Genomic DNA, 85489 nt, shown 5'->3' on the forward strand with positions numbered 1-85489 from the left:
CGATCTGCGCGTACGGGCCATGAAGGCCGACGACGCGGCGGTGACGGCGAAGCTGGCCGAGACCCGCGCGGCGTTCGAGATCGCGGACTCCGTCGTCGAGGAGGACCTGGTGTGGGCGGCCAGGGTGTCGGTCGGGCTCGACCGGCTGGTGGACGACTTCGGTCTCGACTCGCTGGCGTACTACCACCGGGGGCTGGAGGGTGAGATCCATGAACGCCTTGGCGCGGGCATGATCCTCGGCTCCTCGCTCCTGACGGCGCGATCCGTGCCGGCCTGCGGGGAGTACGAGCTGCGCACGTCACTCGCCATGCTGATCACGGACCGGCTGGGCGCCGGCGGCACCTTCACGGAGCTCCAGGCGCTGAACTTCCGGGACGGCGTGGTCGAGATGGGCCACGACGGGCCCGCCAACCTGACCGTCTGCGCACGCCGTCCGGTCCTGCGCGGCCTCGGTGTCTTCCACGGCAAACGCGGCTGGGGCGTGTCCGTGGAGTGCGACGTACGGCCGGGCCCGGTGACGCTGCTGGGACTGGGCCAGTCCAGGGACGGTCGTTACAGGCTGGTCGCGGCGGTGGGTAAGGTGGTCGAAGGCCCGCTGCTGGAAATCGGCAACACCACATCGCGTGTCGACTTCGGCCGCGACCCGGGCGAGTGGACCGACGCGTGGAGTGCGAGCGGAGTGGGGCACCACTGGGCGCTCGCCACCGGCGACATCATTCCGGAGCTGCGCGCATTGGGCGGTCTGAGCGGTCTGGAGCTGGTGGAGGTCACTGACTGATGGCGCAAGCGGTGGGTATCAAGGACGTCGCCCGGGTGGCGGGCGTCTCGGTCGGCACGGTGTCGAACGTGATCAACCGGCCGGACTCCGTGGCCGAGGAGACGCGGGCGAGGGTGCTGTCCACCATCGAGCGTCTGGGCTACGTACGGAGCGAGTCGGCCCGCCATCTGCGGGCGGGCCGCAGCCGCATCATCGCGCTGCTGGTGCTCGACATGGCCAACCCGTTCTTCGTGGACGTGGCGACCGGCGCCGAGCGGGTGGCCCGGCAGTCCGGGCTCGGTGTGATGCTCTGCAACAGCGCGCAGAGCAGCAGCGAGGAGGCGGAGTATCTGGGGCTGTTCAGCGAGCAGCGGGTGCGCGGCGTGCTGATCACACCGACCGACGAGACGGGCCGGAACCTGGAGAGTTTCCGGCGCCAGGACATCCCGTTCGTGTTCGTGGACCGGGTGGTGCCGAGCACCGAGGGATGTTCGGTGTCCGTGGACGATGTCACCGGCGGGGCGCTGGCGATGCGTCACCTCCTGGCGCAGGGGCACACCGACATCGCGTATGTGTCCGGGCCGCTGCATCTCGCTCAGTGCCGGGACCGGCGTGCGGGCGCACTGCTGGCGCTGGAGGAGGCCGGGGTGCCGGCGGACCGGCTGCGGGTGGTGGAGGCGGCGCGGTTGGACGTGTCGGCGGGGCGTGACTCGGGGGCGCGGCTGCTGGGGCTGCACAGCAGGCCGAGCGCGGTGTTCTGTGCGAACGATCTGCTGGCTCTCGGGGTGCTCCAGTCGATGTACGGGGCGGGGGTGGCGGTGCCGGACGAGATGGCGCTCGTGGGGTACGACGACATCGAGTTCGCGTCGGCGGCGGCGGTGCCGCTCACATCGGTGCGCCAGCCGGCGTCGCAGATGGGGCGGCTGGCGGCGGAGCTGCTGATCGAGGAGACCGGCGAGTCGGCGGCGGAGCATCGGCATCAACGGATCGTGCTCCAGCCGGAGTTGGTGGTACGGGAGTCGTCGATGCCGCGCTCCGGGGGCGGGCAGGGTCAGGGGCAGGGGCAGCGGGGCTGACGCCGCTTCACGGTGCCGGGAGGGCGGCCGGGCCACGGGTGGTCCGGCCCCCTCCCTCATCTCGTCAGCCGCGGGCCACGAAGTCCCACGCGCCGTGCCCGGCGCGGTACACCTGGAAGCCGGGCTCCGCACGGACGTACGTGGCGCCCTTCGGGGCGGTCACCTTGTCCCTGCTGTCGGCGGGCACATGGATCTCGGCGCTCGCTCCGACCGGTACCTTCACGGTCAGCCGCAGATCACGGCCGACCTTGGACCAGGCGACCGAGGCCGGTCCGCGCACCGTACGGATCGAGGTACGGGCCCAGCTGACCCCGGTGCGGGCGTCGGGGCGGACGGTGAAGGTGCGGTAGCCGTCGTCGCCGGGGCGCAGACCCGCGACGTTCTCGTACAGCCACTGGGCGACGGTGCCCTGGAAGTAGTGGTCGCGGGAGCGGGAGTCGAGCTGCCACATCTCCCACATGGTGTCGGCGCCGTTGTCGAACCAGTAGCCCCAACTCGGGTAGGTGCGCTGGGTGGCGATGGCGTGGGCGACGTCCGGGTGGCCGTGCGCGCACAGCACGCGCAGCAGCACGCTGGTGCCCAGCGCGCCGGTGTTGAGGTGGTTGCCGCGTGCGGTGATGTCGGCGACGAGGCTGTCCACGACGGAGGCACGGGCGCCGGCGGGGACGAGGCCGAAGGCGAGCGGGATCGCGTTGGACGTCTGGCGGTAGTCCGGATCCTTCGCGGTGCTGTAGTGCCCGGAGTCATTGAGGAATTCCGCGTTCAGGGCGGCCTTGAGCCCGTCGGCCGCCGTGCGGTAGCGCTCGGCCACGGCGTCATGGCCGAGGAGTTCACCCATCTCGGCGGTGTCCACCAGGGCGCGGTGCAGATAGGCGGTGGCCGTCAGCCGCGTGTCCTCGGGCGGGTTGCCGCCGTAGCCGGGCGGCAGGTAGTCGCCGAGGGCCGTGATCGCCAGGCCGTCCACGAGGCGGTCCAGCTCCCAGTCCAGATAGCGGGTCAGGACGGGCCAGTGCTGCCGGGCGATCCGGTCGTCGCCGTACACCCGGTACATCTCGCGCACCAGGAACGGGTAGACGGTGGTCCACTCGGGCGACGGGCCGAGATCGCCGTAACCCCAGCCACCGCTGGGGACGATCACCGGCAGTTGTCCGTCGGCGTTCTGACTGTCCTTCAGGTCGTCCAGCCACTTTCCGAGGAAGCGGTGGACGCCGAAGCCGTACGCGAGGGTGGGTGCGCCGAGTTGGGCGTCGCCGGTCCAGCCGTTCTTCTCGTACATGGGGGTGTCGGTCGGGATGCCGTGCAGGTTGTTCAGGAGGGTGCGGCGCATCGCCTTGTCGAGCTTCTCGTAGAACGGCTCGGAGCAGGAGAACCCGCTGACCTCGTCGACCTTGGTGTGGACGGTCCGGCCGAGCACGTCGGACGGTTCGGGGCGGGCGGGCAGGCCCTCGATCTGGACGTAGCGGAAGCCCTTGTACGAGAACGACGGCTCCCACACCTCGGGCTCCGTGCCGCCCGCGCAGATGTACTCGTCGCGCTGGAATCGGCCCGGCACGTGTCCGGTCTCGGCGTGGACGCTGCCGTCGTCTTTCAGTTTCTCGCCGTGGACGAGCGAAATGGTGGTCCCGGCGGGCGCTTTGACGGTCAGTCGGGTCCAGCCGGCGGTGGTACGGCCCATGTCGACCACGTACACGCCGGGACGCAGTTCGCTGATCCCGGTGGGTGTGATGGTGTCGATGATCTCGATCGGGTCGTGCGGCTGGGCGCGGAGGGTGCCCTTCGGTGCGGATTGGGCACTCGGGTGGCGCCAGGCGCTGTCGTCGAAGCCGGGCCGGGTCCAGTCCGCCGGGGCCAGGCGCGCGTCGTAAGTCTCCCCGGCGTAGAGGGAGTTGGTGAGGGTGGGTCCCTCGGTCATGCGCCAGCCGGTGTCGGAGACGACGGTGGTGCGGGTGCCGTCCGGGTGTTCGGCCTCCAGTCGGCACAGGAGGCGGGGTTCGCCGTGCCAGGGGGGTTGGTGCCAGTTCCAGACGTTGGGGGTGGTCATGCCGAAGAAGCCACGGCCGAGGGTGACGCCGATGGCGTTGTCGCCTCGGCGCAGGAGGGACGTCACGTCGTGCACGGCGTACATGACGGTCTCGTCGTAGTCGGTGAAGGCCGGGTCGAGTACCTGCTCGCCGACGGGTTCGCCGTTCAACTCGGCGACGTAGTAGGCGAGTCCGCTGATGTAGAGGCGGGCGCGGGTGACCGGCTTGCGTACGGCGAACTCGCGGCGCAGCAGGGGCGCGGGCGCCTCGGGCAGGGAGACGGACACGCCGTCGCCCCAGGGGCCCTCGCCGTAGGGGGCGAGGACCGTGGCGGGAGTCCAGCCGCTGTCGTCGAAGTCCGGCCGCTGCCATCCCTGTTGTTCGGTCTCGGAGGTCAGCCAGTCGCCGGAGGTGACGAATTCACGGGTCTGCCCGTCGGTGGTCTCCACGAGGAGACGGGCGATGAATCCGCCCGGATTGACGGAGGCACCGCCCCGGTTGGTGGCCACGGCGGCGAGGACGACGCGCTGCCCGGCCGCCTTGACGGCTTCGGTGACGTCGGCGGTCCTGCCGGTGCGCCAGCCGTCCTGCTGCTGGGGCGCGTGTGCCACCTGTGTGCCGCCGATGTGGAGGGTGAAGTCGTCGTCGGCGGTGGCGACGAAGGTCGCGCTCGCGACGGCGGAGCCTGCGGGGAGGTCGAGGGCGGCGCGGAACCACGCCGGTCCGGCGGGGGCGTCGCCGGTGGTCGCCCCTTCGGTCCAGATCCAGGAGGCGCCTTCGAGGGTGAGGGGATCCGCGCCGGCGTCGGCGCCGATCCATGTGGCGCCCCACTTCTCGTCGCCGAGTGCGGTCTCCCACCAGCCGGCGGTGCTCCAGGGCGAGACGTCGCCGGAACCGTCCCAGACGCGGACCTGCCAGTGGCAGCGGGTACGGGGCGCCGGCGCGGGCCCCGCGTAGGGGACGGCGACACTGCGGCCGGAGGTCACCTTGCCGGTGTCCCAGAGGAGTTGGCGGCCACGGGCGAGGTCACGGGGGTCGGTCGCGGCCCTGATCTGGTACGCGCGCTGCCCGGCGCCGTGACCGTCGGCCGCCAGCTCCCAGGAGAGGAGGGGCGTGGGGTTGTCGGTGCCGAGGACGTGTTCCGCGTACTCCACCTTCGCGGCGACGACGCGCAGCCCGCCGCCTTCGCCGTCGCGGGGCTCGTCGCCGCTGCCGGGTGTGGCGGCCGAGGCCGCCGGGCCGGCGGCGAACGAGACGAACCCGGCGCCCGCGCCGACCGAGGTGCCGAGGAGACCTCTGCGTGTCCAGCCCATGCCCATGCCCGCCCCTTTGATTGAATCGTTTCATGCGCCGTGTCAAGAATCGTAGAGCCGATCCTGGAGGGCTCACAAGAGGTGCGCAGGGGGCTGGTGCGAACGGCCGTCAGGCGCCGGGGGTTGGACGTCGGCCGCTCATGCCGTGCGCTGCACCTTGCCCTAGGCGGCGATGAGTTCGTCGGCGACCCGTGGGGCGATCTCTTCGTCGACTTCCTGGTTCGTCGCGGGACTACGCCGGCCGGTCCGACCGTTGGCGCTCGTTCCGGCGGCCGTGCGGCGTGCGGCGATGCCGCGATGTGCCGGTCGGGCCGGCGCACCGCTCCGGCCCGTGCCGCTCACACCTCGTACGTGTCGAGCCTCCCGCACATCCCGAACTTCCCCCGCGCCTGCGGCAGTCGGGCCCGGACCCGCGCGTCGGCGAGATGTGACGCGTCCGCGTCGGCGAGCCGGTCGAGCTGAACGCCGGTCTGCCGCGCGGCCTCCGCCGCGCCGGACTCCCACCGCGCCCGCCAGTCGTCGAGCCTCGGCCGGACCAGTGCGCCCGCCGCCCGGTGGAAATCCAGCAGCGGCTTCTCGTCCCCGGCGTCCCATGCCGCGTGCAGCGCCGCGAACCCCTCGATCGCCAGGTCCCGCCGTCGCCGAGCGAACGCCGCCTGCTCGGCCTCGGTGCCCTCGGGGACGCGTACGAGGCGCCCGTACGTCTCGGGGTCGGTCAGGTGCTCCGGCGGCAGGGTCAGCACGGCGTCCCCGGCCTCGGGGAGTCCGTTGTTCTGCATCAGTACGACGATCCGCAGACCGTCCTCGTTGACCAGGCGGTGGATGGTGCCGGGGGTGAACCAGACCAGGGCGCCCGGCTCCAGCGGGGTGCTCGCGAAGCCGTCGGCGGTGAGGGTCTGCACGGCGCCGCGTCCGGCGGTCACGACGTACCCCTCGGAGCAGGTCAGATGCAGATGCGGGGTGCCACCGCGGAGGCCGTCGGCGGTCTCCCAGTCGTACACGGCCAGGTGCGACACGGCGACGGCACCGGGCAGCCCGGCGAACCCCGCGGCTGTGCCGGTGGTTGTGTCTGCGGTTGAACCGGTGCGGGACGTCGTCAACACTCCCCTTCGAGGCGGTCCGGGTCGAGTAAGCGCTTTCTGTCTGAGTCTGGATGAGAACGTAGATCGGCCCTCTGTCCGTGTCAACGGCAGGTACGGCGGGATCGGGGCACGACGGACCGCCACGTGTGGGATCCTCAACTCGGCCTGGAACCAACGCGATCGCGGGGACGTCCCCCCATAAGGTCGCGGCGAGGCGGGCGACCGCGCCGCAGGACGGCGCATGTTCACGGGGAACACCCGATTCAGGGGGAAACAGGGTTGGCACAGGCATCACCCAACACGGCGCAGGCGGACCCACAGCAGAGGAAACTGGCGGCGGAGCTGAGGACCCTCGCCGCCGAGCCCGCCTTCGAACTGCGCCGTGCGGAACTCATCGACCTCGCTCATGACCTGGAGCAGGGGACACGTCTCGACCGGTGGGCCGACGTGGATCTGGTGCAGGCGTACGTACGCCCGGAGAGCCTGGCCGAGCCACCACCGGCCCGCCGCGCGTCGCTCTACGCGCAGCTCCGGGTGGCACTGGCGGCCAAGGCGGGCGCCGGGGCGCTCGTCCGTACGGTGCGCGACGAGCTGCGTCAACGGCCCGTCCGTGAGGGCTTCTTGGAGGCCTCGCTGGGCGTGCTGGTGTTCGTCCCGCTGCTCATCACCTGGTTCGGGCTGCGGGAAGCGGTGCGCGCGTACGGGGAGTTGAGCAAGGAGAATCCCAAGGAGGCGACCCGGCCGTTCCTCCAGCTGTGGCAGACGGGCTTCGGCGGTCATCTCTCGTCGTCGGGCCGGTTCGAGAACGTGGCGCTGATGGCGGTCGTGCTGATCAGCCTGCTGGTGGTGCTGTCGGTGTGGCACGCCCGCGCCCGTTCGCGCGCGGACCGCGTGGAGGCCAGGCTGAACGGCGAGCAGGAGTTTCTGCTGGGCCGGCTGGCATCCCTGCTGACCCGGATCCAGCTGTCGCTCGTGCCTCATCGCGCCGCTTCTCCGCAGCAGTTCACGGCCGGTCTGAGCAAGGCCGCCACCCGGATGGAGTCGCTGGCGTCCCGCGCCGACCACAGCCACAATTCGCTGGTCAACTCCGCGAAGGCGCTGGAGGACGCGACCACGTCGCTGGAGAAGGCCGCCCTCGCGCTGACCGGTGAGCTGCCGAAGCTCGGCACGGCGGCGGACCGTATCGAGGCCGCCGTACGGGGCGGGCACGCGGCGACCGCGCAGGCGGGCGCCGAGAACCAGGCCGCGGCCGGCCGGATCGCCGACCGGATCAAGTCCGCGGGCGACACGGTGGAGGCCTCGCTGAAGGCGCTCGCCGCCGCGCAGCAGACGCTGGCGACGAAGTCGGAGACGGTGGCGAAGGCCACGGAGCGTGCCTCGCAGGCACTGGTGGACAGTGCCGGGCGCACGAAGGACGCCGTCGACGGGATGCGGGAAGCCACCGAGCACTGGGACGCGGCGGCGGCGCACTGGCAGGACGCGGCGGCCCGGCTGGACACCGGGCTTCGCGGGCTGACGGTGCCTCAGGCCGGGTTCGGGGGCGGGGGCGTGGCGCCGCCGGACACGGGGTACGGCGTGACACCCGACCCCGTACCGCACTCGGTACCCGACGCGGCGTCCGCGCCGACGCTCGCGGGCGGGCGGGCGTACGGTGCGGGTTTCGAGTACGACACGCCCACGGAACGCCTCTCGCCGAACGGCGCGAGCGGTGGGGCGAACGGTGCCGCGACGAACGGGAGTTCACCCGGCGAATCGGCCACCGGACCTGACACCCCGACCACACCTGGCGTCCCCGCGCAGCGACCGTCGCGCCCGCCGTATCCGCCGCAGGACGGGGTGGGCCCGTGAGCCGTCCCGTACGCCGGGTGGGCCAACTGGCCGGACGGGTACGGCGCGGCGGACGGCCCGGCGTCGTCATGCTGGCCGGCTGGCTCTTCGCCGACCTCGTCCTGGTGCTCGCCCTGGTGTCGATGGCGGACCGGCCGGACCCGCTGGCCGCCCGCCCGGCGGCCAGGCCGTCGCCGTCCAACTCCCCGTCCCCCTCGCCGACACCGTCGCCCGCCGGGCCGAGGTCGGTGGAGCTGAAGCCGGTGCAGATCCGGGTGAAGGGCGGCGCGAGCAAGGACATCGTCGCCCAGATCAACAAGGGCACGAAGAAGTGGCCGGGGCGCACGGCGGCGCTGGTCCTGACCTTCGGTGGCAGCCAGGGTGGTACGGAGTACGCGCACCGCGTCAACTCGCTGCTCAGCAAGGCGCGTCCGGAGATGTTCTCCAAGAAGACCGCGACGGACGACTTCCACGATCTCGGCGAGCCGGCGAACTCGGCGATCATCCGGATCTACTTCTACACCTCGCCCCGCTGAAGACAGGCTCTGGAGCCGCGACGAACGAGAGGACACACGGCGTGGAGCGGTGGCGGCCCGGCGCACGGGCGGAAGGAACGGGCGACGGCACGGACACACGGCGGCTGCCGCTGCCTGTCCTGCCGCAGTTCCCCGGTATGCGCGGTTTCGCCGAACTGGACTCGGTAATCGTCCGGTTGGGGTTCCGGCATGCCGCCGATCTGCTGCGGGGACCGGCCGTCGAGGCCGGGAGCAGTGTGTTCGCGACCCTGCCGAAAGCGGCGAGGGACGACGGGTTCCGGATCCTCGACGGCCTGTGGTTCCCGGCCCGCGGGCGTGCGTGGACGCGGGTGGACCTGCGCCACATCCAGGAGACGGCCGAGCGGTGGCGCACCTCGACCGATCCGCGTGCCGGTACGGCGACGGCGCTGATGGACACCATGGAGACCGTCGTGCGCGACGATCCGATGGGGCCGCGCCGGATCGTGCTGTGGCAGCTGTGCCGCGAGCTGAAGGACCGGGCCGGGGGCCCGACCGCCGAGGCGGCGGAAGCGCTCGGTGTGCACAGCGCGGACGCCGCGCTGCTGGCGTCCGCCGTCGCGGCGGGCTTTGTGGGCAGGGGACCGGTCCGCGACGCGGCCGAGTCGGTCAACGAGGTCTGGCCGGGTGAGCGGCTGCGGGAGGCGCTGCGGATCGCCGACGTGCTGCCGTCGCACCCCACCGACCACGTGCTGGCGAACTTCCTGACCCGGCTGAACGACCGGGCGGCGGCCGTGGACCGGCTGATGGACGAGGCGCGGCGGCTCGGCGGGCTCGGCGAACTGCGCGCCGCGACGGTCTCCTGGCTGGCGGCCGTACGGCGGGCGGCCGACGACGACGCGGCGATGGCGGGCCTGCTCGGCGCCGCCGCGCTGCTCGCCGACGAGCGGCACTCCCCCGAGGCGCCGTCGCCCAGCGACTCGACGGTGCGGGTGAGCGTCGAGCGGCGTGCCGTCACGCTGACGTGGACGGCCGCGCGGCTGCCGCGTGACACCTCCCGGCTCGGGGGCCCGGTGTCGTACCGGGTGCTGCGCTTCCCGGACGGCGTACCGGAGCAGGCCGTCGAGGTGCCGTCCACGGACACCTCCCTCTCGGTGCTCGACCCGGACGCGCCGATCGGCAGACGGGTGCGGTACGCCGTACTGCCGCTGCGCCGGGGGCAGTTGGCGGGCGTGCCGCGCGTCACCGGTGCCGTGCTGCTGGTGCCGGACGTGGAGGAGGTCCGTGCGGTGCCGGTGCCCGACGGTGTACGGGTGGAGTGGCGGGCGCATCCGGCGGCCACGGGGTTCCGGGCGGTGCGCTCGACCGCGCGCCGGGCCGGGGGGACGGGCCCGCCCGGGCAGCCGACGGACGGTGTGCCGGTCGACGGGCTGCCGGTGCCGGCCGGGCGGAAGGGGTTCGTGGACCGCCCGCTGCTGCCGGGAACGTATCTGTACGAGATCTCCTGCGGCTATCCGGCCGTTCCCGGTCTGCCGGGCGACGGCGGGGAGTTGGTGTGGTCGCCGGGTCTGCGGCTCGCGGCGACGTCCGTCGAATGGCCGTCGCCGGTGGAGGACGTGACCGTGCGGCGGCTGGAAGACGGCACCGTGACGATCGACTGGCGTCCCCCGGTGCGCGGGAACGGCCGTCTGGTGGAGTGGCCGGGCCAGCCCATGGCGTCGGGTGACGATGTGTCAGGCACCCCGGCCGCACGGTCGGCGCCGGGTGAGGGGCCGGTGAGTGTGCTGCCGGAGGCACGGTCCCGGATCCGGATGACGGCGGTGAGCGTGCTCGGCGACAGGGCCGTGGCCGGGCCGAGCGTGCTGGTCGAACGACCGGGGGCGGTCGAGGACTTGACAGCCCGGCGTGTCGCACCGGGCAGGGCGGAGCTGCGGTTCCGCTGGCCCGAGCCCGCGGTCCTGGTCCTGGTGGTGTGGGAGCAGGAGGGCCGACGGCAGGAGACGCGGGTGGCCCGCAGCCGTTACCTGGCCGAGGGGCGCGTCGAGATCCCGCTGAGCGGCCGGCCGTGCCGCGTCGAGGTGAGCGCGGTCCCCCGTCCGGACGCGGTGTCGATCCCCACGGTCCCGGCGACGACGTCCCTGCCCCATGTACCCGAACCGCCGCCTCAGCCGCCCCGGAACAGCCGCGCCCTCGCGCTGCTGTCACTCCCGTGGACGCCCTGGAACAGCGGCGGCGCTCCACGTGGCCGCCCGTGGTGGCGCCGCTGGCGCCCGCGCTCCGGCGGTTAGGAGCCGCTCGTCAGGTGCCGGTCGGGCCCTCGCGGCCCGTCCGGCACCTGACGGCAGGGCCTAAGCGTGTACCTCCGCCTCCGTGCCGCCGCCGAACTCCAGCAGCAGGCCGGGGCGCAGCGCCACGGTGCGGCCGGGGCCGACCTCCTGGACGGTGCCGTCGTCGCGGCGGACCGTCCAGTCGAGCGACGTGCGGTTGGTGAGGCCGAACCGGCCGCGCTGCTGCGGGTGTTCGGTCATCTCGCCCACCACGGCGGTGAAGTCGTGCCGCTCCGGGTCGTCGACCAGGTGGTGCGCGTACACCCGCGCCTTCGGGTCGAGCCGGATACCCCGGCGGGTGCGCAGGGTGCCGCGGCCGGTGACGACTTCGAGCTTCGGGGGCAGTTGTACGGTCTTGCCGCACTTCCAGCAGTCGGGCGCGGGGCCGTCGGGCTGGGTCATGTTCTGCCGGCCGCAGGACACGCACTCGGTGATCGCGTCGAGTACCCGGCTCAGCGCGTCCCGCCACTGCGACTCACGGACCCGCATCGAGGGTGTGGTGAGCCCCTGGGTGAAGGTCTTGACGAACAGGTCGCGCAGGATCTTCGGCAGCGCACCCCACGTCGCGATGACGGTCGGATGCTCGCCGGGCACCGGCCGGTTGCCGGTGTCGGCGGGGTCGTAGATGAACAGCGGGTGGGTGCCGTACATCTTGCGCTTGGCCGCCTCGTCCATGCAGCGGATCTGCAACGCCTGTGCGCCGTCGAGCGGGTGATGGTTCATCAGGAGCAGAAACAGCAGCACGGCGAGCGAGTGCAGGTCGGTCTGGATGCCGGGCTGCGCGCCCTTGTCGCCGCGCACCAGCTCGGGCGCCATGAAGTCCATCGTCCCGGCGACGGCGGCGGCTTCTCCGTCCACCACCGCGTTGTCGTTGTCGCAGACCAGCACATCGCCGGTGGCCGGGTCGAAGAAGATGTTGCCCCAGTTGATGTCGCGGTAGGCGATGCCCTTGGAGTGCAGGGTGAAATAGGCCTCGACGGTGTGCAGCGCGGCGGCGACGAGCGTACGCAGCGTGGTCGCCGCCACCGACGGGTCACGGCGGAACAGCGCGGGCAGGTCGTGGAAGCGCTGGGGCCGTACGTCCATCAGATAGCCGAAACCGGGGTACGACGCGTCCGGGTCCATCACGACCGTCTGCGGCCACAGGAACCGGTCGTCGCCCCAGCCGTGGTGGATGAGCCCTTCGAGGATCTGCCGCTGCCGGGCGTCCGCGAGTTGCGGGTAGTACCACTTCACGGCCCGATCGCCGTGCGGCGTCCGGACCCGGTAGACCTCGCCCTGGCCGCCCGAGCCGAATAGCTCGGCGACCGTGACCCGGTCGCCGGCCTCGGTGACCAGGGTCTGTCCGGCCGCGAGCATGCCGTTCGCCATGCTGTACCTCTCTGCTTCAGTGCGTGTCCGTGTGAGGATGGTGAGGCTGGGGGTGCGCGATGCCGGGGCCGGCCGCCGGGAAGGCGCCCGCCAGCGTCGCGTCGTCCCCGGAGTATTTCGCCGCGTGGCCCAGCCAGTCGGGCAGTTGGGCCTGGACCGCCGCGACGCCGTGGGACGCGGCGCTCGACCGCACCCCGGAGGCGAAGGCCAGGAACCCTTCGTGGTCGGCGAAGCTCTTGGAGAGTCCGTCGGTGGAGATCAGTACGCCGGGCGGCGGGCCGCCGGTGAGGGGCTGCCAGTGCAGCCGCGCCTTGCGCCACGCCTCGGGCTCGCAGAGCGATTCCGTCTCGTCACCCATGTCTGGGCCGGTGTGGAGGGGCATGTGGGTGGTGCCGTCCTCGTCGACGAGGACGATGTCGCCGTCCCCCAACTGCCAGCAGACCAGCAGGCGTTCGGTGAGCACGACGCCTATCAGGGTGCTGCCGTAGACGGCGAGGTCGGGCTCGGGAGTGGACCCGCCGTGCGCCGGGGAGTTGGCCTCCTGCATCAGGACGCGGCGGCGCCAGGCGTGCACGACCTGCTGCGGGAGCGTGCGGGCCTCGGCGCGCAGCCTCGCCCAGTTCGCCTCGTCGTCCCCACGTCGTACGACCTCGTGCGCGTACACCCGCGCGCAGGAGGTGAACGCCTCCACGGCCCAGCCGGCGCCCAGCTCGCTGCGGAAGTGCGCGCGCGACCCGTGGCCGTCGGCGACGGCCAGCACGACGGCACGGCCGTCCGCCGTGGTGAGCGCCCTGCCCCGGTCCTGGCTGTACTTCTTGGCGACCCCTTTGACTCCCCCGTCGAGGAGTTCCCACGCCACGGTGGATGTCCCGGTGGCGTTCACCAGATGTCGGTCTCGTCCTTGGTCAGCGGCACGACGGGCGAGACATTCGCCGGCGCGGCGTCCTCGATCTTCGGCGCCGACGCCTCCTTCACCACCGCCGTGGACATCCAGCGGATGGCGGCGGCCAGTTGGCGGGGATTCTTGGCGAGCAGTGGTTCGAGTTCGGGATTGCCGAGGAATTCCTTGAGCATGCTCTTGTCCGCGTCGTCGCCGATCGCGACGGCGACCCGCACGGCCCGCTTGCCCCACGGCGTGTCGTCGATGGCGCGCAGTCCCGAGCGCCAGTCGTCGGTCGGCTGGCCGTCGGAGACCAGGGCGAGTACGGGGGGCAGGGCGCGCTGCGGCATCGGCGGGGTCTGGAGGGCCGCGGCGGCCATACGGAAGGCGGCGCCCATGTCCGTGGCCCCGTAGGTGTGGACGTCGTCCCAGGTGAACCGGTCCACCGGGGTGGGCTCCTGGATGTGCCAACTCGCGCCGCTCGCGAAGGAGATGGCGCGGACGACCAGAGAGGCGGCCGGGTTGGACTGGGCGGCCTGCTGCATCTCCGGAATGGCCTCACGAATGGCGAAGTTCAATTCGCCGATCTTGCCGTTCACTCCCATGGAGCCCGAGCAGTCGAGCATCCAGATGAAGTGTGCCGGGCGGCTGGCCATACTGCCGCCGGGCACGTCGAGAATGATGGTCACGCTGGTCCTCTCCCCCGAGGCGTCCCATTCGCGCACGCCTGGTTCTGCCTGTGTGGTGCGGTGCTGTGCTGATGTGCTGTGCCGCTGAAAAGCGGTGGTGGAAAGCCTAGTTGAGGGCCCGTCGGTAGGTGTGTTGAGCAGGGATATTGACAGCGCCCTCCGGTCAGCGCGGCGGGTGCGACGGCGAGTATCCGGGCGGGTACCGCGGCGGTACGGCAGGCAGCTCGCCGGGCCGCTGCGGTGGCGGTTGACCGGGGACGTGAGGGGTCGGCGGCGCGGGGCGAGGGCCGTTCCCGTGCCCGTGGCCCTGACCGTGCCCGTGTCCCTGACCGTGCCCCTGTCCCGGTGGGTACGCGGCGGGGGCGCCCGGAATCTGGGTGTCCCGGCCGCCGCCGGCCAGTTCGTTCGTCCAACGCAGCCAGCTCTGGAGCCAGTTGTTCGACCGTCCCACCAGCCGGGTGGCGACGGCGCTGCGCTGTTCGTCGTTCATCCGGCCCAGCACCACGCCGAGGGTCCCGCGCAGCAACTCCTCGACCGTGGTGTGCCATTCCCGGGAGGACCTGGTCAGTTCCTTGCGCCAGACGAAGAAGAGATCGGCGACGACGTCCGGCTGCGTGGCCATGCGGCTCACCTTGGCGTCGTCCCTGAACTCGGCCTGGACGGCGGCCCGGTAGTGGTGCTGCAACGACGGTTCGGCGTTGGCGAGGAACGACAGGGCGCCCGACTGGTAGAGATCGTGCGGTGAGAGACCGGCGAAGCCGCGGGCGAGCATCTGCTGGACGCCGTCCCACAGCGGCGCGTCCACCGGCGAGCCCGCCCGGCGCAGCTCGCCGACGCGGTCCACGACGTCCCTGGGTGAGCCGCTCGTCCGCGCGAAGTTGTCGGCGACGACGAGCAGTTGGGTGGTGGCACGCTCCCGTCCGGTCAGCTCCGCCCGACGGTGGATCGCGTGCGCGAAGTCGACCAGCTCGCGGTCGAACCGGCCGGGCGCGGTGAGCCAGGCCAGGAACCGCGTGCCGAGACCGGCGGCGAGAATCGCCTCCGCGCCGCAGACACGGACGATATGGGGAAACTCCCCCCGCTCCGGCTGCCCGGCCCCCCAGACCAGCCCCCACAGGGTCTCCAGTGTCGGCGGGTCCGTCGCGACGGACCCGGCCGCGCCCGGGGCCGGTTCGGCGAGTTTCGTGAACAGGCCGATCCCGCGCAGGTGGTGCGGCGGCCCGCTCCACCGTACGGCCAGCTCGACCAGGCGCACGGAGGGCGGAGCGACGTCGCTGTGGGACCGTACCCACTCGCCCTGGGGCGACATCAGCAACTCCCGCAGGAGATGGCTCCGCCGGCCCGTGGTCTCGACGGCGATCTTCGCCAGGACGAGCCGGTTCAGCCCTTGGTGGCCCACGCTCTTCAGTACGGCGACGGCGTCGGCACTCTCGGGACCACGGGGCTGGAGCAGCACGCGAACCAGCTTGTTCACCGCGTCCTCGACGCCGGGGCCCTGGTGGCCGTGCAGGACCAGCGCGAGATGCAGCGGTCCCGCCCAGGCGGAGACCGGGCCGCGCAGTCGGCGCGCCAGGCCCTTGTCGAAGCGGGGGCCGAACTCGGCGCGCAGGGACCGTTGTGCCGACTCGCCGAGGGGCAGGCCGACGAGGGGGTCGTGCCGGAGTTTCGTGTCCTGGTCGAGCGCGGCGGCGAGCCGTCGGCGGGCCAGGGCCAGGGCCAGCGGGTCGGTGACGCTTTCGGCGCAGTGCTTGCCGAGCTCCTGGCAGACGCGGGTCAACTCCTCGATGGCCGGGGAGCCTTGGGTCTGGTCCTCGGCGGCCGACGCGAGCGTGTCGATGACGGCGGGCAGGGAATCCCCGTGGAGTGCGGTCAGCCCGTCCCCCGACGCCGTTCCCATCCGCAGGAGTTGGCGCGCGAGCGACGCGGGGGCGAACGGGTCGTCGGCCTCCGCCGTACCTGCTGCCGAAGCCGTCGGCGGGGTGCCGGCCTGCCACAGCGCGGCCGTCAGCTCGGCCCAGGAATCGGGGACGTAGGGACTGCCCGGTCCGCCGAGGCCGTCGTGGACCCGGTACAGGTGCTCGACCAGCAGCGGGTCGTGCCGGTCGAAGGAAGCGTCAGGACCGATCCCGATGATCTGCTGCGGCGCGTCACGCGGTTCGTCGGCGCGGGTGACGAACGTCAGCTCCCTGGCGCGCTGTTCGGGCAGCGACGCGCAGGCGAGGGCGATCCAGTGGGCGACCGTCTCGGGGTCCTGTTCGGCGATGACGATCTGCCGGCCCGCGGGGTCGGCCCAGAGGCGTCGTACGTCGGCGAGGAACGGTGCGACGCGCGCTGCGTGTTCACGGGCGAACCGGACGAGCGACTGACGGTCGAAATGCCCTTCCGGCGCGGGCAGCAGGTCTCCGTCGGCGGGTGCCGGGCTGTTCCAGGAGCGGGAGCGCCAGGTGTCGATCGGCCATACCCGGTCGAACCCGGCGGCACCGGCCGGGAGGTGCACGGCATCGACGAACTGCCTTTGCGCGTCGGGGTGTTCACCTTCCGTACGCCCGTTGCAGAGGAGACTGCCGCCGGCCGGGAGGCGACTGCAGCTCAGGGCTCCGTCCGGGGTCCGGCGATGGGTGAGGGCGATGACCTGCTCGACCTGCGCGAGCAGATCCTCCGACGCCCCTCCCTCGGACGCCCCGCCCTCTGAACCCGAGACCGAGCCCGAGCCCGCCGACAGCGTCCCTTCCGGCGGCCGGAGCGGCTGAAGGCGGACGCTGCCGGTGTCCGGCTCCCGGTCGAGGAGGTAGCTGAGACGGCGGATGACCATGCCATATTCTGACCAACCGTCTCGGCGGACCGCAGGAAGTCCCCGAAGTTTGACCTATTCCTTGACCGCCCCCGAGTTCGCGCTCCGTACGAAGTGCCGCTGGAAGGTGAAGAAGAGCACCGCCACCGGCACGGTCGCCAGCAGGGCCGCCGTCAGCTTGAGCGGATACTGCGTCCCGCTGCTCAGGCTGCCGGAGACGAAGGACGCGAGGCCGGTCGTCAGCGTCTGGTACTGCGGCGACTGGGTCGCGACCAGGAAGTGGGTGAACTCGTTCCAGGACCCCTGGAAGGACAGGATCGTCAGCGTGATCAGGGCGGGCTTGGCCATCGGCAGCACCACCGACCAGAAGGTGCGGAAGACACTGGCGCCGTCGATCCTGGCCGCCTCCTCCACCTCCCTCGGGACGGAGAGGAAGAACTGCCGCATGATGAACACCCCGGCCGCGTCCACCAGCAGGGGGATGATCATGGCGGCGTACGTGTCGAAGATGCCCAGCTGGTTCAGGACGAGGAACTTCGGGATCAGCAGCACCACGCCGGGCACCGACATGACCGTGAGCAGCCCGCTGAAGAGCAGATTGCGCCCGCGGAAGTCGAGGCGGGCCAGCGCGTAGCCGGCCAGCGAGTCGAAGAAGACCCGCCCCGCGGTGATGAACAGGGTGACGAGGACCGAGTTGCCCAGCCAGGTGCTGAACGGCACGGCGTCACCGGCGTTCCCGAGCCCGAACAGCCGCCGGTAGGAATCCAGCGAGAACGGGTCCGGCAGCAGGGACAGCGGATTGGCCGCCGCGTCCGGATCGGTCTTGAACGACGTCGCGATCTGGATGGCGAACGGCAGCAGATAGAGCAGCCCGACCCCGGTGAGCAGCAGATACACGAGGACGAGGAGGATCGTCCGGCCGGTGCTGCGCGGGGGGCGCGGCCCGTTGGAGGCGCCGCCGCGGGTCCGGTGCTCCCAGGTCGTCGGGGCCTTCCGCGCCGAGGGGGTCGTCGGTACCGTACTCATGAAGCCCTCCGGCGAATGACCCCGAAGCGCCTGCCCGCCCTGACCGGTTTGTCCCGGTCGCGCAGCAGCACGCGCTGAATCAGGGTCATCACCATGATGATCGCCAGCAGGATGAAGGCGATGGCCGCGGCGCGGCCGTATTCGGAGTCCTGGAATCCCGCGGTGTAGGAGAGGAAGGCGGGGGTGAGGGTGGTGTTGCCCGGTTGGCCCTGGCTCATCACGTACACGGCGTCGAAGATCTGCCAGCTGCCGATCAGTCCGAGTGTGAGCACCAGGAAGATCACCGGGCGGAGCGCGGGGATCGTGACGTTGCGGAACGACTGCCAGCGGCTGGCGCCGTCCAGCAGGGCGGCCTCCTCCAGCTCGGCGGGCACGTCCTGCAACGCGGCGAGGAAGATCAGCATGTAGGTGCCGGACGACGTCCACACGATCAGCGCGATGATGGTGCACATCGCGATGGAGGGGCCGGAGAGCCAGTCCCACCAGGACAGTCCGAGGAAGCCGTTGGACGCGAGCGCGCCCGTCGGCTTGTCCGGGTCGACGATGCCGAGCCCGCCCAGCACCGTCCACACCAGGCCGTTGGCGTCGGTGAACCACTTCGGTCCGGTGATGCCGACCCACTTCAGCAGGGCGTTGATCGCGCCGCTGCCCTGGAACAGGAAGAGGAAGACGGTGGAGATGGCGATGGAGCTGGTCACCGAGGGGAAGTAGAAGATCGTCCGGAAGAGGCTCTTGCCCTTGATCCGGCGGCTGTTGACGGCCACGGCGAGCGCGAGGGCGAGGATCGTCTGGAGCGGTACGACCAGCAGGACGAAGTAGAGGTTGTTGCGCACCGACGTCATGAACAGCGTGCGGTCGAGGCCGTCGGTGGTCAGGACGTTGGAGTAGTTCTCGGTCCCGACGAAGTCGGCGGCGCCCGTGAAGGGGTTGGACTGCCCGTCCCAGTTCAGCAGGCTGACCCACAGGGCCATCCCGATGGGCAGCAGCAGGAACAGTCCGAGGACCAGCACCATCGGACTGACGAAGAGCCAGCCCCACAGTCCCTGCCGGCCTTTGATGCCGGACGCCGACCCGCGGCGGGCGCGCTGCCCTCTGCCGTCGGGACCACCGGGACCGCGGGGGCCACCGGCGCGTCCGGTGCCTCCGGCCGCGGCGGCGGGCGGCGCCGCGACAGACCCGCTGTCGCTGCCGCTGCCGTACTGACTCATTGTCTTTCTCTCTCTCCTGCACCCGCCGGGACCGTCCGGCCCCGGCGGGTGTGTCCTACAGGGTGGGGCCGTACGTCAGCCGTTGCTCTTGAGGACCTGCTCGCCGTTGGTCTGCAGGTCGCCGAGGATCTTCTTCGGGTCGGCCGTCGCCAGCCCGGCCAGATCCGTGTCGAACTGCTCAAGGACCTTGGTGAAGCCGGGCAGGGTGACCGGGCCCTGCGCGTAGGCGGAGCCGTCGACGAACGCCTTGTCCTGCGGGTGGTTCCTCGCGTACGTCGCCAGTGCGCTGGTGCGCGAAGGCATCACGCCGTACTCGTCGGCGAACTTCACCTGCTGGTCGGCGGTGGTGAACGCCTCGACGAGCGAGACGGCCGCCTCGTGGTGGGTGCTCTTGTTGGCGATGCCCCAGCAGGTGCTGAAGGAGAGCGTGCCCTGGCCCTTCGGGCCCTTGGGCAGCGGGACGACGGTGTAGTCGACGTCCGGGTAGTCGTTCGTCATGGCGCCGGAGAGCCAGTTGCCCTCGATGGTCATGGCCGCCTTCTGCGCGCCGAACGCCTCGCCGCCCCAGCCGGCGTCGACCTGCTTGGGGTAGCTGAGCACACCGTCGTTGAGCAGCTTCTTCACATACGTCAGCGCCTCGATGTTCTCGGGGCTGTCGGCCGTGACCTTGGTCTGGTCGGCGCTGGTGATCCAGCCGCCGGCCTGCTTGAGGAACGGACCGAGCTGGTTGTACGAGCTGTTCACGACGAGGCCGCTGACCTTGCCCTTGGTGAGCTTCTTGGCGACGCTCGCCAGGTCGTCCCAGGTCGCGGGGTAGTCGGTGTCGGTGAGCCCGGCGGCCTTCCACATCTTGTTGTTGATCGCGAGGGAGAGCGTGGAGCTGTCCTTCGGGGCGCAGACGAACTTGTCGTCGTAGCTGAAGGAGCTGCGCAGCGTGGCCGAGAAGTCTTCCTTGTCCTTGAGCTTGTCGCCGTACGCGTACAGGGAGTTGCCCTTGGCGTAGTTGGCGAAGACCGACGAACCGACATAGAAGACGTCCGGCGGCTTGCCGCCCGCCAGCGCCTGGCCCAGCTGCTGGTCCAGGTTCTGCGCCGGGACGACGGTGACGGTGTTGCCGGTCTTCTTCGCCCAGGCGGCGGCGGCGGCCTTGACGGCGTTGGTCTCGGCGTCGCCGGATGAGCCGATCATCACGGTCAGCTTCTGCTTGCCGGAGCTGTCCTGTTCGGCGCTGCTGTCGCTGCCGAAGTCGGACGAACATCCGGTGACCAGGAGCGCGCCGCATATCGCGGCGGCGGTCGCGGCTCTGTTCTTTTTCATCTGCTTCTCTCTCCAGCTGTCGCTGTCGGGGACTTGCTGTCCGGGGGGGGTTCCGTGGCCGGGGAGGCCTGGGGACGGTGGCCGGGTGGCCGGAGTGCGGCGGGGGGCGGCGCTGAGGGTTGGGTCCAGGGTGGGGGCTGAGGGGTGGGGGCTTGAGGGGTGGGGCTCAGGGTTGGGGGTCGGCCGACGAGCTCTCCCTCACGATCAGTTCGGGCGCCAGCAGCACACGCTCCGGCGCCGCGTCCGGATCCTTGATGCGGGCCATCAGGATCCGGGTGCAGGCCCGGCCGACCTCGTCCAGCGGCTGGCGGACGCTGCTGAGGCTCGGCGAGAGAAGTCCGGCGGCGGGCGAGTCGTCGAAGCCGACGACCGCCACGTCACGCCCCGGACTGAGCCCGGCGTCCCGCAGTGCGCGGTAACAGCCCAGCGCCAGGGTGTCGCTGGCCGCCACCACGGCGGTGGCGCGGCCCACGACGCGGGCGACCGCCGTACGGGCGGCGTCCACGTCGTCCACGGACGACACCCGCAGGTCACGCACGGGCAGGTCGTGCCGGCGCATCGCCTCGCGCCAGCCGCCGGCCCGGTCGTCACCGACGCCCGAGCCGCGCGGCCAGCCCAGGAACGCGATCTTCCGGTGGCCGGCCGCCACCAGGTGGTCGACGGCGGCGGCGGTGCCATGGGCACCGTCGACGTCCACCCAGTCACCGGTGTCCTTCGCCGACCACCGGCCGAACGCGATGAACGGAACCGCGTTCTTGTGCAGCCAGCCCGGCCGCTTGTCACCGCGGTAGGTGTTGCTGAGGACGAACCCGTCGACCGAGTGCTCCCGCAACAGCTCGTCGTAGCGCTCGGCCTCGTCGTCGGCGCCGAGGGGCGCGGCGAAGAGCAGTATCCGGTAGCCGGCCTGGTCCGCCGAGTCCGACAGCGCGTGCAGGAAGTGGTCGGACACGGGCGTCGACAGACCGGGGGGCGTGGGCTGGACGCCGTATCCGATCAGTCTGCTGGAGCGGGTACGCAGTGAGCGGGCGGCCTGGTGGGGCCGGTAGTCCAGCTCGTCGAGCGCCCCCCGTACCCGCTTCAGGGTGGCGGGCGCGAGGAGTTCGGGCGAGTTGAGCGCGTTGGAGACCGTCTGTGTGGACACCCCAGCCCGTTGGGCGACGAGAGCCAGGGTGACCGGCCCTCCCTTACGCCCGCCGGCCGACGTCGTACGTGCCACCAACGGCCTCCGATCCACGTACGGCAGCCGCTCGAAATGCGGCGCCGCATCTTCAATGGATCGATAAAACTCTTTCCCATGGCAGGTTGGCAAGGGTTAAGGTGAATTTTGATCGATCCAAATCACGAGAGGCGCCACACAGTGAACACGGTCGTCCAGGGAAACCCCGCCGGTCACCAGCCGCCCGCGGACGTCGTCACCGAGGGGCTGCAGCCCTTTCTGCACGACGTCTGCACCACGCTCTACGCGCCCAGCCTGGTGCTGTCCCGGCCGGCCGGAGACATCGCCGGCGGGCCCGACGGGTTCTTCCACGGTGACCGCAGGCTGCTCTCAAGGCTCTCGGTCCGGGTCGAGGGCGTGCCCGTCCTCCCCGTGAACCACAACCTCGGCGCCGCCGACCGGACGTCCTTCCGCGCCGTGCTGCGCGGCATCGGCGAGCACACCGCCGACCCGGCCGTCACGCTGCACCGGGTGCGCTCGGTCGAACCGGGTGTGCTGCGCGAGGAGTTGGAGATCGCGAACGCCGGGCTCAAGGACATACGGCTGGAGGTCGTCGTCGGCGCGGCCAGCGACCTGGTGAGCATGAACGACGTCAAGTCCGGCCGCCACTCCCCCGCACTTCCCGCCGACGTCGAGGAGGACGCGCTGGTCTGGCGCCGGGACGAGGTCGGAGTGCGGCTGCGCGCCTCGTCCGGCTCCCCCCGGATCGACGCGGACGCGGGTGAGTTGCGCTTCGAGGTGGTGCTGGCGGCGCGTGAGTCGTGGCGTACGACGCTGGAGTGCACCGTCACCGACGACGAGCCCCTGCGGTTCCCGGCCGTGGCCCGTGACGCGGTGCCGTGGTCTCCGGCCGCGCTCCGCAGCGCCGATCACCGCATGGACCAGTTCTTCGCCCGGTCGGTAGGTGACCTCGAACGACTCCTTCTGTCCGACCCCGAGCACCCCGAGGACCAGTTCCTGGCCGCCGGCTCCCCCTGGTTCCTCACCCTGTTCGGCCGAGACTCGCTGTGGGCGGCTCGAATGCTGCTGCCGCTCAGCAGCGACCTGGCGGCGGGCACCCTCCGCACACTTGCCCGCCGCCAGGGCACCACCACCGACGAGCGCACCGACGAGCAGCCCGGCAAGATCCTGCACGAGGTGCGCCGCGAAGCGTCGCACCTCAACGAGGGCGCGTCCCTGCCGCCGGTCTACTACGGCACGGTGGACGCCACCCCGCTCTGGGTGATCCTGCTGCACGACGCGTGGCGCTGGGGCATGGACCCCGAGCAGGTACGCGATCTGCTGCCGCACGCCGAGGCCGCCCTGGAGTGGCTGGCGGCATACGGCGACGCGGACGGCGACGGTCTGCTGGAGTACATCGACGTCTCCGGTCTGGGGCTCGCCAACCAGGGCTGGAAGGACTCCGGCGACTCCATCCGCTGGCGCGACGGCACCCTGGCCGAGGCCCCGATCGCGCTGTGCGAGGTCCAGGCGTACGGCTACGAGGCGGCGATGAGCGGCGCCGCGCTGCTGCGCGCCTTCGGCCGGCCCGGCGCGGAGCGCTGGGAGGCGTGGGCGGACCGGCTCAAGCGCCGCTTCCGGGAGAGTTTCTGGGTCGAGGACGAGGCGGGCCGCTATCCGGCCGTGGCGCTCGACGCCGCCAAACGCCCGGTGGACTCGGTCACTTCGGGCTTCGGGCATCTGCTGGGCACCGGGCTGCTCGACGAGGAGGAGAGCGCGCTGCTCGCCGCCCGGCTGGCCGGACCGGAGCTGAACTCGGGCTTCGGGCTGCGGACTCTGAGTACGGATTCCACCGGTTTCAACCCGTTCGGTTACCACATCGGGTCGATCTGGCCGCATGACACCGCCATCGCCGTGCACGGCCTGGCGCGGGCCGGCTTCCCGGCGGAGGCCGCGTCGCTGGCCGCCGGTCTGGTCGCCGCGTCGGCGGCGTTCGACGGCCGGCTGCCCGAGCTGTTCGCCGGTCACGGCTCGGCCGTCGACAGCGTGCCCGCCCCGTATCCGGCGTCGTGCCGCCCGCAGGCCTGGTCGGCGGCGTCCGCGGTCGCGCTGCTCCAGGCCGCGCTCGGCCTGGAGGCCGATGTGCCGGGAGGCACGCTGCGCTTCTCGCCGCGCGCCGCCGAGAGCTTGGGCCCGCTGAACCTGACGGGTCTGCGGGTGGCGGGCGCGCCTCTGGCCGTACGGCTGGACGCGACGGGTCAGGTCCAGGTGGACGCCCCGGACGCGCTGACCGTGCACGGCGCCGACCGCGCCTGAACCGTCCTCCCCGCGAACGAGGAATCGCCGCCATGCCGCTGATGGATCTGCCCCTGGAGGAGCTGCGCGGCTACCTCCCCGACCGGGAGGAGCCGTCGGACTTCGACGCCTTCTGGGCGGACACGCTCGACCGGGCGCGGAGCCATGACCGCCGGCCGGTGTTCACGCCGTACGACGCCTGCCTCACCGAGGTGGACGTGTACGACGTGAGCTTTCCGGGCTTCGGCGGCGACCCGGTGGCCGGCTGGCTGCTGGTGCCGGCCTCCGCCACCGGGCCGCTGCCGTGCGTGGTGGGCTTCCTCGGGTACGGCGGCGGGCGGGGCTTCCCGTACGAGTGGCTGACCTGGCCGTCCGCCGGATACGCGCACCTGCTGATGGACACGCGCGGCCAGGGCGGCTCGCTCCAGCCGGGCGCGACGGGCGACCCGCACGGAAGCGGCGGCGCGTCGTCGCCGGGCATGGTCACCCGAGGCATCGAGGACCCGGCCGACTACTACTACCGCCGGGTCTTCACCGACGCCGTCCGGGCCGTGGACGCCGCGCGCGCCCACCCGTCGGTCGACGCGGCGCGGATCGTCATCGCGGGCGGCAGCCAGGGCGGCGGTATCGCGCTCGCCGCCTCGGCGTTGAGCGAGAATGTGAGCGCCGCCCTGGTCAATCAGCCGTCGCTGTGTCACTACCGGCGTGCGCTCCAGGTGGTGGAAGGCAACGCGTACCGCGAGATCTGGACGTATCTGCGGACCCACCGGGAGTCGGCGGAGCGGGTGTTCAGGACGCTGTCCTACTTCGACGGGGTCAACTTCGCGGCCCGTGCGAGCGCTCCGGCGCTGTTCTCGGCGGCGCTGATGGACGACATCTGCCCACCCTCGACGGTGTTCGCGGCGTACAACCACTGGTCGGGACCGAAGGACATCCGGGTCTGGCCGTGGAATCGGCACGAGGGCGGCGGCTACTTCCAGGATCTGGAGCAACTGCGTTTCCTGCGGGAGCTGCTGGCGCTCGGCAGTGGCTGAGGCAGAGGCTGAGGCAGAGGTACTGACCGGTCCGGGCACGCCGTGCGGTCTCCGCCGTCGGCAGGCCCCACCGCCGCCGTGACCGTGCGACGCCACGCGAAAATGGCGGGCACTGCGGATGCCTTCTGCCCTACGGTCTGGCCCATGGACGACGAGGACGGTTACTTCGGCGAGCGCGTCGCCGCCACGTACGACAATCCGTCGGCACGGGAGTTCCATCCGGACACCCTGGCCCCGATGACCGGTCTGCTGGCGGATCTCGCCGACGGCGGCCGGGTGCTCGAACTCGGCATCGGTACGGGCCGGGTCGCTCTCCCCCTGGCGGAGCGCGGCGTCCCCGTGCACGGCATCGACCTGTCGCGGGCGATGGTCGCCCGTATGCGGGACAAGCCGGGCGGCGACGCGATCGGTGTGACGATCGGGGACTTCGCGACGACGAGGGTGGACGGGACGTTCTCCGTGGCGTACCTCGTCTTCAACACGATCATGAATCTCACGACCCAGGAGGCCCAGGTGGCCTGCTTCCGCAATGTCGCGGACCATCTGGCGCCCGGCGGCTGCTTCGTGATCGAGACCATGGTGCCCGAGCTGCGGAAGCTGCCGGCCGGCCAGAACCTCGTGCCGTTCCATGTGAGCCCCACACGCTGGTCGTTCGACATCTACGACGTCGCGACGCAGGAGATGAGCTCCAACTACGTCGAGGTGGTCGACGGGCGCGGCTCGTACTGGTCGGTGCCGTTCCGGTACGTCTGGCCGGCGGAACTCGACCTGATGGCCCAGCTGGCCGGGATGCGGCTGCGTGACCGGTGGGAGGGCTGGCAGCGCGAACCGTTCACGGGCGAGAGCGGACAGCACGTCTCGGTCTGGGAGAAGCCGGCCCGCTGACCGTCCGTCAGGTATCGCTCGCGGGCGCCCATCTCGCCCAGTTCCAGGGGCAGTTGCGTGTACGGGGCCTGCACGCAGGCTGCACGGAGGTTGTACGGAAGCGCTCGTCGCCACCGGTACCGTAGAGACGATCTTGCAGCCTGAGCGAGGCTGGAACCGGTACGGAGGGGGCACGATGCAGACGGCGGCCGAGGACGAGGTCCACGACGAGTACTTCCCGCTCGTCCCCGCCCCGGAGGACGGCAGCCGCTGGTCGGCGCCCGCCGATCTGGAGCAGCATCTGCACAAGCTGGCCCGGACCGACAACGTGTACGCCTATCTGCGGGCGCTCGCCATCGAGGGCGTGTACTACCCGCTGCGGCTCGACCAGGCGCAGGAGGCCGGCGAGGGCTCGTACCCGATGCTGACCACCGAGACGCCCGACGGCCGCACGGTGGCGCAGGTCTACACGGCGGGCCTGCTGCCCCGGCCGCACCCGTATCTCGTTTACGAGTACACGACGTTGGGGGCCCTCGCGCGGATACTCCCCGACGGTGTGGACATCCTGGCGGTCAACCCTGCCACGCCCTGCGAGCAGTACTTCCCCACCGACGAGGACGAGCGTGAGGTCTGGCTGGACCTGCATCACGAGCTGTTCTCCTCCGCCGAGTTGATGGACCGTCTGGAGACCCGGCGCACCGGCGCGCTCCCCACCGGAACGCTGCTGCACGGCCTGGCCTGCGGCGCGCACCTGTGCTTCACCAACGGCGACGCCTGGAACACCGCGCACTGGCACGGCATGGGATACCAGGGCGAGCGGGAGCGTGTCGCGGAATCGTGGGGCGTCCATGACCGCGACGACTGGCTCGCGATCGAGGAGCGGCTGCTCGATCGCGAAGTCAGCCCCTGGTATTGGGACTTCGTACTCGGAGCACGTACGGCGCTGATCGCCGCGCAGGGCCGGCGCGTCGATGCCGAGCAGTGGCGCGACTGCGTGGAGGCCACGCTGCGCGACCAGGCCGTCCTCCGGGCGGGAGCGTCCACCGCCGACGCCGAGTTCGAGGAGTTCGTGGCTCATCTGCGCGCACTGGTGGGCAAGTTGCTGCGCTACGAGTCCCGCTTCCGCGCCGACGGGCTGCTGCCGCCCGACGGTGTCGTCCGGTCGGTCGCCGCGTGGGACATCGGCCGCGCGTCCAAGATGGCGCGCTGGGGCCGGGGCGCGCGGTATGCCACCGAGGCGGAGATGCTGGCCGCGCTCGAACGGGCGTCAGGGGCCGCGCGGGCGGCGTACGGCTCGTGGGAGGAGTTCTCCGCCGGCTATGTGCTGGGGCGGTGTCTCCATTTCGACGAGGAGGAGTTCGGCCCCTGGTACACGACCGTGCTCGACGCCCACCGTGCGCTGGCGACGGCTCCGGACAGCCCGTGGCGGACGGTGCCGTTCGGCACGCGATGACGGCGGCTGCCACGCGCGGGCGCCGCTGACGTACGACGACCGCTCCGCACGGGTCGATACGATGCCAGCCTCCGGCGCGGCGACAGCACCCGAGCGTTCGCGATACCGAACGCACCATCCCCCTTCGCCGCCCACTGAAGCGAACAGTGCCGAACAGGCCTGACGGTCGAAGGAGATCGCCCGATGTCCCCCAGCAGCCCGGTCCGAAGCACCCTGGCCGCCAATCTCCGCCGGGAGAGGACCCGGCGCGGCCTGTCGCTCTCCGAGCTGTCCCGGCTGTCCAAGATCGGCAAAGCGACCCTTTCGCAGCTGGAGTCGGCCACCGGTAATCCCACCATCGAGACGGTCTTCAGCCTCTCCCGCGCCCTGGAGGTGCCCATCTCCGATCTGCTGGACACCGGCCACGCGGAGACGATGACCGTGGTGCGGGCGGCCGAGGTGGACGTGCTGAGCGGGGAGGGAGTGGATCTGCGTCCGCTCCGGCGGATCGAGACGGGCGGGGTCATCATGGAGGTGTACGACCAGCGGGTACGCGCGGGCGCGCAGCAGCCGTCGCTCGGGCACGCCGGCACCGAGCACACCGTGGTGCAGAGCGGCACGCTGGAGATCGAGGTGGACGGCCACCAGGTGGAACTGGGGCCCGGCGACTACGTGTCGTTCGACGCCTCGCTGCCGCACCGCTACGCGGCGCGGGACGAGCCGGTGCGTTCGGTGCTGCTGCTGCACTACCGGCCGGGCGGCGGCGCCCGGCCCGAGGCGCCGGGCACGCCCCACTAGGCCGTACGCGGAGGGGCTGACGGGCACACGACCGGCGCTCCGTCCGCCGACCCCGTTGACACCTTCCGTATGTCGCCCTAGCCTCAACTTCGTTCGCCATATAGAACGCGGAGGTCTGGTGGACCGAACACGAGTCGTCATGATGGGCGCCGGAATCATCGGGGCAGCCTGCGCGCGTGAACTCGCCGTCGCCGGTTTCGACGTGCTCGTACTGGACCGCGCGGGGGCCGCCGCCGCAAGCACGTCACACGGCGAGGGCAACATCCTGGTCTCCGACAAGGGCCCCGGTCCGGAGCTTGAACTCGCCCAGCTCTCCCGCCGGTTGTGGCCCGAGACTCTGGCCGCCATCGCCGGCCGGACCTCCTCGCAGGAGTTGGCCACGGTCGAATGGGACCCCAAGGGCGGCATCGTGGTGGCCACCACCGCCGAGGGCGCCGAGGCACTGCTGCCGTTCGCGGCGGCCCAGCGCGCGGCCGGGGTACGGGCCGAGCCGATGGACTCCGACGCCCTGACCGAGGCCGAGCCGTTTCTGACCGAGCGGCGCACCGCCGCCGTGCACTACCCCGACGACGCGCAGGTCCAGCCGGCCGGCGCGGCCACGGCCCTGCTCGCCGACGCCCTGCGGGCCGGCGCCCGACTGCGTACCGGCTGTGAGGTGCTCGGTGCCGTCACACGCGGCGGACGGCTGACGGCGGTGCGCACGGCGGACGGGCCCGTGGAGGCCGACGTGTTCGTCAACGCGGCCGGCCCGTGGTCGGGCGACGTCGCCCGGCGGCTCGGCGTACAGCTCGTCATCCGCCCGCGCCGCGGTGAGGTCCTGGTGACCACTCCCCAGCCGCCGACGGTCTTCCACAAGGTGTACGACGCGGACTACGTGGGCGCGGTGGGCAGCGGCGCGGGCGACCTCCAGACCTCGGCCGTGGTCGAGTCCACCCGCGCGGGCACCATCCTCCTCGGGTCCTCCCGGCGGCGCGTCGGCTTCGACGACCGGCTGCGTCCCGAAGTGCTCGCGGCGATCGCGGCCAAGGCGCTCAAGCTCTTCCCGTCGCTGGCGGGCGTCCATGCGATGCGGGCGTACGGGGGCTTCCGCCCGTACGTCCCCGATCATCTGCCGGTCATCGGCCCGGACCCGCGACTGGCCGGGCTCTGGCACGCGACCGGCCACGAGGGCGCGGGCATCGGTCTGTCGGTCGGTACCGCGCGCCTCGTGCGCGAGCTGCTGACGGGCGGACGGACGGAGATCGACGCGGGTCCGTTCCGGGTGGACCGGCCGGCGGTGCTCGGCACCGACACCCCCGGCGTGACCGAGGAGGAATCATGAGCCCACGTCTCGTACCCGCCGGGTCCGACCCGGCGGGACGCCGCGACCGGCCCCTCACCATCACGGTCGACGGTGAACCGCTCACCGGCATCGCGGGCCAGACCCTGGCCGGGGTGCTGCTCGCCGCCGGCCGGTCGGCCTGGCGCCAAGCGCCCTCGGGGGCGCCGCGCGGTGTGTTCTGCGGTATCGGTGTCTGCTTCGACTGCCTCGTGACGGTGAACGACGAGCGCGACGTACGGGCGTGCCGCCGCCGCGCCCAGGACGGTGACGCGGTGACCACGCAGTCACGGGCCATCGGCTCCGAACCGGACGAGCGGGACGGGAGGCGGGCGCCGTGACGGGGCGTCATGTCGTGGTCGTGGGAGCCGGACCCGCCGGTCTGGCCGCCGCCGACGCGGCGCTGGCGGCGGGCGCGGACGTGACGTTGATCGACGCGTCCGAACGGCCCGGCGGGCAGTACCACCGCATGCTGCCCGAGGCGTACGAGGCGGCCGACCCCGGAGCACTCCAGCACGGCTACGGCTCCTTCGAGCGGCGCAGCCGCCGGGTGCTCGGACACCCGCGCTGTTCCTGGTGGGCGGAGAGTTCCGTATGGGCTCTGGAGCGCCGCGCCCCCGATACGGACGGGCCACCGCTGGTACATGTCCTGAGCGGTACACCCCGGCGCCGGCATGTGCTGGAGCCCGACGCCCTGGTGCTCGCCGTGGGCGCCCACGACCGGGTGCTCCCCTTCCCCGGCTGGGACCTGCCCGGTGTCTACACGGCGGGCGCGGCCCAGGCGCTGGCCAAGGGAGAACGTGTGGTCGTCGGGGACCGGGTGGTTGTCGCGGGCACGGGGCCGTTCCTTCTGCCGGTGGCGACATCGCTGCTGGATGCCGGATCGCGGGTGCTCGCGGTGCTGGAGGCGGGCGGGCCGGGAGCCGTGGCGCGCGGCTGGCTGCGCCGCCCCTGGGAACTGGCGGCGCAGCTCGGCAAGTCCGGTGAACTCCTGTCTTACACCGCGGCGTTGGGGCGCCACCGCGTCTCGTACCAGTGGGGCACGGCGGTCGTCGAGGCGCGTGGGGACGGCCGGGTGGAGGAGATCGTCAGCGCCCGCGTCCGGGCGGACTGGTCGGTGGTGCCCGGCAGTGAGCGCGTCATCGCCGTGGACGCCGTGTGTGTCGGCCATGGATTCACGCCGCAGCTGGAACTGCCGGTCGCGGCCGGGTGCGCGCTGCGACGACCGGCGCCGGGCGGCTCGCCCACCGCCTCGTCGGCCGAAGTGTTCGTGGCGGTGGACGACAACCAGCGTACGAACCGGCCCGGCGTGTACGCGGCGGGCGAGATCACCGGTATCGCCGGTGCCCCCGCCGCCCGCGCCGAGGGCGCCGTGGCGGGCTGGATCGCGGCGGGCGGCGACCCGCACTCGCGCGCCCTGGCCACCGTGCGCCGCAGCCGCGACCAGGGCAGGGCGTTCGCCGCCCGGCTGGCGCTCGCCCACCCCATCGGCCGGGCGTGGCCCGGCTGGCTGCGTGCCGACACCGTGATCTGCCGCTGCGAGGAGACGACGTACGCGGCGGTGTGCCGTTCGGCCGCCGATCCCACCAACGCGGAGCCCCGGGTGGCGAAGCTGTCGACGCGGGCGGGCCTGGGCCCGTGCCAGGCCCGTATCTGCGGACCGACCGTCGCCGAGCTGCGCCACAGCGGCGACGTCGGCGCCGGATCCCACCACCGGCCGGTCGCCGAGCCGATCAGACTCGGCGAGCTGGCACGCCCACCGGAGCCGACCACCCCGTCCTCCCCGACTACCCCGTCCTCGAATCCCAACTCCCCTGCGGAGGAGAGCACTTCATGAGCAGCAACACCGCAAATCGACCGAACCCGCTGACCGGCGTCGTCGTCGCGACCGCGCTGCCGTACCGGCAGGAATCCGCCGCCCCGGCGGGCCTGGCCGTCGACTACGACACGTACGCGGAACACTGCCGCTGGCTCGTCGACAACGGCTGCGACGGGGTCGGCCCCAACGGGTCGCTCGGCGAGTACTCGTCGCTGACCGACGACGAACGGCGCACCGTCGCCCGTACGGCCATCGAGGCGGTACGCGGCCGGGGCAAGGTCGTCGTCGGCGTGCACGGGCCGGGCTCGCACCAGGCCGTGCGCTGGGCCGAGGCCGCGGCCGAGGACGGCGCCGACGGGGTGCTCTGCCTGCCCCCGACGATGTACCGGGCCAACCCGGCGGAGGTGGTGGCGCACTTCGAGGCCGTGGCCGCCGTCGGGCTGCCGGTCATGGTCTACAACAACCCCGTGGACACGAAGGTCGACCTGACGCCGGAACTCCTCGCGGAGATCGCCGGGATCGACAACGTGCTCGCCGTGAAGGAATTCTCCGGCGACGTGCGGCGCGTACTGGAGATCAAGGAGCGCGCTCCCGGTATCGACGTGATCAGCGGCGCCGACGACGTGGCGCTGGAGAGCCTGTTGATGGGGGCCACCGGTTGGTTCGCCGGCTTCCCCAACGTCTTCCCCGCGGAGTCCGCCCGGCTGTTCCGACTCGCCACAGCCGGCAGGCTGGAGGAGGCCCGCGCCCTCTACCGGCCGCTGGTCGCCGCGTTCCGGTGGGACTCGCGTACGGAGTTCGTCCAGGCCATCAAGCTCGGTATGGAGATGGTCGGCCGTTACGGCGGCCCCTGCCGCCCGCCACGTGGCCCGCTGGTCCCGGCGCACCGGGAGCAGATCAGCGCGGAGATGCGGCAGGCGATCGACTTCCTCGCCGCACAGTCCACCGAAGGGGCCCCGGTCTGATGCGCAGCGTACGGACGATCAGCGCGGTCGACTCCCACACGGAGGGCATGCCGACGCGCGTGGTCACCGGCGGCGTGCCGCCCGTCCCCGGCGCCACGATGGCCGAGCGGCGCCGCCATGCCATGGAACACCTGGACCCGCTGCGCCGGTTCCTTGTCGACGAACCTCGCGGCCATCCGGCGATGAGCGGCGCGATCCTGCAACCGCCGACCCGTCCGGACGCCGACTGGGGCGTCCTGTACATCGAGGTCAGCGGCTTCCTGCCGATGTGCGGGCACGGGACGATCGGCGTGGCGACCGTACTGGTGGAGACCGGGATGGTCCCGGTCAGCGAGCCCGAGACCGTGGTACGACTCGACACCCCGGCCGGTCTGGTCGAGGCCCGCGTAACGGTGCGCGAGGGAGTGGCCGAGATGGTCACGCTGCGCAACGTCGACGCGTTCGCGCTGGAACTCGACGCGACGGTGACGGTGCCGGGGCTGGGCGAGGTCCGGTACGACATGGCGTACGGGGGCAACTTCTACGCCGTGGTGGACCTGGCGTCCCTCGGGCTGCCTTTCGACCGGGCGCGCAAGGACGACATCCTCGCGGCGGGGCTCGCGATCTCGACCGCCATCGACGCGCACCACCCGCCGGTGCATCCGGCGGACCCGATGATCCGCGGCTGCAAGCACGTCCAGTTCCTCGCGCCCGGCTCGGACGCCAGACACTCCCGCAACGCGATGGCCATCCAACCGGGTTGGTTCGACCGGTCCCCCTGCGGCACCGGTACGTGCGCCCGTATGGCACAGCTCCACGCGCGCGGAGAGCTGGCGCTGGACACGGAGTTCATCAACGAGTCGTTCATCGGGACGCGGTTCACCGGACGGCTGTTGGGCACGAGCGAGGTCGCGGGTGTACCGGCCGTGGTGCCGGAGTTCTCGGGCCGCGCGTGGATCACCGGCACGGCCAACTACCTGCTGGATCCGGCGGATCCGTTCCCGCACGGCTTCGTCCTCTGACACGATCGTCGGCGTGACCGCTGCCGAGGAGCCGCACAGCCTGATCGTGACGGGGATGCCGGGGGCCGGGAAGTCGACGGTGACCGGACTCGTCGCCACCTCGGCGCTCACTCCCGAGGAGACGGCTGATCGCATGGTCCGGGAGACGCGCGACCGCGCCTCGGTGAACTGACCGGCGACACCGGGACTTCGACGCATGCGCAGCTACCGAACCCTGTTCCGCACCCCGGAGTTCACCCCGTTCCTGCTCTCCTTCGCCGCTTACGCCGCGGCCCAGACGATCGGCGGCCTGGCTCTGGGCACGCTGGTCTTCCGGGCCACCGGCTCCCCGTTCCTGTCGGCCGTGAGCATGTTCGGCCCGCAGCTGGCGCAGTTGCTGGGCGGCGCGTTCCTGCTCTCGGGCGCGGACCGGCTGCCGCCGCGCGCGATCCTTTCCGCTCTCGCCGTCGCCTTCGCGAGCGGCACGGCGGTGCTGGCGCTGCCCGGTCTGCCGCTCTGGGCGGTCTTCACCGTCGTACTCCTGCAGGGCCTGGTCGCGTCGCTGGGCGGGGGTGTGCGCGGAGGGCTGCTGAACGAGATCCTGTCCAAGGACGGCTATGTCCTGGGCCGTTCGGTGTACAACATGCTCTGGGGCCTGACCCAGATGATCGGTTTCGCCACGGGCGGCGCGCTGCTGGCGCTGCTGTCCCCGCGGACCTGTCTGCTCCTCGCGGCGGCGCTGTACGGGGTGTCGGCCGTGGTCACCCGCCTGGGCCTGACGGCCCGCCCACCACGCGCCTCCGGACGCCCGTCCCTCTCGGCGACCTGGCGCACCAACGCCCTCCTGTGGTCCTCACGCCCCCGCCGCCTGGCGTACCTGGGCCTGTGGGTCCCCAACGGCCTGATCGTCGGCGGCGATTCGCTGTACGTCTCGTACGCCCCCGGAGCCGCCGGCACGCAGTACGCGTGCGGGGCGCTGGGCATGTTCCTGGGCGACATGGCGGTGGGCCGCCTCGTACCGCCCGCGGTGCGCCCCCGTCTCGCGACGCCGCTGCGCCTGCTGCTGGCGGTCCCGTACCTGTTCTTCGTCCTGCGGCCGGGAGTGGCGCTGTCGGCCGTGGCCGTCACGGTCGCCTCCGCCGGGTTCGCCGCGAGCCTGGTCCTGCAGGAACGCCTGATGTCCCTCACTCCCGACGACCTCGCGGGCCAGGCCCTGGGCCTGTACGGCACCGGCATGGCCGCTCTGCAGGGCATCGGCGCCGTCCTCGCGGGCACGCTGGCCCAACTCACCTCCCCCGCCACGGCGATGACGCTGATGGCGGCCGGATCGATCACGGTGACCCTGACCCTGGCGGCGCTGGGCCGCCAGGGACGATCCCCTATTCGTTTGCCGCCGGCCGGGCCGGTCGGATAAGAAGCTTGCATGCTCAGAGGTGGCAAGGTCGGGCTCAGGGCCCGGCACGAGGACGACATCCCGATCCTGCGAGCCGAGCTCTACGACGACGTCGTCAACTCCGCGCGGGCGGAAGGCCGGCCTTGGCGGCCCGTCGTCCCCGGCTCCAAGGATCCGCGGCTCGTGGTGGACGCGAAGGAGGAGGGGCACGTCCCGTTCTCCGTGGTGGAGCTGGACGGCGGCACGCTGGTCGGCACCGCGACGCTGTGGAACATCGACAACCACAACCGGTCCGCGCACATCGGGCTCGGACTGCTGCCGGCCTCGCGGGGCAAGGGCTATGGCACGGATGTGGTCGCGGTGCTGTGCCACTACGGTTTCGTCGTGCGCGGCCTGCACCGGCTCCAGATCGAGACGCTGTCGGACAACGCCGCGATGCTGCGCTCCGCCGAGCGCAACGGCTTCGTCCGCGAGGGCGTGCTGCGCTCCTCCGCCTGGGTGCTTGGCGAGTTCCTGGACCAGGTGCTGCTCGGGCTCCTGGCCCAGGACTGGAAGCCGGACTCGCGGGGTTAGAGCCTAGAAGGACAGGGTCCGGATGAACCCCCCGAGGTTCTCGTCGTCCGTGCCGGCGACAGGCTCGGTGGATCCGGGCGGAAACTCCAGGCCCTCGATCTTGTATCCCGGAAACGTCCCCAGCACGGACGGGGACCCGGCCAGTACGACCCGTACCCGCCCGTCCGCCGACACCGTCACCCGGCCCGCGTCGCTCACCGCGGAGTCGAACGGGCCGTCGTCGCCGGCGTCCGCCGCCGAACTCGCGATGATCCGGCCCGTCTCGGTCACCGAGAGGTCGGAGATGTGACGCGTCGCGTCGCCGGTCGGATACGTCGCCCGGTAGGCCCGGCGCGTCACAGTGCCGAACTGCGTCTGCCCCCACGAAGCGAACGAGAGAAGCGCCGCGTACAGCGTGGCGGGACGGTCCGCTCCCGCCCCGCGGTCCGCCCACAGGGCGGCGAGTCTGCCGTTCTGGGCGACGAGCGCGAAGCTCTCGAAGTCGTCGCCCTCGCCGATCGCCGGCAGCGGCACGTAGTCGAGGACCGTCGCCGTGGAGTCGGTGACCTTCAGGTGGTAGACGATCCCGCGAGCGGCGAGCGCCAGATACTCCGCGGGCGCTCCGGGGACGGCTTCGACGGCTTCCAGGTCGACCGGTTCCGGACCGTCCCAGGTGATCGGGGAAACGTCGGTCGCGCCCTCCCGGTGGGTGATCCGGGACAGACGCTGCTGACCGGCGCGCTTGTTGTCGTGCACGATCAGGGCGCGTACCCCGGTTCCGTCTCCGGTACGGCCCTCGTACGCGATGCCGCTGACGCCGCTGCGGGAGTCGACGCCCACCTTCTGCCACTCCCCGGCCGCACCGGCCGGGACGGTGGTGAGCATCGTCAGCAGCGCGGTCGCCGCGGTGAGCCGGGCCGTACGGCGCAACATCGAGAGTTTCACTGGGGTCGCTCGCCTTCCCTCGCCGAGAGGCGCGTGGTCACGCGCCGCGCGTCAGGGTATTGATCATGGTGAGCGGCGCCCAACGGCCCTTACTCCGTCTGCCGGAGCGCGTGCCGGTCGCGCTCGTGCAGGTAGTCGCCGGTCTCGGCGGACGCGCGGAGCATGGCCAGGGCGCGCGTGTGGAGGCGCCGGCGGCGCTCGGCGATCGCGGACGCGGCCGAGGCGGGGGATGCGACGTCGCGCAGTTCAGCCAGGAGCGGCGCGATCTGCGCGAGTACGTACCCGCTGCGGCGCAGTTGGTGGACGATGTTCGCGTCGCGCACGTCGCCGGGCGTGTACGTCCGGTACCCGGTGGCGGGATCCCGTTCGGGGTGGAGCAGACCGGCTCGTTCCCACCGTCGCAGGGTGGCCGGGCGGAGGCCGAGCCGGTGGGCCAGGGCGCCGATCGTGCGGGTGCGGTGCGAGGGGCGCTCGTCCGGGGCGTGGGTCAGCTCCGTCAGCGCTCGCTCGATCGTGTCGAGAGTCCCCCGGTCGGCGAGCAGTTCGGCGTGGCTGCGGTCGATGACGGTCAGCGCCTCTTCGGTCCGGCCGGTGTTGAGCAGCGTCATGACCGACCGGGCCGCGGCGTGGCCGTGGGCCGGGATCAGGGCGAGAAAGGTCCGGAGCGCGGCGACGTGCACGCTCGTGTAGCGGCGGTAGCCGGAGTCGGTGCGCTCGGCGGCGGGCAGGATGCCGGCCGCTTCGTAGTTGCGTACGGCCTGGCCGGACAGTCCGTGTGGCCGCGCCAGATCCACGGGCCTCATCAGCAGCGGGAAGGCCAGGCGCCGGTGTGGCCGGTCGCGTCGGCGATGGCGAGCGCGCTGTCGCGCAGGCCCGCTCGGGCCTGTGGCGTCAAGGGCGCGAGGAGCGCGGCCAGTTCCTCGACCACGGTCTGGTGGAAGGCGAGGGCCGAGCGGCGGCCGTCCTCGGTGAGGACCACCTGGACGGCGCGGCGGTCGCCGGGGACCAGTGAGCGCTCGACGAGCTGACGCTGTGCCGCCCGGTCCACGAGCCCGGTCAGGTTCGCCTTTCCCACGCCGAAGAGGCGGGCGAGTTCGGCCATGCCGCGTGGCCGCTCGGCCAGGACGCAGAGCATGCGTGCCTGGACCGGCGTCAGCTCGTAACGCTCGGCGACGCGCGTGAAGGTGTCCCGGACCAGCCCGGAGAGCTGGATCAGGGCGACGGCGTCGGCCGCGGCCTCCTCGGCGGGGCCGGCGGGAGCGTCGCCGCTTTCGAGGTTGGAGGACGGGGATGCGGACATGGGCGCTATCGTACATCCCGAAGACTGTACGTCAGGTGTACTGTCTATGCTACGAACCATTGACGACGGAGGCATGCCCATGACGCGTATCGGGATCATCCTGGGAAGCACCCGGCCGAACCGGCGGGGTGAGCCGGTGGCGCACTGGGCACTGGAACTGACCGCGAAGCGTGCTGACGCGGAGTTCGAGCTGGTGGATCTGCGGGATTTCCCGCTGCCTCACCTCGATGAGGCGATGCCGCCGTCCTTCGGGCGGTACGAGCACGAGCACACACGACGCTGGGCCGAGAGGATCGCTTCGTTCGACGGGTTCGTCGTCGTGACCCCCGAGTACAACCACAGCCAGCGGCGTGCTGAAGAACGCGATCGACTACCTGTTCGCCGAGTGGAACAACAAGGCCGTCGGGTTCATCTCGTACGGCCCCCACGGCGGAATCCGTGCCGTGGAGCATCTGCGGGTGATGGCGGGCGAGTTGATGATGGCCGACGTGCGCGCGCAGGTGGTGCTGCCCTTCACCACGGAGTTCGAGAACTACCGGACCTTCAAACCGGGCGACCACAACCTGCCGGTGCTCCACACCATGCTCGACCAGGTCATCGCGTGGAGCGAGGCGCTGGCACCGCTGCGCGCCCAACAGGCCCCCGCCGATGCCTACCCGGGTCTTCGCCCTCACCGGTCACCTCGTCCTCCACAAGCGATGGACCGACGGTGACGACGTCATGACCTGGTTCGACCTGCCCCCCAAGGGCGGCACCGAGCCCTTCCCCGTGGCCAGTTGGCTGCGCATCGAGAACGGCCGTATCGCGCGCGTCCGCGTCACCTTCGACCTCGGCAAGCTCCTGCTGGCCGGCGACCCCCGCACCACCATCTGAGAGTGAGACACCCATGAGCACCCCCCACCCCACAGCACCCCCGGTTCTCGTCGTCGGCGCGACCGGCGCGCTCGGCGGCAAGGTCGTCGACGACCTGCTCGCGCGCGGCAAGAACGTCCGCGCTCTCGTCCGTCCCGCCAGTGACGCGAGCAAGCTTGAGCGGCGAGGCGTCGAGATCGCGCGAGGCGACATGCTCGACCCCGACTCGCTCACCGCCGCCATGGACGGCGCCGACGCCGTCGTCACCACCGCCGCCGGCTACACCCGCCGCGACAAGAAGGCACACGACATCGACACCACCGGCAACACCAACCTCGCCGAGGCCGCCCACCGCACCGGTGTCCGGCGGTTCGTCCTCACCGGCATCCTCACCAGCGACCAGACCCCCGACGTGCCGCACTTCTGGCACAAGAAACTCGCCGAGGACAGACTCGAACAGCTCGGTGTCCCGTTCGTCTCCCTGCGCCCCGGCGCGTTTCTCGACCAGGTCGTGAGCATGGCCGGCAACCCCCTCGAAAAGGGCCGCCTGATCTGGATGAGCAAGACGGACGTCCCTCTGACGTTCGTCCTCACCCCGGACCTCGCGGGATATCTGGCGGCGGCGGTCGACGCCGATGCCGGGCAGAGCGAGCGGGTCGACATCGGCTGGGACCGGCCGGTCAGTGTGCGGGAGGCGGCCGGCCTGATCGGCGGCCGAAGCGGCAGGACGATCAAGGTGCGCAGTGTCCCGCCCGCGGTCACCCGCGCCGCGGGCGCCGTCGTCGGCCCGTTCGTGCCGGCGGTCAAGGACATGGCCGCCATGTTCCGCTGGTTCGACACCGGCCGCTACGTCGCGGACACCCGACGGCAGACGGAACTGTTCGGCCCCGCTCCCACCGCGGAGGACGCCATCGCCCGGCTCACCGCCGAACTGAGCGCCCTGGCCGGCAAAGCCACCTCGTGACTGGCCTCAACCGGCCAGCGTCCGAGGGGCAGTTGTGTCCCCCTTCGTCCTCCGCCGGATGCCTGGCTGTGGCAAAGTCATGCAGGTGGATGAATTGCGACCCCAAGATCCCACGCGAATAGGCGTGTGGCGGATTCTCGCCCGGCTCGGTGCGGGCGGCATGGGACAGGTGTTTCTCGGCCGCTCGCCCGGCGGCCGGCTGGTGGCCGTGAAGGTCATCCGGGACGAGATCAGCGACCATCCGGAGTCGCTGGCTCGCTTCCGGCGGGAAGCCGCGGCCATGGAAGCCGTACGCAGCCCGTACACCGCCCAGTTGATAGAGGCGTCGCTCGACGCGTCCCCGTACTGGCTGGCCACCGAGTACGTGCCGGGACCCACGCTGCGCGAGGCCGTGCGCGCGAGCGGGCCGTTCCCGCCCGAGAGTGCGCTGCGGCTGTTCGCGGCGCTCGCCGAAGGGCTGGCCTCGGTCCATCTCCACGGGGTCACGCACCGGGATCTGAAGCCGCAGAACGTCATCCTCGCGCCCCAAGGACCGCAGCTGATCGACTTCGGTATCGCCCGAGGGCAGGAGTGGACGGCCCTCACGCAGACCGGCATGGCACCGGGGACACCGGGGTACGCCGCGCCCGAGGTTCTTCTCCGTAACGAGGCCGGGCCGGCGGCGGACATCTTCGCGCTGGGAGCGACGATCGCCTACGCGTCGACCGGGCGGCCCCCGTACGGCGGCGGGGAAGCCTCGGCAGTGAGCTATCGGACCGTGCACGAGGAGGTCGATCTGGCGGGTGTACGGGACGACCTGGCCGCGCTGGTCCGGCGATGCGTCGCCAAGGACCCTGCGGAACGGCCCCAGTTGGCGGCCGTGATCGCCGGATGCGCGGTGGAGTCGGCGTTGGCCTCGGACGCGCACTACCGGTCGGTGGCCCGCGACACCGATGCCGTACCGGAGCCCGAAGCGGTACCGGAGCCCGCGCCCGAACGCTGGGGATACTCCGAGGCCACCCCGTACACCGTCCCGGCCCCTCAGCCGCCGACCGCCGCCCGGCCGGGACGCCGCAAGGGCTGGCTCGCGGTGTGCGCGGTGGCGGTCGTCGTACCGTTGGCGCTCTGGCTGCTCCCCGGACAGGGCGACGACGACCAGGACCCGGAGGCCGAGGCAAGCGCCGGGACCAGCGCGTCCGGGCCGGCCGCCAAGGACGATCCGAAAGACGATCCGAAGAAGGATTCGGCGGACGGGCCACCGGACCACATCGTGAACGACCGTGTGTCACAGGACCGTTGGGCACTGTCGGACGATCCGCAGGAGGCCGCCCAGAGCATCGGCACCTGCGACCTGGGCTACCTCGCCGACTCCTCGCCGCCGTCGGGCCTCCAGTCGTCGGTCTCGTACACCAGCGGCTCGGGCAGCGCCTCGATGTCCTTCCGCCCCAAGGCCGCCGGGAGCGGAAAGCGCCCCGCGCCGTACTACGTCTCCGTCGGGGTACGCCCTCCGCACGGGACGGATCGCACCACCGGGCGCCCCCTGAAGTCGGCGGGGAAGGACATCGGCTTCACCAGCAAGCCCGTCGACCTCTACTCGAAGTGGTCATCGGGCGGCACCGTCAAGTTCCGGTACCCCGACGACTTCCGCGCCCACTTCGAGACCGGGACCGTTGACGCGATCCCGGTGAACGACGATCCGGGCGACTGGACCGTGGTGCTGTACCACGTCGAGGGCGGACCGAAGGAGTACCGCACCATCGGCTGCAACGGCTTCCGCGCCTGAGCCCGAGAGCTGCGGGCGCCGTCACCCGCCGGCCGGCTCGACGGTGCCGGTGAGACGGAGGGCGGCCCCGGTGTCGAGGCCGATGCGCGCCGCCCAGGCGAGGGCGTCGTCAAGGGTGGCATCCGCGTCCGCCAGGTGGGCGGCGGCGAGACCGGGTGGCACTTTGCCCTCATCCAGCAGGGCCGCCCACTGGCGCCCGGTCAGGCAGAGGTAGCGGAGTCCCGTCAGCCCGGCCAGCACCGACAGGTCGGGGACCCGGGCTCCGGAAAGATCGAGGCCGCACAGGTGGGGGACGGAAAGCAGCGGGGCGATGTCACCCGCGACAGTGGTGGTCAGGTCGAGGGAGGCGAGGTGGGGGTGGTCGGTGAGCGGGGTCAGATCCCCGCTGTCGAGGGTGATACGCAGTGATTCGACGGGCAGTTCGCGCACCGGTGTCAGGTCGGACGTGGTGGAGCGGTTGAGGTGCAGCCGTCGGAGGTCCGTGGCGGCGGTGAGCGGGGCGAGGTCGACGAGGTCGGGCGCGTCGTTGATGTGGATCGCCTGGAGGGTGGGCGGGACCTCGTCCGGGATGGAGCCGATGATCAGGTGGGGGCCGGAATCGCGGGCGGGGTCGCGAGTGGGATCGCCCAGCGAGATGTGGTCGTCGTGCGTCTCGTACGCGCCCTGGTCGATGAGGTCCAGGTAGTGACCGAGGAGTGAGGTGACCGAGTCGGCTTCGTAGGCGGGCCCGTCCTCGTAGTCGCGACCACTGCGGATGATCTGACCGACGCGGCCGGCGCGGGCCGGGGCCGTGTCCGCGGCCAGGTAGTTGCCGTCATGGCGGGTGGCGAAGGGCAGCCAGCCGGGGTGGGCTCCGCTGCGCCGTACGGTATGGGCGGGGGTGGCGTCGAAGACAACCGCGTCCCACTCCAAGTCCCAGCCGAACCAGGGGCGTTCACCGGTGCTCCACTCGTCCTGCGCGGCGACGAGGTGTTCCAGCGACATCCAGGCGTGGTCCTGGAACAGATAGCGGTGCTCGAAGCCGATGCCGTCGCCGTCGGCGATCGCGTAGAGCGCCCGCAGGTCGGCGGGCAGGCTGCGGCCGAGGCGGCGTTCGGCTTCGTCGAGCGCGGTGGCCGTGGCGGGCGGGGGCAGTTCGTCGGGGTACCCCAGGATCGCGGCGCGCCGTTCGAGGTATTCGCGGAAGCGGGCGACGGCCAGCGCGGGGTCGCCCGCCGGTTCGGCGGTGCCGGGCCGCTGGTACGTGCCGGGCTGGGGCAACTGACAACTGTCGTCCAGGACCGCCTGGAAACCGGACCGCGTGCCTGTCGACCAGGTGATGGCATCCTGGAACGCCACGAAGCGGTACTCACCGGAGGGCCGGCACCGGATCTCAAGACTGACCGGGTCCCAGCCGTGCGCTTCGCGCAGTGCCGCCGCCAGGACCATGAGTTCCACGAAGGGGTTCGGCATCTCCGCGTTTCCGTGGCCAGGTCCGTAGCCGCCGGTCACCGAGGTGCCGCCGCGCCCTGCCTGGCCGTGCAGCACGGCGTGCGTCCAGCCGTTCGGGGCCTGCGCGGCCATCGCCTCGACTATCGGTCGTACCGCCTGCTCAATCACGCTCTGCTCCTGTGTGGCGCGGTCGGTCGGATCCCCCGGCTCTCGGTCGGTGAGCATTCGTCCTGAGAATGCGGCCCGTGGAGACGTGCGGGTTATACACGAGGTCCATCACGTCCGTCGACCGACCGGAGATAAGGGACGAACCACCCCGAGAGGGATGAGAATTCCCCACGGCCACCGACGGCCCTGACCGCCCCGGGCAGCGCCTTCACTGCGCGGCGGAATTGCCCTGCGCGGGCTTTCCGGGCGCGTTGGTCGACCCGGCCTCCGGCGCCGGTCCGGTTTTTCCGTCCGAGGCGTTTCCTGTCCGGCCGTTCCCCTGCTGCCCCTTCGTCGCGCCGCCCGGCTGCCCTGTCTCCTTCTCGGGCTCTCGCGCGAGCAGCGCGGCGCAGTAGTCCGCGACCTTCGACGCGCCCCCGGCGATCGCCTCAAGACGTTCGAAGGAGGTCGCGTCCGCGGCTTTTCCGTTGCCCCGCGCCTCGGTGTACACACGGCAATGGGCGACGAGGTTCTTCCCGTTGCCGGCCCCCGCCGGATGTGAGCCGGGATCCGGGCCGCGCCCCGGCCCACCGCCCTCGCCGCGTGAGGAGGGCGTACCGGACGGCCGCGCGGGCGGATCGTCGGGAGTCGCCGACTCGCTGTGCCCCGGCCGGACCGGCTCCGGTCGGTCCGGTCCACCGCCGAACGGACTCGGCAGCGAACCGGAACCGGCGGCCACCGCGACCCCGCCGATCGTCACCGCGACGGCGAACCCGCCGACCACGGCCCGGACCGAGCGCACACGGCGGCGCCGACGGACCGGTCGCCAGTCGTCACGCGTACGTCTGCGCCACAGTGGGAGTTCGTCGTGCGCACCCTGCTCGCGGGCCGCCCGAAAAGCGTCGAGCGCCCGCCGCTCAGCGGCGGGGTCGACCGCGTCGCCACGCCGCGCGGCTGCGAGCAGCGCGTCCACCTCCGGCGTCAACGGCCCGTCGGGCTCGGGCCGCCGCCGTGATTCCTGTGTCATGTCTCATCTCTCAGCGTACGGCGCCGCCCAGGCGTCACACCGGCCACTGTGCTGGCGGACAGTTCCTCTCCCAGTCTCCGCAGCCCGCGGTAGGCGGACGTGCGTACGGCCCCGGCCCGTTTGCCGAGCACGCGCGCGGTCGCCGGCCCGTCGAGGCCGACCACCACCCGCAGCAGTACGGCCTCGGCCTGCTCCCTGGGCAGCGCGCCGATGAGTTCGAGCGCCCTCTCCGTGGACAGCTTCTCCAGGGCGGCGACAGCCGTGTCCTGATCGCCGGGGAGTTCGAGTACGTCCTGCTCCAGCAGTGAGGTGGCCGGCCGTCGCTTCTGTTTGCGCAGATGGTCCAGGGCCTGGTGGCGTGCGATGGTCGCGGTCCAGCCCCGGAACCCCGCTCCGTCTCCTCGGAAGCGCCCCAGATCACGGGAGATCTCCAGCCAGGCGTCGGACGCCACGTCCTCGGCGTCGTCGCCGACCAACCCCCGTACGTAGCCGAGCAGTCCGGGGTGAACCAGCCGGTACGCCAGAACGAAGGCCTCCTCGTCGCCCCCCTGGGCCTGCTCGACGGCAGCGCCCAGCTCGGCGTCGTACACCTGCCCTTGCCGCTTCTCCCTCGCCCTGGCCACACGTTCCTCTTGGTACCTCGTGCATCGCCGACACCCGTCGACGCGACACAGCTCACCCGGCCCATGGCTCAAGGGCCGGGCCCTCCCGCCTACCTCTGCGTGAGGGCACACGGAAATGTCACAGCGAAGCCCCACAGCGCGCACGGTACGCACAGGTCACACGGTCGCGGTGGCCGCGGTGGCCGCCGTCGCGTTCACGGTCGCCACGGGGCGGCGTTCGCGACCGGGCACGAGAAGGTAGAACCGCTGAATCGATTCCTCGGACCCTACCTCGAACCGATTGACCACCCTTCCCAGCGGGTTCCACACACGACCGTCACTCATCCGGACACCGACCGGCTGCCCGAACGACTGCCGCTGAGCTTCGTCGAATTCCACCCACCGACCGCCGCCCCTGCGCACCATGACCTCACCGAGATACACACCGAGTCCTCGCAACACCGGCTCGATCCGCACGCGTTCCGGCCCGTGACCCGGCGGCCCGTCGCCCCGCAGCCCGTCGATGATCAGGTCGACCAGGCGCAGACTGGCGATGGAGTAGTCGAGCGGCAGCCGGTTCCGCTCCGTCAGCCCGGCGACGAAGCGGGTGACATAGGCCCGCATCTGCCGCGCCACCAGATAATCCCGGAGATCACAGTCCATGTCTGTCCCAGCGACGGCGGACCAGGAAACATCACGAAAATCAGACGTGTCGGTTCTCACGTGATGACCTCCGGAAACACGTACAACTGATGGGCCTCTTCAGGCGTCTGCGAATGTCCCGTCGCGGCACCGCCCGTTCGAAAATAGTGACCTACCCCACACCTCTCTGAGCTGCGTGACGTTTCGATACCCCCTCGCGCTGGGTAGACCGGGCCGCCCTTGTGACGGGCGTGCCTCAAGCGAACTTCTCTCTGAAGGGTGGGGCATTTGAGCCCGCGCACATCGCATGCGTACCGATCGATGAGCCTGAAACGCCGCGCATGGCTGACCGTCGGCGCGGTCCTCATCGGCGGAGCCGGAGTGGTGACGGTCGCCATCGCCAACCCGTCGGAGGACCCTGCCGAACTCAAGCAGCCCCAGGCCCGCCCCGCGAAGCTCCGGTCGGTCGCGCTGAACGGCGGCACGGCCACCGAGCGGCAGTTGCCGACCACGAACGCCGCGCCCTTCTCCCTGGTCGGCATCGGCTGGGACGACGCGACGAAGGTCGACGGCACCGCTCAGGTCCGTACGCGTGCCGTCGACACCGGCGTCTGGTCGCCCTGGCGCGAGTTGGAGGTGTCGGCCGACGGTCCCGACGGGCCGGAGAAGGCAGCCGCGCGACAGGCGACGGAGCCTCTGTGGGTCGGAGCGTCGGACGCCGTGCAGGTGAAGGTCGCCTCGGGAGCGTCGCGTCGCGCGCTGCCGAAGAATCTGAAGCTGCACATGGTCGATCCGGGCGTCAGCAAGGCCGAGGCCCGCAACCCGGCGGCGGCCACCACGGAACCGACCACGGACAACGCGGCGTTCGCGGTGGACGCGACGACGACCCCGTCGCCCTCGGCACCGTCCGATACGGCGGAGACCCCCGGCGCGACGGTCACGCCGACGGACGCCCCGAGCGACACCCCGTCCGAGACAGCGACCGACACCACTGCGCCGACCCCCACTTCCACACCCACCCCGACCGAGACGGAAACGGTCACCCCTGCCCCCGTACCGACCGCGCCTCCGTCGACCGTGAACCGGCCGGCGATCATCGACCGCGCCCAGTGGGGAGCCGATGAGTCACTGGTCGAGGACCCGCCGGAGTACAACGACAAGGTGCAGGCGGTGTACATCCACCACACCGTCGACAGCAACAACTACAGCTGCGGCGAGTCCGCCGCCATGGTCCGCGCGATCATGACGTACCACGTCAAGACCGAAGGCTGGAACGACCTCGGTTACAACTTCCTCGTCGACAAGTGCGGTCAGGTCTTCGAAGGCCGCGCGGGCGGCGCCGACCTGCCGGTCAAGGGCGCCCACACCTACGGCTTCAACTCCTACTCGACCGGCATCGCGCTGCTCGGCAACTTCGAGACCGGCAAGCCGACTTCGGCCGCGCTGCGGTCCGCGGCCCGTGTCACCGCGTGGAAGCTCGGGCAGTACGGTGTCAGCCCCACCGCCAAGGTGACGCTGACCCGCCTCGTCACCAACGCCGACGGCTCCACGTCGCCCGGCGGTGACGTCACGTTCAACACCGTCGCCGGCCACCGTGACGGCTTCAACACCGCCTGCCCCGGCGCGAATCTCTACGCCAAGCTCGGCGCCATCCGCACCTACGCCACCAACGCAACCCGCAACTCGGCGGCTCCCACGGCCGACTTCAACCGCGACGGCATCACCGACCTCGTCGTCGGCCTTCCGAGGGCATCGAGCAGCGCCGGCCGCGTGACCGTACTCGCGGGGACGACCGACGGTCCGAGCACGACCGCGAAGACGACGCTCACCCAGAGCAGCCCCGGAGTGCCCGGAGGCTCGGAGGCCGGGGACCTCTTCGGAACGTCCAACGCCTGGGCCGATGTGAACGGCGACGGTTATGCCGACCTCGTGGTGGGCGCGCCGGGCGAAGACCTCACCCAGGCCGACAACGGCAACCTGGCCGTGATGTACGGCCCCGGCCTGACGACCGGCCGCGGCTACTACGCCACCGAAAGCCTCCGTACCGGCGGCGACAAGCTCGGCACCACCGTCACCGCGGGTGACTTCAACGCCGACGGGAAGGCCGACGTCTTCTCCGTCGCACCGGGCAAGCCGGGCCGCTGGTGGGCCTGGGACGGGAAGACCGGCACCGCGAAGTACGGTTATCTCGGCACCGCCGCGCACACCGGCGCCGCCGCCTACGCCGCCGCGGTGACCGGCGACTTCAACAAGGACGGCTTCGCCGACGTCGCCGTCAACTACCGCGACCCCGCGGGCATCGGGCGTCTGCTCTGGCTGAAGGGTTCCGCCACCGGCCTGGTCAGGGTCGGCATCCTCGACGCGCGCGGCGGGCGCTCCCTGGCCGCGGGCGACATCAACGGCGACGGTGCCACCGACGTGGTCGTGGGCCAGCCCTCCGGTACGGAGTCGGGACACACCGCCAAGGGAGGCGCGGTGACGACCGTCTTCGGATCGGCCACGGGCTTGACCTCCACCGGCCGCAAGACGGTCCACCAGGACACCACGGGCGTTCCGGGCGCCGGTGAGACCGGCGACGACATGGGAGCGTCCGTCTCCGTCGGCGATGTCAACCTCGACGGATACGACGACATCCTCACCGGTGCGCCCGGCGAGGACATCACCCGCGACGGCATCAGCCGGACCAACGCCGGCACGGCCCTCCTGATCCGCGGAAGTTCCACGGGTCCCACCGGCACTGGCGCCGCCGGCTACAGCCAGGACACGACCGGTGTCCCCGGTGTCACGGAATCCAACGACAGACTGGGTTCCGCCGTGTCCCTCACCGATCTCTCCGGCTACACCCGCGCGGACATCGCGATCGGCGCGGACGGTGAGGACGCGGACAACGGCACGGTCCTCCAGATCGACAACACCAGCACGTCCGGTATCAAGCCCTCCACCGGCATCTACTACGGAGTGACGCAGCTGGGGTCCCCGAGCGGTATCCGCATCGGTTCGGCCCTCAGCCCGTAGCCTGCCTGCCGCCTCCCCGTCCCTGGAAGTGGAGCCCTTCGGTGCGGATCCGACGGGCTCCACTTCCCGTGGCTACGTCGCGGGGCCCAGGTCGCCCTCCAGGGTGGTCCGTGGGATCGGGGGGCGGTCCCAGAGCCCGAGCAGCTCGTTGGCGAGGTCCACGACCGGGGCCGGGTGCCGGTCGCCGGCCACCTCGATGAACGCGGCGGCCAGACCACGCGGAACGGCTCCGGCATCGAGGAGGACGCGCCAGTCCTCCGGCCCGAGCCTCAGGAACTCCAGCCGGGTCAGCTCGGCGATCTCCAGCGGATCGGCGAGCGTGCCGGCGCGGGCGCCGAGAGTCCGCAGCCGGGGCAGTCCGACGAGGGGCGCGAGGCTGAACGGTTCACCGTCACACACGCCGATGGACAGGGCCTCCAGGCCGTGATGGGCGGCGGCCCGGACGCTCTTCACGCTTACGTGGTTGACCCAGGCCACGGCCGACGGCTCGTCCCCACGGCGGTTGCCGCGCCGTTCGTCCGGCCGCCTCATCACCAGATCGGTGAGGCTGTCCGCGACGATGTCGGCGCCGACGTTCTCCTCGTGGCTGAGCATGATGATCTGCCCGATGTGCCCGCGCGGGCCCGGGGTCAGGTCGACCGCGATCCGGTCGCCGCCGCCGTTGTCGCCGAAGGCGATCCAGCCGGGCGAGCCGACGATGCCCTGCACCTCGGCGTCGGGCGAGGTCTCGACCGCCTCCATCGCGGCGAACTGCCACAGGCACGGACGGGACGACGCGTCGGCGACGTACAGCCCGTCCAGCGAGAAGACTTCGCAGCCCACGGCATCCTCGACGCGCATCGCCGCGCCGCGGTCGGCACGCGAGTTCCGCCACTTGGCCCGCGTCACCCGGTAGAGCACCTTGAGTTCGTCGGGCAACGGGACGCCGAGGCGTGCTTCCGTGGCGGCGATCTCCTCCTCGGGCGCACCGACGGCATCGGGGATCCGCTCGCGGAGCGTCCGCTCCAGCGCGGCCCGATCCACCGAAGGGGACGGCACCGCCTCCGGCGCCGGATCGGGCAGACGGCGCCAGGGCTCGGGGACGGCGTCCTCGACCAGGACGAGCGAACCGGGATGGGGACCGCCGATGCCGGACTCCACGGCGACGCTGGACCCGAAGAGATCGAGCACGGTCCTCCCGCTCGGCGCGATCCGCGCCGCGAACGAGATGCTGCCGGAGCCGGCGTCGGCGAGCGCGCTCCGCACCCGCTCCACCGCGTCCAACTCGTCCCGTATGTCCTCGGTCCGGGCGGCCTGCCCCGGCGACGGAATCCGCCGCGGCAACGGCAGGCTCCAGCCATTCCCGATGCGACCCGACACATGGCCGCCCGGCACGGCCAGGCTCCTCGCGTTGGCGGCACGCAAGAGCCGCAACACGGGCTCCCAGGTGGCGAAGTCATCTATCGAGGGCAACGGTGGCCTCCAGTCGTTCCGTTGGTCATGACCGGGACCCGTGGTCCCCATCCGGCCCCGGAAATGGCCGAAGGCCGGTTTCGGATTACTCCGAAACCGGCCCTGACCTGCGACTTCGTAAAGTCGGGACGACAGGATTTGAACCTGCGACCCCTTGACCCCCAGTCAAGTGCGCTACCAAGCTGCGCCACGTCCCGATGCCCGCCTGACCTGGGGTTTCCCCCGGCCGAACGCGCATGAGAACAATACCGCACTCCGACCGGTGGTCACGAACCGCTTTTTTCCGTTCTGCACCCTCGGGCGCCCACTTGACCTCAAGTTAAGTTGAGGTAGCACGGTGGTCCGTATGACGACATCGACACGGACTCCGACCACGCCCGCGACACCCTCGTACGGCTACCGGGACCTCGACCGGCTGCTGTCCCTGATGACCGGCGACGAGAAGCACGGATCGGCCGCCACATCCACCCTCGACGCGCTCTGGGTGCTCTACGACCGCGTCCTGAACGTCTCCCCCACCACCGCCGACGACCCGGCGCGCGACCGTTTCCTGCTGTCGAAGGGGCACGGGCCGATGGCGTACTACGCCGTCCTCGCCGCCAAGGGCTTCTTCCCCGAGTCGCTGCTCCCCGGCTTCGGCTCGTACGACTCCCCGCTCGGCCACCACCCCGACCGGCTGCTCGTGCCGGGGGCCGAGATCGGCAGCGGGTCGCTCGGGCACGGGCTGCCGCTCGCCGTCGGGAGCGCGCTCGGGCTGCGGGCGCAGGGGCGTACCGGCTCCAAGGTCTGGGTGCTCATCGGGGACGGCGAGCTGGACGAGGGCAGCAACCACGAGGCCATCGGCTACGCGGGCCCCGCCGGACTCGACCAGCTGCACACGCTCGTCATCGACAACTCGTCGGCCGCGCACGGCTGGCCCGGCGGCATCGCCTCCCGCTTCACAGCGGCGGGCTGGTCGGCCGTGACCGTCGACGGGCGGGACCACGAGGCGCTGTACGAGGCATTCACCGCGCCCCATCCCGGCCAGGCCAGGGCGGTCGTCGCCCGCGTCGAATCCCGGTCGTGACCACCACCACCGGCCGTGACCACCACCCACTCGGAGGTTTTCTGATGGACACCATGCGTGAGCGCTTCGTCTCGGCCACGTCCCGGCTGCTGGACGAGGACCCGCGCCTCGCCGTCGTACTCGCCGTGATCGGCCACGAGAGCTTCCGGGAGGTGGAACGACGTCATCCGCACCGGGTGATCGACGTCGGGATCCGCGAACAGCTGCTCGTCGGCGCGGGCGGCGGGATCGCCCTCACCGGGATGCGGCCGATCGTGCACACCTTCGCGAGCTTCCTGGTGGAGCGCCCGTTCGAGCAGGTGAAACTGGACTTCGGGCACCAGGGCGTGGGCGGCGTGCTGGTCAGCGCAGGAGCGTCGTACGACTGGCCGTCCGGCGGCTTCACCCATATGTCGCCGGGCGATGTGGCGCTCCTCGACACGCTCGACGGCTGGACGGTGCATGTGCCGGGGCACCCCGACGAGGCCGAGGCGCTGCTGCGGCACGCCGCGAAGGGCGACGACCGGGTGTACGTACGGCTGTCGCTGCAGACCAACGCGCGGGCGCTGCCGGTCACCGGCTCCGGCTTTCTGACCGTCCGCGAGGGGAACCACGGTGCGGTGGTCGCCGTGGGGCCGATGCTGGACAACGTGCTCGCGGCGACGGAAGGGCTCGACACGACGGTGCTGTACGCGACGACCGTCCGCCCCTTCGACAGTGCCGCGCTGCGCCGGGCGGTCGGGGAGAAGGGCGCCGCCGAGGCGGTGATCGTGGAGCCGTATCTCGCCGGGACGTCGACGGCGGCGGCCGACGAGGCACTGGTGCATGTGCCGCACCGGGTGCTCGGGCTGGGCGTGGGGCGGCGCGAGCTGCGCAAGTACGGGGAGATGGACGAACATCTCACGGCGCACGGCCTGGACCCGCGGTCGCTGCGCGCACGGATCTCCGGCTTTCTGACGGGGGGTTCGTGACCGACGGCAGGGACCGAACGCGGGGACCGGCACAGGGGCCGACGCAGGGACCGACGCTGAGGACTGCCCCGGGGACCGACCGACCACGGCGTCACCAACTGCCATACCACAGTGGACGCTTCCAACCCATTGACCCCCTGGAAGCGGGGAACCTACGCTGTGCGGCGTACTTCAGAAAGCGCTTTCTTCCCATTCGTAGCCGCCACCTGCACCGGGAGCGCCCGTGAGTAGCCGTCCACCAGACCGATCCCCTCTGCGCACCGGCCGACCGCGGAGGAGGGCCCTGACGCCCTTCACCGTCGTCCTGGCACTGCTCGCTCTCGTGCTCGGACTCGGGGTCGCCTCGCCCCCTCCCGCGGACGCCGCGCCGTTCCGTGTCCTGGTCTTCTCCAAGGTCACCAACTTCGAGCACGACTCGATCCCGGCCGGGATCGAGGGAATCAAGAAGCTCGGCGCGGAGAACGGCTTCGAGGTGGAGGCCTCCGACGACGCCGCCGTCTTCACCGACAGCAACCTCGCGCGCTTCCAGGCGATCGTCTTCAACAACACCAACTCCACGCCGGAGTCGGGCGATCTGCTGGACGCGCCGCAGCGTGCCGCGCTCCAGAAGTTCATCCGTGCGGGCGGCGGCTGGGTGGGGCTGCACGCCGCGTCCGCGAGCGAGCGCGACTGGGACTGGTACGAGGGGCTGACGGGCGCCATCTTCGACAAGCACCCCGCGATCCAGAAGGGCCGCGTCAAGGTGCTCGACCAGGCGCACCCCTCCACCAAGGGACTTCCGGAGCTCTGGGAGCGTACGGAGGAGTGGTACAACTGGCGCACCAATCCGACCGGCAAGGTGCACACGCTCGCGCAGATCAAGGTGAACGACGGTATCGACGGGCTCGACGAGGGTGTCGACCACCCGTGGTCCTGGTGCCAGAACTACGACGGCGGACGCTCCTGGTTCACCGCCGGCGGCCATGACTCGTCCTCCTTCGAGGAGGAGAACTTCCGCAAGCACCTGCTCGGCGGCATCCAGTGGGCGGCCGGCAACAAGCCCGGTGACTGTTCCGCGAGCAAGACCGGGTCCTTCAAGCGTACGCAGCTGGCGACCGACCTCTCCGACCCGTACGAGCTGGCCGTGACTCCCGACCGCCGGGTGATCTACATCCAGCGCACCGGCAAGCTCCAGGTCCTCGACCAGTCGACGCTGGAGACCACCACGGCGCTGGACTTCGAGTACAGCCGCAAGATGACCGAGCAGTCGGACGGGCTGATCGGGCTGACGCTCGATCCGGACTTCGCGACGAACAACTGGCTCTATCTCCTGCATTCCGACAAGGAGAAGAAGCAGGTGAACCTGTCGCGCTACACGCTGACGGGGAACACCGTGGACCCGGCGTCCGAGAAGCTTCTGCTGGAGATCCCGACCGACCGGGACCAGGACCGCGCCAATGTGCACATGGCCGGCTCGCTCGCCTTCGACAAGGACGGCGACCTGTACATCGCGACCGGCGACAACACCGACCCGTTCGTCTCGGACAACTTCACGCCGATCGACGAACGTCCGGGCCGGCAGGTCTTCGACGCGCAGCGCACCTCGGCCAACACCAACGACCTGCGCGGCAAGGTCCTGCGGATCACCCCGAAGGACGACGGGACGTACTCCGTCCCCGAGGGGAACCTCTTCGCACCGGGCACGGAGAAGACCCGTCCCGAGGTGTACGCGATGGGGCTGCGCAACGCCTTCCGTATCACCACGGATCCGAAGGACGGCGCGCTGCTGATCGGCGACTACGGACCCGACTCGCGGGCGGCGGACCCCAACCGCGGCCCGGAGGGCACGGTCGAGTTCAACCGGCTCCCGAAGGCGGCGAACCTGGGCTGGCCGTACTGCATCGGCGCCAACGTCCCGTTCAACGACTACGACTTCGCGACCAAGGTCTCGGGGGCGAAGTTCGACTGCGCCCAGCCGGTCAACGAGTCGCCGAACAACACAGGGCTGCGTGAACTGCCCCCGTCCAAGGCCGCGACCGTCCCGTACCAGTACTCCGGCTCGCCCCTCTTCCCCGAGGTCGGCGGCGGCGGTGCGCCGATGAGCGGTCCCGTCTACGACTACGACCCGGACAACACGTCGCCGACCAAGTTCCCGGAGTACTTCGACGCGAAGTGGTTCAACTACGAGCTGGGCAAGAACTGGTTCAAGACGTTCTCGATCCAGCAGAAGGACCAGTCGTTCACCGATCCGCGCTTCCCGCCGGCCAAGGCGGGGGACATCCAGTCGATCAACAACATCTTCACCGACATGAAGTGGAACCAGCTGTTCGAGGCCGCTTTCGGGCCGGACGGCTCCCTGTACGTGATCGACTTCGGGCTGGGCTCGGGTGAGGGCCGCACCGGCGTGATCAACCAGGGCACCGGCATCTACCGCATCGACTACGTCGGTGACGGCGAGTTGCCCACCGCCAAGATCACCGCGACGTCGGACACGGGACCGGGGCCGCGGAGCGTGAAGTTCTCCAGTGCGGGTTCCGGGTTGTCGGGTGGCGGGGCGGTGACGTACGCCTGGGACTTCGACGGGGACGGCACTGTCGACTCCACGAAGGCGAACCCGACTCATATCTACACCGACAACGGTGTCTTCACCGCGCGGCTGACGGTCACCGGTCCGGACAAGCTCTCGGCTCAGGCCTCGCGGGAGATCACCGTGGGCAACACGCGGCCCGTGCTGGCGGTCCAACAGTCCCCGGACGGCGGCATGTTCAGCCTCGGCGACACCGTTCCCTTCAAGGTGAAGGTCACCGACCGCGAGGACGGTGAGACCGCGCCGATCGACTGCGAGCGCGTCACCGTCGAGGCGCGGCTCGGTCACGGGACCACGCTGCACCCCGTGCAGTCCACGAAGGGCTGCGAGGGTGAGTTCACCGTCCCGGCGACCGACGAGCACGCGAACCAGGACCTGTTCTTCCGCGTCACGGCCAGCTACAAGGACGACGGCGGCGACGACCCGGCTGTTCCCGCGCTGACGGGGACGGCCACGTCGAATCTCAAGGCCTCCTACCGCGAGGGCGAGTTCTTCAGCGAGACGGGAGGCGAGAACGGCGGTGTCACGGTGGGCGCCCGCGCCGAGGCGTCCGGCGGCAAGCGCGTCATCGAGGTCGAGCACGGTGACTGGGTGGCGTACGACCCGGTGAATCTCACCGGAGTCCAGTCGGTCACCGTGGGCGCGTCCTCGGGCGGTACAGGTGGCACGATCGAGTTCCGCAACGGCTCCCCGACCGGCCCGCTGATGGGCTCGGTCACCGTCCCGAACACCGGCGCCTGGACGAACTTCATCTCGCCGACGACACACCTCAGGCCGGTCGGCGGCACGGTGAAGATGTACGCGGTCTTCAGCAATCCGGACTGGCAGCCGGACGGACAGGACGTGCTGTCTCTCGACTGGCTGCACTTCAACGGCCGCGGAGTGGAACGCAAGCCGGGCACGAGCGTCACCGTCGCCACGTCGGTGGAGGAGGGCGCGGCGCCGCTGGCCACGAAGCTGACCGGCACGGTGAAGCTCGCCGAGGGCCGGACCGTCGCCTCGTACCGCTGGAACTTCGGCGACAACACGCAGCCCACGGGTGAGCAGGGCGCGAACGCGACCCACACCTACGCCCGGCCGGGCGCCTACACGGCGCATCTCACGGTCACCGACGACAAGGGCGACACGACGACCGGCGCCGTCGAGATCAACGCGAAGTGAGTCCACGGAGCACCGGATCAACGCGAGCCGCATTCAAGCGAGTTGAACGAGCCGAGAGAAGAGGTCACGTGAAGGGCACACGAAGAGCGTTCCTGGGTACGGCGGCGGCAGGGCTGGCCGCGGTCGGACTGGCGTCGACGGCGACGACCGCCCGTGCGACGGAGTCCGGCCGGCACCACGACCCGCACAGCCGGCGGCGCATCCCGCGCGGGGGCATCGGCATGCACCTCTACACGATGCGGTCCGTCCTGCAGACGGACTTCGAGGGGACGCTGGGGCAACTGGCGGACATCGGTTACGCGACGGTCGGCGTCAGCGGGCGGTTCGGCCGCAACGCCACCCAGATCCGCGAGGTGTTGGACGACGTCGGCCTCAAGGCGGTTCTGGAGCACGTCGCTTACACCACGGTGGCGGGCACCGGCCTCCAGCAGGCCATCGCGGACGTCCACACGCTGGGCGGCAAGTGGGTCGTCGTACCGAGCCTGCCGGGCGCGATGCACACCCCGGCGGGCTACCGCGAGGCGGCGGCGGCGATGAACAGGGCGGGCCGCTTGGCGCGCGAGTCGGGTCTCGGCCCGGTGCTCTTCCACAACCACGACGCGGACCACAAGGTGGTCGACGGCGAGGTCCTGTACGACATCCTGCTCAACGAGACCGACCCCGAGTACGTGGGGTTCGAGCTGGACCTCTACTGGGCCGCGAAGGGCGGGGCCGATCCGCGCCGCCTGTTCGCGGAGGAGGGCCCGCGCTTCCCGGCGCTGCACGTCAAGGACATGGCCCCGAACGGCGACTTCGCCGATGTCGGCTCGGGCGTCCTGGACTTCGCGGAGATGTTCGAGACGGCGCACCGTGGCGGCGTACGGCAGTGGCTGGTCGAGCACGACTCGCCGGTGGACCCGATCGCCACGGCGCTCAACAGCTACCGCCATCTGTCGCGGCTCCGGTACTGACGCAACCCGTACAGCACCGCACCCCCCGACGGGCCTCACGGCCGGTCGGGGGGTTTTGTGTTCAGCCCTTGACGGCGGAGCCGGCGACGCCCTGGACGAACCAGCGTTGGAAGAAGGCGAAGACCACCAGGACGGGCAGGACCAGGAGGACGCCGAAGGCGAGGATCTGGCCCCAGTCCGGGGGCTGTTGGCCCTGGAAGACACTCATCTCCAGCGGCAGCGGACGGACGGACGGATCGGAGACCATCAGCACCGGCCACAGGAACGAGCCCCACTGGATGAGGAAGGTCAGGATCGCCACGGAGGCGAAGGCCGGTTTCGACATGGGGACGATGATCGCGAAGAAGGTGCGCCACGGGCCCGCGCCGTCGATACGGGCGGCTTCCTCGATGCTCGGCGGGATCGAACGGAAGAACGTGTGGAACTGGTAGACCGAGAAGGCGTTGGCGATGAACGGGAGCGCCAGGATGAAGAGGGTGTTGCGCTGGTCGTTGAACATGTAGAAGAGCGGCACGGCCACCGACTCGAACGGGACCAGCATCAGCAGCAGGATGAGGGTGAAGACTGCTTCCCGGCCGCGCCACTTCAGCCGTGACAGCCCGTACGCCGCCATCGAGTTGACGAACAGACCCCCCGTCACCACGACGAACGCCAGCAGCAGTGAGACGCCCATGAAGCGCCAGAAGTAGCCGGTGCTGTCGGAGTTGAGGCTGTCGAGGACGGCGGAGTAGTTGTCGAAGGACAGGTTGGTCGGGAGGAAGCCGGAGAGGCCGTTGAGGACCTCGTCGGACGGCTTGAGGCTGCCCAGGAACAGGTAGATCACGGGCAGTACGAAGATGAAGGCGAGCACGCCGAGTACGGCGTAGTCCATGAAGCGGCGCAGGGGCGTGCGGATCGTGCCCATGGGTCAGTCCTCGTTTCCGGGCCGGACGGCGCGGCGCTGGATGAGCGTCAGGACGACGACGATCAGGAAGAAGACGACGGTGATCGCGGACGCCTGGCCGATGTTGTTCTGGTCGAAGGCGGTGGTGACGGCCTGGTACATCACGGTGCGGGTGGCGTCCTCGTCGAGGCCGCCACCGCGGACGAGGACGTAGACCTGGTCGAAGACCCGGAAGGAGAGCACCGAGGTGAGCATGGCGACGAAGACGAGGGTGCCGCGGATGCCGGGCAGGGTGACGTGGCGGAACTGCTGCCAGCGGGTGGCGCGGTCGAGCCGGGCGGCCTCGTAGAGCTCACCCGGGATCTGCTGGAGTCCGGCGAGGAGGATGACCATCTGGAAGCCGACGCCCTGCCAGATGGACAGCACGATGATCGAGCCCATGGCGGTGGCACCGTCGCCGAGCCAGTCGAAGGCGCCCCAGTTGCCGAAACTCACCGCGTCCAGCGCGGAGTTGAGCATGCCTTGGTCGCTGCGGGCGAGGATGAGGCGCCAGATCACCGCGACCAGCGCCATCGGGAAGACGACCGGCATGAAGAACAGGGACCGGAAGAGGCCGATGGCCTTGAGCTTGCGGTTGAGCAGGATCGCCAGCCCGAGTGCCAGAGCCGTCTGCACGGGTACGACGACCACGGCGAAGGTCAGGTTGTTCCGCAGCGCCCGCAGGAACGGGCCGGCCAGGTCCGGGTCTGTGAACAGCCGCCGGTACTGCTCGATCCCGAACCAGGTCGGTTCCAGCGGGGAGCCGAGGCGGACGTTGTAGAAGGAGAGCACCACGGCGTAGCCGAACGGCACACCGACGAAGACGACGAGTCCGACGACGGCGGGGGCGGACATGAGCAGTCCGTGCGGCCAGTCGCGGTTCTCGCGGCCCGTTCGCGCTGATCGCGTCGACCGCGCGGGCTTCTCGGATGTCACGGATCCGGATGTCACGGACGGGGCCTGCTCCGGGCCGGGCGGCGCGGCGTGCGCGGGTTCCACGGATTTCACGGGAGGGTCCTGTTCCCGGCGGGGGCGGACGCGCCGTGCGCGGGCCCGCAACCGGCCGATGGGTCCTACGGGATCTGGTAGCCGGCGTTGTCGGAGAAGTCCTGGTTGATGGCGCGGGCGGCCTTTTCCAGGGCGCTCTTGGGGTCGGCGCCGCCGTAGATGGAGTTCAGGGCCTCGCTGAACTTCGACGTGATCACGGGGTATCCGGCGGTCACCGGGCGGGTGACGGCGACGCAGGACTTGGTGATGTCGCTGTCGCCGCAGGGCTTGGCGAGCTGGTCGGCGAAGAGCTGGAGCGGGCCGCCCTGCTGGTAGAGGGTGCTCTTGGCGAGCGCGGTCCTGGTGGCGGGCACGGCCCCGTTGGCGGTCGTCATGGCGGTGACGTTGGCGTCGTCCAGGAGGGTGTCCAGGAACGTGCCGGCGGCCTTGGCGTTCTTGGTGTCGGCGCCGATGCCCCAGGCCCAGGAGCCCTGGCCGGTCTTGGGGCCGTTGCCGAAGTCGGGCAGCGGCAGCACGACGAGGTCGTCGCCGAGGGCGTCGCTGTAGGCGGGGTACATCCAGTGGCCGACCCAGCTCAGCGCGACGCGGCCGTTGGCGAAGGCGTTGCCGTCGGTGTTGGGGTCGACGTAGGTCTTCCAGGACTGGAACGTCTTCAGGGCCGAGACCACGGCCGGGGTGTCGAGGGCGCCTTCCGCCTTGCCGTCCTTGAGGAGGGAGCCGCCGGCGGACCAGACGATCGGGGCGAAGCCGTAGGTTCCCCACTCGTTGGCGTAGCCGCCGGCCTCCTGGAGGTCGAGGGTCTTGCCGTCGGGGTCCTTGGCCTTCAGTGCCTTGAGCGCGGCGGTGAACTGAGCCGCCGTCCAGCCGTCGGACAGGCCCTTGGGGTACGTCACGCCGGCCGCGTCGAGCAGCTTCTTGTTCCCGTAGATCCCCAGACCGGAGTCGAACATGCCCAGGCCGTAGTGCTTGCCGTCGACCTGGCCCTGCGCCTTGCTCGCGTCGGTGGCGTTGCCCATGGTCTTGGCGGAGACGTACGTGTCGATCGGGGCGAGCTTCTTGTTGTAGACGAAGTTCGCCATGGTCGGACCGTCGAACTCCATTACGTCCGGCAGCTCGGCGGCGTCGGTGGCCGTGATGGTCTTGGTGTAGTCGGCCTCGGGTATCAGTTTCAGGTCGACCTTGACCTTGTTCTGCGAGGAGTTGAAGGACTTCACCGCGTTCTGCAGAGCGCTGACCTCGCTCTTCTGACCCTGGTGGGCCCAGACACTGATGGTGCCCTTGCCGCTCCCGGCCTCGGCGGAGGCGTCCGTACCGCCGCCCGAGCCGCAGGCGGCCAGCGCCACCAGGGGAGCCAGGGCCAGGCCCGTACGGACGGTGCGGCGGTAATCTCTGCTGGTTGAGCTCATGACTGTGCCTCCGTGCTCTGGCGAGGGATTCGGGTGCTGACGTGCTTTCCGGGCATGGGGGTACCGGGCTCGGGGAGTTATCGCGGGCCACGCGGGCTCGGAGGAGCGGTGGTCTCGCGCAGGACGAGGCGGATGGGCATCCGCACCTGCCCGGCGGGTGGTTCGGCGTCGGGCTCGTCCAACTGCCGCAGCAGCAGCGCGGCGGCCTCGGCGCCCTGGTCGGCGACCGGCTGGGCGACGGTGGTCAGGCCGACCACGTCGGCGAGTTCGTGGTCGTCAAAGCCGACGACGGACACGTCGTCCGGCACCTTCAGCCGATGGCGGCGCAGGGCGCGCAGGGCGCCCATCGCCATCTCGTCGGACTGCGCGAATACGGCGGTCGGCGGGCGGGAGGCGGTCAGCAGTGCCGTCATGGCCCGCTCGCCTCCCTCGACGGTGTAGTCACCGTCCGCCTCCAGGGCGGCATCGGGCTCTATCCCGGCGTCGGTCAACACGTGCAGGTAGGCGTTGCGCCGCTCGATGGGGGTGGTCCAGTGCTGCGGCCCGCTGGTCCCGCTGATCATGCCGATCCGGCGGTGGCCGAGGTTCACCAGGTGCCGTACGGCGCTTTCGGTGCCGGCCCGGTCGTCGATGCCGACGACGGTGAAGCCCGGCCGGGCGCCGCCGACCGTGGTGGCCAGCGGCACCCCCAGTGAGCGCAGCGCGGCCGACTCGTCGTCGTCGGGAATGAGGAGCGTCAGCACCGCGTCCACCCGCTTGCGCACCGGCAGCCTGGTGAAGAAGCGCTTGCGGGTCTCCGGCGAGCCCAGGTTGTACAGGAGGACGTCGTACCCCGCGGCGCTGAAGACGTGCTCGGCGGCGTCCACCACCGTGCCGAAGAACCAGCGGCCCACGTACGGCACCAGCACACCGATCGTGTAGGTGCGGCCACTTGCCAGGCTGGAAGCCGAACGGGACGCGGTGTAGCCGAGCTGGGCGGCGAGGGCCGCGATCTGCTCGCGCACCTCCTCCGACACCCCCGGCCGGCCGCGCAGCGCGCGGGACACGGTGGACGCCGAGACTCCGGCGGCACGGGCGACATCGGTGATGCTGGCCGTCACGGCGGGTTCCTCCCGTTGATTTCACGTCGGTGTGAGCTGTGGGTGACGTGACCGTAAACCCGACCATCTTGTTGCGCAAGCGTTTGCGTTCAGATTTACTTGGGCCGATCCTCGGGAGACCCTTTTGTTGTCAGGCGTCAGCGCACACGTTTGGGCGCTGTAGAGCGACAGGAACTGTGCATGCGATACGCCCCGCCCGGCCTCTGCGTGAACGACTTCGCCCTCCTGCGCGACGAGGACGGCACATACGTGGTGCTGCACCTCCAGGGGCCCTGGACACCGGAGTTCGACCATCTGCGGATGGAGACCTCCTACGGCCGGGCCACCTCCACCGACCTGGTCGGCTGGCAGCCGCAGGGCACCGCTTTCGGGGTCGGCCTGCCCGGCCGCTTCGACCAGCAGGCCGTGTGGACGATGCACCCCGTCCGGCACGGCGCGGGAATGGCGATGCTCTACACCGGCGTGAGCGGCCTGACCCCGGGCGGCTGGCCGCTGCAGAGCGTCGGACTGGCGTACTCCGACCGCACCGACGGCACAGGCTGGCGCCGCCACGGCACCGGACCGGTCGCCGAGGCGGACCCGCGCTGGTACCGCACCGGCGAACACATGGGCTGGCGCGACCCGTTCGTGGTACGCGATGACGAGTCGGACGGCTGGGTCATGGTCCTCTGCGCCAGCGACGCGTCCCTCCCGGTGGAGGTCAGCGGCTGCGTCGCCTGGGCAACCTCCGACGACCTGGAGCACTGGACCGTCCACCCGCCGCTCATCTCGCCCGGCGACGTCGACGAGTTGGAGTGCCCGGTCCTGGAACGCCTCGACGACGGCCGCTGGTTGCTGCTCGGCTCCATCGGCGCCACCCGCGGCTTCGAATCGTGGACCGCCCCGAGCCTGCGCGGCCCGTGGACGAGGCACGGCCCCCTCGGGCCGACCGGCGCCTACGCCCCGCGCGTCATCACCGCACCCGACGGCTCCCGCGTCGTGCTGCACACCACGCCCCGCCGCGTCGGTCTCAGCGACACCGGCGACCACTGCCGCGGCATGCTGGCCCAGCCGAAGTCGCTTGTGGTGGAGGGCGATTCGGCTCCCCGCCTGGAATGGTGGCCAGGCCTGAACACCTGGCTCGGCGAGGAGACCGAGCGCCCCACCCCGCACGCGGTCGGCGACATCGGCATAACCGGGCCGGTCGAGATCACCCTGCGCACCGACACACCGGACACCGACCGTCCCGCCCTCGTCGTTGGCTGCGACGGCAAGAACCTCTGGGTCGCCGGCCCCGACGGGACCCGCCTTCGCGAGACCGTCCTGACGGGCCCCGTCTCCACCCTGCGCATCCTCACCGTCGGTGAGTACGTCGAGGTCTACGCCGACGGCCTGTTCGCGCTGGCCACCTTGTGCTACTCCGGGCATCCCGCCCCGTGGACGGCCGCCGCAGAAGGACGCGAAGGCACCATCCCCGTCCGCCCGATCCGGCTGTCCGACCCGGACCGCGACGACGCCTCGGCCATCTGGCCCGGCCCCTCAACTCCCTGACGGGTCCAGCCCGCGCCCGCTGATCGACACCCGGCACGACCACGGCCCCGGGGGGCGGCACCTCGACAGGTGGTGCCGCCCCACCCCCTAGGGGCCTGTCCCCCCGTTCAGTCCTCCGCCGACGCCGCCCCCAGCAGTTCCCTGATGTGCGTCGTCGCCTCGCGGAACTCCGGCCGGGCCAGCGTCTCCACGTAGTCCCGCTCGGGCGGCAGCCCCACGTCGATGATCTCCGTGATCGTGCCGGGCCGCGGACTCATCACCACGACCCGGTTCGCCAGATAGACCGCCTCCGAGATGGAGTGCGTGACGAGCAGCACGGTCGTGCCGGTCTCGCGCCAGATGCGGTTCAGCTCCATGTTCATCTGCTCGCGCGTCAGCGCGTCCAGCGCGCCGAACGGCTCGTCCATCAGCAGCACCGGCGGCTGGTGCAGCAACGCCCGGCAGAGCGCCACCCGTTGCTGCATCCCGCCGGACAACTCGTGCGGATAGGCGTCCTCGAAGCCTCCGAGGCCGGTCATCTTGATGAGTTCGTCGGCGCGTTCACGCGCCACGGCGTTCGGCATCCGGCGCATCTCGGCCTGGAGCAGGATGTTGCGCCGGGCGCTGCGCCACTCCAGCAGGGCGGCCCGCTGGAAGACGTAACCGATGTCCGGCCTCGGCCCGTCGACCTGCTCGCCGTGCAGCCGTACGTCACCGGCGGACGCCTTCAGCAGCCCGGCCACCAGCTTGAGCAGGGTCGACTTGCCGCACCCCGAGGGGCCGACGATCGCCACGAACTCGCCCATCGGCACGTCGAGCGACACATCCCGCAGGGCGGTGACGTCGCGGTCCTTCGTACGGAACCGGACGGCGACGTCGCTCAGGGAGACGGCCGCCGTGCCGTCCGTCGTCACGCCGTCCTTGGTCAGGCTCGTCTTGGCGGTCTCGCTCACGCCATGCTCCCGGAGAGTCGCTTCCCTGGGCATCGTCATCCCTTCAGTGCCGAGCTGTCCCAGTAATCCGACGGGGCCTTCGGGTTCTTCACGAGACCGGCCTCGGCGAAGACATCGATGGTCTCCTGCCAGTCGGCCTCGGTGTTGAGTCCGGGGGCCTTGCCCTGGGTCGACTCGGTGTGCAGCAGCGTCATCGTCGTCGCGAACTGCTCGGTGAGTACGGCCTCCGGCGGCAGCTGCTCGGACGCGCCCTCCATCGCGGCGACCGCGGGCTCCGGCGCCTTCTCGGCCGCGGCCCACGCCTCGCTCACCGCGGCGGCCATGCGCTTGGTGAGGTCGGCGTCCTGCTTGAGGATCTTCTGGCCGGCGATCAGACCGTTGGAGTAGAAGTTGAGCCCGTGCTCCGAGAAGCGCAGATACTCGACGTCCTTCTTGGCCTTGTCCGCCATGGTCGGGCCCTGGTCGCTCGCGTAACCGAGCAGCGCGTCCGTCTTCCCGGAGATCACCGCGGCGATCTTGCCCGCCGGGTCGGTGTTCTGGATGTTGACGTCCGACAGCTTGAGGTTGTTCTTCTCCAGGAAGATCGGGAACGTCTTGCTGAGCGCGTCACCGGCCGTTCCCGCGATCGTCTTGCCCTTGATGTCGGCGGGCGTCTTGATGTTCTGGTCGGCGAAGAACTGCACGGACGACGGCGTCGTCTGGAGCATCACACCGAGGCTCTTGACGTTGACGCCCTGGTCGACGCCGCTGATCACGGCGGGGGTGTCCGCCCAGCCGAAGTCGGTCTGGCCGGCGGCGGTCGCCTGGACGGTCTTCTGTGAGCCCTGGCCCGCCCTGATCTCCAGGTCGATGCCGTGCTTCTCGAAGATCTTCTCCTTGACGCCGTAGTAGAACGGCGCGTGTTCACCGTACGGGTACCAGTTGAGCGTCAGCGTCACCTTGTCGAGCTTCTTGCCCGAGTCGCTGGTGGTCGTGGAGTCGCCGTCCTCGCCGCAGGCGGTGGCGACCAGGAGAAGCGGCACGAGGCCGATCAGGAGTCTGCGGGAGTGCATGGCTGGCCCTTCTCGAAGGAGAGGTCGGGGTCGGTCGGTCTCATCAGAACGAGGTCGTGACGTTGTTGTCCCGGCGGCTGGCGTGCCAGGGCAGGAGGAGCTTCTCGGCGATCTCGACCAGGACGAACAGGACGACGCCGATCAGTGACATGACGAGCAGGCCCGCGAAGAGCATGGGGGTGTCGAGATTGCCGTTGGCCTGGAGGATCACATAGCCCAGGCCCTCGTTGGCGCCGACGAACTCGCCCACGACCGCGCCGGTGACCGCGAGCGTCACCGCGACCTTGAGGCCCGAGAACAGATGCGGCAGCGAGGCCGGGAAGCGGATCTTGGCGAAGGTCTGCCACGGCTTCGCCCCCATCGTCGCGGAGAGCTGGAGCATCTCGGGGTCGACCGCCTTGAGGCCGGTGACCATGGAGATCACGACCGGGAAGAAGGCGATGAGCACCGCGATGAGGACCTTCGGGGTGATGCCGAAGCCGAGCCAGACGACGAACAGCGGGGCGATGGCGATCTTCGGTACGACCTGGGCGAAGAGCAGGATCGGGTAGAGGGTCTTCTCGACGGTCGAGGAGTAGACCATCACCACCGCCGCGAGGACCCCGACGACGACCGCGATGAGGAAGCCGAGCAGGGTCTCGTACGTGGTCACCCACGTGTGTTCCCAGATGTAACTCGTCTTGCCCGTCAGCACGTCCAGGGTGGCCCCCGGCGAGGGCACGAGATACGGCTCGACCAGTTCGGCGGCGGCGATCGCCCACCACGCGACGAAGCAGGCGAGCAGCAGCGCGACGGGCCGCCAACTCGTCTCGACGGCCTTACTGAACCGCTCCCCCGCTCCTGGCCTGTTGCGTGTGGCGACTCCCGCGATCTCTTTGGCCGGTCCCGGCATGACGCTCTGACTCACAGTGAACTCCTCGGAAATCAGGAGCGGTTACTAGGCGCTGTCCGATCCTCTGCTGTACCGGTTGCCGTACTGCCGTACCGGAAGAAGCGCTTTCAGAAAGCGCTTTCTGGTAAGGTGATCGCCACGCTAATGACTGCTTGTCCGAACGGTCAATAGGTCGTCCGGAAGTTTCCGGGCCCCGCCAAGGGCCCTGCCGCCACCGCGACTCGGGGGCCGACTTGACTGATCGGGAATCACGGACCCATGTGACGCTGGACGTTGTGGCCCGCCACGCGGGGGTCTCCCTGGCGACCGCGTCCAGAGCCCTGAACGGCACCACGCGCGTACGGGACGAACTGCGGGACCGGGTACGGGCGGCGGCGGATTTGCTCGGTTACATCCCCAACGCGCACGCCCAGGCGCTCGCCAGTTCGTCGAGCAACACGGTCGGCCTGATCTGCCACGACGTGGGCGACCCGTACTTCGCCGCGATCGCCGACGGCGTGATGCGGGCAGCCGCCGAGCAGGACGTCCTGGTCATGCTGGCGAGCACGTTCCGCGAACCGGGGAGGGAGATCGAGTACGTCTCCATCCTCCGCGCCCAGCGCGCCCGCGCGATCCTGCTGATCGGCTCCGGCTTCCAGGACCGCACCTGGGAACGGGCGCTGAGCGCCGAGTTGGACCCGTACATCCGCGCGGGCGGCCGGGTCGCCGTCGTCAGCCGGCACCGTAGTGTGCGCGCCGACGCCGTCCTGCCGGAGAATCGCGCGGGCGCGGCGGCCCTCGCCCGCGCACTGCTGGCGCAGGGCCACCGGCGGTTCGCCGTGCTGAGCGGACCACCCGAACTCACCACGGTCGCCGACCGGTTGGCCGGTTTCCGCGAAGGCCTCGCCGAGGCGGGGGTCACGCTGGATCGCGACTGCGTCGTGGAGGGCGCGTTCACCCGCGACGGCGGCTATGAGGCCGCTCGCGAACTCCTCACCCGCCCGACCCGCCCCACCTGCGTCTTCGGAGTGACCGACGTGATGGCGGTGGGCGCGCTCGCCGCGTTCAGGGAGGCGGGCGTCGACGTGCCCGCCGACATCTCGCTCGCGGGCTTCGACGACATCCCGCTCGTACGGGAGTTGACTCCCCCGCTCACCACCGTCGCCCTGCCGCTGACCGCCATGGGTCAGCAGGCCATCTCGCTGGCACTGCGTGAGCCGCACGGGCAGCGGTCGCGTGTGCTCCGGGTGGGCGGCGAGGTGGTGCTGCGCGCGAGCACGGGGCCGCCACCCGTCGATGACGCGGCCGGCCTGTCGACGCAGGGAGAGGGGACATGAGGGAAGAACGGGGCACCATGACGATCGACCGCGTCGAGACGTTCGCCGTCGAACTGCCCACCCACCGCTCCTTCGGCGTCGCGGGCGGCTCCGTGGCCGTCGCCGGGACCCCGTCCGTCCGGATCCTGGTCCGGGTGGGCGCCGACGGGGTGTACGGATGGGGCGAGGCAACACCCATCCCCGCGTGGACGTACGAGACCGCCGAGTCCATCGTGACCACGATCGACCGCTATCTCGCACCCGCGATCATCGGCACACCGGCCTGGAATCTGGACGCCGTCGACACCGCCTTCGACCGGGCCGTCAACCGGGGCCTCACCATCGGGGCGCCCCTCGCCAAAAGCGCCGTGGACGTCGCTCTGCACGATCTGCTCGGCCGGGCTGCAGGCCTGCCGCTCGGGGTGCTGTGGGGCCAACGCCGCTCCGAGAGCATCGAGTTGGGGTGGATCGTCTCGGGCCAGTCGCCCGCCGAGGTGGGCGACAGCGTCGCGGAGGGCCGGGCCGAGGGATACCGCGCCTTCAAGGTCAAGATCGGTCTGCACGACGAGGACACCGACGCGGCCGTGGTGGCCGCCGTACGCGAACACGCTCCGGACGCTCCGCTCTGGGTGGACGCCAACCAGGCGTACACGGTGCCCGTCGCCCTGCGGATGGCCCGCCGGCTCGACGCGCTCGGGGTCACCGCCTTCGAACAGCCCCTGCCCGCCAACGACATCGCCGGGCTGCGGCGGCTGCGGGACCTGTCGGCCGTGCCGGTGGCGCTGGACGAGAGCCTGCGGCATCCGAGCGACCTGGCGACGTTCGTACGGCTCGGGGCGGTCGACGTCGCGATCGCCAAGGTGCAGCGCAGCGGCGGCCTCACGCTCTCCCGGCGGCTGTGCTCGCTCGCCGAGGACTGCGGGGTCGAGCTGATGGGGTCGGGACTCACCGAGTCGGACCTGGGGCTGGCCGCCTCGCTGCATCTGTTCGCGGCGTACGGCATCACGACACCGGTCGACCTCAACGGCCGCCAGTTCATCGGCTCGCCGTACGTGGGCGAGACGGTGCGGGTCGGGAACGGGACCGCGTGGGTGCCCGAAGGGCCGGGACTCGGGGTGGAGGTGGACGAGTCAGTGGTGAGGGAACTGGCCGTCGACGTACTGGAACACCGTGCCTGACCAGGTATTTGATGACCCGTCATGTATCGCTGTCAGATGCCTCCGTCCTCCCTCCGGCGTATCTGCTCGGACAGCTCCGCCGCCAGCGACTTGACGGTCGCCAGACCGGCTCGCCCCCACTGCCGGGGCTGGGTGTCGAGCACGCACACGGTGCCGAGCGCGATGCCGGTGCGGTCGATGAGCGGCACGCCCAGATAGGAACGCAGGCCGGTCTCGTCCACGATGGCGTTGCCTGCGAACCGCGAGAAGTCGCGTACGTCCTCAAGGACCAGCGCCTTGCGGCGTACGACCACATGGGGGCAGTAGCCGTGGTCGCGGTCCCTGAACCGGCCCGTCTCGGGGGCCGGGGAGTGCAGCCCGGCGTAGAACTGCCGTTCCTCGTCAACGAAGTTGACCATCGAGTACGGCGCGCCCGCGAGTTGGGCGAGATGCAGCGCGAAGGCGTCGAAGGCGGGCTCGGGCCGCTCGCCTAGCCCGAGCAGACGCAGCCGCCGTACCCGGTCGGGCGCGTCCCGGTCGACGGGAGTGAGGAGCAACCGGCCGATGGGGTCGCACCTCACAGGGACACCCCGCCGTCCAGCGACACCTCGTCGCCCAACGGCACTCCGTCGCCCAACCGCTCCCCCTCGTCAGATCGGTCCGCGACAGGAACCGCGGTGAGCAGGTGCTGGACGAGGGTGACCAGCACCTGGATCCCGGAGCTGGCGATGCGCGCGTCGCATATCACGACGGGCACGTCCGGCCGGAGATCGATCGCCGCCCGTACCTCCTCGGGGTCGTAGCGGAAGCTGCCGTCGAACTCGTTGACCGCGACGACGAATCCGATGCCGCGCTGCTCGAAGAAGTCCACGGCGGAGAAGGAGTTCTCCAGCCGCCGCGTGTCGGCGAGGACGATCGCGCCGAGCGCGCCCCGGCACAGCTCGTCCCACATGAACCAGAAGCGTTCCTGGCCGGGAGTGCCGAAGAGATAGAGCACATGGCGCTCATCGAGAGTTATCCGGCCGAAGTCCATCGCGACCGTGGTCGAGGTCTTCAGCTCGACGCCCGTCAGATCGTCGGTCTCCGCCCCGACCTGTGTCAGCAGTTCCTCGGTGCTCAGCGGCGCGATCTCGCTGACGGATCCCACGAATGTCGTCTTGCCCACCCCGAAGCCACCGGCCACCAGGACCTTGAGCGCGGTGGGGAAAGGGGTGGGGAAGGAGTCAGAACTGTCGTCGTAGACCATCGAGTACTGCCTCCAGAAGGGAACAGTCGCTGGGATTGTCGAAGTTGTGCGGTGGCCGGACGGTGACCGCGCCGCTGTCCATCAGGTCGGACAGCAGGATCTTCGTGACGACGGCGGGCAGCCGCAGATGCCCGGCGATCTCCGCCACCGACATCGGCCCCTGGCAGAGTCCGAGCGCCTCGCTGTGCTCGGGGCCGAAGTACATCTGGCTCGCCGCGCCCGTGGCCATGACCAGCGACATCAGGTCCAGCTCCGCAGTCGGGCGGGTCCGGCCGCCGCTGACCGTGTACGGGCGGATGAGCCGGCCCGCCGCGTCGTCCAGCCACGGCCCGTCCGTCGGGACCGTCACGCTCACTGCCCCGTGACGCTCGATGTGGTGCCCACCGCCTGCCTGACGGGCGTCGCCAGATAGGGCCTGACGCTCTTGACCAGCATCGCCATCTCGTAGCCGAGCACGGCTGCGTCCGCCTCACGGCCGGCCAGCACGGCCAGGCAGGTGCCGGAACCCGCCGTCGAGACGAAGAGCAGGGTGGAGTCCAACTCGACCACGACCTGGCGCACTTCGCCGGTGTCGCCGAAGCGCGCGCCGGCGCTGCGGCCGAGTGAGTAGAGGCCGGACGCGAGAGCGGCCATGTGGTCGGCGCTGTCGGGGTCGAGGCCGTGGACGGATCGGACGAGTCCGTCGGAGGAGAGGAGTACCGCGCTGCGGGTGTACGGCACCCGTTGGACCAGGCCGCTGAGCAGCCAGTCGAGATCGGAGACGTGGACTGTCGGCGCTTCGCTCGCCATGGTGATCTGCTCCTATTGGGGGTTGTCTCGGTCTTGGCGTCGCGGATCCGCCAGTTCCCTCACGGGCGGGGGAGTTGGGGCGGGGCCCGATTCGCCCGGTTCGCCTCGGGCGGGCTGGACCTCCGCGAGGCCGATGCCGCGCTGGAAGGCGGCCATCAGGCCGGGATCGTGGAGCACCGGTTCGTCGTCACCGGGCGGGGCGGGCGCGTCCCTCAACTGGGGGACGAGATGTTCCTGGCTGCGGCGCCTGGGCAGTTGGGGCCGGTCCATGGTGCCGCGCACGACGCCGGGCAGGGACTCCGCGGACGGGTCCGACGAGAGGTCGGACACCGGCAGAAACTCGGGTGGCGCGGGCTCCGGCCCCGGATGCCGACCCGGCTGTGGGTCCTGACCCGCCTCGGGCTGCCGGGGCCGCGCGATCGGGCGAGTGCGGGCGGCGCGTTCGCCGCGCTCACCACGTTCGCCGCGTACGGGCAGCGGCCGGCGTCCCGAGGTCCGCCGGTGCGAGCGCTGTGCTCGGGGCTGCTGCGGATACGGCTGCCGGGCCTCCGCCACCGGGCCGGGCTCCGCCTCGTACACCTGAACGGGTACGGGCGGGGGCGGCGGTGCCGGAACCGCCGTCTCCGGTACGTGCACAGCCTCGGGCGCGGCGGTCCCGGCCTGCTGCGGCCCGTCGCCGTTGGGGTCGGCGCCCAACAGCGCGCGCGGCAGCACCAGTACGGCCTGGATACCGCCGTAGATGTTGGCGTGCAGCCGGACGGCGATGCCGTGCCGGCGGGCGAGGGCGGACACCACGAACAGCCCGATCCGTCCGTCCTGGAGGAGATGGGCGACATTGACCTGGTCGGGGTCGGCGAGCAGCGCGTTCATCCGCTTCTGCTCGTCGGCGGGCATGCCGAGCCCGCGGTCCTCGACCTCGATGGCGAGTCCGGAGGTGACCTGCTGGGCCCGGAGCAGGACTTGGGTGTGCGGCGCGGAGAACAGCGTGGCGTTCTCGACCAGTTCGGCCAGCAGGTGGACGACATCGGCGACGGCGTGGCCGCGCAGCGCGCCGCTGATGGGCGGCACGAGTCTGACGCGCGGGTACTGCTCCACCTCGGCGATGGCCGAGCGCAGCACCTCCGTCAGGGTGACCGGCCGGCTCCACTGGCGGCGCGAGATGGCTCCGCCGAGTACGGCGAGATTCTCGGCGTGCCTGCGGATGCGGGTGGCGAGATGGTCGACGTGGAAGAGACCTTTCAGCAGGTCCGGATCCTCGACCTGGTTCTCCAGCTCGTCCAGGAGCTGGATCTCCCGGTGCACCAGTGACTGGAGCCGGCGGGCGAGGTTGACGAAGACCTCGACCTTCTGTTCGTTGCCGACGCTGCTCGACAGCCGGGACGCCTGGACGACGGCGGCGACCGCGGCCTCCTGGGACCGCCCCAGTTGCTCGGCGAGCAGGTCGAGTTCGTCGCCGACGGGAGCCTTCACCGCGGGCGTGCGGCGCGGCGGCGGGCCCTCGCCTCGGCGGAGCTGTTCCACGACGCCGCGCAGGTCGGCCTGGGCGCGGGCGCTCGACCGGCGCAGCGCGTTGCTCCGGTCGATCACGGACTTGGACACGCGGTCGGCGCCGACGGCGGCGGCCGTGGCCGCGACGACGCCGATGAGCACCGTACTGACGACGGCGGCCCAGATCTCGGCGGTCGGCCGCACCTCGCCGGAGCGGACGGTGACGAGCAGGGCGAGCAGACCGGTGAGCGTGGTTATGACGGTCGGCAGCACGGCGGCGCGCAGGAGTTGGGGGCGTATACGGGCTTCGGGCGGCGCCGGCGCGTCGGGCCGGCCCGGTGCGGCCGGTCCCTTGGCCGGCGACGTCTTGGCCGAGGGCGTGCGGGTGCCCGGCCGGCCGTGCCGTCCGCCTTCTCGGCGGTCGGGTCGCGCGGTGGGTGCGCGAAGTTGAGACATCATTGTCCTCGGTACGTGGGGCCCCAGGCATTCGGTGTTCTGCGGCGGTGTGATGCGCGGTCGTCGGTGCGTGGCGGCAGGCAGACATGTGAAAGCTGCCCAGCGTTGATCACCGAGCACTCACGGTAGTTGGCCAATAGTCAGTCGCGGCGGGCAGTTGACGAACTTGCCCACAGAGCATCCCGCTCTGGTATGAGCTGTCGCACAACAGTCCGAAACAGTGCAATCACTGCAACCGCCTTGAGGGCCGGAGCAGTTGCCCACGTCTCCGACCCTCGTCCGCCGCGCGCCCCCGCTCTCGCACCCCGTGCGACGGGGACCCCGGCTAGTCGCCCGCGAGGATCACCGAACGGGTGAGGTGGCGCGGGCTGTCCGGGTCGACGCCCCGCGCGTCGGCGAGCGCGAGGGCGAGACGCTGGATCCGTACCAGCTCGGCCAGCGGGTCGAGTTCACCGGCGACCCACAGCCCGCCGGTCGCGCCCACCTGTTCGGCGAGACCGTCGGGCGCGGGGCCGAGCAGCCAGGTCGCCGTGCCCTCGGTGGTGATGCTGATGGGGCCGTGCCGGTACTCCATGGCGGGGTACGACTCCGTCCAGGCGAGCGCCGCCTCCCGCATCTTCAGGGCGCCCTCGTTGGCCAGCCCAACGGTCCAGCCCTGTCCGAGGAAGGTGAACTGCGAGCAGTCGGTGACCCCTTCGGGCAGCGGCTCCGCCAGGGCCCGCTCCCCGTCGGCGACCACCGACGCGGTGTGCAGAGCGAGGTGGGCGCGGAGCAGGGTGAGAGCGGTGGTGGCGAACCGGGTCTGCACGACGGATCGTTCGTCGGCGAAGTCCAGAACGACCAGGTCGTCGGCGGCCGAACGGATCGGCGTCTCGGGGTCGGCGGTGATCGCGGTCGTACGGGCCGAGCCGCGTGCGGCGGCCAGCAGCCGCAGGACCTCGGTGGTGGTGCCCGACCGGGTCAGCGCCACGATGCGGTCGTAGCGGCGGCCCGCCGGGAACTCGGAGGCGGCGAAGGCGTCGGTCTCGCCCTGCCCCGCACCCTCCCTGAGCGCCGCGTACGCCTGGGCCATGTAGTAGGAGGTCCCACAGCCGACGACGGCCGTGCGCTCACCTGCCTCGGGCAGTCGGCCCGAGCCGCGCAGGCCGTCGGCCAGCTCCGCAGCCCGGCTCCAGCTCGTGGGCTGGCTGGCCAGTTCCGTCTGGACAAACGTCACGTCGGCTCTCCACTCTCGATCATCGCGGCAGAATGCTTGTTTCTGCATGTTAGGGCAGCCTTTCAAGCATATTCAAGCAGATCTATCTGGGCCTGGAGGTGCTTGAATGATCGAATGGCGTGATGAAGGAGATGCGGTGAACCGGTACGAACGGCACAACACCCTGCTCGAACTGCTCGCCGAGCGGGGGCGGTTGGACGTCGACGACGTCGCCGCAGAGCTGTCCGTGTCGGCGGCGACCGTACGCCGCGACCTCGACCATCTCGCCGAGCAACAGCTGCTCACCCGAACTCGCGGCGGGGCGTTCGCGCACTCCGTCTCGTACGGTCTGCCGCCCCGCTACAAGTCGGTGAACATCGCCCATGAGCCGGCCGTGCGCCCGCACATCAAGATCGTGACTACGGGCGGGGTGGCCATGCCGCAGTCGTACGAGCTGGTGGGGCCGCTGGCCAGGCACATCCTGGGCGAGGTGAGCCTGGACATCGCCTTCGTCGGCGCCGACGCCGTCGACGTGGAGGCGGAGGCCGGTGCGCGCAACGAGCACGAGGCGAGCATCAACGCGCTGCTCGCCGCACGGGCGTGCAGGCTCGTGGTGGTGGCGGACAGCTCGAAGCTGGGCGCGCCGGCCTTCGCCCGGATCTGCCGGACGGAGGCCATCGACACGCTGATCACGGACGCGGGCGCCCCCGAGCAGGCGGCGCCGTTCGAGGAGCGGGGCGTGAGCGTTGTCCAGGTCTGACGGGCCCTGACGGCGCGAGGACAGGCGGGGACGGGCGTCGTTACGGCGCGCTCCGCGCGGAGGGCGCCGCCTCGGACGGATCCCCGCCGGGGCCGGTCGTACCGCCGGCGCCCTTCACCTGGTCCTTCGTAGCCGACTCCGCGCCGGAGGCCGAACCCGCCGTGGACGCTGACGCTGCCGAAGCCGCGGCCGGTGTCGCTGCCGAGACGGACGCCGTGTCCCCGGCGGCCGGTACCGCCTCCGGCCAGCCGTCGGCGGGCGGGACGGCAACCGAGCGCCACCACGGGGTGCCGGGGATGGTGTCGCTCAGGGTCGGCTCGTAGGACTCACCCGGACGCGGCAGCGCGATCCGTACGCCCGCCTCCGCCGCCGCCGTGACCGTGCCCTCGCCGGGCTCGGCCCACGGGTGCGGGGCCAGGTTGAACGTGCCCCAGTGGATCGGCAGCAGCACGCCGGACGGGCTGCCCTGCTGGAGGTCGAGGTGGGCGCGCAGGCCCTCGGCCGGGGTCATGTGGATGTCCGGCCAGTATTCGCTGTAGGCGCCGATCTGGATCATCGTGGCGTCGAAGGGGCCGTGCGCGGCGCCGATGTCGCGGAAGCCGGTGAAGTAACCGGTGTCGCCGCTGTGGTAGATCCGGTGCTCGGGTCCCGCGACGGCCCAGGACGCCCAGAGGGTGTGCTGCTGGTTGCGCAGGCCACGGCCGCAGAAGTGCCGCGCGGGTGTCGCGGTGAACGAGATGCCCCCGACCTCCGCCGTCTCGTTCCAGTCCAGCTCGCGCAGACGGGAGGCGGGCACTCCCCAGTGCTCCAGGTGGGCGCCGACGCCCAGCGGCACGGCGAAGATCGTGTTCGTGGAGGCGAGGCCCTTGATCGTCGGCAGGTCGAGGTGGTCGTAGTGGTCGTGCGAGATGACGACGACGTCGACCGGTCCGAGTGCGGCGAGCGAGACGGGCACCGGGTGCAGTCGCTTCGGCCCGACGAAGGAGAAGGGGGAGCAGCGCTCGCCCCAGACCGGGTCGAAGAGCACGCGCCGACCGTCGATCTCGGCGAGGACGCTGGAGTGGCCCATCCAGGTCAGCCGCAGCCCGGAGACGGGCGGTACGGCGAGGTCCGCGAGGGTGTCCTGGTGGACCGGGATGGGGGTGGCGGGCGCGCGCCGGGCGCGCGCCTCCTTGCGGAAGTAGACCTTCGACATCTCCAGCATGGAGCCGGACGGTCTGGTTCTCGCGGTGCCCTCGGGATTCTGGAACACGCCGTCGGCGAAGTTCGGTGAGTTGTGGATCCGCTCCAGACGCTCGCCGGCCGAGTCGGCCCCGAATGCCTCGGCCCGCATCGCGCGCAGCCGGGAGCGGAGTGAGGGTGGGGAGCCGGCGCCGTTCACTGCATCTCCTGAAGGTTCGGGTTCATCTCATTATGGGCGGTTTTCATGACCGGGGTGCCACGTCGGTGCGCCGTCCGTGGCACGTATCAGCAACGTGCGGACGATCTCCCGGATTCCCGCGCACGGCCACCGACAGACGAAATCCGGCCACGCGGCCACGGCCCGACAGCCACCCGGCACCCCCTCCGGCGATCTCTTTGACAGCCGCACACCCCGCTCCCGATACTGACTTTCCATTCAGTTGCAGCGCTCCCCCACGGTCTGCCGTCGTGCCTGGAGGCACCCATGTCCCCCCTGATATCGCTGACCTGGATCGACCATGTGACCGGTCGCGAGGGGTATCTCGTCATCGACCGGCTGGTGCGCGGAGTCTCCAGCGGTGGGCTGCGGATGCGCGACGGCTGCTCGCTGGACGAGGTCACCGGTCTCGCCCGTGGCATGACCATGAAAGAAGCGCTGCACTACAACGACGACCCGTCGGCGCGCTACATCCCGCTCGGCGGCGCCAAGGGCGGTATCGACTGCGACCCCCGTGACCCTGCGGCGTACGGCATCCTCGTCCGCTATCTGCGCGCCGTGCGGCCGTACATCGAGACCGTCTGGACCATGGGCGAGGACCTGGGGCTGACCCAGGACCTGGTCGAGCGGGCCGCCGCCGAGGCGGGGCTCGTCTCGACCGTCCAGGCGATCCATCCGCTCCTCGACGACGAGACGGCGGCGCGGCAACGGCTCGCGGACGCGTTCGCCGTTGATGTCGACGGCATCGGCCTGGACGAACTGGCCGGCGGCTGCGGTGTGGCCGAGGCCGCGCTCACCGCGCTCGACCGCGCGGGGGTGCCGTACGACGGGACTCGGGTCGCCGTACAGGGGTTGGGCACCATGGGCGGGGCGACGGCGCGGTTCCTGGTGCGCGCCGGGCTCAAGATCGTGGCCGTGGCGGACATCAAGGGGACCATCGCCTGTCCGGAGGGCCTGGACGTCGAGGCACTTCTCGCCGCGCGTGACGCGTTCGGGACGGTGGACCGCGCGGCGCTGCGGCCCGGCGACCGGGAACTGCCGGGCGACGCCTGGCTGTCGGCGGACGCCGAGATCCTGGTGCCCGCGGCCGTCTCGTACGCGATCGACACCGCCAACCAGGCACGGATCACGGCCCGTTGGATCGTCGAGGCGGCGAACATGCCGGTCCTGGCGGACGCCGAGGAACTGCTGGCCGCGCGCGGGATCACCGTACTTCCGGACGTCGTCGTCAACTCCGGGACGAACGCCTGGTGGTGGTGGACCCTCTTCGGCGACATCGGCCCGGACCCCGACGAGGCCTTCGCCCACACGCGGCGCTCCATGCGCGCGCTGACGGAGCTGATGCTGGAACGCGCGGAGACCGGGCGTACGACTCCGAGAGCCGCCGCGCACGCGATCGCCGCCGGCCGACTGCCCCTGATCGCCGAGAGGTTCGGTCACTGCCGCTGACACCGGGCGGTCCCGCTCGGGGCCGGGCGGTCCCGCTCGGGGCCGGGCGGGACCGCCGGTGACCGGCTGGTTTACGGCCGGGGGGTTTATGTCAAACGGCGCGAGTTAGGGTTCGGAGTGTGGCGAGAGTACGGCTGAGTGTGGAGGAGCGGCGCGAGGACCTCCTGCGCGCCGCGGTCGATCAGATCCAGACACGGGGGGTGGCCGCCGTGCGTATCGCCGACGTCGCCGCCGCCCTCGGGGTGAGCAACGCCCTGGTGCTGTACCACTTCTCCACGAAGGAGAAGCTTCTCGCCGCCGCCTTCCGGCACGCCGCCGACGAGGACCTGGCGGAATTGCGGGAGTTGCTGGGCCGCCGGACCAGTGCGCTGCGCAGGCTGCATGCCGCGACCCGCTGGTACGCGCCGACCGGTGAGGCCAAGGGCTGGCGGCTGTGGATCGAGGGATGGGCCGCGGCACCGCGCGAGCCGGTGCTCCACGAGGTGGCCAGCGAACTCGACCAGCAGTGGAAGGCCGCGCTGGCCGCCGTCATCACCGAGGGTGTCGACGCCGGCGAGTTCCGCTGCGCCGACCCGGTCGCGACGGCCTGGCGGCTGACCGCGCTCCTGGACGGTCTCGCGGTGCAGATGACGTCGTACGCGGGAGCACTCACCCGCGACACCCTGCTGGAGTGGTCGGACGAGGCGCTGGCGCGCGAACTGGGCATGAACAGAGCGACGTTCACCGCCGGCATCCGATGACCGGCCCCGCCGTCACGGCCATACTGTGGCGGACATCCGGAATCCGGAACGAAGGTGGAGACAGTGGCGCAGCAGACCGAACGTGAGCCGGAGGTCGAGCCCGGCATCGAGCCGGGAGCCGAGCCGAACCATGATGTGCTGGTCGTCGGCGGCAGCGGGGTGGACACCGTGGTCCGTGTCGACTCGCTTCCCGTCCCGCTCGCCGACTCGGTCGGTGTCGGGCCGATCCGCGAATGGCCGGGGCAGACGGGCGGCAACGTGGCCTTGGGCTGTCAGGCGCTGGGACTGAGCGTCAAATTCCTCGATTTCATCGGTGACGACTGGACGGGCGGCCAGGTCCGCGAGCATCTCGCCAAGGGAGGCGTGGACTTCGAAGGGCTGATCTCGCCCGCCGGTACGCGCCGTGCGGTCAATCTCGTCGAGAAGACAGGCCGCCGGATGTCCTTCCACGACGCGCGCGATCCGGAAGACCTGCGGATGCCGCGCGAGTTCTATCTGCCGCACCTGAAGCGGGCCCGCCATGTCCATGTGTCGATCACGAACTTCACCCGGTTCCTCTTCGACGACATCATCGAACAGGGTGTGCCGGTCTCGACCGACCTACACGACTGGGACGGGATGGACGCCTACCACCGGGAGTTCGCCTACCGCGCGGATCTGGTCTTCCTCAGCGCGGCCGGGGCGAGCGAGCGCATAGCGACGTTGATGCGGGAGATCCTGCGGGAGGGCAGGGCGCAGGCGGTGGTGGCCACGGCGGGCGCCGGAGGGTCGTATCTGCTGGCCCGTGGGGGAATCCGTACCCCCCGGCCGATCCCGGCGACCGTCCCGCCCGCACCGGTGGTGGACTCCAACGGCGCGGGCGACGCGTATGTCGCCGGTTTTCTCTACGGGCGTCTCGCCGGGCGGGACCTGGACGACTGCGCGCGCCTGGGCGCGATCGCGGGTGCCTACGCCTGCACCGTGGAGGGCAGTTCGTCGCTGATCGGCGCCGACGCGCTCCTGTCCGGCGTCTGACGACCCCGGCGGTCCGGGGAGCCCCGGCCCGGTGGACCTCGGCCGGTCAGGTCTGCCTCACCGGTTCGTACTCCTTGGCGTCCAGGCCGAACGTCCAGGCGACACCCTCATTGGCGGTACGAGTCCCCGGCGGCACCCGCAGCCAGTAGGTGCGGCTCGTGCCGTCGGGCTCGGGGGTGGAGTTGACGACCTCGACCATCACGACGTCCTCGTCGCCGTCGAGCGCTATCCGCCAGAGGATGCCGGTCTCGTCCTTGCCCATCGGCTGGGCTCCGGACTCGGTGAGATAGCGGTCGTAGCCGTAGTGCTCCAGCATCACACGGCGCAGTTCGGCGTTCTCCTCGGCGCGGATCCGCGCCGGGTCGAGCGAGGTGAGTTCGGCGAGGAAGTCGGCCGGGACGGGCATACCGCGCCACGCGTACAGGGCGAAGCCGTCGGGGTAGGCGAGGGCCGGACCGTCACCGCGGTCGAGGCGTCCCGCCTCGTCGCGGTGCAGCTCCACGGGACGTTCGCAGACCACCGCCACGTTCTCGTACGGCCACCACCAGCCGGCGTGCGCCGCGACCTCGGCGAGTCCCGTGAGCCGGTCGCCACGCCCGTCGAAGGCCGCGAGCCAGGCGGCGTCGTGCTGGCCGAGGACCGCGTCGAGCAGCAACTGACGTGTCCGGGCGAGGTCGTCGGCCTCCGTGCCGAGAGTTTCGGTGATGCCGGAGCGGATCCGGTCGGCGAGCGCGCGGGTGGTGTCCCACAGCCGGGCGCCGGTGGCTCCCCACCACTCGGCCCAGCCCGCCGGGCCCAACTCGTCGTGGATACGCCGTCGTTCATCCGCCCATGGTTTGGTGCGGACCTCCTCGCGGACCGAACTGCCCTGATCCGTGAGGGACCGCACGGCGGCGAGTCCGGCGAGCGGGGAGTCCGCCCACACGATCCGCTCCGGCTCGGTCAGCCCGGCCGTTCGGTAGGCGAGCCGTATGCCCGCCTCGGCCGCCGGCCGGTCGGCCGCCCCTGTCGCCGCCGCGACGCCCCGCCACTTGTCCACATGCTGCATGTCTGAAGCCCCGTCCCCTGTCGCGAACTGTTCTGTGTACTGCCGTGCCGCCACGGGCACTTACCACGTGTGGGTCGCCGCTTCTCAGTCGGCGACGACGCGAACCGCACCCGGCAGGTACTCGCGCTGACGCACCACGCGGAACCACCCCTTGGGCAGCGGGATCGCCGCGTGCTCCTCGTGCACCACCCGGCCGCCCTCCGGCAGATGGAGCAGCATCGGCCCGAACTCGCCGCCCGTCTCGCGGACGAGCAGGCCGGGGCCGGTCACCGCGTGAGCGTGTCCCGTGACCTCACCGAGCGCGAGCACGAGGCGTCCCCGCGCGTCCCTCGGCTCGCTCGGCGCCTCGGTGATCCCGGACGGCACGCTGTCGTCCGCGACGGGCACGATGAGCACGTCTCCCTGCCGGTACATGGCTCTCCCCTCGACCGGCGGCGCCGAGTGCGCCGACCTGTGAACGACGCTAGACGGTGGGTCTGACAATCGGCTCCGCCCCTCGAACCGGGCTGTCAGTGGGGCCTGTTACAACTTCTCTCAGCATCAAGCCGATCAACGCCGAAGCCCGGTGTCTGGAGCACTCGCCATGACCGTTTCGACCCACAAGCAGGAGCTGGACGGCCTGCCCGCGTTCGACTTCCCCGACGCCGAAGCCGAACCGGAGGCGAAGCTCCCCGACGCGGGGTCGGTGGCCTGGCGCGTCAGCGTCGACGCGTACGACAGCGAGGAGGAGTGGGAGTCGGCGTTCGCCCGTTTCCTCAAGGCCGTCGACACCACCGAGGTGCGCGCGCTGATCGTCGGCTCCTGGAGCGAGGCCTACGACTCCGAGCCGGAGGAGGTGATAGCCGCCATCCTCGCCGCGAGCGACCGACTCCCCTCTCTCCGTGCGCTGTTCGTCGGTGACATCACCTACGAGGAGTGCGAGATCTCCTGGATCAACCAAATGGAGATTGCGCCCCTGATCAACGGCCTTCCCCGGTTGCACTCGTTCGGGGTGCGCGGCGGCCAGGGTCTGGGCATGACCGGAATCAAGCACGAGCGGCTGCGTTCGCTGACCGTCGAGACGGGCGGTCTGGACGCGGACGTCGTACGGAACATCGGCGCGGCCGAGCTCCCCGCACTGGAGCACCTGGACATCTGGCTGGGGGTGTCCTGGTACGGCGCGAACACGATCGTGGCGGACCTCGATCCGTTCCTCACCGGAGCGCGTCTTCCCGCCCTGAAGTCACTGGCGCTGCGCAACAGCGAGATCCAGGACGACATCGCGGCGGCGCTGGCGGGCGCGCCGGTCGTGGCGCGGCTGGAGAGTCTCGACCTGTCGATGGGCACGCTCGGCGACGAGGGAGCCGAAGCGCTCCTCGCCGGTCAGCCGCTCACCCACCTCAAGAAGCTCGATCTCCACCACCACTATCTGAGCGAGCCGATGCAGAAGCGGATCCGCGCGACGCTGGAGCCCGCCGGTGTGGTCGTGGATCTCTCCGAGGGCGAGACCTCGGGGCGCGACGACTCGCGTTACACGGCGGTGGCCGAATGAACAGCGCGGACGGGATCGACCACTTCGACGGGTTCCACGGGCTTGAAGTCTTCACCCTCCCCCACGACGCGTCCCCGGAGCCGGGGGAGCTGCCGGACCCGGACGCCGTCGCCTGGCGGCTCGACTGCGGCTGGGACGAGGAGTGGCCGTTCTCCAGGGTGTGGCGGCAGTTCACGGAAGTCGTGGACATCGCGCGCGTGCGCGCGCTGGTCATCGGGCCGTGGTGGATCGGCGAGTACTCGGAGCTGGGGCCGACCCTGGATCTGATCGTCGCCGACGCGGCGCGCTTCCCCGCCCTGCGGGCGCTGTTCCTGGCGGACGTCGTGAGCGAGGAGTGCGAGGTCTCCTGGCTACGGATCAACGACATCACCCCCGCGATCGAGGCGTTCCCGCTGCTGGAGGAGTTCGGTGTGCGGGGCTGCGGCGACACCTACCGGGACGGTGACCTGCGGCTGCGGCCGGTGAAGCACGACCATCTGCGGGTCCTGCGTTTCGAGTCTGGCGGGCTGCCGGGGGCCGTTGTCCGCGCTGTCGGCGCGAGCGAACTGCCCGCGCTGGAGCATCTGGAGCTGTGGCTGGGCGTCACCGAGTACGGCGGCAACGCCACCGTCGCCGATCTGGCCCCGCTCCTCGACGGCGGCCGATTCCCGCGCCTGCGCCATCTGGGGCTCCAGAACAGCGAGATCCAGGACGAGATCGCCGGCGCCGTGGCTGCGGCGCCGGTCGTCGCGGGGCTCGAATCACTGGCGCTGTCCATGGGCACGCTCAGCGAGACGGGAGCCGAGGCGCTCCTCGCAGGCCAGCCGCTCACCCATCTGAAGGAGCTGGACCTTCGCCATCACTATCTGCCGCCGGAGTGGACCGGGCGGATCCTGGAAGCTCTGGTGCCGCACGGTGTGCTGGTGGAGATGGATCCGTCCGACAACATCGACGATGACGACGAGTGGCGTTATGTCGCCGTCTCCGAGTAGCGACGGGCCGCGCCCCGGACAGGACCTGGCGGTCGTCGGCAATCCCGCCAACCGCCGGGTCCGGTTGTTCCAGGACGCGGTCGAAGCCGCCGGGCTGTCGCCGGCCCGTGAAGTGGCGTGGCTCGATGTGCTGGGCGGGCGTGCGGAGTTCCGGCCCGGTGAGGTCGTACGGATCGAGTCGCCGGGCGAGGACGCGGCGGTGGAGCGGCTGTTGCGCGGCGCCGACGATCCGACACGGGTCGAGGGCACGGCGCTGTGGTACGCGCGGTTCACCTCCGCCGTACGGGAGTTGGGCCGGGCGGCAAGCGCGGCGGGGGCCGATCTCCTCGACGACCCGGACGAGTTGGCGGTGCTGTTCGACAAGCGGCTGTGCCACGAGGTGCTGGACCTGGCCTCCGTACCGGTGCCGCCGTCGCCGACCTCGGGACCGGGCGCGCCGCCCGTGTACGGCTGGGACGACGTACGCGCGCTGATGGGCGGTCCCGGTATGCGCCGGGCGTTCGTCAAGATCGCGCACGGCTCCTCGGCCTCCGGGGTGCTGGCCGTCGAGACCGCGGGTCCCGGTCGGGTGCGCGCGACGACATCGGTCGAACGGGACGCGGCCGGGCGGCTGTTCAACTCGCTGCGGGTACGGCGCCTGACCACCGAGCACGAGGTGGCGGCGATCGTCGACGCGCTGGCCCCGGACGGGCTGCATGTCGAGCGGTGGCTGCCGAAGGCCACGCAGAACGGCAAGGCGGCCGATCTGCGGGTGGTGGTCGTCGCGGGCCGCGCGACGCACGCCGTCGTACGGACCAGCTCGTCGCCCATGACCAATCTGCATCTCGGCGGCGCGCGCGGCGATCTGGAAGCGGTGCGCGCGGCGGCCGAAGCGGCGGGCGGCGGCGGGAGTTGGGCCGCGGCGCTGGACATCTGCGAACGCGCCGCCGCCTGCTTTCCCGGCACGCACTGCGTGGGGGTGGACCTGCTGCCGTCGACCGGCTGGCGCCGCTTCGCGGTCGGCGAGGTCAACGCGTTCGGCGATCTGCTGCCCGGCCTCACGGGACTGCCGGGCAGCGGCGCGGAGGGCCTGGACACGTATGGGGCGCAGCTCGCGGCACTGCGTGCGGGCGGGGCGGAAGCACGGGGTGCGGCTCTGAGACGAGAGGTTTCGAGATGAGGGGTGCGACGGACGCAGGGGCCGGCGCCGTCGTCGTCGGCGCGCCCGCGGTGCTCACGCCCACGACGGTCGCGCGCGCCGCGCGAGCGGACGAGGACGCGCGGATGCCCGACATGAGCCGCGTCGTCGGGTACGACGATCTGCTGCTGGTCACGCTCGACACGCTGCGTTTCGATGTCGCCACCGAGCTGGCCGCGGCCGGCCGGCTGCCGAATCTCGCCCGCCATCTGCCGGGCGGGCGCTGGGAGATGCGGCACGCCCCCGGCAGCTTCACCTACGCCTCGCACCAGGCGATGTTCGCCGGTTTCCTGCCGACGCCCGCCGCGGCGGGGCCGCATCCACGGCTGTTCGCGGCGCGGTTCGAGGGCAGCGAGTCCACGGCCGACAGGACGTACGTCTTCAACACACCCGACCTGGTGTCGGGTCTCGCGGACGCCGGGTACCGGACGGTGTGCATCGGGGGTGTCGGCTTCTTCAACAAGCGGGGCGCGCTCGGTTCCGTACTGCCGGGGATGTTCCAGGAGAGCCACTGGGAGCCGGAGTTCGGCGTGGCGTCGCCGACAGCGTTCGAGGCGCAGGTGGCCCGCGCGGAGCGGGTCGTGGCCGGACTGTCCGCAGATCAGCGGCTGTTCCTCTTCGTCAACGTGCCGTCGCTGCACCAGCCGAACTGGTTCCATCTGCCCGGCGCCACCCGTGAGGCGGGTGACTCGCGCGAGACGCACGCCGCCGCGCTCGAATACGTCGACCGGCACATCGGCCGGCTGTTCGCCGCCGTGAGCAGCCGGCGCCGCTGCTTCACGATCATCTGTTCCGACCACGGCACGGCCTACGGGGACGACGGCTGGAGCGGCCACCGTCTCGGCCACGAGTCCGTGTGGACCGTGCCCTACGCCCATTTCTTCCTGGAGCAGGGGGCACTGTGACGACCAACACGACCCGGCCGTACGAGAGTTACGTCTACGCCTATCCGCACAAGACCGCGTACCGCCCATTGGCCGACCGGCCGGCGCTGAGCGATCTGTGGGCCGGTGAGCGCAAGGACGCGCTCTCGCTCTATCTGCACATACCGTTCTGTGAGGTCCGCTGCGGCTTCTGCAACCTCTTCACACGCATCGGTGCGCCCGACGAACTGACGACGCGTTATCTGGACGCGCTGGACCGGCAGGCGACCGCCGTCGCCGACGCGCTCCACGCGGACGGCGCACCGGACAGCACGACGGGGGTGCGCTTCGCGGCGGCGGCCTTCGGCGGAGGCACGCCCACCTTCCTGACAGCGGGCGAGCTGGAGCGGCTGTGCGACATCGCCGAGAAGCGGATGGGCGCCGATCTGCGGGCTGTTCCGCTCTCGGTGGAGACATCGCCGTCGACGGCCACGGCCGACCGGCTGTCAGTGCTGGCCGATCGCGGAGCCACGCGGCTGAGCATCGGCGTGCAGAGCTTCGTCGAGGAGGAGGCGAAGGCGGCGGTGCGCCCGCAGCGCCGCTCCGACGTCGAGGCGGCGCTCGGCCGGATCCGGGACGCGCGGATCCCGGTCCTCAACATCGACCTCATCTACGGCATCGACGGCCAGACTCCGGAGTCCTGGCGGCTCTCGCTCGACGCGGCGCTCGCCTGGCGGCCCGAGGAGCTGTATCTCTATCCGCTGTACGCCCGGCCGTTGACCCCGCTCGGACGGCGGGCCCATCCCAGTGAGGCCGACTGGGACGCCCAGCGGCTCGATCTGTACCGGCGGGGCCGGGACCATCTCCTGGCGCACGGCTACGAGCAGGTGTCGATGCGCATGTTCCGCCTCCCCGGCGCGCCACGCGAAGGGGCGGACGACTACGCGTGCCAGACCGACGGCATGATCGGCCTCGGCTGCGGTGCGCGGTCGTACACCTCGCGGTTGCACTACTCCTTCGACTACGCGGTCGGGATGCGCGAGATCCGGAACATCATCGACGCCTATACGACCACCGAGGACTTCTCCCGCGCCGAGGTCGGCCGGGCGGTGGACCCGGACGAGGCGCGCCGCCGGCACCTCCTCCAGTCGCTGCTCCAGGCCAAGGGCATGGCGGTGGAGGACTACCGCGAGCGGTTCGGCAGCCGCCCCGGCGACGACTTCCGCGCCGAACTCGACCGCTTCGCCGGCCTCGGGTGGCTCAACACGGGCTCCGAGCCCGGCGTGCTGCGGCTCTCGCCCGAAGGTCTCGCGCACTCGGACGCGCTGGGCCCGGCGCTGTTCTCCCCCGCCGTCCGGGCCGCGATGGCCTCGTACGAACCGAAGTGAGGCAGCAGCCGTGGACCTGACGATCCTCTACCGGGGCCCGCTCGCCTCCTGCGACTACGACTGCCCCTACTGCCCGTTCGCCAAGCGCCGCGACAGCACCGCCCAGTTGCGGGCGGACCGGGCCGCGCTGACGCGCTTCACGGCGTGGGCCGCCGGGCAGACGGGCGACCGGTTGTCGGTCCTCTTCACGCCGTGGGGCGAAGGTCTCACCCGCTCCTGGTACCGGCGGGCGCTCACCGACCTCTCCCAACTCCCCCATGTCGCACGGGTCGCCATCCAGACAAACCTCAGCTGCCGTACGGACTGGCTGCGGGCCGCCGACCCGGCGAAGCTGGCCCTGTGGTGCACGTACCACCCCGGCCAGACGCCGTACGACCGCTTCCTCGCCAAGTGCCGTGAGCTGGCCACCGAGGGCATCCGCTTCAGCGTCGGCATCGTCGGCTTCCCCGACCACCTCGGCCAGGCCCGCCGGCTCCGCGCCGACCTCCCCGACCACGTCTACCTCTGGGTCAACGCGGCGGAGGGCCGCAGCTATTCGGACCCGGAGGCCACCGCCTGGACCTCGATCGACCCCCTGTTCCCGTACAGCCGCCACCCCCACCGCTCGGCCGGCCTCCCCTGCCGGACGGGCGAATCGGTGATCTCGGTCGACGGCGAAGGCACGGTCCGCCGCTGCCACTTCGTCCCGGCGGAACTGGGCAACCTCTACGACGGCTCGTACCGCCGGGCTCTCCGGCCCCGCGCGTGCCCACTGACCACCTGCGAATGCCACATCGGTTACGTCCATCTGGAAACACTGCCGCTGTACGACGTCTTCGCGGGCGGCGTCCTCGAACGCGTACCGGCAGACCCCGTCAGCCACAGCTGAACATTCTTGACCCGTGTATGTGACCTGCCCGACCCGGTCAAAATTCGCTCAAGCCGGAATACGGAAAAGGTCGTTGGGGGGGGCCCCGGGGGCGGGCCCCCCCCCCAAAGACAATTCAGCAGGTCACAAAGCAGATCCCGGCGAGGCGCGCCCGCACCAGGCGGGCGCCACACCACCCCAGCCCGACAACCGGGCA

Annotated in this window: 73 protein-coding genes, 1 tRNA gene and 1 pseudogene (1 of these 75 cut by a window edge); 40 read left to right on the forward strand and 35 right to left on the reverse strand. The window is 71.1% G+C overall.

Annotation, left to right across the window (positions count from 1 at the left end; genetic code table 11):
- On the forward strand, positions 1-778 hold the 3' portion of the coding sequence (locus tag ACIBLA_RS06140; protein WP_399197895.1) for an arabinose isomerase. The gene continues 653 nt to the left of window position 1, outside the view; the window shows 778 of its 1431 coding nt (coding positions 654-1431); the start codon falls outside the window, past its left edge; the stop codon is at positions 776-778.
- Positions 778-1833: a LacI family DNA-binding transcriptional regulator gene (locus ACIBLA_RS06145; protein ID WP_399197896.1), complete on the forward strand. Its 1056-nt coding sequence runs from the start codon at positions 778-780 to the stop codon at positions 1831-1833. Before ACIBLA_RS06140 ends, ACIBLA_RS06145 begins: the two co-directional genes overlap by 1 nt.
- Before the next feature lie 64 nt (positions 1834-1897).
- On the opposite strand, the gene ACIBLA_RS06150 is transcribed toward ACIBLA_RS06145, so the two are convergent.
- Together ACIBLA_RS06150 and ACIBLA_RS06155 are read right to left on the reverse strand one after the other, a co-directional pair.
- A complete protein-coding gene (locus tag ACIBLA_RS06150) occupies positions 1898-5167 on the reverse strand; it encodes a family 78 glycoside hydrolase catalytic domain (RefSeq protein WP_399197897.1) in 3270 nt (1089 codons plus the stop codon).
- A gap of 338 nt (positions 5168-5505) precedes the next feature.
- Positions 5506-6267 (reverse strand): cupin domain-containing protein, encoded by a 762-nt coding sequence (locus ACIBLA_RS06155; protein WP_399197898.1) that lies wholly within the window; start codon positions 6265-6267, stop codon positions 5506-5508.
- 261 nt (positions 6268-6528) lie between these two features.
- On the opposite strand from ACIBLA_RS06155, the gene ACIBLA_RS06160 reads away from it, so the two are divergent.
- From ACIBLA_RS06160 to ACIBLA_RS06170, 3 genes are read left to right on the forward strand one after another with little or no spacing between them, the layout of a single operon-like run.
- Complete coding sequence (locus tag ACIBLA_RS06160) at positions 6529-8097, forward strand: hypothetical protein (RefSeq protein ID WP_399197899.1); 1569 nt, start codon at positions 6529-6531, stop codon at positions 8095-8097.
- Positions 8094-8612: a hypothetical protein gene (locus tag ACIBLA_RS06165; protein ID WP_363240742.1), complete on the forward strand. Its 519-nt coding sequence runs from the start codon at positions 8094-8096 to the stop codon at positions 8610-8612. Before ACIBLA_RS06160 ends, ACIBLA_RS06165 begins: the two co-directional genes overlap by 4 nt.
- 41 nt (positions 8613-8653) lie before the next feature.
- The gene (locus tag ACIBLA_RS06170; protein WP_399197900.1) at positions 8654-10858 is read left to right on the forward strand and encodes a hypothetical protein; all 2205 of its coding nucleotides are present in this window, start codon (positions 8654-8656) and stop codon (positions 10856-10858) included.
- A gap of 60 nt (positions 10859-10918) precedes the next feature.
- On the opposite strand, the gene ACIBLA_RS06175 is transcribed toward ACIBLA_RS06170, so the two are convergent.
- The 8 genes from ACIBLA_RS06175 to ACIBLA_RS06210 form a co-directional block, all read right to left on the reverse strand.
- On the reverse strand, positions 10919-12268 hold the full coding sequence (locus ACIBLA_RS06175; protein WP_363240740.1) for a protein kinase: 1350 nt from the start codon (positions 12266-12268) through the stop codon (positions 10919-10921).
- Between the two features lie 16 nt (positions 12269-12284).
- Positions 12285-13151, reverse strand: coding sequence for a PP2C family serine/threonine-protein phosphatase (locus ACIBLA_RS06180; RefSeq protein ID WP_363240739.1), 867 nt, complete (start codon positions 13149-13151; stop codon positions 12285-12287).
- Positions 13148-13804, reverse strand: coding sequence for a tellurium resistance protein (locus ACIBLA_RS06185; protein WP_363240842.1), 657 nt, complete (start codon positions 13802-13804; stop codon positions 13148-13150). The genes ACIBLA_RS06180 and ACIBLA_RS06185 overlap by 4 nt, the downstream gene beginning before the upstream one ends.
- A gap of 196 nt (positions 13805-14000) precedes the next feature.
- Complete coding sequence (locus tag ACIBLA_RS06190; protein WP_399197901.1) at positions 14001-16649, reverse strand: GTPase-associated protein 1-related protein; 2649 nt, start codon at positions 16647-16649, stop codon at positions 14001-14003.
- A gap of 54 nt (positions 16650-16703) precedes the next feature.
- A complete protein-coding gene (locus ACIBLA_RS06195) occupies positions 16704-17654 on the reverse strand; it encodes a carbohydrate ABC transporter permease (protein ID WP_363240737.1) in 951 nt (316 codons plus the stop codon).
- The gene (locus ACIBLA_RS06200; RefSeq protein ID WP_399197902.1) at positions 17651-18862 is read right to left on the reverse strand and encodes a carbohydrate ABC transporter permease; all 1212 of its coding nucleotides are present in this window, start codon (positions 18860-18862) and stop codon (positions 17651-17653) included. Before ACIBLA_RS06200 ends, ACIBLA_RS06195 begins: the two co-directional genes overlap by 4 nt.
- 75 nt (positions 18863-18937) lie before the next feature.
- Positions 18938-20179: an extracellular solute-binding protein gene (locus ACIBLA_RS06205; protein WP_363240735.1), complete on the reverse strand. Its 1242-nt coding sequence runs from the start codon at positions 20177-20179 to the stop codon at positions 18938-18940.
- Positions 20180-20345: 166 nt separating this feature from the next.
- The gene (locus ACIBLA_RS06210) at positions 20346-21395 is read right to left on the reverse strand and encodes a LacI family DNA-binding transcriptional regulator (RefSeq protein ID WP_363240734.1); all 1050 of its coding nucleotides are present in this window, start codon (positions 21393-21395) and stop codon (positions 20346-20348) included.
- A gap of 141 nt (positions 21396-21536) precedes the next feature.
- Between ACIBLA_RS06210 and ACIBLA_RS06215 the strand changes: the two genes are divergently transcribed.
- From ACIBLA_RS06215 to ACIBLA_RS06275, 13 genes are all read left to right on the forward strand, one after another.
- Positions 21537-23651 carry a glycogen debranching N-terminal domain-containing protein gene (locus ACIBLA_RS06215; protein WP_399197903.1) on the forward strand — a complete coding sequence of 705 codons (2115 nt, stop codon included), beginning with the start codon at positions 21537-21539 and terminating at the stop codon, positions 23649-23651.
- Between the two features lie 32 nt (positions 23652-23683).
- A complete protein-coding gene (locus ACIBLA_RS06220; RefSeq protein WP_399197904.1) occupies positions 23684-24664 on the forward strand; it encodes an acetylxylan esterase in 981 nt (326 codons plus the stop codon).
- A 144-nt stretch (positions 24665-24808) separates the two neighbouring features.
- Positions 24809-25549, forward strand: a complete 741-nt coding sequence (locus ACIBLA_RS06225; protein WP_399197905.1) for a class I SAM-dependent DNA methyltransferase — start codon at positions 24809-24811, stop codon at positions 25547-25549.
- A 175-nt stretch (positions 25550-25724) separates the two neighbouring features.
- Positions 25725-26981 carry a DUF1266 domain-containing protein gene (locus ACIBLA_RS06230; protein ID WP_363240730.1) on the forward strand — a complete coding sequence of 419 codons (1257 nt, stop codon included), beginning with the start codon at positions 25725-25727 and terminating at the stop codon, positions 26979-26981.
- A 183-nt stretch (positions 26982-27164) separates the two neighbouring features.
- A complete protein-coding gene (locus ACIBLA_RS06235; RefSeq protein WP_363240729.1) occupies positions 27165-27758 on the forward strand; it encodes an XRE family transcriptional regulator in 594 nt (197 codons plus the stop codon).
- Between the two features lie 118 nt (positions 27759-27876).
- Positions 27877-29079 (forward strand): NAD(P)/FAD-dependent oxidoreductase, encoded by a 1203-nt coding sequence (locus ACIBLA_RS06240; RefSeq protein ID WP_399197907.1) that lies wholly within the window; start codon positions 27877-27879, stop codon positions 29077-29079.
- Positions 29076-29417 carry a (2Fe-2S)-binding protein gene (locus tag ACIBLA_RS06245; RefSeq protein ID WP_399197908.1) on the forward strand — a complete coding sequence of 114 codons (342 nt, stop codon included), beginning with the start codon at positions 29076-29078 and terminating at the stop codon, positions 29415-29417. The genes ACIBLA_RS06240 and ACIBLA_RS06245 overlap by 4 nt, the downstream gene beginning before the upstream one ends.
- On the forward strand, positions 29414-30913 hold the full coding sequence (locus ACIBLA_RS06250) for an FAD-dependent oxidoreductase (protein ID WP_399197909.1): 1500 nt from the start codon (positions 29414-29416) through the stop codon (positions 30911-30913). The genes ACIBLA_RS06245 and ACIBLA_RS06250 overlap by 4 nt, the downstream gene beginning before the upstream one ends.
- A complete protein-coding gene (locus ACIBLA_RS06255; RefSeq protein ID WP_399197910.1) occupies positions 30910-31860 on the forward strand; it encodes a dihydrodipicolinate synthase family protein in 951 nt (316 codons plus the stop codon). Before ACIBLA_RS06250 ends, ACIBLA_RS06255 begins: the two co-directional genes overlap by 4 nt.
- Positions 31860-32861 (forward strand): proline racemase family protein, encoded by a 1002-nt coding sequence (locus ACIBLA_RS06260; RefSeq protein WP_363240725.1) that lies wholly within the window; start codon positions 31860-31862, stop codon positions 32859-32861. The genes ACIBLA_RS06255 and ACIBLA_RS06260 overlap by 1 nt, the downstream gene beginning before the upstream one ends.
- A 13-nt stretch (positions 32862-32874) precedes the next feature.
- Complete coding sequence (locus ACIBLA_RS06265; RefSeq protein WP_399197911.1) at positions 32875-33033, forward strand: hypothetical protein; 159 nt, start codon at positions 32875-32877, stop codon at positions 33031-33033.
- Positions 33034-33057: 24 nt separating this feature from the next.
- Positions 33058-34254 (forward strand): MFS transporter, encoded by a 1197-nt coding sequence (locus ACIBLA_RS06270; protein WP_399197912.1) that lies wholly within the window; start codon positions 33058-33060, stop codon positions 34252-34254.
- Between the two features lie 9 nt (positions 34255-34263).
- On the forward strand, positions 34264-34806 hold the full coding sequence (locus ACIBLA_RS06275; protein ID WP_363240722.1) for a GNAT family protein: 543 nt from the start codon (positions 34264-34266) through the stop codon (positions 34804-34806).
- Positions 34807-34809: 3 nt separating this feature from the next.
- On the opposite strand, the gene ACIBLA_RS06280 is transcribed toward ACIBLA_RS06275, so the two are convergent.
- The 3 genes from ACIBLA_RS06280 to ACIBLA_RS06290 all read right to left on the reverse strand — a co-directional run bounded on the left by ACIBLA_RS06280 (position 34810) and on the right by ACIBLA_RS06290 (position 37030).
- On the reverse strand, positions 34810-35730 hold the full coding sequence (locus tag ACIBLA_RS06280; protein WP_399197913.1) for a hypothetical protein: 921 nt from the start codon (positions 35728-35730) through the stop codon (positions 34810-34812).
- Positions 35731-35819: 89 nt separating this feature from the next.
- Entirely contained in the window at positions 35820-36533 is a 714-nt protein-coding gene (locus ACIBLA_RS06285; protein WP_363240720.1) for a MerR family transcriptional regulator, read from the reverse strand.
- Positions 36533-37030, reverse strand: a complete 498-nt coding sequence (locus ACIBLA_RS06290; RefSeq protein ID WP_399197914.1) for a MarR family winged helix-turn-helix transcriptional regulator — start codon at positions 37028-37030, stop codon at positions 36533-36535. The genes ACIBLA_RS06285 and ACIBLA_RS06290 overlap by 1 nt, the downstream gene beginning before the upstream one ends.
- A 79-nt stretch (positions 37031-37109) precedes the next feature.
- On the opposite strand from ACIBLA_RS06290, the pseudogene ACIBLA_RS06295 reads away from it, so the two are divergent.
- The 4 genes and pseudogenes from ACIBLA_RS06295 to ACIBLA_RS06310 form a co-directional block, all read left to right on the forward strand.
- Positions 37110-37659: pseudogene (locus tag ACIBLA_RS06295) on the forward strand (NADPH-dependent FMN reductase); the annotation flags it as partial.
- Positions 37660-37750: 91 nt separating this feature from the next.
- Positions 37751-37903 (forward strand): hypothetical protein, encoded by a 153-nt coding sequence (locus ACIBLA_RS06300; RefSeq protein WP_399197915.1) that lies wholly within the window; start codon positions 37751-37753, stop codon positions 37901-37903.
- Positions 37904-37916: 13 nt separating this feature from the next.
- Complete coding sequence (locus ACIBLA_RS06305) at positions 37917-38846, forward strand: SDR family oxidoreductase (protein WP_399197916.1); 930 nt, start codon at positions 37917-37919, stop codon at positions 38844-38846.
- Positions 38847-38925: 79 nt separating this feature from the next.
- A complete protein-coding gene (locus tag ACIBLA_RS06310; RefSeq protein WP_399197917.1) occupies positions 38926-40608 on the forward strand; it encodes a serine/threonine-protein kinase in 1683 nt (560 codons plus the stop codon).
- Positions 40609-40629: 21 nt separating this feature from the next.
- Here ACIBLA_RS06310 and ACIBLA_RS06315 read toward each other — a convergent pair whose 3' ends face one another.
- The 4 genes from ACIBLA_RS06315 to ACIBLA_RS06330 all read right to left on the reverse strand — a co-directional run bounded on the left by ACIBLA_RS06315 (position 40630) and on the right by ACIBLA_RS06330 (position 44478).
- Positions 40630-42264: an SMI1/KNR4 family protein gene (locus ACIBLA_RS06315; RefSeq protein WP_363240714.1), complete on the reverse strand. Its 1635-nt coding sequence runs from the start codon at positions 42262-42264 to the stop codon at positions 40630-40632.
- A 151-nt stretch (positions 42265-42415) separates the two neighbouring features.
- Complete coding sequence (locus ACIBLA_RS06320) at positions 42416-43213, reverse strand: hypothetical protein (protein WP_399197918.1); 798 nt, start codon at positions 43211-43213, stop codon at positions 42416-42418.
- Complete coding sequence (locus tag ACIBLA_RS06325) at positions 43210-43836, reverse strand: RNA polymerase sigma factor (RefSeq protein WP_363240712.1); 627 nt, start codon at positions 43834-43836, stop codon at positions 43210-43212. The genes ACIBLA_RS06320 and ACIBLA_RS06325 overlap by 4 nt, the downstream gene beginning before the upstream one ends.
- Before the next feature lie 156 nt (positions 43837-43992).
- Positions 43993-44478, reverse strand: coding sequence for a hypothetical protein (locus ACIBLA_RS06330; protein WP_399197919.1), 486 nt, complete (start codon positions 44476-44478; stop codon positions 43993-43995).
- Positions 44479-44778: 300 nt separating this feature from the next.
- On the opposite strand from ACIBLA_RS06330, the gene ACIBLA_RS06335 reads away from it, so the two are divergent.
- Complete coding sequence (locus ACIBLA_RS06335) at positions 44779-47472, forward strand: FG-GAP-like repeat-containing protein (protein WP_399197920.1); 2694 nt, start codon at positions 44779-44781, stop codon at positions 47470-47472.
- Positions 47473-47544: 72 nt separating this feature from the next.
- On the opposite strand, the gene ACIBLA_RS06340 is transcribed toward ACIBLA_RS06335, so the two are convergent.
- Positions 47545-48924, reverse strand: coding sequence for an SMI1/KNR4 family protein (locus ACIBLA_RS06340; protein ID WP_399197921.1), 1380 nt, complete (start codon positions 48922-48924; stop codon positions 47545-47547).
- Between the two features lie 123 nt (positions 48925-49047).
- Positions 49048-49121, reverse strand: a tRNA-Pro gene (locus ACIBLA_RS06345).
- Positions 49122-49270: 149 nt separating this feature from the next.
- Here ACIBLA_RS06345 and ACIBLA_RS06350 point away from each other — a divergent pair.
- The 4 genes from ACIBLA_RS06350 (at position 49271) to ACIBLA_RS06365 (ending at position 55617) form a co-directional block, all read left to right on the forward strand.
- A complete protein-coding gene (locus ACIBLA_RS06350) occupies positions 49271-49990 on the forward strand; it encodes a transketolase (protein ID WP_363240708.1) in 720 nt (239 codons plus the stop codon).
- Between the two features lie 44 nt (positions 49991-50034).
- Positions 50035-50940 (forward strand): transketolase family protein, encoded by a 906-nt coding sequence (locus ACIBLA_RS06355; RefSeq protein WP_399197947.1) that lies wholly within the window; start codon positions 50035-50037, stop codon positions 50938-50940.
- A 223-nt stretch (positions 50941-51163) separates the two neighbouring features.
- The gene (locus tag ACIBLA_RS06360; RefSeq protein ID WP_399197922.1) at positions 51164-54667 is read left to right on the forward strand and encodes a ThuA domain-containing protein; all 3504 of its coding nucleotides are present in this window, start codon (positions 51164-51166) and stop codon (positions 54665-54667) included.
- Between the two features lie 68 nt (positions 54668-54735).
- A complete protein-coding gene (locus ACIBLA_RS06365) occupies positions 54736-55617 on the forward strand; it encodes a sugar phosphate isomerase/epimerase family protein (protein ID WP_399197923.1) in 882 nt (293 codons plus the stop codon).
- Positions 55618-55678: 61 nt separating this feature from the next.
- On the opposite strand, the gene ACIBLA_RS06370 is transcribed toward ACIBLA_RS06365, so the two are convergent.
- The 4 genes from ACIBLA_RS06370 to ACIBLA_RS06385 form a co-directional block, all read right to left on the reverse strand.
- Positions 55679-56521: a carbohydrate ABC transporter permease gene (locus tag ACIBLA_RS06370; protein WP_363240706.1), complete on the reverse strand. Its 843-nt coding sequence runs from the start codon at positions 56519-56521 to the stop codon at positions 55679-55681.
- Between the two features lie 3 nt (positions 56522-56524).
- The gene (locus ACIBLA_RS06375; RefSeq protein WP_399197924.1) at positions 56525-57547 is read right to left on the reverse strand and encodes a carbohydrate ABC transporter permease; all 1023 of its coding nucleotides are present in this window, start codon (positions 57545-57547) and stop codon (positions 56525-56527) included.
- 65 nt (positions 57548-57612) lie between these two features.
- Positions 57613-58953: an ABC transporter substrate-binding protein gene (locus ACIBLA_RS06380; protein ID WP_399197925.1), complete on the reverse strand. Its 1341-nt coding sequence runs from the start codon at positions 58951-58953 to the stop codon at positions 57613-57615.
- Between the two features lie 77 nt (positions 58954-59030).
- Entirely contained in the window at positions 59031-60053 is a 1023-nt protein-coding gene (locus ACIBLA_RS06385) for a LacI family DNA-binding transcriptional regulator (RefSeq protein ID WP_363240703.1), read from the reverse strand.
- A 180-nt stretch (positions 60054-60233) separates the two neighbouring features.
- Between ACIBLA_RS06385 and ACIBLA_RS06390 the strand changes: the two genes are divergently transcribed.
- A complete protein-coding gene (locus tag ACIBLA_RS06390; protein ID WP_399197926.1) occupies positions 60234-61583 on the forward strand; it encodes a mucin-1 in 1350 nt (449 codons plus the stop codon).
- A gap of 107 nt (positions 61584-61690) precedes the next feature.
- Here the strand turns inward: ACIBLA_RS06390 and ACIBLA_RS06395 are convergent, their stop codons facing one another.
- The 3 genes from ACIBLA_RS06395 to ACIBLA_RS06405 are packed head-to-tail and all read right to left on the reverse strand — an operon-like array spanning position 61691 to position 64459.
- Positions 61691-62554: an ABC transporter ATP-binding protein gene (locus ACIBLA_RS06395; protein ID WP_399197927.1), complete on the reverse strand. Its 864-nt coding sequence runs from the start codon at positions 62552-62554 to the stop codon at positions 61691-61693.
- On the reverse strand, positions 62551-63567 hold the full coding sequence (locus tag ACIBLA_RS06400; protein ID WP_363240699.1) for an ABC transporter substrate-binding protein: 1017 nt from the start codon (positions 63565-63567) through the stop codon (positions 62551-62553). Before ACIBLA_RS06400 ends, ACIBLA_RS06395 begins: the two co-directional genes overlap by 4 nt.
- A gap of 43 nt (positions 63568-63610) precedes the next feature.
- Positions 63611-64459 (reverse strand): ABC transporter permease, encoded by an 849-nt coding sequence (locus ACIBLA_RS06405; RefSeq protein WP_363240838.1) that lies wholly within the window; start codon positions 64457-64459, stop codon positions 63611-63613.
- 260 nt (positions 64460-64719) lie between these two features.
- On the opposite strand from ACIBLA_RS06405, the gene ACIBLA_RS06410 reads away from it, so the two are divergent.
- Positions 64720-65775 (forward strand): LacI family DNA-binding transcriptional regulator, encoded by a 1056-nt coding sequence (locus ACIBLA_RS06410; RefSeq protein WP_363240698.1) that lies wholly within the window; start codon positions 64720-64722, stop codon positions 65773-65775.
- A complete protein-coding gene (locus ACIBLA_RS06415) occupies positions 65772-66932 on the forward strand; it encodes a mandelate racemase/muconate lactonizing enzyme family protein (protein ID WP_399197928.1) in 1161 nt (386 codons plus the stop codon). The genes ACIBLA_RS06410 and ACIBLA_RS06415 overlap by 4 nt, the downstream gene beginning before the upstream one ends.
- Positions 66933-66964: 32 nt before the next feature.
- On the opposite strand, the gene ACIBLA_RS06420 is transcribed toward ACIBLA_RS06415, so the two are convergent.
- The 6 genes from ACIBLA_RS06420 to ACIBLA_RS06445 form a co-directional block, all read right to left on the reverse strand.
- On the reverse strand, positions 66965-67492 hold the full coding sequence (locus tag ACIBLA_RS06420) for a GAF domain-containing protein (protein ID WP_399197929.1): 528 nt from the start codon (positions 67490-67492) through the stop codon (positions 66965-66967).
- Entirely contained in the window at positions 67489-68157 is a 669-nt protein-coding gene (locus ACIBLA_RS06425; protein ID WP_363240695.1) for an ATP/GTP-binding protein, read from the reverse strand. The genes ACIBLA_RS06420 and ACIBLA_RS06425 overlap by 4 nt, the downstream gene beginning before the upstream one ends.
- Positions 68135-68506 carry a DUF742 domain-containing protein gene (locus ACIBLA_RS06430; RefSeq protein ID WP_399197930.1) on the reverse strand — a complete coding sequence of 124 codons (372 nt, stop codon included), beginning with the start codon at positions 68504-68506 and terminating at the stop codon, positions 68135-68137. Before ACIBLA_RS06430 ends, ACIBLA_RS06425 begins: the two co-directional genes overlap by 23 nt.
- A 2-nt stretch (positions 68507-68508) precedes the next feature.
- Entirely contained in the window at positions 68509-68946 is a 438-nt protein-coding gene (locus tag ACIBLA_RS06435) for a roadblock/LC7 domain-containing protein (protein WP_399197931.1), read from the reverse strand.
- Positions 68947-68958: 12 nt separating this feature from the next.
- Positions 68959-70890 carry an ATP-binding protein gene (locus tag ACIBLA_RS06440; RefSeq protein WP_399197932.1) on the reverse strand — a complete coding sequence of 644 codons (1932 nt, stop codon included), beginning with the start codon at positions 70888-70890 and terminating at the stop codon, positions 68959-68961.
- Between the two features lie 325 nt (positions 70891-71215).
- A complete protein-coding gene (locus ACIBLA_RS06445) occupies positions 71216-72106 on the reverse strand; it encodes an SIS domain-containing protein (protein WP_399197933.1) in 891 nt (296 codons plus the stop codon).
- Between the two features lie 136 nt (positions 72107-72242).
- Here ACIBLA_RS06445 and ACIBLA_RS06450 point away from each other — a divergent pair, with 136 nt between their 5' ends.
- Complete coding sequence (locus ACIBLA_RS06450) at positions 72243-72845, forward strand: DeoR/GlpR family DNA-binding transcription regulator (RefSeq protein ID WP_399197934.1); 603 nt, start codon at positions 72243-72245, stop codon at positions 72843-72845.
- Between the two features lie 40 nt (positions 72846-72885).
- Here the strand turns inward: ACIBLA_RS06450 and ACIBLA_RS06455 are convergent, their stop codons facing one another.
- Positions 72886-74178 (reverse strand): MBL fold metallo-hydrolase, encoded by a 1293-nt coding sequence (locus ACIBLA_RS06455; protein WP_399197948.1) that lies wholly within the window; start codon positions 74176-74178, stop codon positions 72886-72888.
- 333 nt (positions 74179-74511) lie between these two features.
- On the opposite strand from ACIBLA_RS06455, the gene ACIBLA_RS06460 reads away from it, so the two are divergent.
- The 3 genes from ACIBLA_RS06460 (at position 74512) to ACIBLA_RS06470 (ending at position 77447) form a co-directional block, all read left to right on the forward strand.
- Positions 74512-75693 carry a Glu/Leu/Phe/Val dehydrogenase dimerization domain-containing protein gene (locus ACIBLA_RS06460; RefSeq protein WP_363240689.1) on the forward strand — a complete coding sequence of 394 codons (1182 nt, stop codon included), beginning with the start codon at positions 74512-74514 and terminating at the stop codon, positions 75691-75693.
- Positions 75694-75812: 119 nt separating this feature from the next.
- Positions 75813-76433: a TetR family transcriptional regulator C-terminal domain-containing protein gene (locus ACIBLA_RS06465; RefSeq protein ID WP_363240688.1), complete on the forward strand. Its 621-nt coding sequence runs from the start codon at positions 75813-75815 to the stop codon at positions 76431-76433.
- A 138-nt stretch (positions 76434-76571) separates the two neighbouring features.
- Positions 76572-77447, forward strand: coding sequence for a PfkB family carbohydrate kinase (locus ACIBLA_RS06470; protein WP_363240836.1), 876 nt, complete (start codon positions 76572-76574; stop codon positions 77445-77447).
- Between the two features lie 46 nt (positions 77448-77493).
- Here ACIBLA_RS06470 and ACIBLA_RS06475 read toward each other — a convergent pair whose 3' ends face one another.
- Both ACIBLA_RS06475 and ACIBLA_RS06480 read right to left on the reverse strand, forming a co-directional pair.
- Complete coding sequence (locus ACIBLA_RS06475; protein ID WP_399197935.1) at positions 77494-78495, reverse strand: DUF6745 domain-containing protein; 1002 nt, start codon at positions 78493-78495, stop codon at positions 77494-77496.
- A gap of 84 nt (positions 78496-78579) precedes the next feature.
- Positions 78580-78909, reverse strand: a complete 330-nt coding sequence (locus ACIBLA_RS06480) for a hypothetical protein (protein WP_399197936.1) — start codon at positions 78907-78909, stop codon at positions 78580-78582.
- Positions 78910-79078: 169 nt separating this feature from the next.
- On the opposite strand from ACIBLA_RS06480, the gene ACIBLA_RS06485 reads away from it, so the two are divergent.
- From ACIBLA_RS06485 to ACIBLA_RS06510, 6 genes are all read left to right on the forward strand, one after another.
- Positions 79079-80026, forward strand: coding sequence for an STM4015 family protein (locus ACIBLA_RS06485; protein WP_399197937.1), 948 nt, complete (start codon positions 79079-79081; stop codon positions 80024-80026).
- A complete protein-coding gene (locus tag ACIBLA_RS06490; protein WP_399197938.1) occupies positions 80023-80997 on the forward strand; it encodes an STM4015 family protein in 975 nt (324 codons plus the stop codon). Before ACIBLA_RS06485 ends, ACIBLA_RS06490 begins: the two co-directional genes overlap by 4 nt.
- Entirely contained in the window at positions 80978-82156 is a 1179-nt protein-coding gene (locus tag ACIBLA_RS06495) for an STM4014 family protein (RefSeq protein WP_399197939.1), read from the forward strand. Before ACIBLA_RS06490 ends, ACIBLA_RS06495 begins: the two co-directional genes overlap by 20 nt.
- Positions 82157-82269: 113 nt before the next feature.
- The gene (locus ACIBLA_RS06500; protein WP_399197949.1) at positions 82270-83079 is read left to right on the forward strand and encodes an STM4013/SEN3800 family hydrolase; all 810 of its coding nucleotides are present in this window, start codon (positions 82270-82272) and stop codon (positions 83077-83079) included.
- Positions 83076-84425 (forward strand): STM4012 family radical SAM protein, encoded by a 1350-nt coding sequence (locus ACIBLA_RS06505; RefSeq protein WP_399197940.1) that lies wholly within the window; start codon positions 83076-83078, stop codon positions 84423-84425. The genes ACIBLA_RS06500 and ACIBLA_RS06505 overlap by 4 nt, the downstream gene beginning before the upstream one ends.
- Before the next feature lie 10 nt (positions 84426-84435).
- Complete coding sequence (locus ACIBLA_RS06510; protein WP_399197941.1) at positions 84436-85293, forward strand: STM4011 family radical SAM protein; 858 nt, start codon at positions 84436-84438, stop codon at positions 85291-85293.
- The last annotated feature ends 196 nt before the right edge of the window (positions 85294-85489 follow it).

It is taken from the genome of Streptomyces sp. NPDC050433, assembly GCF_044458565.1.
Taxonomy (GTDB): Bacteria; Actinomycetota; Actinomycetes; order Streptomycetales; family Streptomycetaceae; genus Streptomyces.

Excerpts from the sequence above, each read along its gene's own strand:
- ACIBLA_RS06225 (WP_399197905.1), top strand. The coding sequence starts at position 24,809 with ATGGACGACGAGGACGGTTACTTCGGCGAGCGCGTCGCCGCCACGTAC.
- ACIBLA_RS06285 (WP_363240720.1), bottom strand. The coding sequence starts at position 36,533 with ATGAGGCCCGTGGATCTGGCGCGGCCACACGGACTGTCCGGCCAGGCC.
- ACIBLA_RS06440 (WP_399197932.1), bottom strand. The coding sequence starts at position 70,890 with ATGTCTCAACTTCGCGCACCCACCGCGCGACCCGACCGCCGAGAAGGC.
- ACIBLA_RS06230 (WP_363240730.1), top strand. The coding sequence starts at position 25,725 with ATGCAGACGGCGGCCGAGGACGAGGTCCACGACGAGTACTTCCCGCTC.
- ACIBLA_RS06245 (WP_399197908.1), top strand. The coding sequence starts at position 29,076 with ATGAGCCCACGTCTCGTACCCGCCGGGTCCGACCCGGCGGGACGCCGC.
- ACIBLA_RS06355 (WP_399197947.1), top strand. The coding sequence starts at position 50,035 with ATGGACACCATGCGTGAGCGCTTCGTCTCGGCCACGTCCCGGCTGCTG.
- ACIBLA_RS06235 (WP_363240729.1), top strand. The coding sequence starts at position 27,165 with ATGTCCCCCAGCAGCCCGGTCCGAAGCACCCTGGCCGCCAATCTCCGC.
- ACIBLA_RS06500 (WP_399197949.1), top strand. The coding sequence starts at position 82,270 with ATGAGCCGCGTCGTCGGGTACGACGATCTGCTGCTGGTCACGCTCGAC.
- ACIBLA_RS06290 (WP_399197914.1), bottom strand. The coding sequence starts at position 37,030 with ATGTCCGCATCCCCGTCCTCCAACCTCGAAAGCGGCGACGCTCCCGCC.
- ACIBLA_RS06260 (WP_363240725.1), top strand. The coding sequence starts at position 31,860 with ATGCGCAGCGTACGGACGATCAGCGCGGTCGACTCCCACACGGAGGGC.
- ACIBLA_RS06320 (WP_399197918.1), bottom strand. The coding sequence starts at position 43,213 with ATGACACAGGAATCACGGCGGCGGCCCGAGCCCGACGGGCCGTTGACG.
- ACIBLA_RS06460 (WP_363240689.1), top strand. The coding sequence starts at position 74,512 with ATGTCCCCCCTGATATCGCTGACCTGGATCGACCATGTGACCGGTCGC.
- ACIBLA_RS06390 (WP_399197926.1), top strand. The coding sequence starts at position 60,234 with ATGCGATACGCCCCGCCCGGCCTCTGCGTGAACGACTTCGCCCTCCTG.
- ACIBLA_RS06350 (WP_363240708.1), top strand. The coding sequence starts at position 49,271 with ATGACGACATCGACACGGACTCCGACCACGCCCGCGACACCCTCGTAC.
- ACIBLA_RS06315 (WP_363240714.1), bottom strand. The coding sequence starts at position 42,264 with ATGCTCACCGACCGAGAGCCGGGGGATCCGACCGACCGCGCCACACAG.
- ACIBLA_RS06415 (WP_399197928.1), top strand. The coding sequence starts at position 65,772 with ATGAGGGAAGAACGGGGCACCATGACGATCGACCGCGTCGAGACGTTC.
- ACIBLA_RS06380 (WP_399197925.1), bottom strand. The coding sequence starts at position 58,953 with ATGAGCTCAACCAGCAGAGATTACCGCCGCACCGTCCGTACGGGCCTG.
- ACIBLA_RS06475 (WP_399197935.1), bottom strand. The coding sequence starts at position 78,495 with ATGCAGCATGTGGACAAGTGGCGGGGCGTCGCGGCGGCGACAGGGGCG.
- ACIBLA_RS06495 (WP_399197939.1), top strand. The coding sequence starts at position 80,978 with ATGTCGCCGTCTCCGAGTAGCGACGGGCCGCGCCCCGGACAGGACCTG.
- ACIBLA_RS06275 (WP_363240722.1), top strand. The coding sequence starts at position 34,264 with ATGCTCAGAGGTGGCAAGGTCGGGCTCAGGGCCCGGCACGAGGACGAC.
- ACIBLA_RS06310 (WP_399197917.1), top strand. The coding sequence starts at position 38,926 with ATGCAGGTGGATGAATTGCGACCCCAAGATCCCACGCGAATAGGCGTG.
- ACIBLA_RS06490 (WP_399197938.1), top strand. The coding sequence starts at position 80,023 with ATGAACAGCGCGGACGGGATCGACCACTTCGACGGGTTCCACGGGCTT.
- ACIBLA_RS06255 (WP_399197910.1), top strand. The coding sequence starts at position 30,910 with ATGAGCAGCAACACCGCAAATCGACCGAACCCGCTGACCGGCGTCGTC.
- ACIBLA_RS06185 (WP_363240842.1), bottom strand. The coding sequence starts at position 13,804 with ATGGCCAGCCGCCCGGCACACTTCATCTGGATGCTCGACTGCTCGGGC.
- ACIBLA_RS06480 (WP_399197936.1), bottom strand. The coding sequence starts at position 78,909 with ATGTACCGGCAGGGAGACGTGCTCATCGTGCCCGTCGCGGACGACAGC.
- ACIBLA_RS06195 (WP_363240737.1), bottom strand. The coding sequence starts at position 17,654 with ATGAGTACGGTACCGACGACCCCCTCGGCGCGGAAGGCCCCGACGACC.
- ACIBLA_RS06205 (WP_363240735.1), bottom strand. The coding sequence starts at position 20,179 with ATGAAAAAGAACAGAGCCGCGACCGCCGCCGCGATATGCGGCGCGCTC.
- ACIBLA_RS06425 (WP_363240695.1), bottom strand. The coding sequence starts at position 68,157 with ATGGTCTACGACGACAGTTCTGACTCCTTCCCCACCCCTTTCCCCACC.
- ACIBLA_RS06300 (WP_399197915.1), top strand. The coding sequence starts at position 37,751 with ATGACCTGGTTCGACCTGCCCCCCAAGGGCGGCACCGAGCCCTTCCCC.
- ACIBLA_RS06175 (WP_363240740.1), bottom strand. The coding sequence starts at position 12,268 with ATGGCGAACGGCATGCTCGCGGCCGGACAGACCCTGGTCACCGAGGCC.
- ACIBLA_RS06305 (WP_399197916.1), top strand. The coding sequence starts at position 37,917 with ATGAGCACCCCCCACCCCACAGCACCCCCGGTTCTCGTCGTCGGCGCG.
- ACIBLA_RS06270 (WP_399197912.1), top strand. The coding sequence starts at position 33,058 with ATGCGCAGCTACCGAACCCTGTTCCGCACCCCGGAGTTCACCCCGTTC.
- ACIBLA_RS06220 (WP_399197904.1), top strand. The coding sequence starts at position 23,684 with ATGCCGCTGATGGATCTGCCCCTGGAGGAGCTGCGCGGCTACCTCCCC.
- ACIBLA_RS06150 (WP_399197897.1), bottom strand. The coding sequence starts at position 5,167 with ATGGGCTGGACACGCAGAGGTCTCCTCGGCACCTCGGTCGGCGCGGGC.
- ACIBLA_RS06435 (WP_399197931.1), bottom strand. The coding sequence starts at position 68,946 with ATGGCGAGCGAAGCGCCGACAGTCCACGTCTCCGATCTCGACTGGCTG.
- ACIBLA_RS06405 (WP_363240838.1), bottom strand. The coding sequence starts at position 64,459 with ATGCCGGGACCGGCCAAAGAGATCGCGGGAGTCGCCACACGCAACAGG.
- ACIBLA_RS06400 (WP_363240699.1), bottom strand. The coding sequence starts at position 63,567 with ATGCACTCCCGCAGACTCCTGATCGGCCTCGTGCCGCTTCTCCTGGTC.
- ACIBLA_RS06145 (WP_399197896.1), top strand. The coding sequence starts at position 778 with ATGGCGCAAGCGGTGGGTATCAAGGACGTCGCCCGGGTGGCGGGCGTC.
- ACIBLA_RS06455 (WP_399197948.1), bottom strand. The coding sequence starts at position 74,178 with ATGCGGGCCGAGGCATTCGGGGCCGACTCGGCCGGCGAGCGTCTGGAG.
- ACIBLA_RS06335 (WP_399197920.1), top strand. The coding sequence starts at position 44,779 with ATGAGCCTGAAACGCCGCGCATGGCTGACCGTCGGCGCGGTCCTCATC.
- ACIBLA_RS06395 (WP_399197927.1), bottom strand. The coding sequence starts at position 62,554 with ATGACGATGCCCAGGGAAGCGACTCTCCGGGAGCATGGCGTGAGCGAG.
- ACIBLA_RS06200 (WP_399197902.1), bottom strand. The coding sequence starts at position 18,862 with ATGAGTCAGTACGGCAGCGGCAGCGACAGCGGGTCTGTCGCGGCGCCG.
- ACIBLA_RS06485 (WP_399197937.1), top strand. The coding sequence starts at position 79,079 with ATGACCGTTTCGACCCACAAGCAGGAGCTGGACGGCCTGCCCGCGTTC.
- ACIBLA_RS06330 (WP_399197919.1), bottom strand. The coding sequence starts at position 44,478 with ATGGACTGTGATCTCCGGGATTATCTGGTGGCGCGGCAGATGCGGGCC.
- ACIBLA_RS06190 (WP_399197901.1), bottom strand. The coding sequence starts at position 16,649 with ATGGTCATCCGCCGTCTCAGCTACCTCCTCGACCGGGAGCCGGACACC.
- ACIBLA_RS06370 (WP_363240706.1), bottom strand. The coding sequence starts at position 56,521 with ATGGGCACGATCCGCACGCCCCTGCGCCGCTTCATGGACTACGCCGTA.